The sequence below is a fragment of the Endobacterium cereale genome (assembly GCF_009617585.1).
GTDB lineage: Bacteria > Pseudomonadota > Alphaproteobacteria > Rhizobiales > Rhizobiaceae > Neorhizobium > Neorhizobium cereale.
The window spans coordinates 229,242-341,341 of the sequence record NZ_WIXI01000051.1; the positions used below are offsets into that span (position 1 = coordinate 229,242).

Here is a 112,100-nt window from a genome sequence, read left to right on the forward strand (position 1 = left end):
GCGTCCAGGCGATCACGGGTCTTTTTCGGCATCTTGGCGGCCTTGACCGCCTCAAGGTTGGCGGGAGCACCCTCCCCGACCACGACCAGGGCAACCATGCCCATGCCGTAATGCGGCGTGCATTTCACGACATAGGCACCTTCCTTGTCGACCGTCACCACCAGATCGGTGCTGATCTTGCCCTTGAACGGTTCGACACCTTCCGGAATGAGTTCCTTCACGGCCTGCGCATCATGGCCCTTGTCGACGGAAACGAAGCGAATCGTATCACCGACGGCAGCGCGCACGGACGCCGGTTCAAACACCATGGCTTGCCCGTCGCTGCCCTTGTTCAGCATCTTGATTTCAATTTCCGCGCTGAGTGCCGGTACGGCGAAGAGGCCGAGAGCAGCGGCAATAATGGCTGGGCGGATGAGTGCGGCGCGCATGGAAAACTCCTGTGACGTTCATGACTTTTGTCACGAGACACCTACACCTCATCGTCAACCACCAACATTGACGGAGATCAAACCTGCCCTTGCGCGCCATAATGTCGCAAATACCCTGGTTCCCCTGACGTTTTTGCGCGCGCTTGCTTGCAGGCCGGATGTATTCATAATGGCCGGGAACAAAAAATAACGGGAGCCCAACATGCGCTTTATCAAATATTCGACTGTATTGGCCACGACCGTATCGGCACTGCTGCTCGCGCAGACCGCCCATGCCGCCGACCCCAAGAGCTGTGCCACCGTCCGCATCTCGGATGTCGGCTGGACCGACCTTGCCGCCACCAACGCCTCCTTCGTCACCGTGCTCGAAGCACTCGGTTACAAGGCCGATGTGAAGACGCTCGGCGTGCCGGTCACCTATTCCTCGATGAAGAACAAGGATATCGACGTCTTCATCGGCAACTGGATGCCGGCCCAGAACGGCGCCATCAAGGATTACGTCGCCGACAAGTCGATCGAGACGATCACCGTCAACCTCGAAGGCGCAAAATACACGCTCGGCACCAATGCCGCCGGCGCCAAGCTCGGCATCAAGAGCTTTGCCGATATCGCCAAGCACAAGGCCGAACTGGGCGGCAAGATCTACGGCATCGAGCCGGGCAATGAAGGCAACGGCATGATCGTGTCGCTGATCGACAAGAACACTTTTGACCTCAAGGGTTTTCAGGTAGTCGAGTCTTCCGAGCAGGGCATGCTGACGGAAGTCACCCGCTCCGACAAGGAAGACAAGCCGATCGTCTTCCTCGCCTGGGCGCCGCATCCGATGAACGTCGCCCACGAGATCACTTATCTTGCCGGTGGTGACGAGACCGTATTCGGCCCGAACTACGGTGGCGCCACGGTCTACACGGTCGCCCGCGGCGGTTATGTCGCCGAGTGCCCGAACCTCGGCAAGTTCCTGACCAACATGAAGTTCTCGCTCGACATGGAAAACACCATCATGGGCAAGATCCTCGATGACGGCGAAGACGCCGACAAGGCCGCCAAGGCCTGGATCAAGAAGAACCCGACCGTGATCGAACCCTGGCTTGCCGGCGTTACCACGCTGGATGGCAAGGACGGCCTTGCCGCTGTCAAGGAAGAACTCGGCCTCTAATTTGACATCCATGACCCGTGGCGGTTAGGCCGCTGCGGGCACCCGCCCTTTCTTTTCCTCCGGATGGCAGGTTTCTCGTGGATTGGCTTGAAGAGCATCGTTTTCCCATCGGCGCATGGGCTAAAGCGGTCGTCGACTGGTTGACGACCAATGGTTACTGGTTTTTCAGATGGCTCTCGGCCGTCTTGTCCTCCGTCATCGACGGATTGTTATGGGTGCTGGAAACCCCGCACCCCCTCGTCGTCATGGCGGCTTTCGCCGTCCTGTCATACTGTCTCAGGCGCTCTATAGCGCTTGCCCTCTTCACCTTCTGCGGCTTCCTTTTCATCTTCAACCAGGGTTACTGGGAGGAGACGACGCAGACGCTCGCGCTGGTCAGCGCCGCCACCTTCGTCAGCATGCTGATCGGCATTCCGCTCGGCATCGCCGCCGCCCGTCGCGAATGGCTGTATAACGCCATGCGGCCGATCCTCGACCTGATGCAGACGCTGCCGAGCTTCGTCTACCTCATTCCGGCGCTGATCCTGTTCGGGCTGGGCATGGTTCCCGGCCTGATCGCAACCGTGATCTTCGCCATCCCCTCGCCGATCCGCCTCACCCGTCTCGGCATCATCTCGACGCCGGGTGCCTTGACCGAAGCGGCCGTCGCTTTCGGCGCCACGCCATCCCAGGTCTTGCGAAAGGTGGAATTGCCATATGCGACGCCGCAGATCATGGCCGGCCTGACGCAGACGATCATGCTGTCGCTGTCGATGGTGGTGATTGCCGCTCTCGTCGGCGCCAACGGCCTTGGCGTACCGGTTCTGCGCGCGCTCAACACCGTCAACGTGGCTCGCGGCTTTGACTCCGGTCTCTGCATCGTCATTCTGGCGATCATCCTCGACCGCATGTTCCGCACATCGCAGGGAGGTGCATCATGACCGCACAGACCATGGCCGCCGCCAAAACACCAATCGCCCCGAAAAACTGCGTCAGCTTCGAAAATGTCGACATCATCTTTGGCGACAAGCCGGAGCGTGTGCTGCCGCTTGTCGATCAGGGCAAGACCCGCGACGAAATCAGTGCGGAAACAGGCACGGTGCTGGGTGTCGCCGGCGCCTCACTTTCCATCCATGAGGGCGAAATCCTTGTGCTGATGGGCCTGTCGGGCTCGGGCAAGTCAACGCTTCTGCGCGCCGTCAACGGCCTTGCTCCCGTCGTGCGCGGGAGCGTCAGCGTCGCCACGCCAAACGGCCCCGTCGACCCCTACAAGGCCGATGCAAAGACCCTGCGTGACCTGCGCATGCACTCGGTCTCCATGGTGTTCCAGCAGTTCGGCCTCCTGCCCTGGCGTACGGTGGCGGAAAATGTCGGTTTCGGCCTCGAACTCGCCGAGGTGCCGGAAGCCGAGCGCAGACAACGCGTTGCCGAACAACTGGAGCTTGTCGGCCTGGCCAAGTGGTCCGAGCGCAAGGTCGGCGAACTGTCGGGCGGCATGCAGCAGCGTGTGGGCCTTGCGCGCGCCTTCGCCACCGGCGCCCCCATCCTTCTGATGGATGAGCCGTTTTCCGCGCTCGATCCGCTGATTCGCACAAAACTGCAGGACGAGTTGCTGGAATTCCAGCGACGGCTGAAAAAGACCATCCTCTTCGTCAGCCACGATCTCGACGAGGCTTTCCGCATCGGCAACCGCATCGCCATCATGGAAAGCGGGCGCATCATCCAGTGCGGCACGCCGCAGGAAATCGTGCAGGCGCCCGCTGACCAGTATGTCGCGGATTTCGTGCAGAACATGAATCCCATCTCCATGCTGACAGCCGCCGACGTGATGCGCCCGGGCGTGGCGGATGGCTCCACCCCCGTCAGCGCCACGGCGCCTGCAACAACGCCGCTGGTGGACATCCTCGATGCCATGTCACGCCAGCCGGGCTTGATAGGCATCATTGACAACGGCGCAGTGGTCGGCACCATCACCGCCGATGATGTGATCGCCGGCCTCACCCGGCACCGCCGCCGCTGAGAACCGCATGCGTTGTCGTGCCGGACAGTGTTCGGCACGACAAGGAAGCGACCATGCAGGACAAACCCTCCCCCATTCGCCAAACCGACGAGGAAGCCCGCAGGCTCGGCCGCACACTGCTGCGCGGCGCGCGTTATGCAGCGCTTGCGGTCATTGATGCAGAGACCGGCTTTCCGGCCGTCAGCCGCGCACTTCTGGGGTTTGACCTCGATGGCGTTCCGGTCATTCTCGTGTCCGACCTTGCAAGCCACACAGCCGGCTTGAGGAAGGACCCACGCTGCTCCATCATGACGGGCGAGCCCGGCAAAGGGGCCCCTCTTGCACACGCGCGCATCACGGTTTTCTGCACAGCAGAACCCGTCGAGCAGGGCAGTGATGATCATGCGCGCATAAGGGCACGTTTCGTTGCCCGGCATCGAAAAGCAGAGCTTTACGTCGACTTCGCAGACTTTCGATTCTTCAGGTTAATACCGTCATCCGCAGCGTTGAACGGTGGTTTCGGCAAAGCATATGTCTTGACGGGTCAGGAATTGACGATTTGCAATTATTCATTTGCGGCAGAATGGTTACACCTCCAAAAATTAATGGGGGCAATGACGGTGGAAGCGGATGCTGCAGCCCGCTTCATGCAAGCGCGTGAAATGGGCAATTGGACCATTTCCGGGGTAGATATGGCGGGTTTTGACCTTATCAGGGGCGATATCTTGCTCAGATATGAGTTCGAGGAGCCTATTTCGGCTCCAAATGAGATTTTAAATCGTATTTCAAATTTTCCTAAAACATCATAGACGCTACGCTAAATTTAGGGATATACAATCCATAGCGGACCTTGCTAAATTTTCGGCCTCGAACCGATCAGACTAACTGATACCTGCATCAACAACGCTGATACCTGCTTCCTACCCAAGGGGACGTTTGAACGACATGGACACGATGTCACTTTCCGATCATTCTACATCCGCCGCCGGCCTTCTGTCGGCTATGGCCAACCCGAAACGCCTGATGATTCTCTGCTGCCTGGTTAAGGGCGAAGTGGCCGTCGGCGCGCTGGCAAACCAGGTTGGCCTCAGCCAGTCTGCGCTTTCCCAGCATCTTTCCAAGCTGCGTGCACAGAAGCTGGTCAACACCCGCCGCGACGCACAGACGATCTACTATTCCAGCTCGTCGGAATCTGTTCTCAAGGTTCTCGAAACACTTGAGTCCATCTACTGCGCTCCTGAGCGTAAGAAGACCGCCGCCTGATGGTAGCGCTGTCACGGTGCAAAACCACCTTGACGCGAACTTGCTAATATAACGCTGATCTGTCGGCGATATGAATTCGGCATGAACGGAGCTCCCAACCCGCGATGCCGGGTTATGGACTTTTTATATATGACTTTGCTTCGACGACACGGCTGACGCTGCCCACAAAATCTGGCGTCCGCCGTGTCGTCGTTTGTTTTCGACATAATCGAAAGCTGTTGCCGACCCACTCTCTCTTGCTTGAGGAAATCGGGCGCTCCCGGACTGATTTAAGCAGCTCGCGATATTCCGCTCGACAACTGATGACAGGCCATCAAAGCCTCCCTATAAGGCGACACGTGCGGTCAGGTTATCGGACGGAACGGCATCATGGATGCCGACAGTGCGCTTCTATAGTCGCGCAGCCATCCTTTCACTCCATGCGCACGACCAGTCTTGCCGTCGGAGTTCCCCATGTTGCGTCGCTTCTTTTCCTATTACGCACCCTATAAGGGCCTTTTTGCCCTCGATTTCGGCTGCGCGGTTCTGGCCGGCCTGCTGGAACTCGGTTTTCCGATCGCGGTAAAATTTTTCGTCGATGACCTTCTGCCCGGCCAGCATTGGGGCTGGATCGCCGCCACTGCCGCCGCCCTGCTGGTCATATACGTCTTCAACACCGGCCTGATGGCGGTGGTGAACTATTGGGGCCACGCGCTTGGCATCTCCATCGAGACCGACATGCGCCGGCAGGCTTTCGACCATATCCAGAAACTATCCTTCCGGTATTTCGACAACAACCGCACCGGCCAGCTGATCACCCATGTGACCAAGGATCTGGAAGAGGTCGGCGAAATCGCCCATCACGGCCCGGAAGACCTGTTTATCGCCATCATGACCTTCATCGGCGCCTTCCTCCTGATGTTTTCGGTCAACTGGAAGCTGGCGATGATGACCACCGTCATCGTGCCCTTCATGACCTGGCTGGTCAGCCGCTACGGCGCCCGCATGACCACCAACTGGCGCAAGCTTTTCCGTCAGGTCGGTGATTTCAACACCCGCGTTCAGGAAAGCGTCGGCGGCATCCGCGTCGTGAAAGCCTTTGCCAACGAGGATTACGAGCGCCAGCTGTTTGCCGCCAACAATGAAGGGTACAAAACCACCAAGCTCAGCGCCTATGCCTATATGACCGCCAGCATCACCATGAGCTATCTCAGCACCCGTCTGGTGCAGCTGATGGTGATGATCTTTGGCACCTATCTGGTTATCCAGGGCGAGCTCACCTATGGCGGCTTCGTCGGTTTCCTGCTGCTGGTCAACGTGTTCTTCCGGCCGATCGACAAGATCACCTCGGTGATCGAATCCTACCCCAAGGGCATTGCCGGTTTTTCGCGTTTCACCTCGCTGATCGACACCGCACCCGATATCGCCGACAAACCGGATGCCCGCGAGGTCGAGCACCTGAGCGGTGCCATCGAATACCGCGACGTCGCCTTCAGCTATGATGGCAAGTCAAAGGTGTTCGAACACCTGAACCTGAAGATCACGGCTGGCGAAACCATTGCCTTCGTCGGCGCCTCCGGTGCCGGCAAGACGACGCTTTGCTCTCTCCTGCCCCGTTTCTACGAGGTCGATTCAGGCTCGATCATGATCGATGGCATCGACATCCGCGACATGACTCAAGGGTCGCTGCGCAACCAGATCGGCCTCGTGCAGCAGGACGTTTTCCTGTTCGGCTCTACGATCCGCGAGAACATCGCCTATGGCCGTCTCGGTGCCACCGACGAGGAAATCATCGAGGCGCTGCGCCGCGCCGCTCTCGACGAGTTCATCCTGTCGCTGCCGGAAGGTCTCGATACGCCGGTCGGCGAACGTGGCGTAAAACTTTCGGGTGGGCAGAAGCAGCGTCTGGCGATCGCCCGCATCTTCCTGAAGGATCCGCCGATCCTCATCCTCGACGAAGCCACCTCGGCACTGGATTCGGCCACCGAATACGCCATTCAGCAGGCGCTCGGCGAATTGTCGCACGGTCGCACCTCGCTCGTCGTCGCTCACCGCCTCGCCACAATCCGCAATGCCGACCGTATCGTCGTCATGGGCCCCGAGGGCATTCTGGAAGAAGGTACGCATGCCGGCCTGCTCGCCAAGCGCGGCGCCTATGCCCGCCTGCACGAAGCACAGTTCGGCGCCGTTGCCTGAACTTGATGTTTGACAGGGCCGGATCGACCGGCCCTTCACATCGCCGCGAGAACCGTTGAATTATTACGCCGAAACGTCGCACTTTTCGGTTATCTTCTTGCGCAAACCTCCGAATATTCTTAGAAAAATTGCCTGTCGCTGACCGAGCCAAACATGGCCGCTCAGCGGAAGGAACGCGATGCCCCACCTCTTCCTTGGCACGCCGACGAAACGTCGACGGATGAATGAGCAAGGCAGACCGCATGATCACCAAGCAGGCTGGGAGGCCTGCGTCCCAAGGAGATGGACATGACATTGAAGACAATCACGGCAGCTCTCGCCGCCACGCTGGCCTTCGCGCCGCTCGCTCACGCCGACATCACCATCGGCCTTATCGCGCCGCTGACCGGACCGGTCGCAGCTTACGGTGATCAGGTCAAGAACGGCGCCCAGACCGCCGTTGACGACATCAACAAGGCCGGCGGTATTCTCGGTGAAAAGGTCGTGCTGAAACTGGCGGACGATGCCGGCGAACCCAAGCAGGGCGTTTCCGCCGCCAACCAGATCGTTGGCGAAGGCATCCGTTTCGTTGTCGGCCCCGTCACCTCTGGCGTGTCCATCCCTGTCTCGGACGTTCTTGCCGAAAACGGCATCCTGATGGTCACCCCGACGGCGACCGCACCGGACCTCACCAAGCGTGACCTGACCAACGTTCTGCGCACCTGCGGCCGCGACGACCAGCAGGCGGAAGTTGCCGCCAAGTATGTTCTTGAAAAGCTCAAGGACAAGCGCGTCGCCATCATCAACGACAAGGGCGCCTACGGCAAAGGCCTCGCCGATGCCTTCAAGTCGACGCTGAACGCCGGTGGCATCACCGAAGTTGTCAACGATGCCATCACCCCCGGCGACAAGGATTTCAGCGCGCTCACGGCTCGCCTGAAGTCGGAAAAGGTCGATGTGATCTATTTCGGCGGATACCACCCGGAAGGCGGCCTACTTGCTCGCCAGCTGGCCGATCTCTCGGCCAATGCACTGATCATCGGTGGTGACGGCCTGTCTAACTCCGAATACTGGACGATCGGCAACGAAGCCGCTGCCGGTACTCTGTTCACCAATGCTTCGGACGCGCTCAAGAGCGACGATTCCAAGGCCGCCGCGGCATCGCTGAAGGCCAAGAACATCCCGGCCGAAGCCTTCACGCTCAACGCCTATGCTGCTGTTCAGGTCATCAAGGCCGGCATCGAAAAGGCAAAAAGCGCCGAAGACGCGGAAGCAGTTGCGACCGCCCTCAAGGATGGCACAACCATCCCGACCGCCATCGGTCAGCTGACCTACGGCGAAACCGGCGACCTCACCTCGCAGAGCTTCTCGCTCTACAAGTGGGAAGGCGGCAAGATCGTCGCCGCCGAGTAATCGGACACGGATCTGGAAATGCAGCGGGCGCCTTTTAGGCGCCCGTTTGCGTTAGGGCATGTCGAGCACAAGCGTGAAGCAGTTTTGCGACAACGACATGCGAAGACCTAGAGTCGCCGAAGACGTCCGCGATAATGGACAACGTCACCGATCAGCGGCAATGCGATCGGCACATCGAACCAGAAATCCTCACCGTCCGCCCATTCCCTCGCCACGCTTTTCGGCGCCAGGAACAAAGGCATCGGCACCCGTAGCACCGACCATTTGCGCATGATCATCGTCAGGCCGACCTCGTCCGATGGCAGGTCGAAATGGAAGCGCATCGGCCCGAAACGCTCGACGAGATGTCGACCACTCTGGCTGAGTTCACTGACAAAGGTATGCCCGTCGAAATCGCGCGTCCATCGCTCGACACCGCTCTCCTCCTCGAAGGACACATGCAGCCTGTGTTCGCCCTCGGGCGGAAAGCGCATGATCGTCGCAACCAGCCGCGCCATGAGCGAGCGGCCACGCGTCACCGTCGCAAAGCCCGCGGCTCCTGCGCTACCAAAAACATCATGCATGTCGCGCATCAGCTTCGGAAGCACGTCATAGGCTTCACCCATTACCCTGCGATATACCGGCAGATAGGTCCGGTGATCGATCTGCCGGTAGGTCGACAATCTGTCCAGCAAAGGATCAAAATCGCCAAGCGACAGTTGCCGGGCAGCCGACCTTGCACCCGCAGGCAGTTTCCCATCCGCCAGACAATTTGCCAGCAGCTGTGCCGCCATCGTGGGAATTTCGGGGCCATGCCCGTCTTCGGCAATCAGTGTCCAGCGCCGGCCAATGAAGACCTCGTCCTGTCGCCCCTTCACCTCCACCATCATCGCCGAACGATCGCTGCCGAGATTGGCACTGAACGCCTGCAGCGGTCGCAACCAGCGCGCTAACGGCGACAGCGAGCTGACCCAACCCCATTTGACCGGCCAGCTAAGAAACCACAGGACCAGCAGTTGCAGCGCAAATTCCGGTCCGGCCCGAAAGATCGTCGCCGGTTTTCCCTTCACGGTCGCCGGCACGATGTCGTGGTCCGGCACGTCCGACAGCGCCACCAGCCGCGAGATGCAGGCCCGGCCCTCGACGACATAACGGACCCGTTTGAGCGAATGCCAGCCGGTCACGTGCCGCCAGCGTTTTGCCCGCCAGAGGCGGATCGGCTTGCCCACATAACTCAGGATCGCCGCCGCCACAGATGCGCCGGCCGTTGCCCGATTGGATGCGCTGATGGCCATCGAAACCGAACAGACGTCATCCATGCCTTGGGCAAGCTCTTCGACGACGGCGCCCGACATGGCCGGCACACTTGAGGCACCGGACAGAACAACGATACCGGCGGCGCGCGTCTGATCATCGAGCACGGCGATGCCGCCCACAAACGCACGCGCATCGGCCAGATCGATATAATGCACCCCGCAGGTCATGCATGCCTTCGCGACACGGTAGTCACTATCCTGAAACGGCCCGGCCGCATCGATCAGCAAAAACGGACGATATGTCTGCAGGATAGGTGTGAGGTCTTGCTCGCGATCGGCCTTTATCGCCTGTGCATTGGCGAGCTCCGCCGCAAACGCGCGCCCGGTTTCAAGATTGCGGCCGGCAACGAGAACGGCCCAGCCGTCATTCGCCAGCCGCCGCGAAAGCCTGCCGCCGAAACCGCCATATCCACCCAGAACGAGAACGACCTTCTCATGTGCCATCGTCACAAGAACCGATCGGCATCATCTGGCGAAGGCAGCCAGCAGGCATTGTGCCGGCCAAAGATAAGGTATCGATTGCGGGCAATCAGCCGATAGACAGGATTGCGCAGGAAACCCGGCACGATCCGCAGCAAGCCGAGTGCCTTCCACGGCCACCCAAGCCCGCGATAAATTGCCAAAACCGCATCGCTGTCGCGCAAGGCTTTTTCGCCTTCCACCACGATCATCGTTTCCGGATCGGCCGGATCGATGCCGAACCGGCGGTAGAGCGCCGCCCCCACCTCGCCCTGCATCGATGCCAGCCGAAACCGGCGCGCATGATCATGCCGCACCACGAACTGTGCATTGGCGGAACAGAGGATGCATTCGGCATCGAAGACGATAACGGGGTGAGGATCATGTGCGGTTTTCATGCCTCACCATAGAAGGATCGTCTTCGCGCTGACAATGACTTCTCCGGCAATCCTGCCATGCTGCCGAGTGTTAGAAAACGATCGTGCGTCCCTGATCCTGCGCCTGTGCCTTCGAATAGGTCACGACGTGGGCGGTATGCCCGTCGCGATTGACCAGTCGAATTTCCCCACCCTTGTTGGACAGTTGCACGGAGTTGCGGGGCAGCCGGATGGTGATGGCCATGCCGGGTGCCAGCGTCACGTCCTCCAACCCGAAACTGTTGCGGTTGGCATCCACCAGTTTCCAGGCCTCGAGCGACTGCGTTTCGCTGCCGGTATTGATCAGCGTAACCGTTTCCTTGTCCTGATCCTCTCCAAGCGGATTGACGAGCGCCGCAAGGATACGAACCGTGCTCGGTCCGGCAGGATGCGGCGGCTGGCTCGGTTGAACTGGTGTGGAAGGCTGGCCGGGTTGCGGCTGAACAGCACCTGCCGCCGGGCCGAGATAGACCGGATAGAAGGTGCGGATATGCTGATTATTGGCGCTGCGGAAAACCTTCATGTCGTAACGCGCGCCATTGATGACGGCTTCCTTGGGTGCCCGAGCTCCCAGATGCGCCCTCACCGAACCAAGCGCCATCAGGCCCTCGACACTGCAACCGACGAAAAAGCCGCCGGTCGGTTTGGTCAACGGACGCAGGACATCTTCCGGTTCCACACCCGGGCCAAGACGCGAATAGTCCGGTGCAAACCACTTGTAGGAAATCGTAACCGTCTCGGGAAAGCGTTCCTGACCGTCACTATAGCGACCCCGCACATAGGCGATACGGTCATCGTCAAAGCCCGGAAAGCTGTCGCGGTCGAACAGCGTGGCCATGCCGTCGTCGAGGTAATATTTGTACCAGAAGTGATAGCCCTGGATCTTGGCACCCTCCTGCTCGCCGACGAAAACGTGTTCAAAACCGGTCAGAGCCGGGTCGCCGCCCTGCGAGAAAGAGCGGAACCAGTGTTCCAGCAGCACGCCGTACCAGCGGTCGCGGGAGATGACGGTGCCGGACGCGTTGGCGACATACTCACGGGCCACCAGCATCGGCGGCGTATCGACCACCGCTTCGAGGAGGTCATGGATTTCCTGCCGCTCTTCGGGTGTCTCGACCTCCTGATCCTGTTCGGCGAGAGCATAATTATCGAACAGCTTCAGCACTCGGTCATAGGTCAGCTTTTTTTTGTCGGGAATAACGAGATCAGTCAGGATGCGAACGTCCTCGTCCTCCATGGCTGTCGTCGCGACCTTCACATAACCGCGCGCGGCGTCACCCTGCCAGTCGGCAAGGATGGGCTGAATGCCATTGGCCGCCTGATCTGCGTCCCATATCTGCTGGTAGATATCCATGCGTCCCTCCATCCATTTTAGCATGTGTCAGATTAGGGTGGGCCTGTAACGCTGATTTGACAGTGACCGGGACCCTTGCGTTTCAGGCCGCCGTCGTTTCTCTGCGCAGTCCCTGCCGCTATGATGGCCAAAAGATTCGGAGATCCACCATGACCAACCGCCTCGAACGCCTCATAGATCAGGGCACCGGCCGCGAACCCGCCGATATTGTGCTGAAGGGCGGAAAATTCTTCGACCTCGTCACCGGCGAACTGGTTCAGTCCGATATCGCCCTTTGCGGCGACCGCATCGTCGGCACCTGTGGCGATTATGTCGGGAAAACCGAGATCGATATTTCCGGAAAAATCGTCGTTCCGGGCTTCATCGACACCCACCTGCACATCGAGTCGTCACTCGTCACCCCGCATGAATTCGACCGCTGCGTCCTGCCCTACGGCGTGACGACGGCGATCTGCGATCCGCACGAGATCGCCAACGTCATCGGCGCCGAGGGCATAAAATTCTTTCTGGATTCGTCCGAGCAGACCATCATGGACATCCGCGTGCAGCTCTCCTCCTGTGTGCCGGCCACGCATCTGGAAACCGCCGGTGCCGATCTGCCGATCGAAAAGCTGCTGCCCTTCCGCCACCATCCTAAGGTCATCGGCCTTGCCGAGTTCATGAATTTCCCGGGCGTCATCCACAAGGATCCAATCTGCCTGGCAAAACTCGATGCCTTCTATGACGATCATATCGACGGCCATGCACCGCTGCTGCGTGGCAACGACCTGAACGGCTATCTGTCCGCCGGGATCCGCACCGAACACGAATGCACGACAGCCGAGGAAGCGCTCGAAAAAATCCGCAAGGGCATGCACATTCTGGTGCGCGAAGGCTCCGTCTCGAAAGACCTTCACGCCCTGATGCCGATCCTCACGGAGCGCTTGTCTCCCTACCTGGCGCTCTGCACCGACGACCGCAATCCGCTCGACATCTCCGAACAGGGCCATCTCGACTACATGATCCGCACAGCGATCGCCCATGGCGTCGAACCGCTCGCCGTCTACCGCGCAGCTTCGATTTCAGCGGCAAAAGCTTTTGGCCTACGTGATCGCGGCCTCGTCGCACCCGGCTGGCGCGCCGATCTCGTCGTCATCGACAGCCTCGAAAACTGCAAGGCAGACATGGTGTTTGCCGCCGGTCGCAAGGTCACCGACGAACTGTTCGCCACCCGCAAGCCGGTCGCAGCGGTGGGCCTCGACAGCGTCAAGGCGCGTCCCGTCCAGGCCATGCATTTTGGCGTTCCGGTCGCTGAAGGCGAAACGCCGGTGATCGGCGTCATGCCCGGAAAAATCATCACCGAACACCGCCGTTACCACCTGCCGGTCTCCGGCAATCAGACGACGGTCGATCTCGAGCGCGATATCATCAAGGTCGCCGTCATCGAACGCCACGGCAAGAACGGCAACCATGCCAACGGTTTTGTGCAGGGTTTTGGGCTGAAGAAGGGTGCGATCGCCTCAACCGTCGGCCATGACAGCCACAATATCTGCGTCGTCGGCGTTTCCGAGGATGACATGGCCATGGCCGCCAATCGCCTTGGCGAGATCAAGGGCGGTTTTGTCGTGGTGGAAGACGGCAAGGTCACCGGCGAGATCGCCCTTCCCGTCGCCGGCCTGATGAGCCTCGAACCCTATGAATGGGTGCGCGACACGCTGCACGACTTGAGAAAGTCGGCCTATGCGCTTGGAACGACATTGGAAGAACCGTTCCTGCAGGTCGCCTTCCTGCCGCTGCCGGTGATCCCGCACCTGAAGATTTCGGACATGGGCATGGTGGATGTGGACAAGTTTCAGCTGATCTGACCAGCCTGATTTGTGCAGGTCCACCCTCCCCTCGACGTCATCCTCGGGCTTGTCCCGAGGATCCAACCCCGCCGCCAGAAAGACAGCACAGCAGATGCTCGGGACAAGCCCGAGCATGACGAGCCGTTAAGCAGCTACGCTCTGAAAAACGCCAGAAGATCGTTGTTCACCAGATCCGGATCGGTCGTAGCAACCCCGTGCGGCTTGCCCTCATAAACCTTCAGCGTGCTGTTTTTCAAAAGCTTGGCCGAAAGCGGCGCCGAATCCTCGAACGGCACGATCTGATCGTCCGTGCCGTGCATTACCAGAACCGGCACGTCAATCGCCTTCAAATCCTCGGTAAAATCCGTTTCCGAAAATGCCTTGATGCAATCGTAGTGGGCCTTTGTGCCGCCCATCATGCCCTGCCGCCACCAGTTGCGGATGACGCCTTCGGACACCTCGGCGCCCGGCCGGTTATAGCCGTAGAACGGCCCCGTCGGGATTTCGAGGAAGAACTGCGCGCGGTTCGCCGCCTGCGCCTTGCGAAAACCGTCGAACACTTCGAGCGGCAAGCCACCGGGGTTCTTGTCCGACTTCACCATGACAGGCGGCACAGCGCCGATCAGCACGGCCTTGGCAACCCGCCCCTGCGGCTGTCCGAATTTGGCGACATACCGCGTCACCTCGCCGCCGCCGGTCGAGTGACCGACATGGATGGCGTTTTTCAAATCCAGATGTGCAGCGAGCTCTGCCACGTCGGCGGCATAAGTATCCATCTCATTGCCGATATCTGTCTGGCTGGAACGGCCATGACCACGCCGGTCATGCGCGATGACGCGGTATCCTTCGCCCAGGAAGAACAGCATCTGCGCGTCCCAGTCATCGGCTGAAAGCGGCCAGCCATGATGGAAGACAATCGGCTGGGCATCTTTCGAGCCCCAGTCCTTATAAAAAATCTGCGTGCCGTCCGTGGTGGTGATGAAACTACTGCTCATGATTTTCCCTCGGTTGATCTGGCAAAATTCCGGCGAACGTTTTTATGGCGACGGCAAAACCAGTCGGAGACTGCCGGCGCGGCGCCAAGATATGACGACATATCGATTTTGAACAGCATCCGTATGACGCGACGCAATAACCATCAGCTGGCATTCGAAATCATTAAACCAATCGGTTGACAATTGTCGCCACGGCGCGCACATTCAACCTCATGGTTGAATTACACACAGATCAGATCGACGCCATTTTCCACGCACTGAGCGACGCCACCCGTCGGCAGATGCTGGGTGAATTGGCAGCGGGCGAACGCACGGTGGGGCAGCTGGCCGAACCCTATGCCATGTCGCTCGCCGCCGCCTCAAAGCATATCAAGGTACTGGAAGGTGCAGGCCTTGTTCGCCGCGAGATCCAGGGGCGCACGCATCTCTGCCGGCTCGATCCCGGGCCGCTCGCCACCGCCCATGAATGGCTTTCCTTCTACGAACGTTTCTGGACCGGCAAGCTGGACGCATTGGAGCGGCTTCTGAAAGAGGACGACGCGCGAAAAGCCGCAGCCGAAAAGAAAAACGAAAAGCCCGTATCGAAATCCGAAACCTGAATCAAAACTGGGAGAAGACCGATGAACGACATGACCGTGCTGGAGACATACGGAAGGGTAACCGCGCTGCTCGAAATCACCATCCAACGCAAGCTGCCGGGGCCGATCGAGCGTATCTGGGATTATCTGACCGACAGCGAATTGCGCAGCCAGTGGCTCGCCTCCGGCATCATGCCTGCCGATCCGGGCAGCGTATTCGAACTCGTCTGGCGCAATGATGAATTGACCGAAGATGCGGAAGCCCGCCCGGAAGGCTTTCCGGAAGAACAGCGCATGACGAGCGAAATTGTCGCCTTCGAAGCCCCTCACCGCCTCGCCTTCACCTGGCCGCCGCGCGGCGAAGTCTCGATCGAGTTGAAGACGATAGGCTCGGATGTGCTCCTCACCCTCGTCCACAAGCGCATCTCCGACCGGAAGAATATGACCATGGTCGGCGCCGGCTGGCACATGCATCTCGATATTCTCGCCGCCAAGGCATCAGGCCAAAAGCCCGGCGCATTCTGGCAGGGCTGGCTGCGTCTGCGGGACGAATACGATCGCCTCATCCCCGAATGAAACGTCTCCATTCACAACATCGTGCCCCGCAGCACCGCTGCGGGGCTTTTCTTTACCCCGAAAAGCCATGGGGTCTTGAAGATGTCATCTGGGTCAGGCAATAGGCCCCCTTAACGTTTTAGAAGAACTGTAAGAAGGCTGACCGAACACGATGCTGCAAACACCCTACTACCTCATCGACAAGTCCAAACTGCTCCAGAACATGGAACGGATTGCCGCTGTGCGTGAGAAGTCGGGCGCCAAGGCATTGCTGGCGTTGAAGTGTTTCGCCACATGGTCCGTCTTCGATTTCATGCGCGACTACATGGACGGCACCACCTCGTCCTCGCTCAACGAAGTCCGCCTCGGCCACGAGCGTTTTGGCAAGGAAACCCACGCCTATTCCGTCGCCTATGCCGATTACGAGATCGACGAGGTCGTCTCCCACGCCGACAAGATCATCTTCAACTCGATCGGTCAGTTGCAGCGTTTTGAAAGCCAGTCCTCTGGCATCACCCGCGGCCTGCGCCTCAACCCCGGCGTTTCGTCCTCGTCCTTCGATCTGGCTGACCCTGCCCGCCCCTTCTCGCGTCTCGGCGAATGGGATCTGAAACAGGTCGATCCGGTCATGGAGATGATCACCGGCTTCATGATCCACAACAACTGCGAGAACACGGACTTTGCCCTGTTCGACCGCATGCTCGGCGATATCGAGCAGAAATTCGCACCGCTGCTGAAAAAGGCCGAATGGGTCAGCCTAGGCGGCGGTATCCACTTCACTGGTGACGATTACCCGGTCGACCAGTTTGCCGAGCGCCTCAAGCGTTTCTCCGGCGAATATGGCGTGCAGGTCTATCTCGAGCCGGGCGAAGCCTCGATCACCAAATCGACGACGCTGGAAACCACCGTCCTCGACACCCTTTACAACGGCAAGAACCTTGTCGTGGTGGATTCGTCCATCGAAGCGCACATGCTGGATCTCCTGATCTATCGTGAGAATGCCAAGGTTCACCCTAACCAGGGACCCCATCGTGCGATGGTCTGCGGCAAGTCATGCCTTGCCGGAGACATTTTTGGGGAATTCGACTTCCCCGAAGAAGTAAAGGTCGGCGACCGCATCTCGTTCCAGGATGCTGCCGGCTACACGATGGTCAAGAAAAACTGGTTTAACGGCGTGAAAATGCCGGCAATCGCCATTCGGGAACTGGATGGCAGCCTCAGGACGGTCCGTGAGTTTGACTACACGGACTACGAACAGAGCCTTTCCTGATCAGAAAGGGCCAAAGGCCCACAGGACAAGACTTTCTGACGATTGGACGCAAGGAGTGGTCCCCAGAATGAAAAAGAACGTGCTCATCATCGGCGCCGGCGGCGTCGCACAGGTCGTTGCCCACAAGTGTGCGCAGAACAATGATGTCCTCGGCGATATCCATATCGCCTCGCGCACCAAGTCGAAATGCGATGACATCATCGCATCCGTGCACGAAAAGAAGGCCATGAAGACCGAAGGCGTCCTCGAAGGCCACGGCCTCGACGCGCTCGACATCGAAGCCACCAAGGCCTTGATCGTCAAGACCGGTAGCCAGATCGTCATCAACGTCGGCACCGCCTTCCTCAACATGTCGGTCTTGCGCGCCTGCATGGATACCGGCGTCGCCTATATCGACACCGCCATCCACGAAGAGCCGAACAAGATCTGCGAAACGCCGCCGTGGTACGGTAACTACGAGTGGAAGCGTGCCGCCGAATGCGAGGAAAAGGGCATCACCGCCATCCTCGGCGCCGGTTTTGATCCGGGCGTCGTCAACGCCTATGCGCGTCTCGCCAAGGACGAATATCTCGACACCGTAACCGACGTCGATATCGTCGACATCAATGCCGGCAGCCACGGCAAGTACTTTGCCACCAACTTCGATCCGGAAATCAACTTTCGCGAATTCACGGGCGTTGTCTATTCGTGGCAGGGCGGCGAATGGAACGTCAACAAGATGTTCGAAATCGGCAAGGACTACGACCTGCCGGTCGTCGGCACCCGCCGCGCCTATCTCTGCGGCCATGACGAAGTGCATTCGCTGGCAAAGAACATGGAAGGCGCCGACGTGCGCTTCTGGATGGGCTTTGGCGATCACTACATCAACGTCTTCACCGTCCTGAAGAACATCGGCCTCCTGTCGGAACAGCCGGTGAAGCTCGCCGACGGCTCGGAAGTCGTACCGCTCAAGGTCGTAAAAGCCTGCCTGCCCGACCCGTCGTCGCTGGCGCCGGAATACGAAGGCAAGACCTGCATCGGCGACTTCGTCAAGGGCACGAAGGACGGCAAGGAACGCACGGTGTTCATCTACAACGTCGCCGACCACAAGGAAGCCTATAACGAAGTTGGTTCGCAGGGCATTTCCTACACGGCAGGTGTTCCCCCGGTCGCAGCCGCGATGCTCGTCGCAACGGGCGAATGGGATGTGAAGAAGATGGCGAACGTCGAAGAACTGGCGCCGCGCCCGTTCCTCAACATTCTGAACAAGATCGGCCTGCAGACCTGCATCCGTGACGAACAGGGCGAGCGCGAACTGCATTTCGATTGAGATGCAGCGATTGCCTCAACGCTGAAATGACGAAAGGCCCGCGAGCGATCGCGGGCCTTTTCCGTTTTGCCGCTCGGAGCGGATAATCAGCCGTTCATGTAACGGCGCGGCTTGGCGGCACGACGCTCGGCACTCTGGCGCTCGACGAAATGGACAAGATTGCTCACCATCCGGCGAGCGGCTTGCAAAAGCAGGTTCCATGCGGTCATGACCGTCTCCTCTGGTTGGTTTGTGCTGGCATTGGGTTGATTGATGGCACCGGCTTCCGTTGGCCGGTAAAGGCGTTATGCGCTTGAGCGCTCTCTATGCGGTAGACCAGACCTACAGGATGATTGCACATTTCTCCGAAAGGCTTTTCTGCCCTCTGGCGCGCATGTAAGGCGCGCGGTAAAAAGCATCATCGAATTCGGCGAAATCAGCGTATTTCGCATCCTTGACTGGAGATAACGCAATGGATCATCTCGCAACGCTTGTCACAAAAATTGCACAACACACCGATTGCGATGGCGTTCATCCGACAAAGATTCCGAACCTGTCGCTGATCCGCGTCTCCAACCCCACCGAACCGGTGCGCGGCGTTACGCAGCCTTCGCTCTGCATCGTCGTGCAGGGCACCAAGCATGTGACGCTGGCCGATCACATCTACGAATATGGTGCCGGCTGCCATCTCGTCGCCTCGGTCGAACTGCCGGTCGTCAATCGCGTCGTCGCGGCAAGCCCCGATAAACCCTATATGTCCCTGCTTCTAGCGCTCGACATGCCGGCCCTCGGCTCGATGCTGATGGAGATGCCGCGCACGACCGAAACAGGCACCGCCCGTTGCGGTACAGGCCTTTGTGTCAGCGAAGCCTCACCCGGCCTTCTCGATGCCGCCCTGCGTCTGACCCAGCTTCTGGACACGCCGGAGGACATCGATTTTCTGGCGCCTCTTGCCGAACGTGAGCTGCTGTACCGGCTGATGCGTGGCGAACAGGCTCACAAGGTGCGCCGCCTGCTGATGCCGGAAAGCCGCCTGCAACAGGTCAACCGCGCCATCACCTGGATCCGCGACAATTATGACAAGCCGTTTTCCATTGATCGCGTCGCCAGCGAAGCGAGCATGAGCTCATCCTCGCTGCACGAGCATTTTCGCGAAGTCACCGCCATGAGCCCGCTGCAATACCAGAAACAGCTTCGCCTGCAGGAAGCGCGCCGCATGATCCTGGCCGAAGCACTGGACGCCGCCACCGCCGCCCACCGTGTGGGTTACGACAGCCCGTCGCAGTTCAGCCGCGAATACCGCCGCCTGTTCGGCGCCCCGCCGATCCGCGATATTTCGCGGGTGCGGGGTGAGGATGCGAGTTTGGTGGGGGCGTGAGGCTGACGGGCTGGGGACACGTCAGACCGATAGGTCGGTAGATCTGGACAACGACGATCGCACCATTCTGCCGATATCATTGTGCCTGGGAAACAAAACGCTCCTCCAGAATGTCGGCTATATTGTCGTATATGCTGATTGCCGGAAGCGCTGAAAAATAAGAGTGCTGGTCGTTCTTCTTGAACGGCCACCAGTAATCGACAATGTAAAGCATCCCCTCATGCCAGACGACCCGGACTAAGAGGTGGCCATAATCATCATTGTCCCACGCCTTCACGGAATAGCGGAAAATGCCCGTCAACGCCCCGGTGGGACTGGGCTCATAAACCTTACCATAGGCTTTGGTAACCTCGCCAAAGGCTTGGTTTTGCCCCTGCAGAATTCGTGGCAGCAGGCTTGTACTCAACATCTCAAGGTCAGGCCGCCCGTTGTAGACAACGGACGAGAACCACACAGCCCCCTGCAACCCGCCTGTGAAAAACCTGGCCTCCTTCCGACCATCAAAGGTGTTGATCGGAAGGTCCCATGGCTCGGGCATGCGGACATTGACAGCCTCCCCATCGATGATGAGCTTGGCATTTTTTACACCCTCCCAGTAGCTTGAACCACGGGCGGCACTGAAAACCATATTGTCGATGAATGTCATCGAATAATCGCGCGCATAGTCCACGATCTCGTCCCGCGCGCCGTCACCGTCGGCCTTTGAAAGATCGTAAATGAAATGGATCGCAAGCGCCTTGTATCCCCTCGTCAAACAGTGACTGATAACGCCAGTCTTCGGACGCCCTGAAACCTCCTTGACGCCTTCAGTCAGCGATCCCGACGCATCTGCCGCCTCTCGTTTGGAGACAACCGCAAAATCATCCTGCAAGAGGGCGCGACCGCAAAGGCGCCCGGCCGGTGCGGCATATTTCAAGTTGTAGCCAACGACCGTCGTTTCGATCGGCACCGCATCGGTTTCCAAGGGCTTGATCTTCCCTATGTTCGTATATCGACCGATCTGTTTGGGCTCCGTCTCCTCATCTTCCGCCAGCGGCGCCGTCTCTACGACAGCGCTCTCCGGCACCAGCGTCTTGAAATCCAGATCGGGGTCGGAAAAATCGAACGCCTTTTCCACCCAGCCATCCTTGGCAGGCCGCCCGGGTGCGTCCCGCGCAGATGCATACCCTGCCATCGCCAGAACCAGCATCGAAACAAGCGCCACGCGCATCACGTCCACCCCCACCGTCGTCAGTCCGATCCGTTATCCCGTGCCCAGGCCAGTGCCTCGGTCGTCATCGCCGGATTTTTCAGCTTGGCGATCCGCTTCAAATCCCTGTCCTTGAACGGATTGCCGCCAATGTGCAGCCCGAACGGGCCGCCGCTCCCCGCCTTGTTTTCCAGCGGGGTCAGTTGGCCCAAAGCCTTGGGCAGCGTGGTCAATTCGCAATCTTTCAGCTTAAGCGACTGGATATTGCTCAACTGACCAATCTCGGCAGGTAGAACCTTGATCGGATTGCCGTCGGCACAAAGCTGCATCAGATCCGGAAGATTGAAGACCGCCTGCGGGATGGAAACCTGCTCCGACCGCGAAAACGACAGTGACTTGAGTTTTGGAAAACGCGACAGGAAACCGTCGGAAAAATCCAGCCAATGCATGTCGTCGAAGATCAGCCCCCTGACATCGGGGTTGTCCCGTCGCGGCAGCGGCAATTCAACGAGCGGCGTACCCGAAAGCGACAAATGTTGAATTCCGGGCATTTCGAACAGTTCGGCGGGGACTGATCGCAACGGATTACGATCCAGATGAAGCCCTTCCAAGGTCAGCCGCTCGCAAAAGTCGGGCGGCAATGTCTCAAGCCGATTGTTCTGGAGGAACAGATAGCCCAGTCCCTCCATCTCGAAAAGTTTGGGCGGCAACTGTCGCAGCTTGAGGCTACCAAGCTCCAGCGTATCGTGGGAATGCCTCCCGAACACGTAGGAGAGCTTTTCGTCATCGGTCCAGCCACCGGCTTCAGAAGGATCCGGCCGACCGGCATTGCGCCAGTCGATCCGGTCACTCGCGATTTGAAGACCCTGCTCCGACGTCAAATCGTCAGGCAGGTCATCGGCCCAGGGTGCAATGCGGGCTGTCATTTTTCACACCCTTGCGCAGAAAACGTCGATGGCATCCAGCTTGACGATGCCGCTCTCGAGTTTCGACACAAATCCCGGCAGATTCACCGGCATCACATCGCCCAGTCGTTTCGGCAGCGTAAAATTCTGCGGCTCGCGGGTCAGGTTGAAGACGAACAGCAGCTTCTCTCCGCCCTTCTCTCGTACGAAGGCCAGCACGTCCTGATTGGTGTCGAGGAATGTCATGTCGCCATCGATCAGTGCCGCATGCGATTTGCGGAAGGCGATCGTCGCGCGGTAATGCGCCAGCACCGAATCTGCCAGTTTTTCCTGCGCGTCGACGGCCCGGGCGGCGTGTTCCTTCGGCACCGGCAACCATGTCCTGGCGCCCTCCGTAAATCCGCCATGCGGCTTGGCGCTTTCCCACACCATCGGGGTGCGGCATCCGTCACGGCCCTTGAAGGCTGGCCAGAAGCGGATACCGTATGGATCGCGCAGATCCTCGAATGAAAGCTCGGCCTCCGTCAGCCCAAGTTCCTCGCCCTGATAGAGGCAGATCGACCCACGCAGTGTCGCAATCAGCGTCGCCGAGATCTTGGCGACACGATCCTGCTCTTCCGGTGCCTCGATGAAACGGGTGACATGGCGGATGACGTCGTGGTTTGAAAACGCCCAGCACACCCAGCCGTTCACCACCGTATCCAGCACGGTCTGCATGACCTTGCGGATATAACCCGCATCGAAAGCCGGTCCCAGGAGGTCGAACGTGTAGCACATGTGCAGCTTGTCATTGCCGGTGGTGTAAAGCGCCAGCGTGTTCAGCGAGCGCGGCCCGTCGCCCACTTCGCCGACACTCGCCCGGCCCTCGTAGCTATCCAGCAGCGTGCGAAAACGTTTCAGGAAATCAATGTTTTCCGGCTGCGTCTTGTCATAGAGGTGGTTTTGCATCGAATAGGGATTGGTGTCGGTTTCCATCCCCGCGCCGTCGGTGTCGTAGACCATCGGCGGATTGTTGCGCAGTTGTTTGTCGTGGAAATAATAGTTCACCGTGTCGAGGCGAAAACCGTCGACGCCGCGGTCGAGCCAGAATTTCACCGTGTCCAGCATGGCATCCTGCACATCCGGATTGTGAAAGTTCAGGTCTGGCTGCGAGATCAGAAAGTTGTGCATGTAATATTGCTTGCGCACGCCATCCCATTCCCATCCCGGCCCGCCAAAAATCGACAGCCAGTTGGTCGGCGCCGTGCCGTCCGGCTTCGGATCGGCCCAGACGAACCAGTCGGCCTTGGCATTGGTGCGGCTGGAGCGGCTTTCTATGAACCACGGATGCTGGTCGGATGTGTGCGAAATCACCTGGTCGATGATCACCTTCAAACCGAGACGATGCGCCTCCGTCATCATCTCGTCGAAATCGGCCAGCGTGCCGAACATCGGATCGACATTGCAATAATCGGAAACGTCATAGCCCATGTCGGCCATTGGCGACGTGAAGAACGGCGACAGCCAGATGGCATCGACACCGAGCGAGGCAATATGCCCCAGCCTCGCGGTAATGCCCTTGATGTCGCCGAGCCCGTCACCCGTCGTGTCCTGGAAGGAGCGCGGATAGACCTGATAGATCACGGCTCCACGCCACCAATCGGATCGGATGTCTGCCTGCGAAATCATAAGCATATACCTCTCTTGGAGTTCGGTTACTGCCAAACTAAGGCCCCTCCGCCAAAAGGCAACCGAGAGTGGCCGGAGCCGCCGTAACAGAGTTTTGAACGGCAATTTGATCGCGATAAGTGCAATCTCGATGACACGCCCATAGTTGGCGACACACAAACCCCAAGATTTAGGGGGGTTACAATGTCGCAATCCCAGCACTATCGTGCCGCCTTTCCGCCAGTCGGAAAACGGGAACATGAATGAAAAAGAGGCTTCGAAGCCTTAGAAAGATGGGGTTTTCCATGTATCACTTCAGCAAGAAGTTTTTGGCGACGGCAATGTTTGGCGCATTGCTGGCCTGTTCGGCCCATGCGGCGACGATCAACATTCACAATGGCGGCGACCCGCAGTCGCTCGATCCACAGAAATTGTCTGGTGACTGGGAAAACCGCATCGCCGGCGACATCTTTGAAGGTCTGGTGACGGAAGATGCCAAGGTCAAGCCGATCCCCGGCCAAGCCGAAAGCTGGACGGTTTCCGACGATGGCCGGGTCTATACGTTCAAGCTGCGTGACGGCATCAAGTGGTCCGATGGCCAGCCGGTCACCGCCGGTGACTTCGTCTTCGCTTTCCAGCGCCTGATGGATCCGAAGGCAGCTGCCGATTACGCCTATCTGCAGTACACGATCAAGAATGCTGAAAAGATCAACAAGGGCGAAATCGCCGATGCCAACCAGCTCGGCGTCAAGGCAATCGACGACAAGACGCTCGAAATCACGCTCGAAAACCCCACCCCCTATTTTCTCGACTCGCTGACCCATTACACGGCCTATCCGCTGCCGAAACATCTGGTCGAGGCCAAGGGCGCCGATTGGGTCAAGATCGGCACGATCGTCACCAACGGCCCGTATAAGCCGGTCGAATGGGTTCCGGGCAGCCATGTCACCACTGCCAAGAACGACCAGTATTACGGCACGGCTGACCTGAAGATCGACGGCGCAAAATTCTTCGTGCTGGAAGACCAGGAAGCTGCCCTGAAGCGCTATCGCGCCGGCGAATTTGACATTCTCACCGACTTCCCGACCGACCAGTATGCCTGGATGCAGAAGAACCTGCCGGGCCAGGCGCATGTCGCGCCGTTCTCGGGCCTCTATTATTACGTTATCAACTCGCAGACCGAACCGACCAAGGACAAGCGCGTCCGTCAGGCTCTGTCCATGGCGATCAACCGCGAGGTCATCGGTCCGCAGATTCTTGGCACCGGCGAACTTCCGGCCTATTCGTGGGTGCCGCCGGGCACGGCCAATTATGATGAGCCGGCCTACGTCTCGTGGAAGGACGAGCCCTACAAGCAGAAAGTCGAGGAAGCCAAGAAGCTGCTCACCGAAGCCGGTTTCGGCCCGGATAAGCCGCTGACCTTGCAGCTCAAGTACAACACTAACGACAACCACAAGCGCATCGCCGTCGCGATCGCTGCCATGTGGAAGCCGCTGGGGGTCAATGTCGAACTCGTCAATGCGGAAACCAAGGTCCATTACGACCAGTTGCAGCGCGGCGACGTGCAGGTTGGCCGCGCCGGCTGGCTGGCCGATTACAACGATCCGGATAACTTCCTCAACCTGCTCGTGACCGGCGTTCCGATGAACTATGGTCGCTGGTCCAATGCCGAATACGATAAGCTTATCAAGGACGGCAACCTGGAAAAGGACATGAAAAAGCGCGCCGAGATGTTCAAGCAGGCCGAAAAGATCGCGCTTGATGACAGCGCCGCGCTGCCGATCTACTACTATGTGTCAAAGAACGTGGTGTCGCCGAAGATCTCGGGCTTCGAAGACAACGTGAAGGACATTCACCGCACGCGCTGGCTCTCGATCAAAGAATAACAGGGAGTCAAGGCTCTTCCGCCTTGCGGCGTCGTGTGCGTTGATCGCGCACGACGCTGTCGCACTTGAAGTGTGGCACATGACACCTGTTCGAACCTTCGCGGTTGACCGGTCGATGCGCACGGTAAAAAGACCCGATCCGTATCAATCATGCTCAGTTACGCCTTCCGTCGATTGCTGTCGACGATCCCGGTTTTGTGGATCGCCGTGACAGCCTGTTTCTTTGTTCTTCGTCTCGCGCCCGGTGGGCCATTCGATGGTGAACGCTCGCTGCCGCCGGCGATCCTGCAAAACCTCGCGGCCCACTACAATCTCGATAAGCCGCTGATCCAGCAGTATCTCTATTATGTCGGCGACCTCTTACGCGGCGACCTTGGCCCCTCCTTCTCCAGCGAGGATTTCAACGTCGCCCAGCAGATCATGATCGGTCTGCCCTATACATTCACGCTCGGCATGACCGCCTTTGCGCTCGCCATCATCATCGGCGTCGCTGTCGGCTGTCTTGGGGCGCTCTATCAGAACAAGATGCCGGACTATGTGCTCGGCGCGATGATCCTGGTGGGCGTCGTGTTCCCGAACTTCCTGATTGCTCCCATCCTCCAGCTCGTGTTCGGCATCCAACTGGCATGGTTGCCTGTCGGCGGCTGGGGCGATGGCTCGCTGAAATACCTCGTCCTGCCGGTCGTGGTGATGGCGCTGCCGCATGCGGGGCGCATCTCACGCATCACCCGCGGTTCGATGATTGAGGTGATGAACCAGAATTTCATCCGCACCGCCAAGGCCAAGGGTATTGGCCCACGGCTGACTGTGATGCGCCATGCGCTGAAACCCGCCATGATGCCGGTCGTCTCCTATCTCGGCCCGGCGGCAAGTTACCTTCTCACCGGCTCGCTGGTTGTCGAAAGCATTTTTGGGCTTCCCGGCATCGGCCGTTATTTCATCAACGCCGCACTGAACCGCGATTACGGCATGGTTCTGGGCACGGTCATCTTCTACATGGTGCTGATCGTCTTCCTGAACCTCATCGTCGATATCGCCTATGCCTGGCTTGACCCGAAAGTGAGAAACAGATGATCCTCAATCCCGCAAAAAGAGAGCTGCTCGCAGCCGAACTGCTGGAAGCGGAAGGTCTTTCCCCGGAAGGTCGTTCGCTGACAAAAGACGCCATGCGCAGGCTCTGTCGCAACAAGGCGGCGGTCGTGTCGATCGTTGTCCTTGCCCTGCTCATCCTCGCCGCCGTGGTCGGCCCCTATTTCATTCCCCACAATTACGAGGACCCGGACTGGGCTGCCTTCCGCGCCCCACCGTCCTGGGAAGACGGCCACTACTTTGGCACCGACCCGAACGGCCGCGACCTCTTGGCCCGCGTGCTTTACGGCACCCGCGTGTCGCTCGCAGTCGCCTTCGTCGCTACCCTCGTCTCGGTGGTGATCGGCGTGCTTTACGGTGCGATCTCCGGTTATTTCGGTGGCCGGCTGGATTCGATCATGATGCGCTTCGTCGATATCATGTACGCGCTTCCCTACATCCTCTTCGTCATCCTGCTGATGGTGATTTTCGGCCGTAACGTCTACCTGCTGTTTGCAGCGATCGGCGCTCTGGAATGGCTGACCATGGCCCGTATCGTGCGCGGCCAGACGCTGTCGCTCAAGCACCGCGAATTCGTGGAAGCCGCCCGTGCTTCCGGCCAGAAGCCGCTGAAAATCATCACAAAACACATCATCCCGAATCTTGTCGGGCCGGTGGTCATCTTCGCCGCCCTCACCGTGCCGGAAATCATCGCGACGGAAAGCTTCTTGTCCTATCTCGGTTTCGGCGTTCAGGAACCGCTGACCTCGCTCGGCACCCTGATCGCGGAAGGCACCGACGCCATGGAAAGCATGCCTTGGCTGCTCGCCTTCCCGGCCGTCTTCCTTGTCTCGCTGCTGCTCAGCCTGCTGTTTATCGGCGATGGCCTGCGCGACGCGTTCGACCCGAAGGATCGCTGACATGACAGATCAGACACAAAAGCAAGTCCTTCTCGAGTTGAAGGACTATTCCATCACCTTCAAGACGCCGGATGGCGACGTGAAGGCCGTATCCAACATGAACCTTACCGTTCGTCGCGGTGAGCGTATCGCCATCGTTGGCGAAAGCGGCTCCGGCAAAAGCCAAACGTTTCTCGGTATCATGGGCCTGCTCGCCAAGAACGGCCAGACCTCCGGTCAGGCGCTTCTTGAAGGCCGCGACGTGCTGTCGCTCAAACCGCGCGAGCTCGACAAGGTGCGCGGCAAGGACATGGCGATGGTCTTCCAGGACCCGATGACCGCCTTGAATCCATCTCTGAAGATTTCCCGGCAACTGACGGAACAGCTTGAGATTCATCGAGGCTTTACCGCTAGGGCGGCCTCGGTCGAGGCGCTCGACATGTTGAAGCGCGTCGGCATCCCTGACCCGGACCGCCGTTTCAATCTCTACCCGCACGAACTGTCGGGCGGCATGCGCCAGCGCATCGTCATCGCCATGGCGTTGCTCACCAAACCAAAACTGCTGATCGCCGACGAACCGACCACCGCGCTCGACGTCACCATCCAGGCGCAGATTCTTGATCTTTTCAACGATCTCACCGCCGAGATGAACACGGCACTGTTGATGATCACCCACGATCTCGGCGTCGTTGCCGGCCTCGCCGACCGTGTTGCCGTCATGTATGCTGGCCGCATCGTCGAGGAGGCCCCGGTCGACGAACTGTTCGAAAAGCCGGCGCATCCCTATACGGCAGCACTGCATGCGGCGATCCCGCGGCCCGATCAGGATGTCGACGACCTCGTCGTCATTCCCGGCCGTCCGCCGAACCTGCAGCACCTGCCGAAAGGCTGCAATTTCTCGCCGCGCTGTCCCAAGGTCGAGGACGATTGCATCGATCGTCCGCCGCAGCTCGAAACATTGGCGCCGCAACATTGCGCCGCCTGTTTCCACCCCTTCCCGCGTCGTGAGGAGCTGTTGACCCATGCTTGATCAAAACACATCGGGGCAGACCCTGCTCAAGGTCGAAAACCTCACGACCCAGTTCGAAATCCAGGCAAAGTCGTTCTTCAAGAAGCCGACCATGCTGACCGCCGTCAATGACGTGTCGTTCGAACTGAAGGAAGGCCGCACGCTCGGCATCGTCGGCGAAAGCGGCTGTGGCAAATCCACCCTCGGCCGCTCGATCCTGCAGCTCATCCGGGCACAGGAAGGCCGTGTCGTCTGGCAGGGCAAGAACCTGCTTGATCTGACGCCGGAACAGATCCGGCTTGCGCGCCGCGACATGCAGATCATCTTTCAGGATCCGATCGCCTCGCTCGATCCGCGCATGACGGTCGGCGACATCATCGCCGAACCGCTCACCGTGTTCGAGCCGAAACTCAGCCGCGCGGAGCGCACCGAGCGCGTGCGCGAGATCATGGAAGCCGTCGGCCTCGTGCCGGAAATGATCAACCGCTATCCGCACGAGTTTTCCGGCGGTCAGGCCCAGCGTATCGGCATTGCCCGCGCCGTCATCACGCGGCCAAAGCTGATCGTCTGCGACGAACCGGTCTCGGCACTCGACGTGTCGATCCAGGGACAGGTGATCACGCTGTTGCGCAAGCTGCGCAAGGAGTTCGGCCTCACGCTGATCTTCATCAGCCACGATCTTTCGGTCGTGCGGCTGATCTCGGATGATGTTCTGGTTCTCTATCTCGGCCGCATCGTTGAGGCCGGCGATTGCGCCACCGTGTTCAGCGCCCCGGCACATCCATACACACAGGCACTGTTTTCGGCAGCCCCGATCCCAGACCCGAAATTGGCCCGCCAGCGCTCGCGCATCCGCCTGCAGGGCGATCCGCCATCCCCGATGAACCCACCGCCGGGCTGTCCATTCCAGCCGCGCTGCTGGAAGGCGACGGATATCTGTCGCACCAAAATGCCGCCGACGGAACTGGTGCGTCCGGGCCAGTCGGCCGCGTGTTACCACATGGACCGGCCGCCGGAGACGTGAGGCTACCGCCCTTGACCACTCCCTTGCCAAGGGAGTGGTCCATTCACCCTTGCCTCCCAAACCCTCATCGCGTATCGCCAAATGACGAAAATTGTTGGGAGAACGGTTTTGGGCGGAAAGTTTCTATCGATTGGCGAATGCATGGTGGAACTCTCGCAGGCGGGTGATGGCCTGCTGCGCAGAGGTTTTGCCGGCGACACGTTCAACACCGCCTGGTACATGCGCGCTTGCCTGCCAGCCGACTGGTCCGTCGATTATTTCACCGCTCTCGGCGACGACCCAATGTCCGACGAAATGCTGGCGATGATGTCAAAGGCCGGCATCGGCACCAGCCAGATCCGCCGCATTCCCGGCAAGACACCCGGCCTCTACCTCATCACCCTGAAAGACGGCGAACGTACCTTCAGCTACTGGCGCGACACCGCCGCCGCCAAAAAGCTGGCCGATGACGCAAACCACCTGCGCGCGGCAATAGAAGCCTCAGACATCATATATTTTTCCGGCATCACGCTGGGTATCCTTGCGTCTGAAGCAATCGACACGCTGTTGTCGGAACTGCGCCGCGCCAAGGCATCCGGCAAGATCGTCGCCTTCGATCCTAATATCCGTCCGCGCCTGTGGTCGGACAAAGATGTCATGCTGAAGACGATCGAGGCCGGTGCCCGTGCCGCATCCCTCGTGCTACCCAGCTTCGATGATGAAAAGGTCCATTTCGGCGATCCCGACGTGGCCGCCACCGTTGCACGTTATCATGTCCTTGGCGTGCCCACGGTCGTGGTAAAGGACGGCCCCAATGGTGTGACGCTCAGTTTTGACGGCAAGGTTGAGCATGTACCGGCCGTGGAGGCAAAGGCCGTGGTGGACACGACCAGCGCCGGAGACAGTTTTAATGGCGGTTTCCTGTCACGCCTGCTGACGGGGGCCACGCCTGCTGAAGCTGCAGCTCATGGTGCGGCTGTCGCAACAACCGTCATCGGCCATCATGGCGCACTGATCGATCCGGGCTTATTGCCGGTTTGAACAACTCTCTCAGCCTTCTCCATAAGACGGATCTCATGCGTTACGTACTATTGCTCTATATTGCAGCGCTGGCCGGCATTGGCCTTCCGGCAAAGGCAGATCCGCTGGATGACTGGAAAAAGGCGGAAGCACAGGCTGAAGAGGCGTGGCACAAATTGCCTATGAGCACGCGGAACGCCACATTCATCTCCGAAGCGCCGAAAGGCTACGGAGTTTATAAGGTCAGGGAAACAAACGTCTTCAAGCCGAAGGATCAACTTCGGATCTATTTCGAACCGATTGGTTACGACTGGAAACCACTTGCCGACGGGCTGGTGAGCATGGGAGTCAACAGCGACTTTACCGTTCGAAATGAAAAGGGCGCAATCGTCGGCCATCAACCTGACTTCGCTCGGCCGGTGATCCAGAACCGCCATCGTGCACGCGAATTTTATATCGATTTCACGCTGACGATCAGCGCCTTGCCAGTCGGATCCTATACAGTGACTTATACGATGCGCGACATTGCCAGCGACAAGAGCACTAGCTTCGATCTGCCATTCGAGATCGAGAACTAGACGCAGCTCATTCAGGCATGGCAAAGCAGCCCGTACGAGCTAGAGCACCTTGCAGGCAACCCGTATTCTGCTGCCGGAGCAGGTTTTCGTCAGAGCAAAGGCGATTGGCGAAGGGGAGCCCCTAAGATACGTTGGAGCCGATCACCTCTGATCCGGGCGGAAAAATGCCCGGCCCCTTCGGGGTTGGCTGATACGGGCCGTCCAAGCCAACAGAATGGTGCAGATTAGCCGCGACATGCTCTAGAACCCGATCGTCTCTTCAAACTTGTCCCAGGACTGCCACATCGCATAGCGGCCAATGCCGGGGATCGGCACATGGCCGTAATAAGGTGACAGCTGCAGCTGCGAAAACATCTCACTACGCTTCGCAACGGCGCCGACATAGATCGCCGAAGCAAGACCAGTTCGGTTTGCCCCGTGTTCGCAGTGGATCAGGATCGGCTTTTCGGCATTGCGCATGATCTCCGCCAGTTCCTCGCTGCCTGCGACCGGCAGAATTTCTCCAGAACTGATCGGGTAGTCGACCAGCGTCACTCCATTGCGCTCGGCGGCCGACTTTTCTTCCCAATACCAGGCGCCACGCTTCTCATTGCGCAGATTGATGATCGTCTTGATCCCATGACGTCGCACGAGACTGTCGATCTCCTCAGCACCCGGCTGCCCAGAGCGGTAGAGTTCGCCTGCAATGACTTCATGCTCATTGCCGGTCAGCTGATTGACGCCCATGAAAATGCCAAGCGCGGCGACAGCAGCAAGAAGACCCAGTGATATGGACCGAAAAATACGCATGAAAAATCCATCGCAACATTATCGGTGACGGATTTAGGCGCGTGCCGTCACACAGGCAAATCACGCTACCCCAAAGCCTCGACCGGGCCGCGACATTCGCCTGTCACACAGGTCAGCGATAGAACAGCAACTCCGCAAGAAACGTCCTGAGTCGGCGAAATTGCGGCGATGAGACGGGCAAAAGGGGTTTCAGCCGGTCATGACCAGAATTACCATCGTTTCCGATGCCTGGTATCCGCAGATCAATGGCGTTGTCCGCTCGATCGAAAACACAAATCGCGAGCTCACCCGCATGGGCGTGGATGTGGCCATGGTCACGCCGCAGGATTTTTCCAGCGTGCCCTGCCCCACCTATCCGGAAATCCGCCTGTCCGTCGCCACCTACTGGCAGGTCGCCTCCGCCATCAAGGCATCCGGCCCGACCGCCGTTCACATTGCCACCGAAGGCCCGCTCGGCCTGATGGCACGCCGCTGGTGCCTGAAGAACGACATGCCCTTTTCCACCAGCTATCACACCCGTTTCCCGGAATATGTGGCCGCCCGTTTCCCGATCCCCCTGCGCTGGCTGAACGCTTTCGTGCGCTGGTTCCACAATGCCGGCAATGGCTGCATGGTGGCAACCGGCAGCCTCGAGCGCGAACTGTCGAAACTCGGCATCAAGAACCTTTTGCGCTGGAGCCGCGGCATAGACCAGACGGTGTTTCACCCGATGGACCTGGACGACCGCCCATTCGACCTGCCGCGCCCGATCTTCATGACGGTCGGCCGGGTCGCGGTGGAAAAGAACCTGCCCGCCTTTCTCGATCTCGACCTGCCCGGCTCCAAGGTCGTGGTCGGCGATGGTCCGGATCGCGCCGAACTGCAACGCAAACATCCGAACGTGCTGTTCACCGGAACCAAAACCGGTGAGGAACTGGCCCGAGCCTATGCCCAGGCCGACGTCTTCGTCTTCCCGTCAAAGACCGACACGTTTGGCAATACCATCCTTGAAGCATTGGCAAGCGGTGTCCCTGTCGCCGCCTATCCGGTGATGGGACCGATCGATATCATCGAAGAAGGGTCCGGCGCCGGTGCGCTGAATGAAGACTTGCGCGAAGCCTGCCTCGCGGCCCTTGCGTGCCGACGCGAGGATGCAAGCCGGCTGGCCAGGCGTTACACATGGGAAGCCGCCTCGCAGCAGTTTTTGGTCAATGTGCTGAAGGCACAATCGGAGCGCCCGCGCCGCCGGCCGGGCACCCGTCCCCTGCCTGCCGCGTGAGAACGCGACATACTAGCGCCAAACACGATTTGCGCAGATAAAACAGAAATTTAAGGCACTTTCTTTTGCCTTGTAGCCGCCTAGATATGTCACCACGACAATTGCGTGGGTCGAGGGGACGACCGGTGACAGCAACGGATGCAGAAACGCCAGCCGAAATGCTGATCCGACGTGCCGACGAGCTTCGTCAGGCGGCGGAAGCGGCGCAAACCTATGGGGAATGCCTGCGCCTCAACATCCTTCTTTCCGAGGCGCGCTCCGCCTATTGGGCGCGGTCGGAAAAGGATTTTGACGATCGCAATTTCATGTGGTCGGAGGAAATTTTCGCGACAGATCGCTCCATAAGAGCGCAAACCGAAACACTTCGCCCGATGGATGAAATTCCCGCTATATTGGAAACAACGGAACCAACGGTAGAGAGCTTTTTCGACAGCCACTGCCGTCCACCGTCAACGCTTGACGAGGAAAGCCGGAAGCGTCGCATAGACCTGATCGACGCGGCGGAGAAACGCCTGGGCATTGCGATCAACGGCACCTTGCGCGCGCTGTTTGCCCACTGCAATGGCGGCACGACCGACTTTTATCTGCATCCGCGCTTTCCCTGGTCCCGTGTCGATTACACGAATGTGGAAAACCACCCCGACGACGGCCACAAATATTCGCCATTCTATACCGAATGGCAGTGGGTTTTCGATGATCAAACGATTGCCTCGGTACAGCATTGGCAGTCGGTAGAAAGCTTCATGGCCGAGGAAATCGACCGCTACCAGCGCGAGGATTACATCGTTGACCTGACGTGGCGCGAAAAAATGGCTGGCCTCGATCGCCTGATCATCCTGTGCATGCAGGAAAACAGCCGCACCTGGGATATCAACATGACCTGCCTCGATTTTCGCCGTGGCCCACTGCCGGGCCTCGTCATTCTCGCTGCAGACAAAACCGGCGAACATTTCGAGATCCGGCAAAGCTGGCCAAGTTTCGAGACGCTTTTCGGCCGGCTACGCCGTTGGTCGATACGCGAAATCGATGGCGCGGTCCGCAAGCGCGGCCCGACCTATGTCGAAATTTTCGATGAGGGCCGCTGGCGGATGCCATACGGGTGACAGTGTCACCCGTCAGCAGCACAGCAGACGTGAAGCACCGCGAACGGAATCAGCCGATATTTTCATCCCGCCAGTGGAAGAACAACACGCTTCCGATACCCAGACAGATGGCGGCGACGAGACCTGCAATGATCATGGATTTCCTCCTCCCATGGATCGACAAGGCTTGATATCCCCTCCCAGAGTCACAAGCCATGGTCGCAGTCGAACATAGACGCAACGAAATAGCAAGTGGAGGCCCGCGCCCTCCATCGGCTGTCCGTCGTCGTCTATTGCCTGAAGCGGCTCAGAAGACGGTAACGGCGACTCGGTCGCGAAACACCGTCAGCCTTTCACGGCCCTTTGTCGTGGCCGTGAATTTGATGCCGCGTGCCGGTACCACCTTACCGCATTTGCGGCTGCGCACCGTGCCGATGCCCCCATCGGAAAACGTACCGGTGGCCGAGACCGGCAGTTTTGCAACGACATCTTCCCATTCCGGTGCCGGATCGGTGCAGTTCCTGCCGCGAACGCCCTTCACCAGCAATTCCTTGCCGGACTTTATCGCGATGCTGGGTCGATAGGTGAAGGCCGCCTCTTCCGCCAGTACGGTCGTACCGGAAGACATGCCAAGGAAGATCGCAAAACTTATGCGAACCATTTCATTCCCCTCTCTGCTGGCGTCATGCCAGAGCTGGCTCACAGCCCTTAACCCTGTGAACCGATTGAACATATCCGTGCCCCGGCGTGTGACTGAACACAGACCAAAGCAAAATTATGCCAAGACAGAATTATGAATGTGGATGAGAATACGAAAAGCCGCCGGACATGGCTGAGGCCGGATCATCGGGATGGATCGCACATGTCGGGAAAGCGCGCTGGATCACGCTGATCGACGTTATAACGCGACAATCACAAAGCCTCGGCCATGTCGGCTCCGGCATATCAGATGAGGGAAATACACGCGTCACCACCCATACGGGTGACGCGTGATAATTTTTCGCGCGCTCAGCGCTTTCTGCGGCGACCTTCGAACGGGTTGTCGCCTGCTTTGAAATGGATGCGGATCGGCACGCCCGGCATGTCGAAATCGGTGCGCAGGTTGTTGGTCATGTAACGCACATAACTTTCCGGCAGCGCGTCGGGGCGCGTGCAGGAGACCATAAAGGCCGGCGGGCGGGCTTTCACCTGCGTCATGTATTTCAGCTTCAGGCGACGCCCGGAAACGGCCGGTGGCGGATGTTGCGTCGTTGTCTGATCGAGCCAGCGGTTCAGGCGGGCGGTGGAGATGCGCTTGTTCCAGACCCTGTCGGTATCGACAATGCTCTGCATCAATTTGTCGAGGCCGTAACCGGTCTGGCCGGAAATCGGCACGGCGCGAATGCCGCGTGCCTGCGGCAGCAGACGTTCCGTCTTTTCGCGAAGTTCGGCAAGCACTGCCTGCGGATCCTCGATCATGTCCCACTTGTTGAAAGCGAGAACGGCGGCACGGCCTTCGCGAAGAACCAGATCGGCGATCTGCAGGTCCTGCTTTTCGAAGGGGATGGTAGCATCGAAGACGATGACGACCGTTTCGGCAAAACGGATCGAGCGCAGCGCATCGGCGACGGACAGCTTTTCCAGCTTTTCCTGCACGCGCGCCTTGCGGCGCATACCGGCGGTATCGAACATCTTGATGGTGCGTCCGCGCCAGTCCCATTCGACGGAAATGCTGTCGCGGGTAATACCGGCTTCCGGGCCGGTGAGCAGACGGTCTTCACCGAGGAAGCGGTTAATAAGCGTCGACTTTCCGGCATTCGGGCGACCGACGATGGCCACGCGCAAAGGCAGCGTCTCGTCATAGCCGATTTCGGCGTCGTCATCCTCGTCGTCGAAATCGCTGTCGCGCACGTCGACATCGGTCACGGCTTCATCGACCTCTTCCGGGAAGGCGGCCTCTTCGCCAATCGCCTCAACGATGGCGTCGCGCAGGTCGATCATGCCCTGGCCGTGTTCGGCCGAGATCGGAACCGGTTCGCCAAGACCGAGCGTATAGGCATCGTAGAAGCCGCCATCCGAGCCCTTGGCTTCGGACTTGTTGGCGACCAGCACCACCGGCTTGCCGCTGCGGCGCAGAAGTTCGCCAAAGGTCTTGTCGAGCGGCGTCAGGCCCGCCTTGGCATCGACCACGAACAGCGTCAGGTCGGCTTCCTCGATTGCCATTTCCGTCTGGGCGCGCATGCGGCCTTCAAGCGTATCGGCACCGGCCTCTTCCAGACCGGCGGTATCGATGATGGTGAAGCGCAGGTCGACAAGCTTGGCATCGCCCGGACGACGGTCGCGGGTCACGCCCGGCGTATCATCGACCAGCGCAAGCTTCTTGCCGACCAGCCGGTTGAACAGCGTCGACTTGCCGACATTCGGGCGTCCGACGATGGCGACGGTGAAGCTCATGTGGTTTCTTTCTCTTTTTGGGCGCGTTCAGCCGGTCCGGCTGAAATCAGGGCGCCTTGCCGGATGCGGCGATGTTGTCGAGCATGATCTGCGCGCGCTGGGCGACATTGCGCGGCGCGTCTGCAGCATTGGTGATCTGCGTGAACCAGTCCTTGGACTGCTTCATGTTGTCGGCCTTATAGGCGGCAAGGCCCAGCGCCTCGCGCGCGGAAAAGCGCAGCGCATGGCCATCGCTCGTCAGCACTTCGGCTTCAGCGGCAACCTGATCATAACTGGCGGTATCCACCAGCAGGAAGGCAGCACGAAGCTTGGCAACATCACGAACCAGTGCCGGGACTGCATTGTCCTTGGAAATGGCCTGGAAACTGGCGATGGCGGCGGGCTTGCCACCTTTTTCGGCCTGCAGGGCAGCAGTACGCAACTTGGCCAGAACCGGATAGGAACCGGTGCCATCCTTTTCAATTTCGGCAAAAGCGGCAAGCGCCTCATCCGTCTTATTTTCGCCCGCCAGCGCCAGTGCCGCGATGAAGCGGTCGCCGGAGGCCGAAGCGTTGTTGGAATGCCAGTATTCGTAACCGCGATGACCGGCGACACCAACGACGAGCAGAACCGCCGCGCCGATGAAGATACGGCCAAAACGCTTCCACGCCTTGTTCATCTGCTCCGAGCGCAGTTCGTCGTTCACTTCGCGAATGAAGGTGTCGTCGTTATTTGCCATGCCAGTCTCCGGCCGCGCGGCCTCTGAATGCGGAAAGACCGCCTTCTAGCGTATTTTACCGCTCATGTAAGGCCCTTCGTGCAATTCACGAAAGCTTGTTAACGCCCAACGTGCAGGATGAGGCCGAGACGCAGCCTAAATTTTGTCATCACGCACAAAGCTTCGCCGCAATCTCGACGCAGAAGCGTTGGCAACAATTCATATCCGAAAATGATTTTCGACAGGTTTTTATGTCCAGCGTATCGTCACTGCTCGCCCGCACCCTGCTTGCCGCCCTGCCCGCCGCATGTCTCGCAACCACGGCCGTCGCGGAAGAAAAGCCGAAGCAGCTGGTGCTGATTTCCTTTGATGGCGCCGGCGATAACGACCTGTGGCAGCGCAGCCGGGACATTGCGAAACGCGGCAACGCCCACTTCACCTATTTTCTGTCCTGCACTTTGGTCATCGACCGCGCCTCGGCAAAAACCTATCAGGGCCCGGGTCAGAAACCCGGCCGCTCGAATATCGGGTTTGCCCAGACCAAGGAAGAAGCCCGCATCCGCCTCGGTCATGTCTGGCAGGCGAAGCTGGAAGGCAACGAGATTGCCAGCCATACCTGCGGCCATTTCGATGGCGGCGAATGGACGATGCAGCAGTGGATGCAGGAACTGACGACGTTTCGTAACGTATTGTCCAACGCCTGGGCCGCCAATGATGCGGCAGAACAGGAGCCGGCCGGCTGGCAGGATTTTGTCAAAACCGGCATCCGGGGCTTTCGCGCACCCTATCTCAGCCAAAGCCCGGAGCTGATGAAAGCCGAACGTCAGTCCGGTTTTGTCTATGACGCCAGCCCCGTGACGAGAGGCCCGGAAGTGCCGAAGGAAAAGGACGAGGTTTTCCGTTTCGGCCTGCCGACCATTCCGGAAGGGCCGAACCAGCGACAGATCATCGCCATGGACTACAACCTGTTCATCCGCCACTCGGCCGGCATCGAAAACCCCAGCCGCTCGGCGGAATTCGAGGAACGCGCCTATTCCGCCTTCAGGGCCGCCTTCGACAAGCAATATGACGGTGAACGCATTCCATTGCAGATCGGCCTCCATTTCGTCGAGATGAATGCCGGGGCCTATTGGCGGGCGATGGAACGGCTGGTGACCGAAGTCTGCGGCAAACAGGATGTCGCCTGCGTTACCCATTCAGAGGCGATGGCGATGCTGTCGGAGCCGGCCACGACCACCTCTGCCAACCTGCGGCCAACGCTTCCCGTCTCGGCGCCATCATCGGGCCTTTAACCACGCACGGCGATAGCGTTTTCCAACGCGGTCCTGCCGGAATATGACAGTGCCATGACACGAACGATCCTGAAAATTTTGCCATGGTCGGCGCTGGCCTTCGTGGTTTTTGCCACGGTCTCGCCGATTGAGATGCGGCCGCATGATCTTCTGCCGGTCAATGTCGACCGCGCCGGCGCGTTTGCGGTGATGGCCTTCCTGTTCGTGCTCGCCTATCCGCGTCACTGGAAGCTTTGCGCCCTGCTGCTTCTGATGGGGGCTGGAGCGATCGAGCTTCTGCAATTTCTGTCCCCCAGCCGCCACGCAAATGCCGATGATGCACTAATCAAGGCAGGCGGTGCTGCAGTCGGCTGCGTGATGGGCTGGGGTCTCAACCGCTTTCGCGGACGGCCGGCGGCGCTCTCTTAAATTCTCTTTGCCAATCACAAAACAAAACCGCGTCGGATTTTCATCCGACGCGGCCAGGATGTTTTTTTGGCGATCAGGTCGGCTTATTCGCCGCTATCTCGCCGCCTTCAGCCTCGCGTTCGAGATAGTTCTGGTCGATCACCGGTAGAGGTTCATCATCGATCGCTGCCTCGAATGCCTTCAAACGTTTGTAGATCGACATCAACTCGACGATCGTGGTCCACGAATTGATGAGGTACTGGAATGAACCACGGACCTGATCGAAGACGTTGCTGATCTGGGTGAAGATGCCAAGCGTTACCTTGCCCGCTGCAATCGATGGGATCAACACGACGAGACTGTAGATGTTGTCTGCCTGCAGGTAGAAAATGCGCGCGATGTTGAAATACAGGTAGTGGAAATACAGGCGGAAATAATTCTTCCGGACATTCGCGAAAAGTTCGGCCATGGTCGCCGGCTGGGCGCGATCCTCATGATCTTCACCATAAACGAGCTCTTTCCGGTAGGCCGCTTCGACGCGCTGGTTGCGGAACTCCAGGCCAGGCAGCTTTATGCCCACCAGTGCCAAAAACCCGGTACCAAACAGCGACCATACGACCGCGGCCCATACAAGCGCGTGCGGGATCGCGCCGATGATCGGAAGTTCCGAGATTGTTTCGGAGAACGTAAAAAGAACCGGCAAAAAGGCAATAAGCGTCATGATCGATCGCACGAACCCGACACCCAAACCTTCAACCGTCGTCGAGAAGCGCATCGTGTCTTCCTGAACACGCTGCGATGCCCCTTCGATGTGGCGTAGCTTGGTCCAATTGGCCATGTAGAATTCGTTCATCGCCGTACGCCAACGGAAGATGTAGTGGCTGACAAAAAACAGATTAAGGACACCAACGGTCACTGCGAGAAAAAGGATACCCGCAACCCCGACCAAGCCAAGATACAGCTGTTCTGCTGTAACTGGGGCCGTTTTGGCCAACGCTTGCTGAATGAGATCGTAATACGGCCCGTACCAGGCATTCAGCGCAACGCTGACCTGAACTGAAAAATAGGTCGTGAAGATGATCAGGGCACTGCCGAGAACAGACCAGTTCTGCCAGCGGTGCGGCGCCAGCTTGAACCAGACAGCGGCGAATATGGCAGTTGCGGCGATGTAGTAAACATAGAACCAAAGAAAAGGTGTCGACCAGAACAGTGAAATTCCGATCGGCGGCGCATCGCCCTGCGGTGGGGCCAGTCCGATCAAAGCACCAAGCTGAGAGCCTCCGGCATACCAGGAGACGATGACAATCATCGCCCAGATGAATGCCGAGCTAAAGAACATTTTCGGTCGGGGGAAAAACGAGTGGAACACGGAGCGGCAGCTTTCCTGAGTTCGAATCTAACAAAGGTCGGGGCGACCTTTAAGCGCGAAACTAAGGCAAGTCCAAGGGAGCGGCAATGGCTCTTAGCCTTTGTTACCTATTTGTAACCGTGGGTGTTTTAGCTGCGTTCCCGCACCAACGGCAAAGACAGTGCGATGGCCGCGACCAGCACGCCTGCAGCCAGCAGCGAAGGCGCGGTAAAGCTGCCCGTGCGTTCAGCCACGAAACCGGCCACCAGCGGCCCGACGATCTGGCCGACACCGAAAGCGGCTGTGAGCACGGCGATGGCGCGACGCGGGCTTTGCGGCGCAAAACGACGACCAAGCTGCAGGCCGAAGGCGGTGATCGCCATGAAGGTGGCACCAAGCATGAAGCCACCCACCAGCGTACCCAAAGTGACCGGCAGTTCAACCGAGGCGACGACACCGGCGAGCAGAACGATCATCGCGGCCAGATAGGTGCCGCCAAGACCAATACGGCGCACCACCGGGTTCCATGCAAACAGTGAGACCGCTGCCGTGCAGCCGGCAACGAACCACACGAGAAACTCCACCATCGGCCCGGTATTGCCCATACGCGCGATGGCAACGAGGAAGGTGGCGGTGATGACATAACCGAAACCGTAAAGCCCGTAGGACAACGCCGTCAGCAACAGTGGCAAACGCCAGACCAGCGGCGGCTCGGCCGCGCTTTTGGCGTCACCCTGCGGTTTTGGCAGAAGAATCTGGACGAAGGCGAAGATGGCAAGAACGACAGCGGCCGAGGCAAACCAGTCGAGTTGCCAGCCATGCGCGGCATCGCCCGCCATCGCATTGATGCCGAGCACCAGAAGCGAGGACAGCGCAATGCCGATACCGACACCACCAAAATGCAGCATGCCGATCGTCGGGCGCCCTGCGGCATGCATCATCACGATCGATGTGGTGAACAGCATGGCAAGCGCGCTCGCGGCTCCCGCGAGAAAACGGATGACGGTGAAAGCCGTAACCGACGTCGTCAGCCCCATGGCGGCCAAAAGCACGGCGCTGGCCAGAAGTCCGGCAAGCGCCACCTTACGCTCCCGCCCCGCCGCCCAGCCATAGGCGGAAGCGATGGCACCGAGCAGATAACCTGCAAAATTGCCGGCCGCGACCGTCCCGGCATCGGCGGCAGACAATGGGATGCCGGCAATCATGCCCGGCAGGATCGGCGTATAGACAAAACGGCCGAACCCCATGGCACCGGCCATGGCGGCAGCACCGGCAAGACCAATCCAGAGCGATGATGAGGGAGACGAAGAAGAGGACATAAACGGCTTATCGCACCGGGCATTTCGCCTGACAAACCACAAATTCTGATCGCTACGATCAGAATGCCGGGATGAGAAGATTGCGATCGACAGGCTTGAGGCGCCGTCATTGACAGCGCCTCGTCAAAGTATCAGTCCGGCAAGGTCAGGATGATCGGGCCGTTTCGGGTGACGACGATCGTGTGTTCGTATTGCACGGTCGGCGCGCGTGGATCGCTGTAGAGTGTCCAGGGATCGCCATTGCCACCGTCTTCCGCCCAGGTACCGCCGAGCGACAGGAAAGGCTCGATGGTGAACACCAGCCCCTCTTCCATGAACCGGGTTTCATCCGGATCCGGCCAGGTGGAAATTTCCTTCGGCTCCTCGTGCAGCGAGTGGCCGACACCGTGGCTGGCAAGGTTGGAAATCAGCGTATAGCGGTTCTTGGCGGCAAATGCGCCAATGGCATTGCCGATGCCGGCGATCGGCTTGCCGGTCTTCACCTGCTGCAACCCGGTCCACAGCGCACGACGACCGTCGCGGCACAGTTTTTCGATCTGCTTGCTGACCGGCGGCACGGCAAAGGACGAACCGGTATCGCCGAAAAATCCGTCCTTGACGGCGGAGACATCGATATTGACGAGATCGCCTGCCTCAATGCGACGGTCGCCGGGTATGCCGTGCGCCACTTCCTCATTGACGCTAATGCAGGTCGCGCCCGGAAATTCGTAGCAGAATTCCGGCGCAGACTGCGCGCCATTGTCTTCCAGTACCTTGCGGCCGATGAGATCGAGTTCGCGGGTGGTGATGCCCGGCTCGAGCGCCTTTGCCATGGTTTCGACGGCCACGGCGCAGAGACGCCCAATGTCCTTGAGCTTTTGCAGCTCTTCTTCGGTGGAAATCACCATACTTGCGTTCTTCCTATCATCGCATCTGCCGGGCTTCCCCCAAAGCCGGCTTTTCAGGCAGCCGGTTTCGCGCCATCGGACGATCCGGTCAATTCCTTTCTGACGAGCGGCGCGACTTTCGTACCGTAAAGTTCGATGCCGCGCATGATCTGGGCATGCGGCATCAGCCCGATCGCCATCTGCAGCAAGAAACGATCATTCTTGAACAGCCGGTGTGCCGCCACGATCTTTTCGGCCACCACTTCCGGATCACCAAGGAAGAGATTGCCCTGCGGGCCGCGCGCCGCATCGAAATGCGCCCGGTTTGTCGGTCCCCAGCCGCGTTCGCGACCTATGCGATTCATCACCTCAGCCTGCGGGCCGTAAAACTGGTCGGCAGCCGCTTCCGTCGTATCGGCGATAAAGCCATGGACATTGATACTGGTTTTCAGCGTCGACGGATCCTGTCCCGCGCGGCGGGCAGCCTCGCGGTAGAGATCGAACATCGGCGCAAACCGGCGATATTCACCGCCGATAATGGCGATGGCGAGCGGCAGGCCCATCGCGCCGGCCCGCGCCACCGATTCTGGCGTGCCGCCAACGGCGATCCAGATCGGCAGCCTGTCCTGCAACGGACGCGGATAAACACCGCGGGCATTAATCGGCGAACGCAGTTTTCCTTCGTTCCAACTCAGGACTTCCTGATCACGAATGGCGAGAAGCAGATCGAGCTTTTCGGAAAACAGCTGGTCGTAATCGCCGAGATCATATCCGAACAGCGGGAAGGACTCGATGAAGGAGCCGCGCCCCGCCATGATTTCCGCCCGGCCATCGGATAAGAGATCGACTGTCGAAAACTGTTGAAACACACGCACCGGCTCGTCGGACGAGAGAACCGACACGGCGCTGGTCAGCCGGATGTTTTTGGTGCGCACGGCGGCTGCGGCCAGCACGGTCGACGGGGACGAAGCCGCGTAATCGACACGGTGATGTTCGCCGAGACCAAACACGTCCAGACCGACCTGATCGGCCAGTTCGATTTCCTCGAGCAGGTCCTTCAGGCGCCGATGTGCTTCCGCACCCTTGTTGGCTGCATTCGGATCCACATCCGCAAAAGTATAAAGGCCGAGTTCCATGTGCTCAAAAAATCCGTTGCTGTTTGCCCTCACATAGATATCGGCGGCGGCCGGCTCAAATGTGAAACTTTCGAACGCATCCTTCGAAGTTTTCGATGGGCAAAACGATTCCGATTTCAGAAGGTTGCGGCGATAAGCGGATTCATCATGCAAGAACCTCACCTCGGCGTGCTGTCTCCCAAAGATCACACAAACACCGCGAAATCCCATAAAAATATACTGGCCCGATGAAATAAAACGATCGGCTCCTATAACCACCGGACAAGGAATAAATCCGAATTGGTTCTAGGGAGTTACTTCGCATGCTGAGAGCCTCCGCCATTGTTCTGGCGCTTCTTCTTCCCACCACCGCCTTTGCCGAGGAACGCACCGTCACCATCAAGGGAGGCCAGGTCAGCACCGAAGTGGGCCTGACCGTTCAGGTCAAATCGATCAAACTCGGTGAGGATGCCACCACCGTGCGCCTGCTCGCCAGCTTCGACAGCCAGGCGACCAATTTCATCAACATGAACGACGAGCAAAATGCCTACCTCGCCTGGGGTGATGCACCTGAGCAGCGTCTGCACATGCGCATGATCGGTGAAAACAAGTGGATGCGGGTGGCAAACGGCCAGACGATGGAAGGCGATCTCGTGTTTCCCGGCGCCGTGCCGGACGATACGGAAAAGCTGACGCTGGTGTTCAATCCGGGTCAGGACGGTGATGACACTAACGCCCCCGGCGTCACGGTACCGCTGGACATCAAGCCCTGATGCCGGCGCGTTTCGTTACGATTGCCACGGCCGGTGCGCTGCTGCTGCCGGTTTCGGCTCTGGCCTATACCGTCACCTCAGGCGCACCTGCTGTCGGCGAAGCGCCATCGCGTTTCGAGCAAGCCGATTTTCCGGCTTCCCGTTTCGAACCACGCCAGAAGGAAAGCACTGCAGCAACAACCAGCGGCGGTTCGTCCTTCGCGCTGAAAAACATGGATGACGTCACCCGGCTGAAAACCGAGGCCATGCTGTCGGCGCTTGGCGCAAGACAGGAAGGCAATCGCATCATCGTTGCCCTGCCCGCCGATGTGCTGTTCGACTTCGACAAGTCGAACATCCGGCCGGATGCCCGCGCCGTGCTCGGGCAATTGTCCGGCATCCTGCTGGCGATGCCGAAATCACCTGTGGGCATTACCGGCCACACCGATGCCAAGGGCAGCGACGATTATAACCAGCGCCTTTCGGAGCAGCGTGCCACCTCGGTGCGCAAATGGCTGGCCCAACTGGGTGTCGCCGATCGCCGCATGACCACGTCCGGCAAGGGCGAAGCCGAACCGGTTGTTCCCAACCAGAATGCAGATGGCAGCGACGATCCCGGCGGCCGCCAGAAGAACCGGCGTGTTGAATTTGCCATTGGAACAGGAGACTGACATGGCTCTCACCACCTGCCCCGATTGCGCCGGCCAGGTCTCGGACAAGGCGATCGCCTGCCCGGCCTGCGGTTACCCGATGATGCAGACCAAGGGCAAAAGCGCCTGGCCGGGTATGCTCGGCGGCGTCGCCGGCACCTATATCTCGGCTCAGGCCGTGGTCTCGATCGTGCTCGGCAGCGTCATGATGTTTGCTTTTGCGGCAATCATGATCGCCGCCATCGTTAGCTGATACAAACGAATGGCGGGCGTTTCCCCACGCCCGCGCCTTCAAAATCGCTGAATCGATATCGCAGGCTACTGTCGTAATCGCCTGAAAAATCTCTAAAAAATCAGAACGTCTTGGCGATATCCGCCATCTGGCCGGCAACGACGCCCCAGCCCTCTTCGAACCCCATCTGTTTGTGGGTTTCCATATCCTCTTCGCTCCAGTGAAGAGCCGTCGCGGTATAACGACTGCGGCCGTTGCCGAGATCTTCGAATTCGATAATGCCGGTCATGAACGGCTTTTCCGAAGGCACCCAGGCGGACGTGTAGGCATCGGTGAAAACGAGCTTCTTGTTCGGAATGACTTCGAGATAGATGCCCGGGTTCTCGAAACGCTCGCCGTTCGGCCCCTCCATGACGATCATGCTGGAGCCGCCAGCCCGCAGATCCATGCGCGCCTCGGTCACTTTCCACGGCAGCGGGCAGAACCACTCCCCGTACCGCTCCGGCGTCGTCCAAACCTTGAAGAGCTTTTCGGCAGCCACATCGAATTCGCGAACGATTTGCAGCTGATATTTGGCGGTCATGATCTCTTCCTCCTGAGTTTCAAAAGACATCGCATCGGATGATGAACCTAGGACGAATGAAGATATGGGGAACCGACAGCGCAATTGATTTTTTTTCAATTCGACACGGAAGCAGACCGTTGCGAGCCTTAGCCATCACCGTCACACTCCACGGTGAGGTAAGCCATGACCACATTCCACTTCGAAGCCACAGTCATTCCCTGGCGCGGCCCCGCCCCGTTCTTTTTCTCGCCTGTGCCTCAAGCCGTGGCCGAGGAGATCAGCCGGCTTTCAAAACTGCTGAGTTACGGCTGGGGCATGATCCCGGTGGATGTCACGATTGGCGACGGTGAATTTTATACGGCGCTTCTTCGCAAGGACGGCACCTATCTGGTGCCGTTGAAGGACGCCATGCGCAAAAAGGTTGGCGTCACCGCCGGTGACGTCGTTTCGATCACCATGACCTTGAGGCCGCCAAAAAGCTAGATTTCACGAACGAAGCTCGCCCAGCCGGTCGATCTGCATGCGAATATGCGCCGCTTCCGCCGGTGAATTGGCAAGCCCGATGGCGCGGTCAAACGCTTCGCGCGCCTCCGCCGTCTGACCGGCCTGCATCAGAAGTCCGCCGCGCACGCCGTGAAAATAGAAATATCCGTCGAGTGGAGCAGCCACGGTGGCGATCAACGCCAGTGCTTCCTCCGGCCCCTCCGCCTTTGACACGGCAACGGCGCGATTGAGGGTGACGACCGGCGACGGCTGCAGATGTTCCAGCGCCTGATAGAGAAGATCGATCTGCCACCAGTCGGTGTCCTCCGGCTTCTCCGCACGGGCATGCAACGCAGCGATCGCAGCCTGCAACTGATACGGCCCGCCGCTTTTATGGCGCACGGCCTTGTCGAGCATGGCTAGCGCTTCGGCGATCAGCTTTGTGTCCCACAGGGAGCGATCCTGATTTTCGAGCAGAATGATCTGGCCGGCCTCGTCGAAACGGGCGGCGGCGCGTGCATGCTGCAGCAGCATCAGAGTGGCAAGGCCCATGATCTCCGGCTCGGAGGGAAAGATGCGCAGAAGAATACGCACCAGCCGGATCGCCTCCTCACAGAGCGTGATGTTGTCCGGATTGTTGACGCCGGACGAATAGCCCTCGTTGAAGACGAGATAGATCATCGCAGCCACGGTCTTCAGCCGGGCGGCACGCTCATAGGCATCCGGGGTCTCGAAACCGACGACGCCCTTGTCGCCTGGCCTTCTCTCGCTCTGGGCCTTGGCAATGCGTGCCTTGGCGCGGGTAATGCGCTGTTCCATCGCCGCATCCGATACCAGAAAGGCATTGGCGATCTGCGGCACGGTGAGGCCGGATACGATGCGGAGCGACAGCGCGATTTGCTGCGTGTTCGGCAATTCGGGATGACAGCAGATGAACATCAGCCGCAAAATGTCGTCGCGGTAGTGCGAATTGTCGAGCCGGTCGGCAATATCCTCTTCCGCGTCGGAAAGATCGGAAAAGGCCGCCTCTTCCGGCAGAGGTTCGTTTTTGGCCCGTTTGCGAATCTGGTCAACGCCACTGTTGCGGCCAACAAAGATCAGCCATGCGGCGGGATCACGCGGCGCGCCCTTGTCCGGCCATGTGCGGATGGCACGCAAGCAGGCCTCCTGAAACGCCTCTTCCGCCGTATCGAGATCGCGGAAATAGCGCAGGAGCGCACCGAGCGCCTGCGGCCGTGCCGCCGTCAGCGCCAGTTCGATCCAGCCGATGTCAGTCATACGATCGCCTCTGAGGCGGTGATCTGACCCGGATGAAACACGTAAAACGGACGGATTTCATAGGACGACGAGCCCGGATTGACCGCAGACAGGTCCTTGGCGAATTTGACGGCCTCGTCCAGCGTCTCGAAATCGGCGGTATAGAAACCGAGCAGCACTTCCTTGGTTTCGGCAAAGGGACCGTCGAGCACCAGAGCTTCATCTCTGCCCTTGCGCACGGTGGTTGCCGCCGTGGTCGGCATCAGCCGCCCGACGGGCCCGAGCTTGCCAGCCTTTTCCAGTGGCGCCTGCACGGCATGGAGTTTTTCCATGACGGCGGCCTCCTCTTCCCGGGACCAGGCGAAGACGGTTTCCTCATGGGCGTAACACAGGATGGCGTAGAGCATCGGTTTCTCCTTTTGCCTTGAAGACGCAGAAGTAACGCCAGAACCGACAGCGTGCAGCAAAAAATGAAAACGGGGCCGGATCATTCAACGATCCGGCCCCGCCAGTCATTCACTCAGAGGTCATTCACTCAAGAAGGCCGATCAGACGGCGCCGCGGGTCTCAACGAACAGCGCGTAAACCGAATGGCTGGACGCCATGTACAAACGGTTCTTCTTCTTGCCGCCGAAAACGAGGTTCGGGCAACGCTCCGGCAGCTTGATGAAGCCGATGGCCTTGCCTTCCTTGTTGAAGATTTTGACACCGTTGAGGTCTTCCGGCTTGGCGCCGGCAGCGCCCGAAGAGCCCCAGCCGCACCACAGGTTGCCGTCAACGTCGACCTTGAAGCCGTCTAGGCCGCCATTGTCGTCGGCAGTGATGAGCGCCTTCTTGTTGGAAACCGTCTTGCCATCCTTCGATACGTCGTAGGACCAGACGATACGGAAAGGCTGTGCACGGCCTTCGACGACGTAGAGCTTCTTTTCGTCTTCGGAGAAAGCGATGCCGTTCGGTCCCTTCAGCTCGTCGGTGATCAGCGACAGTTCGCCTTCAGCAGAAATGCTGTAAACCGAGTGCGGCAGTTCCGGATCGGCCTTTTCGCCTTCCCATTCGCCGCCGATGCCGAACGGCGGGTCGGTGAACCACAGCGAGCCATCCGACTTGCAGACGATGTCGTTCGGCGAGTTGAGCTTCTTGCCCTTGAACTTGTCTGCGAGAACGGTGATCGAACCGTCATGCTCGGTGCGTGTGACGCGGCGCGTCAGGTGTTCGCAGGAGATCAGGCGGCCCTGCAGGTCGCGGCAATGGCCGTTGGCATAGTTCGAGTTGGCGTCGAACACGCTCCAGGTCTCGTTGGTTTCGTCGAACTTCATGACGCGGTTGTTCGGGATATCGCTGACCAGCAGGTACTTGCCGTCACCGAAATAGACCGGACCTTCGAGCCAACGGGCGCCGGTGGCGACCTGTTCCAGCGAAGCGCTGGCAACGCGGTATTTCGCAAAGCTCGGGTCGAGGACCTGAATTGCCGGATCCGGGTAGATCGGGCTCGGAGTGAAACCGATAGCCTGCGCAGAGGCAATCTTGGTGGTGACGGCGGTCGCGGCGGCAGCAACGCCCAGCGACATGATGTTACGACGGGAAAGATCCACGGGAAACGGCCCTTCAAAAACGGATTTTTTGATTTCATATCAATTTGCCCCAGCGCTCGGGGAAAGCCTGAACATGGCCCGATCCGGGATGTACCGGCGCAACCTTTTGCACTGCAACAAACAGATGGTTGCCTAATGCGCAGATGGTTACGCGGTTATGAAAATCAGGCGAAAAAGTGGCAGGCCGCCACATTTTGCCAAAATTCATGACGCGGTGCAGCAAGTGTAAGATTTTCTTATGACAATACACCTATTTTCCGCGCCAAGGACATTGCGATCAGTCAGGTCGCCGGGGCGCGCATGATGGGCGCCGTCTTAAAAGAAGACGATTCCTAAATTCCTTTTTCGCCCTGCGCTTCCGTCCCTTCAGCGTGCTTCTGAGGCTATCCGATGCTCAAGAATTTAAAGATCAAGACAAAGTTTTTGATGGCGATTGCCATCCTCGGCGTCATTTCGCTCGCCGGCCTTCTTTTTGTCACCCAGCGTTTTAGCGCTGCCAACCAGTCCTACTCGCACTTCCTGCAGAACGAGAGCACAGCCGCGACCTTCGTGCCGCGCGGTGCCGCTGGCATGTGGACGGCAACGACCTGGCTGAGCCGCGCGCTGGCCCAGGATCCGCAGTCCCCGGCCTTCAAGGATCTTTCCGAGCGTTTTGGCAAGGAAATCACCGGTGCACGCGGTCGTCTGGCACAGGTGCCGGGCCTCGTCCCCAGCCGCCAGGCCGCCACCGACGAACTCCTCGCCGGTGCCGACAAGCTGAAGGCAATCGGCGACGACCTCCTGAAGGCACATGCCGCTGGCGACGCCGCCAAGGTTACCACCCTGTCAGCCGATCTCGACAAGGCCATCGTTGAACTGTCGCCGAAATTCGGTGCCAGCAACGGCGCCATGGCAGACCTGATCAAGAACGGCGGCGATGCCCTGTCGTCAGAGGTTTCCTCCACCATCCAGTTCGCCATCATCGGCATGCTGGTCGGTATCGCCATTGCTATCGTACTGGCACTGACGATCGCCCAGAAGGGCATCACCGCACCGATGGCCCGCCTGCGTGAACGCATGGCGTCGCTGGCAGCCGGCGAAACCCGCGCAGACATCGACGGCCTCGACCGCAAGGACGAAATCGGCCAGATGGCAGAAGCCGTCGCCATCTTCCGCGACAACGCGCTGGAGCGTCAGCGTCTGGAGCAGGAAGCCGAAGACAATCGCAGCCTGTCGGAACAGGAACGCATCGACCGCGAAGCCGCCAAGGCCCGCGAAGCCGCCGACGTCAAGTTTGCCGTCGACAGCCTGGCTGAAGCCCTTTCCAACCTCGCAGACGGCAACGTTTCGCACCGTATCGACCGTTCGTTCGCAGCCTCGCTCGATGGCGTCCGTAACGACTTCAACGCCTCGGCCTCGAAGCTTCAGGCAGCTCTTGAAGAAGTCGCCGCCAACGCCCGCAGCATCGAAGCCGGTTCCGGCGAGATCAAGTCGGCGGCCGACGATCTGGCCAAGCGCACCGAACAGCAGGCAGCCTCGATCGAAGAGACCGCAGCCGCTCTCGAAGAAATCACCACCACGGTGAAGGACGCCGCACGTCGGGCACAGGAAGCCGGTTCGCTGGTTGCCCGCACCCGTCAGGGCGCTGAAAAGTCCGGCGAAGTCGTTGCCAATGCCGTCAAGGCGATGGAGCAGATCGAAAAGTCTTCGGGCGAGATCGGCAACATCATCGGCGTCATCGACGACATCGCATTCCAGACCAACCTGCTGGCCCTGAACGCAGGCGTCGAAGCCGCGCGCGCCGGTGAAGCCGGCAAGGGTTTTGCCGTCGTCGCCCAGGAAGTTCGCGAACTGGCTCAGCGTTCCGCAAACGCCGCCAAGGAAATCAAGACGCTGATCACCGCTTCCAACCAGCAGGTCCAGAATGGTGTTCACCTCGTCGGCGAAACCGGCAAGGCGCTGCAGACGATCGTGACAGAGGTCCAGGAGATCAACCGCAACGTCAACGCCATCGTAGAATCGGCGCAGGAACAGTCTTCCGGTCTCCAGCAGATCAACACCGCGGTCAACGCGATGGATCAGGACACCCAGAAGAACGCCGCCATGGTGGAAGAACAGACGGCAGCAAGCCACGGCCTCGCCCGCGATGCCGCCGCCCTGAACGCCCTGCTCGCCCAGTTCAAGCTGTCGCATGCCCGCATGCAGCAGGTTGCAGCAGTAACCCGCCCGTCGGCCCCGCAGGCTGCACCGCAGTCGGCTCGCCCGATTGCTTCGCCGGCCCGCAAGCTGGCCAGCAAGGTCGCAACCGCGTTCTCCGGCAATGCCGCTCTGGCAGTGGATACGCAGACCAACGACTGGCAGGAATTCTAAGACACAAAACCGGCGGATCTGCTGCCGGATAAAACCAAGATCAAAACGGCCGCAGGCAAAAGTCTGCGGCCGTTTTGCTTGAAGATATCAAGCATTTGAAATTGGCAATCGTCAATTCTAAGTCATTGATACTGCGACATTTTGTCGAAAGCGGCCACACATCGTTAAATGTAAGAATTTATTATAAGGCCACTTCTACGGTCCGACTCCAGGACATGGGAGACACCTCCTTTTCTCTTTGCGCGCATGATGCGCGCCGTCTCCTTTCACGACGGTTCCTGCTTTTAATCTCGCAAAAAGCCTCCACCCTTTTCGCGCCTTTAAGAGGTTACCCGATGCTCAACAATTTAAAGATCAAGACGAAGTTCCTGATGGCGATCGCCATCCTCAGCCTGATATCGCTGGCAGGGCTGACCTTCGTCACCCAACGTTTCAATGCCGCCAACGTGGCTTATTCCCACTTCCTGCTCAATGAGAGCATGGCTGCAACCTTCGGCCCGCGTGGCGCCGCCGGCATGTGGACCGCCATCAACTGGCTGAACCGCGCCGTTTCGCAAGATCCCCAGTCAGACGCGTTTACGGAATTTTCCGCCAAGTTCAGCAATGAAATGACCGGCGCTCGGAATCGTCTGGCGCAGATCCCGGAAATCGTGCCAAGCCGCAAGGCTGCGATCGATGAACTGCTGGCCGGTTTCGAAGAACTCAAGGTGGTTGGCGGTGAACTTATCAAGGCGCATGCCACTGCCAACAAGCAGCAGTTCGCGGCCATGTCGGTTCGTCTGGAGCAGCTCACCATCGACATGTCGGCCAAATCGGGCGCCAATAACGGTGCCATGGCCGACCTGATCAAGAACGGTGCAGGAAAGCTGTCCGATGAAGTTTCGACCACCATCCAGCTTGGGCTCGCGGCCATGCTGGCAGGCATCGCGGTTGCCGTTGTCTGGGCGATGATCATTGCCCAGAAGGGCGTCGTCACCCCGATGGTCCGCCTCAGGGAACGTATGTCATCGCTTGCTTCCGGTGAAACCGAAGCTCCGATCGATGGTCTCGACCGCAAGGACGAGATCGGCCAAATGGCCGAGGCTGTTGCCGTGTTCCGTGACAATGCACTGGAGCGTATCCGCCTTGAGCAGGAGGCGGCAGACAATCGCAGCCTTTCGGAGCAGGAGCGTAGCGACCGCGAAGCCGCCAAGGCCCGTGAAGCGGCGGAGGTCAAGTATGCGGTCGACAGCCTTGCCAAAGCGCTATCCAACCTCGCGGACGGCAATGTTTCGCACCGTATCGAGCGCGCCTTCTCGACCTCGCTCGATGGCCTTCGCAGCGATTTCAACGCATCCGCCTCGAAACTTCAGGCAGCGCTTGAAGAAGTGGCAGCAAATGCCAACAGCATCGAAGGCGGTTCCGGCGAGATCAAGGCCGCGGCCGACGATCTTGCCAAACGCACTGAACAGCAGGCCGCCTCGGTAGAAGAAACCGCAGCGGCACTCGAGGAAATCACCACCACCGTCAAGGATGCGGCTCGCCGCGCCCAGGAGGCAGGCGACCTCGTTGCTCGCACCCGTCAGGGCGCGGAAAAATCCGGCCATGTCGTTGCCAATGCCGTCAAGGCAATGGAAGCGATCGAGAAATCATCGGGCGAGATCGGCAACATCATCGGCGTCATCGACGACATCGCATTCCAGACCAACCTGCTGGCCCTGAACGCAGGTGTCGAAGCGGCTCGTGCCGGTGAAGCCGGAAAGGGGTTTGCGGTTGTCGCCCAGGAAGTTCGCGAACTGGCCCAACGTTCAGCCAATGCCGCCAAGGAAATCAAGGCGCTGATCACGACCTCGAACCAGCAGGTTGAGAGCGGCGTTGAACTGGTCGGCGAAACGGGCCGCGCGCTGGAAGCGATCGTGTCGGAAGTGCAGGAGATCAACCGGCACGTCAACGCCATCGTCGAAAGCGCGCAGGAACAATCTTCAGGACTTCAGCAGATCAACACCGCCGTCAATACGATGGATCAGGATACGCAGAAGAACGCTGCCATGGTTGAGGAGCAGACGGCGGCAAGCCATGGCCTTGCCCGTGATGCCGCAGCACTGAACGCCCTGCTCGCGCAGTTCGATCTGTCGGGCAGCGAGGCCCATAAAAACCTCGGTGTGCGCACGGTGGAGAGAAGCGAAACACCGACTGCCTCCCCTGCCCGCATGTTGGCCGGCCGCTTGACCTCGGCATTCTCCGGCAATGCCGCGCTGGCGATTGATCGAGACTGAACTGCAGAAAGACAAAAGCATTACAGAACGGCCGCGGACCAACATCCGCGGCCGTTTCCACTCGTACCGCTTGGCTATGCCTTGGAGATTTCCATCTTTTCCTCGCGGATGCCCAGCCGGTATTCCCGCCAGACGGTGAAGAGGCCGGCGCCGACCACGACGACGGCACCGATCGCCATGTTGATCGAGATCGTCTCGCCGAAAAAGATCACGGCGACCGCCACCCCCATGACAAGCTGGAGATAGGTCAAAGGCTGCACCTCGACCGCGCGGAGCAGGCTATAGGCCTTGATCATGAAATAGTGGCTGGTGGCACCACAAATGCACAGCGCCGCCATCGCAGGCCAGTCTTCCATGGCAATCGGCGTCCAGTAGAACGGCCCGATCACGCTGGCGAGTGCCGCCCCGGCAACACCGGCGTAAAACACACTCGTCACCGCGCTGTCGGTGCTGCTCACGGCACGCGTGGCAATACTGTACAGAGCAAACATGAACCCGGCGCAAAGCGGCAGAAGCAGACGGATATCGAAATGCACATCGGTCGGGTTGAGAATGATCAATACACCCACAAGACCTGCCGCCAATGCCACACCGCGCCGCCAGCCAACCGTTTCACCCAGCAAAGGCACCGAAAGCAGCGTGATCATCAGCGGCGTCGCCTGGAAGATCGATTGCGTCATGGCAAGGCCGGCGATGGTGAAGGAAATGACCACGACGACAACTTCGCTGACGAGCAACATGCCGCGGATCACCTGCAGCACCGGTCGCTTGGTAACCACGGCACGGCGCAAGCCACCGGGCGAGGTAGCGGCCAGCAGCACGACGAAGACCGCAAACGCCCAGAAGCGGATCATCGTCACCATGATCGGCGGATATTTGTCGCCGAGAAGTTTGGAAAATGCGTCCTGCCCCGCAAAGATGGTGATCGCGAGAAGAACGTAGAGATAGCCCAGTGTCTTGCTGTTCATTGGGGGCGGCTATTCGTGACTGAGGAAATTTGCAGGATGATGTTCGCGGAGCGCGCGATTGTTCGCTCCTATACCCTTTGCCGGACCAGCGCCAGTTCACCGCGCGCCGGAACAGTACGGCCGAGGCTTGTTTTCGAAGGTCGATGATTGACCCGACAGGCAGTAGCGGAAAGGCTTGCATACGGGCAAGGTCGCTCACTTTTTCAGCTCCTTGCCCAAAAATGCCGCTTTTTGCACGTTTGATCACACAAGCGCGATCAGGATGGCGTGGAACAAAATGACTTCTTACGTTGTTAGCGCACCGTGATGGTCCGTCGCGATTTGGCTTGGGAGCCGCGGCCGGAGTGTTCGAACAATAAGGCATCTGCCTGTCACGATATCCGAGAGGAAAAGTCCATGAAGAAATTCTCCCCTGCAGCCGGCACCGCTTTGGCTTCGATTTTTGCAGCTGTTTTCGCGATGACCGCAACGTCTGCTGCGCGAGCAGCTGATGCCGTTGAGCAGATCCCGGAAGCCCCGGTGGCTATCGAGACCGCAGCACCCGTGTTTACCTGGAGCGGCCCATATGCCGGTCTGCATGGCGGTTATGGTTGGGGCAACGGCGACCTCAACACCGGGGCTGGCACATTTTCGGATAACTTCGACGGCGGACGTTTCGGCGGCTTCGTCGGTTATAACTGGCAGATGTCTAACGGTTTCGTTGCAGGTATCGAAGGCGACGTGAACTATGACTGGAACGAGGAGAGCATCGGTACCACCGATGTATCCAGCGGCTTCTCCGGTTCGGCACGCGCCCGCCTCGGTTACGCGATGGATCGCGCCCTGCCCTACATTGCTGGTGGCTGGACAGCGACAAACGTGAAGGCAGAAGGCCCGGGCATCGATACGGATGACACGCTGCATGGCTGGACGATCGGCGCGGGCGTCGATTACGCATTCACCGACAACATCTTCGGTCGTGCGGAATACCGCTACAACGACTTCGGTAGCGGCAATCTGGGTGGCGCCGATATCGATTTCGACCAGCATATCGTCAATGTCGGCATCGGCGTAAAATTCTGATCACCGATCGATTTCCGGACATTTCGAAGGGCAGCGGGATTCTTTCCGCTGCCCTTTTGCTGCTCGGTATTCAACGTGGCAACCTGACGCCAAGCGAAAACAGGAAAGCGGCAATGGCACCGACTGCCGCGAGCCCGTAAAGCCAGACATAGGAGACGGCGAGCGCCGTATCCTGTGAACCGTTATGAAGGTTGGCTACCAGCCCGGTGGCTGTTGCCACCAGACCCGCCAGTCCTGCGCCGATGGCGTAACCACCCGTGGAAACCGTCGGTAACAATGCACCGGCGCGATCCCGATCTTCATCGGATGCGCCGGCCAAAGCTGCCCTGTTCACATTCGCCCATGCGAGACCAAAGCCGGTGCCGATCATGATCTGGCTGAACACGACAAGGGCAATCGTCTGTGTTGTCAGGCCGATGGCGATGCACACAAAACCTGCCACCTGGAATAGCGGTCCCATGCGTGTGCGAAGGTCCTGCCTTTCAGGCGAAGGATGGCGGCTGGCGAAAACGGCAACGACGCTCCAGGTCAGCGCCATCAGCAGCACGATCGCCCCGACGACCGTCGGCCGATAGGCCCAGATTTCAGAGATCGCCAGTGCAAGGTAGACGGCACCAACTGAATGGCTGAGTGACATCAGCAACAGCACCCAGAGCCCGCATCCGAAGACAGAGCCCGCGCCAAAGGCATCGGCGGGCAAAAGTTTTGGACCCAGACGTCCATCGAAAACGATGGCGAGGATGAACAGGGCAATACCGGCGACCACAGCCGCAACCTGCCCCAAGGCTGACGACGCGACAGATGATAGCGACAGAACCAGAGCACCGGCGATCAACATGCCGATCGCAAAGGGTGCTGCCGCTGCCCGTTTGGCGGTGGAAGCCTCAGGTTTTGCCATCGGCGTGAGAACCAGCAGCAAAAGCAGGAACGGGACGACGGCCAGAAAAGAAATTCGCCAGGAAAACGCCTCTGCCAGCCAACCACCGGCAAGTGGCCCAAGCAACGAGGCAACTGCCCAGACCATGGCCTCGACCGCGAACACCCTCGAAATCAGACCAGATCGAAAATTGCCGGGAATGAGGCTGTAGGCTATCGCCACAATCAGACCATCCGCGATGCCCTGAAGGAGGCGACCGGTCAGAATGAAACTGAAATTGGGCGCAATAAGCGCGGCAAGGCCGCCGAGTGTAAACAGCAGGCAGGATACCAGAAGCGCCGATACCGGCCCGACGCGATCACGAAAGGCAGCGGCCCCGGTGCCCCCCGCAATCGATCCGATAAAATAAAGGCTGTATGCCCAACTGAACAGCGCGGCACCGCCAAGCTCCTCCGCAGCAAGCGGCATGGCGGCAACGATGGCAAACGAGTTGAAGGCATGCAGGCCGATGCCGGCCGACACCAATGCCAGCATGACGGCGTTGCGGCCGGACAGCAATGCAGACCAGCTGTCTTCGGGGTCAACGGCGATTGTCGGCGCGTCTGATGAACCCGAGCGGGCGGAACCCGTGATCTGCGAAACGCCCGCATCATTTTCTTCCGCCATTGCCTCACCTCTGCCTCCCCGCTCCAGCAGGGCAATTTCCTCACACGCTTCTGCAAACCTTTCGCCGCGTTGCGAAATCCGCTGCCGCAAATTTTCTTCTATCGTATCCATGTCCTGCCTTCCAATTGAGGGCCCGCCTTCGAATTGGGAAACGCGATGCAGAAAGCGCTGCCATTCCCGAAAACCATGCTGTACGATCTCAACCTTACTTGAGGTCAAGAGACAAAATGACGAAATCGGAACCACCGGGGCATCGGTCTGCCGTAGAAGGAAAAAATGGTATCAAGGCCACGAACGGGCGTCGTGCAGGCGATGGCGTCAGCGTCGGTTTTGTTGCAGAACGCTCCGGCGTCGCCGTTTCGGCGCTGCATTTCTACGAGCAGGAAGGCCTGATCCGCAGCTGGCGCAACGGCGCCAACCATCGACGTTACGACCGCGATGTGCTGCGGCGGGTGGCGGTGATCCGGGTGGCGCAAAAGGCCGGCGTGCCCCTGAGGGAAATTGCCAGTGCGCTTGCGACCTTGCCACAGGGACGTACGCCGAATGCCCGTGACTGGGAACGTCTGTCGACCGGCTGGAAGGCTGAACTGGATGCCCGTATCGAGCGACTGACGAAACTGCGCGACGAACTGACGGGCTGCATCGGTTGCGGCTGCCTGTCGCTCAAACACTGTCCGCTCAGAAACCCGGACGACCAACTGGCGGCCGGCGGACATGGGCCGGTCCTTCTCGATGCCGGTTGAGGCGACGCATACCGCCCGAAATATGTCATCCAACAGAGCATCAACAAAGTAACATAAGGGCCAATGCACCATCCGTTTTCACGAATGCATCAACTCCTGAAGGCGACCCTTCTTCCGGCGCTTTTGACGCTGGCACTTGCGCCCCTCATATCGACGCCTGCCGATGCCGCAACCTGCAAGGAACTCTTGACGAAACCGCCTCAGACATTGTGTGTCGACGCCTGAGATCTACCGGTATCTCAACGACATCAATGAGGCCGGATGCGAAAAGCTCGACCAAGAAGAATTCAACCGCGTTGTCGATGCAATGGAAACGAACATGGTTTCCGACACACTCCTCGAAACGCGTCTTCTGGCTGGTCAGGGAGGGCTGAGTGATGACATCTCCAAGGCTTATCTGAAGCAATATTCCGACGCCGGCTTGTCTCTGGACGAGAACGCCATTCTGCCCTTGATCGATATTGCATATTATCGATGCCGAGGCGACACGACCTGCATTCAGGGTGACGTTCTGTCCCGAACGGCAAATTTCAAGCTGACGAAACTTGCGTCTTGCCTATACGCAATGCCCGGCAAGTGCAGCCCTACCGAACTCCCACAAGACTATTTCTTCCTCAATGAGCTGACGCTTGCCGGCTTGGAAAACCGTCAGGCAGCATTTGCCAAACAGAAACAGCACGTCTGCAGTCGATTTGGCGGCAACTGCAGCGAGGCGAGGAGTTCATCGGACATAAAATGATCGGGCAGCCTTTGAGTGTCACCAGCTGCCGGTCAGCATGTTGCCCGAAAGCGCAACCGTGTTCGTCTCGCCATCGCTGGTGCTGATGACAAGCGACCCGGTCATATGCCGCGGCGATTTGCGGAACCAGCCTGCCGCCACTGACGCGAGATCGCCGATCGCCCCATGTTTGTGCCAGTCGGCGAACCGCCGGGACATGGCTTCCGCTTCCGCCTGATAAAAGAAATCGCCGGACTGTTTCAGATCATTGATGCCGGCTGCCATGCTGGAGAGCGGACGCTGGAACATTTTGGCTGGCACTGCGAGTTCTGCGGCCGCCTGCGGAAAGGCCGGCGCCATGAAGTCTATCGCCCATCCGTCGGCCTCCACCCAGCAGTGAAAATTCTCTCCGGCTCCGGTCACGTAACCATCCTCTCGATGGTCCGCGAACAGCATCAGTTTACCGCCGAGATTATAGGCCACCAGACCGCCGCTTGGCTTGGCCTTGATCTTGTAGTGGTGCTCCAGAATGAACGCGCCGAAGGTGGCGAAATACATCGCAGCCGTTGCCGGATCGGAATTGTTGGCGGAAAGCAGGCTATGGATCACCCTGTAAATCCGATGGTAGTCGCTCTGCTTGATCAACATGGTCTTCGTCCGATAGTTTCGTTTATTGAGCGCTGACTATGCGAGAGTGGCCGCAAAGTAAACGCCGACTTCGGGAACCCACACGCGGATCGGATACCGCGCCACCGGCCACAACCTGAAATTTGCTTCATGCGGCACTGCAGCATCAGTCTCATCACGGATTGATGGCATGACATCGTTTTTGGCTCGTCGCTGTCTTGCGCCTTCATGGGGAAAGTGATTACCACAAGGCCTCTTTACCTCATGCGAAACGCCGGTCTCTTCCCCGCTGCCGGATATCCGTCCGCTGCATCCACGGAGCATGCCTTGACCGATAAACATCCAGCAGGCCGCGCCTTTAAGGCAAAGCGACCTGCCACATGGCCTGTGTCCATGCGCTGGGCAGCCTTGCTCCTCGTCTCCGCCATCCTGGTGTTCCTACTTGAACTCGTGCATCTGCCGGCTGCCCTGCTGCTGGGGCCAATGGCGGCGGCTGTGCTGATGGCAACGATGGGCGGCGGCGTTCGCATCGGCAGCCAGAGTTTTACCGCTGCTCAGGGCATCGTCGGCATGATGATCGCCAGCAACATGCCTCTTTCGCTTTTCAGCGAACTGAAATCCGACTGGCCGATCTTTATTGTCGGGGTATTCTCCACCGTCGCGGCTGCCGCCTTCCTCGGTTGGCTGATGGCCCGGACAAAACTTTTCCCCGGCACCACGGCGATCTGGGGCTCCTCCCCCGGTGCAGCCGCCGCAATGACGTTGATGTCCGCCGGTTACGGCGCGGACATGCGCCTGGTTGCCTTCATGCAATATGTGCGCGTCGTCTGCGTTGTACTTGCCGCCACCATCGTGGCGCGTTTCATGGGTGTAACGATCGTTGAGGAGCAGGCAACGGTCTGGTTTCCCGCGGTGGACTGGCCCTCCTTCGTTGTGACCGTTGTCGCGGCGCTCGCTGCGGCATGGGTCGGCATGCGGCTGAAACTGCCGGGCGGCCCGCTTCTTCTCCCGCTTGCATTGGGCATGGCGATGAAATTTTCCGGCCTGCTGCCGATCGTGCTGCCGCCATGGATATTGGCGGCCAGTTTTGCGGCGATCGGTTGGGGCATCGGCATGCGGTTTACCCGCGATGTCGTGGCCCACGCTGCCCGCGCCCTGCCTCGTGTGCTTCTCTCGGTCTTTGCGCTGATCGCGATCTGCGGCTGTTTTGCCGCTGGCCTTGTGCATTTCGCAGGCATCGATCCGCTGTCTGCCTATCTCGCAACCAGCCCGGGCGGCGCAGACAGTGTCGCCATCATTGCAGCCTCCACCAATGTCGACGTGCCTTTCGTCATGGCCATGCAAGTAACACGTTTCATCTTTGTTGTTGTCACTGGCCCCGCCACTGCCCGTCTCCTGTCACGGGGATCAAAGACACAAGTATAATGTGACACAAAATCTTATTCGGCATTTTATTAGTTAAATCGAATTTAACAAGACAGTCGATTCCACCCATGGTATTTTAAGGGTGCGACCTGATTTGCGAGCGCATGGCGCCGGGAGGCTTTGGCTATGGACGCAGTTGTCAGAATAGATTTTGAATTGAGATGGAGTATGCCCGTCTATGTCTTGAGTGACGACGGCACGGAACAACCGATTTTCGGGCCACATGATGCCCTTCGCTACCTGCGTGAATATTCGGCCCAGGGCCCGACAGGGACTTATCAACTGGCAATCGACGCGTGCGAACGCTGCATGAACAGGGAAATCGACCGGGCTCTGGCGCGAGCTGTGTTCGTGGTGGCCTATACCAATTTTGCGATGCTGCGAATGTAGTGAAACGCTTCAATTCTCTGGTTTGGGGATCGTCAGGCATTGGGCCCTGCCGTCGATGATCACCGCGAAATCGAGACAGGTACTTCCCATTTCCATGGCGCAACGGCTGACCAAGGCCGAATAGTCGTCGGCGCTGCAATCTCCGGCACAGCGCGCTCCCATCAGGCGCGAACCCTTCATGTCAGTGAAATAAAGGGCCATGATCCCCGCCCCTGAGGCAGGCGCATCAACTGTCTCAAACTCCCTCAGCAGCCTGTTCATCACCTCCTGCGAACCATAAAGCTGCGGCGACAAACTGTAGCCCAGGCGTTCTTGCATCATGTCGGTGAAACGCCCGTAATCCCTGCCTGACACGTCTGGAGGGCATTGAAGGGGAAGAGGATTGGCTGCAAGGCCATGTGCGTTTGCCACCATGAACGCAGACAACACATAAAGAGCTGGCCGGATTTTGATCAGCCTGTTGGCAACTGAGCCAATGTCAGCCGGTAACATTCATTCGCCCTCTCTCTATATCGGCCGGCCAGAACACCAGACTTGAAATCACGATGCACAGACCCGGCGCGACCTGAAGCAAGCTTGTTTCCGGATCGCCAGAAGCATAGCGGAACAGCAGCCAGATCGGGCCCGCCGTATAATAGGCAACCAGCGCGACCATGACCGCCTTGCGCGAATAAATGTCGATACAGCGGCCGCAGAACAGCCGCGCCAAAGCGGAACCGATAATCGCCCCGGCACACATCAGAAGCGACGTATGAAGCAGGCCGTACCGACTCATGACGACCTCGCCGGATGCAAAAGAGCCGGCGTAGGTATTCGCCAGCATGATGATGAGAACACCGATGATGGCAGCAGCACCGGTCGGACCGTCAGCTCGGCAAACGACGGCGGTTCTTTCCCGGCAGGAGCTTCGTCCGGCTCTGCGGCGCGGGTCAAGAGAGACCGGGCGCTATCCAGATCGATCTCGTTGACGTAAATGCCATACCAGCCACGTGAGGTCAGATGACCACTTCTCACCGCATGGATACCATAGGCATCGAGCATGGCGATGGTCGTCGCCGCTTCGGCTTGCTGCTCCAACTCATTGAGCAAAACCATATCAACGGTCATGGCCGAGATCCCTCGACATGACTGGCCACCGGTGCCCTGTTGCCCGGCCGGAAAAACACAAGGCTGGCGAGGACGATGCAAAGAAATGGAGCGGTCTGTAGCGCCGTGACCGCCGGATCAGCCGCGAACCGCGAAACTGTAATACCGGGCAGCGAGGCACCGTAAAGGACGACGAGAACAATCAGGACCCAGAGTCTGGAATAACCGGGAAACAGCCGGTCGCAGACACGCCGCGACACGAAGATGCCAATGATGCCCCCGGCCGACAGGAGCAGTGACATTTGCGCCAGCCAGTGGAGGCGGATCGAATTCCGCGCCATGCCACTGCCGATAAACATGGCCACAAAAGCGCACAAGGCGACGACGATCACGGCAGCAAAAATCGCTGCAACGGTCCTGGCGGTTGTTATGGCAAATCGTCGATATACGTTTCGATCCAAACAGATCCCCTTTCACTCAAACGCCGGCCAGCGGCCGGCGTTTGAGTGCAAATATGGGCGGTATCGGCAATACGCCCAGCCTCACCGGCATCTCCTGCAACAGAGGGGCTGGTCCGGCTGACGAAATGCCATGTTCATCAGGGTTCAGGCTGCCCGTTCCGGCGAATACCCGGCATCGAGGATCGCCTCTTCGGCTTTTGCGGCATCACCCTCGACCGTCACTTTATGTGAGGCCAGATCAATCGCGATGGCTGCATCCGGCAGTGCTTCGGCAAGCGCACCGCGTACGGTCTTTTCGCAATGGCCGCAGGTCATGTCGGAAACGGTGAAAATGGCAGTCATGTCTGTATTCCTTATAAGTGCTTGCAATGGGATTGGTCTTCGTCTGCCGGGGAACCCCTTAGCCTTTTGCGGCGCTGTCGCCCGCCAGATCATCGAGGATCGGGCAATCGGGCCTATGGTCGCCGCCGCAGCAATGGGCGAGATGCTTGAGTGTATTCACCATGCCCTGCATCTCGGCGATGCGGCGTTCGAGGTCATCGATGTGGCTCGTGGCAACATCCTTGACGGCGGCACTGGTGCGGCTCTTGTCCGCCCAGAGCTTCAGCAGCGTCTCGGTCTCTTCCAGCGAAAAACCCAGCGAACGGGCGCGCTTGATGAACCTCAGAACATGCACCTGACCACCGTCATAGACCCGGTAATTATTGCCGGTTCGGGCGGGTGGAGCGATCAGGCCGATCTCCTCGTAATAGCGGATCATCTTTGCCGAAACGCCGGAGGCTTCGGCCGCCTGTCCGATATTCATGTCGCACCTCCAATCTTCACGGTCTTCAGCCTCAGCGCGTTGGCAAGCACAAACGTGCTGGACAGCGCCATGACAGCGGCCCCGATCATCGGCGACAGCGTCAGACCGAAAGCCGGATAGAACAGGCCGGCGGCCAGCGGGATCAGCGCCACATTGTAACCAAAGGCCCAGAAGAGGTTCTGGCGGATGTTCCGCATCGTCGCGTGACTGATGGCGATGGCAGACACGACACCCGCCAATTCACCACCGACCAGAACCACATCCGCGCTTTCGATCGCCACATCCGTGCCGGTGCCGATGGCAATGCCGATATCGGCTTCGGCCAGCGCCGGCGCATCATTGATGCCGTCCCCGACAAAGGCAAGCTTCCGCCCGCCGGCACGCAGGTCGAGGATCGCGGCCACCTTGCCGTCCGGCAGGACTTCCGCCACAACCTTTTCGATGCCGACCTGAGCCGCGATCGCCTTAGCCGTACGGCCATTGTCCCCGGTGACCATGGCCACCTCGATGCCTTGCGCCTGCAGTGCCTTGATTGCCGCAGCACTGGATGGCTTAAGAGGGTCGGCAACCGCGATGATCGCTGCCAGCTTGCCGTCAATCGCAGCGTAAAGCGGCGTCTTGCCTTCGTTACCCAGCCGTCCCGCGGCTTTTGCAAAAACATCCACCGACAGGCCGAGCTTTTGCATGAAGCGGTCGGCGCCGACATCAACGCGGTGGCCGTTCACTTCCGCCGAAATTCCATAGCCGGTAACCGACGCAAATTGTTCGGCCTCAGCGAGCACAAGCCCGCTCGCCTCGGCAGCCTTGACGATAGCCTCGGCGATCGGATGCTCGGAGCGGCTTTCCACCGCCGCCACGACAGCGAGAACATCATCCTCGGCAAAATTGTCCGCGACAATCAGATCGGTCAGTTCCGGCCGCCCCTTGGTCACGGTCCCGGTCTTGTCGACCACGACGAGATCTATGTCGGAGAGCGTCTGCAACGCCTCTCCTTTGCGAAACAGCACGCCGAATTCGGCCGCACGCCCGCCACCGACGACAATCGATACCGGCACGGCGAGGCCCATGGCGCATGGGCAGGCAATGATCAGCACGGCGACCGCGCTGATCAGCGCATGTATGAGCGTCGGTTCGGGACCGACAAGGAACCAAACGACAAAGGTAGTAACGGCAAGCGCCATCACCGCCGGCACGAACCATGCCGTCACACGATCGACCAGTGCCTGGATCGGCAGCTTTGCCCCCTGCGCCTGCTCCACCAGCCGGATGATGCCGGCAAGAACGGTATCGCGCCCAACCTTTTCCGTCCGAAACCGGAAGGAACCGGTGCGGTTCACGGTGCCGCCGGTCACAACAGCGCCCGCAGTCTTTTCCACCGGCAGAGGCTCGCCCGATATCATCGATTCATCGATATTCGACTGGCCGTCGATGACAACGCCATCGACGGGAATACGCTCGCCGGGACGGATGACGATGGTATCTCCGACAACGACATCACTCGCGACAATATCGATTACCTGACCGCCGCGCTCCACCCGCGCCGTCTTTGCCTGCAGTCCGGCCAGTTTCCTTATAGCCTCGCCGGTACGGCCGGTCGCTCGCGCCTCGAGCAGACGACCGAACAGGATGAGAGTGATGATAACGGCGGCGGCTTCGTAATAGACGTGCCGGGCGTCATAGGGCAGCAGGTCTGGCGCAAAGGTTGTCACCAGTGAATAACCGTAGGCCGCCAGCACACCGACAGCGACAAGCGAATTCATGTCCGGATGTCCACGGACAAGCGCCGGCAACCCGAGACGCAGGAAACGAAAGCCCGGCCAGAACATCACCACCGTCGCCAGAACGAAATAGAGGTAGTTGAGGTTTTGCGTCTCGATCACCTCCATCAACCCGTGATGGAAAGGTTCATAGGCATGGCCGGTCATTTCCAGCACGAAGAGCGGCAGCGTGAACATAAAGGCGATGATGAGATCACGCCTGAGAGCCGTCTCCTCACCGGCATGCATATGAGAATGGTCGTGGCCCGAAGATCCGGCCACCTCGTCATGCATGGCTTGCCCGGTTTGGTGATCGTGCCCGCCATGCGATCCCGGCACCTGATCCGCCTTGTGGTCATCGGGAAACGGTGCCCCCTCACGCCCCGCCTCACGCAGCGCCACCCGCATGGCACCCGGCGGAATGTCATAACCCAGCTTGTGGATCGTCTTTTCCAGCTTCTCGGGATCAAATTCCGCGCCCGTTTCCACGGTCAGCTTTTTCGTGGCGAAATTGACGACGCTCTTTTCCACCCCCGGCACCTTGGCAGCACCCGTTTCCACCCGTCGCACACAGGAGGCGCAGGTCATCCCTTCAACGGGAATGGTCAGTGGTTGGAAGCGGACAGGTGTCGGATTGGGAACATGCTGGTTCATGGGATGCGATCCTTTCGCGACCCCATGTAGGCCTTCCCATTATGGGAAGGTCAAGGGCATGCGAAAGGATAAAGCGTCGCAGCAACATTCGGCACGAAGCCTCTGTGTTTGAACAGAAGTCAGAAACCGCCCTGACCGCTGCCCGGTGCATTCAGGCCGGACAGCAGCAACACCAGTTCCGCCTGCCGCGTCGTGCCGGTCTTGTGCATGATGCGCTTCAGGTGCGAGCGGGCGGTTTCAACGGAAACGTTCAGTGATGCTGCCACCATTTCCGGCGTATGGGCCATGGCTATGCCACGCGCAACGCGCGCTTCGGCCGGTGTGAGATCGAACAGGCCACACAGCACGCGCATGTCCGGTGGACCGACCTGACCGACTTCGGTAACGGCGAGAACAGCCATGGCGCGCGAAAAGATATCGCGCGCGGCGCGTCGGATGGGCAGCAGATGCAGGATGAGAGGCGTCACGCCATCCTCGCCCAGCATGGGCACGGATTGAACGGTCGGCTCAGCCTGCGCCCGGTAACGGGCAATCGCTTCCTCCAGCAGCACACGGGCACCGGCACTTTCCAGCACCAGCCGGTTTCCGGCTGTGGTGCGAATACGCGGTGACAACGCTTCAAGCTCCGGGTTCATGGCAAGAACCTGGCCCGCATCACCGATGACCGCAGCCGGCAGACGCAGCATGGACAAGGTCTCGGTCATGGAGCGGGCTTCCTTGAAGGCCAGACGGGAAGCCATATAGGCGGCGCGCGAAATATCCGGCTTCAGAAGGTTGAGGTGCTGGAGTTGCTCCGGCGAAAAATGGTCGAGCCCGAAGGCCCGCATCAGCGAGATGACAACGATATGTCCGGTCGGCTCCTGAAAAGCGTAACCCGCCTCCCATTCCATGCCGTGAGGATGGATAAAATCGCGATTGATGGCATCACTCGCATATTCCTCGGCCGACATCAGATCCGTTGTACGCGCAAAGGAGAACGGAAACCGCTCCATCGCCCGGATCGGCCGCAGATTGTTGAAGCGATGCTCGCTCTCGATGAACCCGGCAAAGGCCTCGGCAATATTGGGGGTCGTCACAAAACGATGCTTGCCCAATGTATCGACCGTAAAAATGGATGCCGTCGAAGACCCCACCGTATCCGCCAGCGCCGTACAGGCATCCCCCCACAGTTCAGGTATCATTGCCGCCTCGTAGAGACGATCGGCCAACGTGCTTTCAGCGTTCATTGCTCACCCAGGATACCCGGCCCGACCTCAGCCGAGCCCACTTCTTGTAACGCTCGATCAGCAATCAGTATATCAGCAAAATGGCGTAAGCATCCGTATGTTCCCACGGGGTGATCTGGCAAAAGTCAATTTCAGGCCTTTTCGCCCACATGCAGCGGCCAGTCGACCAGATAGTTTTCAAAATCATCGACATCGACGTCTTTCTCACTGACCGTGCGGTCCTTCGCCGAAATACCGGCAATATGAACCGTCTCCGGGTCACCGGAAATCAACGGATGCCACCATTTCAGATCCTCGCCATCGCGCACGAGGCGATAACCGCAGGTCGGCGGCAGCCAGGGAATTTCACGAACTTCCTGCGGCGTCAGCTGGATGCAGTCAGGCACGGTGGCCTGCCGGTTGGGGTAGTCGGAACAGCGACAGGTCGAACCGTCGAGCAGCCGACAGGCAACGGAAGTAAAGGCCACCTCACCGGTTTCCCAATCCTCAAGCTTGTTGAGACAACAGAGACCGCAGCCGTCACACAGGCTTTCCCATTCGACAGGGGACAGCTCTTCCAGCTGTTTCGTCTTCCAGAATTGATCGACCATAACTTGTTTTATTTTCGCAACGCGGATCGCAAATAATCATCCAGAAAGCGAGACCAGCGGCGCGTCCTATCTCGCCGGTCAACCTTTTATAAGCTAATGCTTCCTAAGGGAGATGCTGGCAGCTTTTGATCCTTCCTGAAGGAAGCGTCAAGACTCGGATGCAAATCGATACGAGGGAGCACCGGCGTGCAGAGCGACAATGGCTCCAAAGAGAGCCCAAACACAGTGCCGGACAAGGGTTCCCGGGCCAATGCGCCCGAAAAGGACCGGCCGCGCCGGAAGCGGCATTTTTTCCTGAAGCTCGACAGCTGGATTGATTCGACCATCTGGAACCTCGGCTTCAAGCTGGCGGAAACATGGGAAGAGATCACAATCTTTTTCCGCCGTTTTCGCGTGCGCGGGTGGAAGCGCCTCGGTTTCGAATTTGCAGGCGAAGCCATGACGTTCGGCACGGCCGGATCTGTCGTCCTGCTGACACTCGCCCTCCCCGCATTTGAGGAAACCAAGGAAGATTGGCGCAACCGCGGCGATTTTGCAGTCACCTTCCTTGACCGATATGGCAACGTGATCGGTCACCGGGGCATCATCCACGAGGATTCCGTACCCGTCGATGAATTGCCGGATCACCTGATCAAGGCCGTTCTGGCAACGGAAGACCGTCGCTTCTTCGACCATTACGGCATCGATTTCATTGGCCTTGGTCGTGCGCTTTCGGAAAACGCAAAGGCTGGCGGTGTCGTGCAGGGCGGCTCGACGCTGACCCAGCAGCTGGCCAAGAACCTGTTCCTGACCAATGAACGGTCCATCGAGCGCAAGATCAAGGAAGCTTTCCTGTCGGTCTGGCTGGAAGTGAACCTGTCGAAAAAGGAAATCCTGTCGCTCTATCTCGATCGCGCCTATATGGGCGGCGGCACGTTCGGGGCGGCAGCGGCTTCGCAGTTCTATTTCGGCAAGAACATCACCGAGGTGAACCTCGCCGAAAGCGCCATGCTGGCCGGACTGTTCAAGGCACCGGCCAAATATGCGCCGCACGTCAACCTGCCGGCCGCGCGCGCGCGCGCAGCGGAGGTGCTTACCAACCTCGTACAAAGCGGCATGATGAGCGAAGGCCAGGTCGTAGCCGCCCGCCGCACCCCGGCAACGGCGATCGACCGCGCCGAAGTGATCGCACCCGACTATTTTCTCGACTGGGCCTTTGACGAAGTACAGCGACTGGCAGCAACGGGAAAAATCCATCAGCGCTCGGTCGTCGTGCGCACCACGGTCGATACCGGCCTGCAGCAGGCAGCCGAAGCGGCCGTCGAATCCGGCCTTCGCGAATTCGGCGACAGCTACCGCGTCAAGCAGGGTGCGCTTGTGATGATCGAAAACGGTGGCGCGGTCCGCGCCATGGTTGGCGGCCGTGACTATGGCGAAAGCCAGTTCAACCGCGCCACCAAGGCACTCCGCCAGCCCGGCTCGTCGTTCAAGCTATTTACCTATACCGCAGCCATGGAGCGCGGCTTCACACCGGAAACGATGATCTCGGACGCGCCGATCACCTGGCGTGGCTGGTCGCCGCAAAACTATGCGCGGTCCTACAAGGGCAGGGTCAGCCTGCTGACGGCGATGGCTCAATCATTGAACACCGTGCCCGTCCGTCTTGCCAAGGATGAACTCGGCACCGACGTAATCGCCGATACCGCCATAAAGATGGGCGTAGAGACACCGCTTCGCCGCGACAAGACCATTCCGCTCGGCACCTCGGAAGTGACCGTGATGGATCAGGCCACAGCCTATGCAGTCATGCCGGCCGGAGGCCTTCAATCGCGCCGTCACGGCATCGAACAGGTCATCAATTACGAAGGCCAGGTGCTTTACGACTTCAATCGCGACGAACCATCGGCCCAGCGTGTTGTTTCCGAACAGGCAATGTCGTCGATGAACCGCATTCTGACCCAGATCCCGGTCATCGGCACGGCGCGGCGCGCCGCGCTCGATGGCGGCGTCGTCACCGCTGGCAAGACCGGCACGTCGCAAAGCTACCGCGACGCGTGGTTCATCGGTTATACCGGCAACTATACGGGTGCCGTCTGGTTCGGAAACGACGATTTCACCTCGATGAACAACATGACGGGCGGCGCGCTGCCTGCCATGACGTTCAAGAAACTGATGGATTATGCGCATCAGGGCATCGAGCTTCGCCCTATCCCCGGCATCGAAAACCCGTTGCCGCACGGCAATCATGCCACCGGCCCGGCCGTTGCCGATGCCGGACACAAGAACGGCGACACCACATCGCCGGCACTGATGCGTCCCCGTACGCTTTCAGCCGAAACGGCGCGTGTTCTGCGCGGCATTTCCGAAAGCCTGAAGGGTGCTGGACCGGTCGTTGCCGGCACCGCTGCGGGCACGGTGTCCGACACAGTCCCCGCCCGTCCGCAAACGGCAAAAGTCACGCCGATCAGACTGGATGTGAAACCTTGAACGAACCGGCCATTCCCACGAAATCTCGATAGATGAGAGGATGGTCGGCACTAAGCATGCGTAAAACGATGTTGAGGCGAGCTCGTCTTTGCGTCACGCTGCTGATTGCGACGGCGGCGCCCGGAGCTGCGAAAGCAAGCTGGCTGGATTGGTTCTTTCCACCAATGAAGTTTTTTGCAAGCCGACCAACTCTCGACGGAAACGATCGACCTGCATTGCGATTACGAGGCTTTGCGGCAGACAATACGCGCAAGGCAGAAAAAAACTCGCTCATCCGATTGCGAGACGATACTGTCTGCAGGTCCACGCCGCGACGACGACAGCTATTCCCGCTTGATGGCCAACAAAGAAATCCGAACACATCTTGTGGCGGGGCAGGAAAGCATCGTCTTCGTTTCGCAGAATTTCACCCGGATCGCCTTGCTGGATCTCGATCGCCCAACCACCGCCAACATATATCTCGGAGGCATGGGAGCCTGTACCCGAGAGACCGGAAACTCATGCATGTCTGTTCTGTTTTATGACGGAGACAAGGCGCATTGCCTTCTTTTTACCGCCAAGGACATGGGTGGCTGACGCTGTGAGCCGCAGGCGCCTTTAGCGGCGACGGCGGCCACCATGGACATCGACAACATCACGCGTAACGCATCCGCTCCACGCTTTCGACGATGATCACACGCGCCAGAATACCATAAACGACCGACAGGACGGCGGTACGCAGTGGCGATGGCCACACCATTTCCTCGGTCATGTAAGAGGATGAAACCAACGCAACCGCCAGATTGACGATCGTGGTGATGAAAACGACGCCGATCATCAGGCTCCAGCGGTTTTCCGACAGGACACTGCGAAAGGCACAGGAATCCAATGTCCCGCCGAGCAAGCCATGCGCCTGCCTGTTCATCGACAAGAGAATGGCGACAACGAAGAAAAGCAGACCCAGAAGATTATCGATACCGTCGGCAGTCGGATCCCAGCCGATAAGTTCGAAAACAATATTGTCCATGCCCGACAGAACGGACAGCAACAGCAAATAGGTCGTCCCGAAAATTAAAAATACTTTGAATTTCATACCATACCCCTTCGGAGGCGGAGGTATCAGAAGACCTATAACGCGCTCATAAGCCAAGATTTAAAAATCTATACATTAGTGAAATACGTCCCATACTGCTCCAGAAGACTGCAAGGAAATGACATGACACTTCTGATGATTCCCGGTTTCATGCTCGATGCCGATCTCTGGCGTGACGTGGAACCGGCACTGGCGCAATGGGAACCAATCACACACGCCGTCGCCACGGAGGGCGACACGCTTGCCGAGATGGCGCAGGCCATTCTGAAAGATGCACCGCAGACTTTTGTTCTCATCGGCTTTTCGATGGGTGGCTATATTGCCCGCGAGATTTTGCGACAGGCACCGGAACGGGTGGAAGCGTTGGTATTGATCGCAACCTCGGCGCGGGGTGACAGCGAAGTGCAGGCGAGACGCAAGCAGGCACTTGCCGGACAAGCGGGAGGTATAGCCTTCAAGGCTTTGAGCACCACAGCAGTCTCCTCATCGCTCCATCCGGACAATGCCGGGCGCGGCGATCTCATCTCCCGCATTCAGGATATGGGCCAGCGCCTGGGGAGCGATGTATTCCGCCGCCAATCCCTGCTCGACCGCCGTGACGAGCGCGACAAACTTAAAACGATCACCTGCCCGACGCTCGTGATTGCTGGCGATGAGGACCGGTTGAGATCACGGGAGGAAGCGCTGGAATTGCATGACGGTATTTCCGGTTCGACCTTTGTCGTGATCGAGAAGACCGGGCATATGGTGCCGATGGAAGCACCGGAAAGGTTGGCGGAAGTGGTTAATGATTGGCTGCACAGCAAGTAAGGCTGTCGTTCTGGAACTATTGTCTTTTACGGCAACGCACATAGCTGAACGTCAATCCGCATGACAAACTCCCTACATCCCCTCGAGGTTTTAATGTCCACGATGATCCCGGTTCTATTTGGCAAGGTGGAAGCGACACTCGTGCTCCCGTCTGGATCCGCACCGGAAGATGCCTATTCAAGCGACGAGTTCAAGGAGAGCCTCGAGGTTGGCGACATCTGGTCTGATGTATCGCGCAATTGGTGGCATATCTTTCTGGCCTTCACCATGGCCGAGGCCGCGGGACTGACGTCGCTGTATTTCCTTCGGGATGACGAGTGCCTCACGATAGCATCACCAGATCTTCCGGCCGTCATATCGGCACTTGACCAACTTTTGCGCGACATCGATCACGATCTGCCCGATGACATCGATGACGCGTTGAAACGCTATGCGGTGGTAGTGCGCGTGCCGGAATATCTTGCCGAATTGCCGAGCATCACGCCGATATCGGAAAATTCGGACGCGTCGGACGAAGTCGCTGATTTTTCGAAACGTGATCGGCTGGCCGCGCTGTCATTTTACGGTTTTCTCGTGTCCCTGCGCAGCATCGCGGAGAGCGCCAGAAATGACGGCAAAACTCTCCTCTTCATTACACCGTCGCCCTGAATCTGCCAGATAGGCAGGAATGGCTGGATGGTCAAAGATACCTGAGAAAATAAAGCGTAGAAATTCATGGCTGGCTTCATCTCGAATTGGTTGGCAAGGCTTGGCCTTGTCGCTGCGACAGCCCACTTGCCGACAACAGCTGTCGCTGAGGACAGATCCCATGAAACGGGCTTGAAGGTCGGCACGCCTCTGGTGGTCGAAGCGCCTTCGCCCAATGGGAAATACGGTGTCGTTTTCGAGGATGACGGCGAGACAGGATATTTTTACGCACTGGATTTTTCGCAGACCGAAAACCCCATTCAGGAAGCAGCGCACATTTATGATGTTGAAAGCGTTGCAAACCGTGATTTTCCGTCACAAGTACGGATTCTATGGTCACCTGACCAACTCAAGGCAGGACTGTGGATCAACGGCTATCCACACGCCGTGTTTGATTTTGCAAATAAGCGCGGCTATTCGCGCAACAATTCCCCCGCGCCGATAAAGTGGACAGATCACGATTTTACCTGGCAGGATTCCGCATTGGCATTTTTTCCGTGAACTCTGTTCGGCATCGAGGATCAGCTCTTTCCCCCGGTTTCTTCCAGGCAGAATCAATGCTAAGCCTCGGCCACCGTTTGCGAGGTCCAGAATAGAACGTGCTGCGCGTCCCCCTTTTCATTGCCATTTCGCTTGCCATCGCCTTTGGCGGCGGCATCTGGTCCACCTTGGTGGCGCTTGAAGCCACGATCGGTTTCGGGGCAATCAAGCTCGGAGCCTGGGAAGCCTTTCCGCAGGCACAGACGATCAATGCCGACCCTTATGCGAAATCGCACCGGGCCAATGCCGGAAAGCTGCTGTACGGCACGGCCGAGGGGCTGACCTTTACTGCGGCGGTCGACGAAAGCGGCGCGCGTCTCGACGGCAACTGCACCTATCGCATGACCGGCCACACCCCGCCGGCTCGACTGTGGACCCTGTTCACCAATGATGCGCAGGGCCGGCCGCCGGCAGAAAACGCGGAACTGCCGGCAGCACTCAATTCACGCACGGTCCTGCGGGGCCCTGATGGTGATTTCACGATACGGATTTCAGCGTCCGCCCAGCCTGGCAACTGGCTGGCCGTCGCACCGCACCAAAGTTTTCGTCTCGTGCTGACCCTGTTCGATACGCCGACAGCCGGCAGTTCGGGCCTGATCGATCTGTCCATGCCCAAGCTTGAAAAGATCGGATGTGGCGATGCTTAAAATCCTGCTCGCCATAGCGGTCGGCCTTGTCGGCGCCGCCCTTCTGCATCTCGTGATCGTGCTGTCGCTTCCCTATTTCAGCGATCGTGACGCCTATAGTCGGGTGCTTTCCGAAGGCGAGGCATTCACGTTCCACATCCTCGACCAGAAACCGGATGCAGCCGGTCTTGCCCAGGAAGATCCGTTTCTGGAGACCGCCGTCTGCTCTTTCGACACCGAGGAACACCCGGCCCGTCTGACAGCAGGCGCCGGTATACCGTTCTGGTCACTTGCGATCTATGATCCGGCCTCCAACGAAACCTTTTCCATCAACGACCGCACGTCCTCCGGCGGCAAGCTGGATGTGATCATCGCGACCCCGCTGCAGGCGACGGCACTGCGCAAGGCGATGCCCGAAGGGCTCAATCAGTCTATTCTTGTCGAAACAGCCCAAGCACAGGGATATGCGGTGTTGCGCGCCATGGCGCCGCAACCAAGCTACCGGCCTCTCGCCGCAGCGTTTCTGTCTTCCGCCGGCTGCCAGCCGGCCGAATAACGCCGGTCATAACGCCCAGTGACAACGCGCCTGATCCCAGGCGCACCGGGCGAGCCTTCAGCCTCAGTTTTCGGCGCGAACCGGAACCAGATCCATCGAACGATGATCGGAAACGTCCCGCCGTTCGTAGCGGACGCCCGTGTAGATCAGTATCTTTCCCGTCACCGACTGTGCTGTGCGCACAGGCACGCGGCCCGGATGTTGTTCACGCCATTTTTCCATAACAATGATCTTTGCCATTGCACGTCTCCATAGGGGTTTCGAGACGGATGAAGGACGGACCGATTTCACCCTGCCCTTTTCAGGGGCTGGCGCATCCCGTTTCCGGGTCATCTGCGCCTTTCTCGTCAGCATGTCCGGCTCGCCGTGAGCGGGATCTAGCGACATTCCATCCTGACCTGAAACCGGAGGTTGCCGATGCTTTCGACTTTCCGTTCCAGGAGAACTCCGCAACCAATGAGTGCTCACGATAAAATCGCTAACAACCCTTATATTCCGGGGTATGTATGCCAGTCTCGGCCAGGATACTTAACAATTCGCTAATGCTAATAAGCGACTTTATCCTTATTAAAAGTTGTGCCAGGCTTGCGCTATCGCAAAGCTCCCAAGGAAACGCATGAGCCGGAATTCGGTTCGCCACCTTCCCTCAAAAAATCATCGACAAGAAAACAGGCCTGATCCAACCATGGACAGTGGCATGCTTGCGTCCCGAATCCGGCCAGTCTTCACCGCTCGTTAACCCTGATCTGCCTATGCTTCCGCCTCATGGTGAAACATTGCCTGCGCGGCGCCGAAAGGCCGGATTGCTGACAATGTCTGAAGCCTGTCCCCCGCCACGGTGCGTTCTGCCGGGTGGTTTCGGTGTCAAAGTATTGCGTTGTTGGAATTATCCGTGGACCGGTTTCGGGAACTTGAAAGGCCGCAGGCCATGCGCAGGAAGGATGTGGTTCTGATGGCCACCGTCACGAGCTTCGAGGCGCTCGAACGTCCGTCCAGATCGGAACTGCGCCAGTTTGCCGAATTGTTTGAACCGCTCTTCGCGGCCTCCAGCGAAGAGGCGCGCCGACAGGCAGTCGCAGCATTGTCGCAATGCCAAACCATACCGTCCGCTGTCGCCTTTTTCATAGCCAGCCAGCCGATCACCATTTCCGCGCCGTTTATCGCGGCATCGAAATGTCTGGACGACCAAACACTCATCACCATTGCCCGCACGCAAGGCGCGGCCCATGCCCGCGCCATCGTGCGCCGTGAAAACCTGTCGCCAATGGTGATCGACGCACTTGTCGGCTTGCGCCATGCACCGGAAGACGTCCAGGCTGCGCGCGTCAAGCCGATGGTGGCAAAATCGCAACCGGACGAAGCCGAAGACCCTGCCCGCGACGAAGCACTGCGCGAACGCCTGCGGGCCATGGCCGCCCATGTGGTTCGCCCGGAAAGCGACCGTCTGGGCCTGCGCACCATTACCGCGATGCAGGAAGCGCTGCTGGTGCGTTTTGCCCGCAACCGCGAGTCCGATCTTTTTGCCACCGCCCTTGCCGATACGCTCTCCGCCAGCCGCTGGCTTGCGGAGCGGATCATGCTCGACATTTCCGGCCATCAACTGGCCACCACGCTGAAGGGCATCGGCATGCCGCGCAATGAGGCAATGCTGATCCTCGAGCGCCTCTACCATCATCTCGACGAACTGGAAGGCGGCGTGCCGCAGTCCGAACATCTCTGGGACACTCTGGATGCGGACGAATGCGGACGCCGGGTGGAAGCCTGGGGGCGTGCCGACCGCTACACCTACGAGGAACGTCGCCTCACCGCTGCGGAACCTGCCGCGAACCAACCCGCAACGTTGCGCACCGCCTCCAGCCGCAGCTGAATTTCAGTTCGTGTCGGGTTTGACGATCTCGAACAGGTCGCCGATCGCGTCCAGTTCGAGCTCAATCACCCAGAGATCCGAATCGAACCGTGCTTCTCGCGCAATGACGGCATCCACCGCGGACGCTTCAGCTTGCGCCAGCCGGGCCTCGAACCGCCGAGCGCCGTCGTCATCACGCGCAAAAGTCTGCGGCGCCGGGCCATAAACACTTTCCAACCCATCGCGAAACCGCTGACGGATGAAGATGGCGCCCGCCTCCTCCGCACCCTTCTGGACAACGGCAGCAAAGCCACCGGCGGAAAAAACACGACGGATCAGGGCGGACACAAAAATGTCGGAACGAATGCGCATCGGCGATATGTAGCCTATCGCAAGGCAAAGTGAAATGGGCCCGCCACCCGGATTTCCAAGCGATAACAAAGCTATGACGTGATTTCGAAACAGGCAGGCGTCTTGAAATCCGGAACAGTCGATACTTGGAGCTTCAATCATTTCAGGTTCGATGAACGAGACGGCAGTTATCAACCCGTGTTTGAGAGCGGCGACAGACACACCTGAAATTCTTCTACAGTTGCGTAGCTTGATAGCCGCGGATTGCGCCATTAACCCATTTCATCAATTATCAATATTAGCGCCCGCATAGTCCGGTCGTCGCGGTCCCTCAAACAGGTTGCGACGACATCGAAACGTCCGAAAAACCGGCAAGCGGATCTGCAATGGCACAGTTCAAATATTCGAATTTTCTGCGGGAAGCCAACGTTCCAGCCTTCGATCGCGACTGGCAGCCCGGGCAGGTGGTTGCCAATGGCGGTATCTATCGCTGCAAGACCTGCGGTGATGAAACGGCCGTTGCCAAGGGCGGCGCCCTGCCGATGAACCATCATCGACACGAAATGCTCGGCCCTGTCGTCTGGCAGATGATCGTGTTTGCGCAACAGCGGCCCTGATCGGACAACCGCAGAATAAAAGGCGCGTTAAAGCGCACCGATCGATTTCAGTTTTTTCAGCACCAGCTCGTTCGGCTCGCCGGTTTCCGGCAGCCGGTAATGGCGCTCGAAATGGCGGATCGCCGCCTTGGTTTGCGATCCTGCAACCCCATCCACCGAAACATCCGTATAGGCGATATTGGAAAGGCCGCGCTGAATCTGCTGGACCATGTCTGGCGAAGGCAGGCCGCTGCCCGTCGTGGTGGCACGGTTGTCGGCCGTGCGGATCGCGGCAGGCTCAGGCCGAACGGAGGCTGGCGTTGCTTTCACGGGCGTTACAGCCGGTTTTGTCGCCCCATTTTCGGCGGCGCGGATCGCCGCTGCTACCGGATCCTCGCCCTTGAGGTTTTCCGTCGGACGCGGTTTTGGCACCGGATTGGTTGGCACCTGCGGTGCAGACGACTGCGCTGCGGCGACCCGGGGCGCTGCCTGCGACTCGGCTCTGAGTGCGGCCAACAGGCTTTCCGTCGGCGCGCCGCTTTGCGGCAGGCCAGCCGTCTGTTCGAAAAACAGGATAGCAGCTTCCGTGCGGGTACCGATCACGCCGTCATGGGCGCCGTCATAAAGGCCACGCCGTGTCAGTTCGCGCTGGATATCGGCAACCAGCGGGCTGGATTGCACGGCGGGCTGAGGTGCTGCAGGCGTTGCGGTCACAAGCGTGCTGTCATCGGCACGCTCGATGCGAAACGTCGTGACGTCGCTCGGCGGCTGCGGACGGGCAAGATGATAGCCCGGAATGCCGTTCGGATTGTCGATATCGCGCGTGCGCAGAAAGGGCGAAGGATGTCCGCCCGGCTGATACCAGAGCGCATTGGCCGAAACAAAACCGAAAATGATCGCAAAACAGGCGCTTCCGGCAATCACGCGTGGATAACGCGCGGCAAAGCTGCCCGTCGCATAGATGGCCTGAATGAAGAAGGGTGGCTGGCTGTTCTTGCCCTTGGCCGAGCCCTTCTTGCGATCAGGCGATTTTCGCTTCTGCGCGTTCATCCGCAAAGTCCTGTGCCTGAATGTCTAACTGGTCGGTTTCTAGCCGTCCGATCTTGTCATGAGCAAGGAGACGCTGGTTTTCCACAGCCGAAGTCAGGCGCGGAGGAAACTCAAAGGCGATCTCGGCAGCTTCGCTGGCACCAAGCACGCCCGACCCATCGGCCGGCAGAACGATCGTCACGACCGTGCCGACACCCGGATGGCTGGCCATCGCAAACGTGCCGCCATGCAGTGCCACCAGCCCCTTGACCAGCGACAGACCAAGGCCCGTGCCTTCATAGGCGCGGGTATAGTGATCCTGCACCTGCACGAAAGGCTGACCGATCTGGTTCAGCTTGTCGGCAGCGATACCGATACCGGTGTCGGAGACTGTCAGCACCAGATCACCGTCGGAAAGTGCTGCATCGACCGACACGACGCCATGGGCCTCGGTAAATTTGATGGCGTTGCCGACGAGATTGATCATCACCTGCTGCAGCGCACGGCGATCCGCGGTAACTTCGCCAAGACCGCGCTGGATACGCGTCGTCAGCGTCACGCCCTTTTCGCGCGCCTGCAGATCGAGCATGGCGCGGCAGGCCTCGACGGCATCCGCGATCATGAAGGGTTCGGTCATCAACTCGTAACGGCCAGCCTCGATCTTGCTCATGTCGAGCATGGTGTTGACCACGGAAAGCAGATGCGCGCCCGACTGGCGGATCAGCCCGACATATTCGCACTGGCGATCGTTCGCCAGCTTTCCAAAATATTCACCGGCAAGCACGTCGGAAAAGCCGAGAATGGCGTTGAGCGGCGTGCGCAACTCGTGGCTGACGGCAGCCAGGAAACGCGACTTGGCTTCATGGGCGGAGCGCACTTCTTCGGCACCGAGGCGGATTTCCTCGCGCAGCTTCATCTCTTCCGAAACGTCACGCAGCTGTACAAAGACGGCAACAAGATCACTGAACTCGTTGCGCACGGCGGTCATATCCATCCGCGAGGGCATGAACTGGCGCCCGTTTTCAGGATCGACAGGGCGCTCGACACGCGCATCGACGACCATGCTTTCGGCACCCAGTCGCAGCGCATCGAAGGCCTGGCCGACCGCGATGCGATCCGAAACATGGACGATATCGGCAAGCGTCAGGCCAACCGGCTCGATCAGCATCGACGGCATGCGGTTGCGCTCACGGCCGCCGGCACGCTGGATGCGACCCGCTGCATCGGCAAAAAGAACAAGACCGGGGCAGGCATCGAACATGACCTGATCCGTGTCTGCCACCGGTGCGGCAAGACGTTCGGCGCGCGAACGCGGCAGAGCGATCACGGCCGTTGCCAGCGCCAGGAAGAAGGAAAAGACGATGGCCACGCCAAGCGGCAGCGCCAACGACGGCGCCATGACGACGGCCAGAAGAAGCGGCACGATGATAAAGGAAGGCAGGGCTGCAAACGCAAGGCATCGCAGAGCGACGACCTCGCCGGCACGGGCTACATCGCCCTCGCCGAGGTGCTGTAGCCAGCGAACCGCGGTATGGTCGACAGTCGCGACCACCCTCAAGCCGATGTTACTCAATACACGCACGCCCGGACCCAAAAATTCACGGTTTTCATGGAGCCGACAATAGGCGTTGGCGGCTTAAGGAAAGGATAAAAATGGCCGCTTTCGACGATCCGGCGAGACCCAAACATGACTTTCCGACGCTTTTTCAGGGTACTTTTCCCGGTATGGTTAACGGGGCGTAAGCAACGGATTTGCCTGATTTTTCCGCTCCGCGTTAACGATTTGGGCAGTGCGATTTCCTGTTAAGGCACGTGACTTCGGGCACTCGTGCCACAAATATGCTTAATAGGAGCCGCTAAAGTTTGAGGTAAACAAGCATCGAATGTGTGTCGAATACGCACAGGCATTTGAATAGATAAAATTCGATACAAATTTTGCGAAAATTCGCGGCTCTGACATAAGCCGGCATTCGGGGATGGCGCATAAAGTGTGTGTCAGAACCGGGCAAGAACCGGCAGCCGACAACAGGGCGAAACGGAAAAAACAATGTGGTTTTTGATCAAGGGTAGCGTTTATTTCGGCCTCGGCCTCGTGGCGCTGTCTTATTTCAGCGCACATAGCGACGAGGCAAACGGCCCCAAACCGTTCGAGATGGCAAACGCTATTGCGGCGGCCACCGGCGCCTACGACTACGTCTCCTCGATCTGCATCGAAAAGCCGGATGTCTGCATGAAGGGCGCCGAAACCGTCACCGCACTCGGCTACCGCGCCAAAGAAGGCGCCCGCGTCGCTTATGAACTGCTCGACAAGAGCCTTGCCGAAGATGAAGCCAAGACCGTCGAAGCCATCATCTCCAATCCGTCGCAGCAGCCGATGCCGCAGAAGATCGCCGCAGCGACCAACGCGCAACCGGCCGACAATGTGTTCACCGGCACGGTCATCAACATTCCGGTGCCGATGAAGCGCCCGCAGCTTTGAAGAATTTTGCCGCGCGGTCCCACGCGGCCTCAACGATCCGTCACGGACTGCCTTACCCGTGACGCGACCAACTACAGCCCCTGCTGACGCCGCAAGATCCCTGTCTTGCGGCGTTTTTTTGCGCTGATTTTCCATGATGTCATTTGCCCGTTCGGCTCACAGATGATCTGTTGAATATCACACGACAGAACCCGACATGAGTCCCGTCATATGCGATGCCAACAGAGCCCGAGGAAACCCCATGGCAGATCTCTCCGCATTTCCGATCACCCATAAATGGCCGGCGCAGGACCCAAACATCCTGCAACTCTATTCCACACCGACACCCAACGGTGTCAAAGTGTCGATCATGCTGGAAGAAACCGGCCTGCCTTACGAGCCTCATTTCATCAATATCGGTGCCGACGAGACCTGGGGGCCGGAATATCTGTCGCTCAACCCGAACGGCAAGATCCCGGCGATCCTCGATCCGGATGGCCCGAACGGCGAACCGCTCGCCCTGTTCGAATCCGGCGCCATCCTGATCTATCTCGCCGAAAAGACCGGCAAGTTCCTGCCCGTCGATCCGGCAAGACGCTATGAAGCAATCCAGTGGGTGATGTTCCAGATGGGCGGGCTTGGACCGATGTTCGGCCAGCTCGGTTTCTTCCACAAATTCGCCGGCAAGGATTTTGAGGACAAGCGCCCGCGTGACCGTTACGCCAAGGAAAGTGCGCGCCTGATCCGCGTGCTTGAAACCCGCCTGGAAGGTCGCGACTGGATCATGGGTGACGAATACACGATCGCCGATATTTCCATGCTGGGCTGGGTGCGCAACCTGATCGGTTTTTATGGTGTCGGCGAGCTCGTCCAGTATGATGAGTTGAAGAACGTGCCGAAATGGCTGGAGCGCGGCCTTGCCCGTCCGGCCGTTCAACGCGGCCTCGATATTCCCAAGCGCCCCGCCTGACTTCATGGACGGAGCGCACTATCTCCCTGATGAAAGTTCAGGGAGATAGCCATGCCGTTTCCAAACCTGCCGATCGAAGGGTCCTGCCGTTGCGGTGAGGTGCGCCTGAAGATCAGCGCGCCGCCGATGATCACGATGGCCTGTCATTGCCGCGGCTGCCAGAAGATGAGCGCCAGCGCCTTTTCCTGCTCGGCAGCAATCCCCGCTCAAGGTTTTGAAGTGACGGCAGGCGAACCGGTGCTCGGAGGTGCCCATGGTGACGACACTCATCATTACCACTGCCCGCGCTGCAAAAGCTGGCTGTTCACCAAACCGGTCGGCATGGACTGGTTCGTCAACATCCGCCCGACCATGCTCGACGACGCATCCTGGTTCGCACCCTTCATCGAGACTTATACCTCGGCGAAATTCACATGGGCCGAGACCGGTGCAGCGCGCAGCTTCGAGGAGTTTCCGCCGATGGAGGCCTATGAAGGGCTGACAAAGGAATTTGCGGAACACATCAATGCATCGAGCGGGTGATCCGGCTTCCGCTCACTCTTGCCCGTGCAATTTTTGCAGAAAATTACGAACCAGCGGCACAACCTCGTCGAGACAGGTCTCCAGCAACCAGTGGCCGCCATCAAGCAGATGCAGTTCGGCATTTGGCAGGTCCCGGAGATAGGCGCGGGCCGATTTCTCCGGCATGTAGCCATCCTGCGGCCCCCAGACGATCAGAGCCGCAGGTTGGTGTTCGCGCAGATAGGCCTGGTAACGTGGAAACCAGTCGAGATTGTCCTTCAGACCGGCAATGATATCGGTAAAGATCTGTCGCCGTTGCTCTGTCGTCTGCGACCAATGCAACCGCCACAGATCCGGCGGGATCAGCGGCGCAAGCTCCGGCCTTGCATTGTTCAAGAACTCTTCCTTGAAACCTTCGAGACTGACGGCCTGCGATAGCATTGCCTTGGCTGCAGGAGTCGGATCGCGGAAATAGGCTTTGAGGCCTTCATATTTCGGCCCTAGGACGTCCTCGTAGATATCGCCATTCTGGATGATCACGCCGGCAATGCGCTGCGGGTTGCGAATGGCAAGCCGCAGCCCGATTTGCGATCCGAAATCCTGCAGGTAGATGACGAACCGCTGGACACCGAGCTCTTCCAGAAACTGCTCTAGAAAATCGGCAAAACCGTCGAAATCATAACGAAAATTCTGCGGTGTATCGGTGTAGCCGGCACCCGGAAAATCCGGAGCCAGCAACCGCCAACGATCGGCAAGCCGTGGCATCAGGTTACGGTATTGATAGGAAGAGCACGGATACCCGTGTGGCAGAAGCAGAACAGGTGCCTCCGCCGATCCGGCCTCGCGATAGAATACCGAATAGCCATCCAGCCGCATGCTGCGATGGCGAACTGCAGTTTCGATCATGGTCTGGCTTCCCATTGTCGCTGCGCCCGTCCGACGGAAAATAGGGAACGTCGGCACATCTGCAAGCTGCAAAAATAAGGCACTGTCGAAAAAACAGCTACGCCGATGTCGGTTTGGCCCAGCGCCCTACGTCCTCGAAATATCCCGTTGTTACGGGCCACGATCACAGGAGGAAGACATGGAAACCGCAGTCGAACAGAATGTCAGTGAACAGCAACCGATTGCCGTAAAGGGCGGCATTGTCGCCTATCTGCAGGTGGATGGCGCCATGAAGGCCGTCGAAGTGTACGGCAAGGCGCTCGGCGCCGAACTTGCGGGCACCCATCCACCCGATGAGCAAGGCCGCACCATGCATGTGCACCTTTACATCAATGGATCATCGCTGATGCTGAGCGACCCCTATCCCGACTACGGTTATCCGTTGGAAAAGCCGCAGGCCTTCACCGTCATGCTGCCGGTCGAGGGCATCGATTTCTGGTGGAAACGCGCAGTCGATGCCGGTTTTACCGTCGTCACCGACCTGCAGGTCATGTTCTGGGGTGATCGATACGGGCAGTTGCGCGATCCGTTCGGCATACTCTGGGCGATGAACGAACCGGCCGGGAAATAAGACGATCACGGGTGGCGAGCCCCATGGCCCGCCCTCACCCTCAGCCGGATCCCTGAAGCACGAAACATTCGACCGAATATTGCTGCAGGGCGCTACAGGCTTCCATGGCGCCCTTGCGATCTCCGAAACCAATCAGTTGCGCACGGTACATCGCGGAACCCGAACTGTTGGTGGCCTCGTTGATCAGGGGAGCAACCGAACCGAAGTGATCGGAAAGAATCGCCTGCGCGCGGGTCAGCAGACGCGAAGCCGTGCTGCGGTTGCCAGCGGCGGCAATCTGCACCCGCCAGCCCTTCGGATCGGCCGACACAACGGCTGCGCCCGGCGCGGATGGGACAATGCCGGCAATGCCGTCCTGCGCCGCAGAGCGCGACGTTTCGCCCAAGGCGAGTGCCGGCACGGAAGCGGAACGGGTTACGCCAGGCAAGCTGGAAGCCTGTCTGTTGGCCAGTTTCGTCTGCGCCACGGTCTCGTTGCTGGAAGGATTGCGGAATGGCATCGGCACGTTGTCCAGAGCGGCCGCCACACCTGCGGCGGGACGTTTGGTCTCCGCGCCCGCCACCAGAGCTTCACGACCGAGCGCGCGGTCGAGCAGCGCTTCCATCTGAGCGTCGCGGCTGCGCGCGGTCTTGCCGCCCATGACGACGCCGATGATACGGCGGCCGTTTTCGTTGACGGCACTGACGAGATTGAAGCCGGAGGCATTCACGTAGCCGGTCTTGACGCCGTCCATACCGGCATAGCGGTACATCAGGTTATTGTGCCCGCGGATGGTCCGGCCGCGAAAATTGAAGGAGCGCTCGGAAAAGATGCGGTATTCCTGCGGATAATCGCGGATCAGCGCGGCAGCAAGTACGGCCATGTCGCGTGCGGTCGTAACCTGCGCGTCATCCGGCAAACCGGAGGCATTGCGAAACACGGTGCTGCGCATACCGAGCGCCCGTGCCTTCAGGGTCATCATGCGGGCGAACCCCTCTTCGCCACCGCCGAGATGATCGCCGATCGCCTGTGCGGCATCATTGGCCGAACGGATCGCGGTCGCATAGGCGGCTTCACGCACCGTCAGTGGTTTGCCTGCACCAATACCCAGCTTGTAAGGGATTTTTTCCGCCGCATTGGGCGTCATAATGATCTGCTGCTCCCAGGAAAGACGTCCCTGACGGATGGCTTCGAAAGCGAGATAGAGCGTCATCATCTTGGTCAGCGACGCCGGGTGATTGAGAACATCGGCATTTTCTGCCGCGAACACCTCACCCGAATTGGCATCGACGATGAAATGCGCATAACCGGCGCGAGCGGCATTTGCAGACATGCTGAGCGCAGCAAAAAACAGGCCGGCAACAATATAAAGAAGGCGGCTGCGGGCCACGGAAATCATGCGCATTATCGTCCCATCGATGCGTTTTGACCGCGCATAAGATACGCGGCCTGCCAGACCCAGCCCATGGCGGAAGACACTATCCCCTCGGCAATGGTCGATGCAATCACCTTTGCCGCTTGTCCCCGCCTTAGCATGGCATACTTAATCAACCACCTATTGCGCATGGCTCTATGGCCAACAGACGGCAGCATTGCGGCCGCTTCACGGCTTCGTGAGGCTCCTTGAACAGCACAAAGCTAAGATTTTAACTAATGAGTAACCCGGTCCGCTTTTGATCGGGCTTCGCCGGCCGGTCTGTCCAGACCTTTATGCCAACACCAATCGTCAGGGACATCCGATGCTCGTCAAGTCCATTTCCGCTGCAGTTTCCATCACTCTTCTCTCCGTCGCCGTCGCGCAGGCCCAGCCCGCCCGCGTCAAGCAGTTCGATGCCTGGGGCGTCTATTCCTATGAAAGCGGCGGCCGCAAGCACTGCTATGCGCTGAGCGTTCCGACCTCGTCGCAGCCCGCCTCCGTCAATCACGGCGACAATTTCTTCATCGTCGCACCGCAAAACGGCGGCGCCATCATGCCACAGGCGATCATGGGCTACGACCTGCGTTCGACCTCAGACGTCACCGTCAGCATCGACGGCAACAGCTTTGACATGCAGCCCAAGGACAATGCCGCCTGGGTGCGCAACAAGGATCGCGAACCGGCCATGGTCACCGCCATGCGCGGCGGCTCAAGCATGAGCCTCAACGCCACCTCCGCACGTGGCACCAGCACACAATATTCCTACTCGCTCTCCGGCGTCACCGCGGCGCTCAATGAAGCGAACCGTTGCAACTGATGTGACGAGCGCGCCGATGCGGCCGCGTCCGAAACACCGGACCATGAAGAGAAAAAACAAACGCCACGGCACGGTCGCCGTGGCTTTTTCGGCCGCGCTCGTCGGCGTTGCACTGGCAGCCGCCTTGATCGCGCCTGCCAGTGTCAGCGATCCGGTGGAGGCCGCTCCCGCTTTCAATGCGGGATGGAAGAAAGGCCGAGAGACCGGTTATCCGGTCCCCCGTTATGTCTCGCTGAAATTCGGCAATTCGCGCATGCGCGTCGGCCCCTCGACCGACTACGGCAGTCGCTGGGTCTACAAGGCGCAGGGCCTGCCGATGGAAATCACCGAGGAATTCGGCAACTGGCGACAGGTGCGCGATTACGATGGCATTACCGGCTGGATGTACGCCCCCCTTCTCTCCGGCCGCCGTACCGCCGTGATCGGGCCATGGGTTGATACATCCGTGCCGCTTTATCGCTCGGCATCCAACCGCGCTTACGTGGTTGCCGACCTTGAGGCCCGCGTGTTGATGCGGCTGGACCACTGCGATGGGCATTTTTGCAGCGTTTCGCTGATCGGCCACAACCTGTCCGGTTATGTCGAACAGGCCTCGTTATGGGGCGTCTATCCGGGCGAAACGATCAAGTAGGCTTCTGGACAAACGCCCGGATTTGCAGTCGCTTCAATAGGTCGCAGCCGTCATTGCCAATCGGGCGGAGAAAGCGCCGCAATTGGGACTATAGGGACTGGTATTCCTTGACGATTCGCAAGGGATACCAGTCCCTTGCCTAGCCGAGCCCACAATGATCGTCCGTCCCCGCCCCTCACTCTTCACATTGTTCTTCATTCTCAAAGGTTCGATCATCATGCGGATTTTTCCGCAGATGCTGTTCGTCTTCGTGGTTTCCACCCTCGTGGTCATCGCCCATCGCGACATGCCATTGATCGTCCCCGGCTCGCTTGGTGCGCCTTTTGCGCTTTTCGGCATCGCCATTTCGGTGTTTCTCGGCTTCCGCAACAACGCCTGTTACGATCGCTGGTGGGAGGCGCGCAAATGCTGGGGACAATTGATTTACGCCACCCGCGGATTTGCCCGCCAGTCGGTCATGCTCTGCGAACTGCACGGTGAAAGCGGCAAAGCTGCGCGACGCTCGCTGATCGATCTCGTCATCGTCCTGCCGCATGTGCTTGTCGGCTACCTGCGTCCCGGTGGCGAACAGATGGTGACGCCCGTGCTCTCACCTGATCTCCGTGAGGCGATCAGGGCTTCGAAAATGCCGGCGGAAGTGCTGCTGAACCAGATATCGCGTCAACTCGCAGGCCTGCGCCGTGACGAGATGCTGACCGACATCCAGCTGAAAATGCTGGATGAAAACGTTCAGCAAATGGGCATCGCGGTTGCCAATTGCGAACGCATCCGTTTCACGCCCCTGCCCTTTGGCTACACGCTGCTTCTACACCGTACGGCGCATCTTTTCTGCTTTTTGCTGCCGTTCGGTTTTTCGGATCTGCTCGGCTGGGGCACACCTTTCGTATCCACCCTGATCGCCTACACGTTCTTCGGCCTCGACGCTCTTGGCGACGAACTGGAAGAGCCGTTCGGGCTCGGACCGAACGACCTGCCGATCAATGCGCTGGCAGGTGTCATAGAACACAATTTGCGCGAGGCTCTGGGAGAAGCCGACCTGCCACCCTTGCCGCAGCGGGTCGATTACGTCCTCACCTGAGTTCCAGAGGGTCAGGCGTCACTCAGCGTGCGCCTGACGGCATCCTTCCAACCCTTCAGCCTTGCGCTGCGGGTTTTCGCGTTCATCTCCGGCTCGAACCGGCGTTCACGCGCCCATGTCTTGGCAAAGGTTTTTCGATCGGGCCAGAGGCCGGCGCGGCTGGCGGCAAGCCATGCAGCCCCAAGCGCGGTCGTTTCAAGAATGGTCGGCCGGTCGACAGGCGCATCGATCAGATCAGCCAGCCGCTGCATCGTCCAGTCGGACGCAACCATGCCGCCGTCGACTCGTAAAACGGTGTCTTCGCCGGACGCCGAGCGCCAATCCTTGTGCATGGCGTCCAGCAGGTCGCGGGTCTGGAAGCAGACGGCCTCCAGCGCGGCCGCCGCAAATTCGGCCGGGCCGGTATTGCGCGTCAGCCCGTACATGGCGCCACGCGCTTCCGCATCCCAATGCGGCGCGCCAAGCCCGGTAAAGGCCGGCACAAGATAGACGTCCTGCTGCGGATCTGCCTGTGCCGCCAGTTCACCCGTCTGCGAGGCCTTTTCCACCATTCCGAGACCATCGCGCAACCACTGTACGGCGGCACCGGCGATGAAGATCGAGCCCTCCAGCGCGTAGACTGTTTCGCCATCGAGGCGATAGGCGATCGTCGTCAGCAGCCGATTCTTGGAACGCACCATCTGCGTACCGGTATTGAGAACGGCGAAGCAGCCTGTGCCATAGGTGGATTTGACCATGCCCGGCTCGAAACATGCCTGACCGATCACCGCCGCCTGCTGGTCGCCGGCCACACCGAGGATCGGAATTTCGGCCCCGAACAACGCCTCCTCCGTCACGCCGAAATCGGCAGCGCAATCCTTCACCTCCGGCAGCATCGCCGCCGGGATTTTCAGAATGTCGAGAAGCGTCTTGTCCCAGCGGTTTTCATCGATGTTGTAGATCAGCGTGCGCGAGGCATTGGTGGCATCGGTGACAAAACTTTTTCCGCCGGTCAGTCTCCAGATCAGGAACGTATCGACTGTGCCGAAGCAGAGTTCGCCCTTCTCCGCCCGCGCTCGCGCGCCTTTGACATTGGACAGTAGCCACGCCAGCTTCGTGCCGGAAAAATAGGGGTCGAGAATAAGGCCGGTGCGGCGGACGAATTTCTTCTCCAGCCCCTTGGCCTTCAGCTTCTCACAATCACGCGCGCTTCGGCGGTCCTGCCAGACGATGGCATTGTGAATAGGCTTGCCGGTGTCCCGATCCCAGACGACCACAGTTTCGCGCTGGTTGGTGATACCGATAGCGGCGATGTCTTCGGCCTTGATTTTCGCAGCCTTGAGCGCCTTGCGAATGGTGGAAAGAACGCTCGACCAGATGTCTTCCGGATCGTGCTCGACCCAGCCGGACTTGGGAAAGATTTGCGGAAATTCTTCCTGTGCAAACCCGGCGATCTTCATGTCCTTGTCGAACACGATCGCCCGTGTCGATGTTGTGCCCTGATCGATCGCCAGAACATAACCCTTGGCAGCCGCCATATCGCTCCTCCTCAAGCCCGAAATGACCGGCCTTGGTTTGAGCAGAAGCAAATGACGCCTGTCAACCGTCGGTCGACAGGCTCAAGTCATTAACACACAGACGCTTATTCCGCGGCGATACGCGGCGTCTCGTCGTGCCCGTCGCGATGGCTCGGCGGCACATCGGCAGCCGGCTGCGGCACCGGCGGCAGCCAGCGCATCGGCAGTCGCGGAAACATCACGAACAAAACCGTGACGATCAGCGAAAAGATCGACATTTTTTTATTATAGGCGGTCTCGCGTGTAAAACCGTCTGCTGCAGCTGCCTGGTTCATGTCCTCGGCCTCTTTCATGGGCGCTTCCTCCGATGGATGACACCCTAGAACACTGACCTTGATAGGCGCTGAAAATGATCGCTCGAAATTTATTGATCGCAACTCTTGCGCTTAATATTTTTAGACTTCACGCAGTAATGACAGGGCATCATGTTTTTTGAAAAAGCACACATGAAACTAAATTCATCAATTTGCTCAAATAATTGGCACGAACAAATACTGAATAGTTGCGCCTATCATTAAGACTTCGACAATCTTGCAATGGCTAAATGTGCCAATCTGTCACGTTTCATTTTGAACCACTTCGGATATTGGCCATGATCCCTCTCGAAGCACATACGCACGACAAGCAAGCCGCGACACCACGTTCGGTCCGCCTCGTCACGGAGGCGATCGGCAATGATCTGCAGCGGTTCAGCTCCGACAACACTCATGTGGTGCGGCAGATACGGCTGCTGGCCATAAACGCCCTGATCGAGGCGGCCCGCGCCGGTGACATGGGCAAGGGATTTGCCGTCGTCGCGAACGAGGTGCAGCGGCTGGCGCAAGTCGCGTCAGACATTGCCGCAAAATTCGAAAGCAACGTCGTAAGCCGAATCGGCCTCAATCGGCAGATGGCCGATGCGCTGGTCAACGAGATGGAAGGCGTACGCCTTACCGATCTTGCCCAGACATTGGTGCAATTGATCGTCCGCAATCTGTTCGAGCGCACCGCCGACGTTCGCTGGTGGGCAACAGACACCGCCTTGTGGCAGGCACTGTCTCAGCCCACGTCGGAAAACCTTTCTTTTGCCAGCGAACGCCTCGGCGTCATCAACCGTTTCTACACCGTCTATCTCGATCTGGTCGTCACCGACCTTTCCGGCAAGGTGGTGGCATCCGCCAATCCGCGCTTCCAGCGCAAGGTTATCAACCGCCCTCTGTCCGGCGATCCATGGTTCGAAGCCGCTCGACGAACCGGATCCGGGGATGACTATATCGTTGATACCGTCAAGCCGAGCGTCATGCACGACGACCATCACGCATTGGTGTATGCCACAGGCATCCGGGCCGGCGGTAAGATGGATGGCGAATTGCTGGGAACACTGGGGGTTTATTTCGACTGGCAGAACCAGGGCCAGGCGATCGTGGAAAAGGAAGCCAACCTGCCCCCACAAACAGCGGAGCGCACGACGGTGATGCTGCTCGACGGCGAAAGCCGTGTCATTGCCAGCACCGACCCCGCTTTGATGTTCACACATTTCATGCTGGCCAGCCAATATGGGCAGTCATTCGGCAGCTATTACGACAATAACGGCTCGATCGTGGCCTATGCGAAAACATTGGGTTACGAGGATTATGATGGTTTGGGCTGGCATGGCGTCGTTGTGCAGAAAACGGAGAGCGACGAGGCAATCCGGGAAGCATTCGACATTCGATGAACTTGAGTAATATTTGAAATATACGGATTGCGTCGAAATGAGACAAGCAAAACTCCGTATTTTTACCATATGTTAACCGACAACATTACGCCACATTTTCGCTTTTACAACAAGGCCGCAGTCCGACGAGAACAAAAAAACGTAAACGGGCGGCTTTATTGATGCCCGCGGCAATGCTAACGCATGTCAGGGCGTAGCATTGTCCATGAAAGATTTTTTCGAAATGACTGACGACGTTTTTGCCGCAAAAACCGATATAAAACAGGTCATTTGCATCAACTGGGGCACCAAATATGGTGCCCCATTTGTCAATCGCCTCTATGCGATGGTGAAACGGAACATTACGCCGCCATTCACCTTCACCTGCTTCACGGATAACAGGGCGGGCATCAACGAAGGTATCCTCTGCGAGGACTTGCCGCCGCTCGGTATCGACAAGCTGCCGGAAAAGACTCCCGGCATCTGGGGGAAATCCCGACTTTGGAACAAAGAGCTCGGCAGCCTTAAAGGCACAGTCCTGTTTCTGGATCTCGACCTGATGATTGTCGGTTCGCTGGACCCATTCTTCGAAGTGGGTGATGCGGACGACGTTTTCATGGCCCGCAACCAGACGACCCCGTTCGAGCGCCTGGGCCAATCCTCCGTCCTGCGCTTCACCGTTGGCAAGCTCGAGCCACTGTTTCAGAAATTCAATGCCGATCCTCAAGGAACCGCCGACAAATATCGTTATGAGCAACGTTTCGTGACACGCAACGCGCCCGGCGGCGTGAAGTTTTTCCCGCGCAAATCGGTCCTGCATTTCCGGCAGGATTGTCGCTGGCCATTTCCGCTCAATTACGTACTGGCGCCGACCCTGCCCTCCACGGCAAGGATCGTTTTATTTCCCCGCGGCCTGCACCCACAGCACGCCGCAGAAGGCCGGTATGGCGGTTCAAAAAAAGCGCTTTCACCAATCGGTCACCTTACCAGCAGTCTCGACGGCAAGCTGCGTAACGGTGAGAACCCGTTCCGTTATCTGCGTCATTACATCCTTCCGACGCCGTGGATCCACGATCACTGGCATGAAGGCTGAGGCACGCGCGTTGCATGCTGCACTGAAATACGCGTAACCTGCCGGGCAGCGTCATGGCTGCTCAGGGAGGAAAGTGCATGCCAAGAACGGTCGTCATTACCGGTTCTACATCCGGCATAGGGCTTGGCATTGCCCGCGCCTTTGCCGAGGATGGTGCCAATGTCGTTATCAACGGTTTTGGCCCCCCTTCCGCCATCGAAGCGGCTGTCGCCGACCTTGCGGCGCTGACCTCCGGCAAAGTCATTCATCACCCCGCCGACATGACGCGACCGGACGAGATCGAAGACATGATCTCGACGACCAGCCGAACATTCGGAACAGTCGATGTGTTGGTCAACAATGCGGGTATCCAGCACGTCGCAAAAATCGAGGATTTTCCGCCCGAAAAATGGGATCAGCTGATCGCCATTCTGCTCTCCTCGGCCTTTCATACGATGCGCCACACCATCCCCCTGATGAAGGCAGCAGGCCCAAAGCGCCCCGGAGGCCGCATCATCAACATCGCTTCGGCCCACGGGCTGGTCGCCTCGCCGTTCAAATCGGCCTATGTCGCTGCCAAACACGGCATCATGGGATTGACCAGGACGGCGGCCTTGGAACTGGCGCTCGATAACATCACCGTCAACGCCATCTGCCCCGGCTTCGTGCTGACGCCACTGGTGGAGAAACAGATCCCCGATCAGGCGCGCGAAAAGGGCATCAGCGAGGCGCAGGTAAAGGACGAGGTCCTGTTGCGCCTGCAGGCCACCAAGGAATTTGTCGGCATTGAGGAAGTGGCTGCAGCCGCACTCTACCTCGCCAGCGATGCCGCCCGCAGCATAACGGGCACACATATTTCCGTCGACGGCGGATGGACGGCGCAATAGGATCGGGATTCGAGGGCCATACAGACGCCGAAAATGGTGCAAGCCCAAGGGGAACGACATGAACTCTGCGATACGCTTCATCCTCAATGCGGAAGAGGTTTCCTTAAGCGATTTTTCGCCGACCGAAACCCTGCTCGATTACCTGCGGCTGCGCCGCCGCATGACCGGAACCAAGGAAGGCTGCGCCGAAGGCGATTGCGGAGCATGCACGGTGCTCGTCGGGCGCCTTATCGATGGACGCCTCGTTTATGAAAGCATCAATGCCTGCATCCGCTTCATCGGCTCACTGCACGCTACCCATGTGGTGACGGTCGAACATCTGGCCGCAAAGGACGGCACGCTGCATCCGGTGCAGCAGGCGATGGTCGACTGTCATGGCTCGCAATGCGGTTTCTGCACGCCCGGCTTCGTGATGTCGCTTTACGGCCTGTGGCTATCGAACGCGGAACCCGATCGCTCGGAAATCGAACTCGCGCTGCAAGGCAATCTCTGTCGATGCACCGGTTACGAACCCATCGTGAAAGCGGCCGAACTGGTATCCCAAACACGCCCGAGCGCCCTGTTCGATCCGCTGGAACGTGATCGCGCCGAGATCATGGCCAAACTCTGGACGCTGAAATCCTCGAGCGAAACGATCGTCGTTGAAAAAGATGGCGCGCGCTCCATCATCCCCGGCAGCGTCGAGGATCTGGCCGTCGCACTTGCCGAAGCACCGAAAGCCACCATCGTCGCCGGCGCCACCGATGTCGGACTTTGGGTGACCAAACAGATGCGCAAGCTCGATCCCGTCATCTTCATCAACCACCTCACCGAGCTTCAGCAAACCGAGGTTGACGATGCCGGTATCACCTTCGGTGCTGGCGTGACCTATGCACAAGCTTTTGAGACGTTGCTGATAGAAATCCCCACACTCGGTGACCTGATCGACCGCATAGGGGGCGCGCAGGTGCGCAATGCCGGCACGCTCGGCGGCAATATCGCCAACGGCTCGCCGATCGGCGACACGCCGCCGCCGCTGATCGCCCTCGGGGCAAGCGTCACGCTGCGCTCGACCGAAGGAACACGCACGCTGCCAGTGGAAGATTTTTTCATCACCTATGGAAAGCAGGACCGGCGACCCGGCGAATTTATCGAAAAAATCCTTGTGCCAAAACCGCACGAGGATGCGTTTTTCTCCGTCTACAAGATTTCCAAACGTCGCGACGAAGACATTTCCGCGCTCTGCGGTGCGTTTTACCTGATGCTCGATAGCGAGGGACGTGTCGGCGAAACCCGAATAGCTTTCGGAGGCATGGCGGCAACACCAAAACGCGCACGCGCGGTGGAAGCCATGCTGCTCGGCCAACCATGGAGCTGGGGGACAGTGCGGCAGGCGCATGATGCTTTTGACGAGGATTACCAGCCGCTGACCGACTGGCGCGCAAGTGCCGAGTACCGCAGCCTGACCGCCAAAAACCTGTTGACCCGCTTCTTTCTTGAAACGGCCGGCGCGCCCGTGCATTTGCACCGCTTCGAGACGGAGGAAGTGTGAACATGGACAAGCCCACGACCTCCGGCAAAACCGTCATCAACGGCCCAATGCACGTTTCGCTGAAACATGATTCAGCACATAAACATGTCACCGGAACCGCCGAATATATCGACGATATTGCCGAACCGGCCGGCACGCTGCACGGCGCGCTTGGCCTCTCCGACCGCGCCCATGCCGAACTGGTTTCCATCGATCTCGAGGCCGTCAAAAACGCACCCGGCGTCATCGCCGTGCTGACGGCGGACGATGTGCCCGGCTTCAACGACATCGCCTCCACCGGCCAGCATGACGAACCGCTTCTGGCGGTAGGTGACGTGCGTTTCCACGGCCAGCCGATCTTTGCCGTGATCGCCGAAACGCGCGATCAGGCACGGCGGGCGGCGAAACTGGCCAAGATCGATTATCGAGACCTGCCCCACTGGTCCGACATCGAGGGCGCGTTGGAAAACGGCGGCAAGCTGGTGACCCAGCCGATGACCTTGCGGCGCGGCGACCCGGAGACCGAGATCGAAAAACCGCCGCTGCGCATTCAGGGCTCGATGGAGATCGGTGGTCAGGAGCATTTTTATCTGGAAAGCCAGATCGCTTTCGCCACGCCCGGCGAGGACGAGGACGTATTGGTCTGGTCCTCCACCCAGCATCCGAGCGAAATCCAGCATATGGTGGCGCATGTGCTCGGCATCGCCAACCACGCGGTCGAGGTCAAGACACGCCGCATGGGCGGCGGTTTTGGCGGCAAGGAAACACAGGGCAATCTGTTTGCCTGCCTCGCCGCACTCGCCGCCAAGACGCTCAAGCGCCCCGTCAAATTTCGTCCGGACCGCGACGAGGATATGGTGGTCACGGGCAAACGTCACGATTTCCGCGTTGAATACGATGTCGCCTTCGACGAGGAAGGCCTAATCCACGCCGTCGATGCCACCTATGCGGCACGCTGCGGCTGGTCCGCCGATCTGTCCGGCCCGGTGACCGACCGCGCGCTGTTTCATGCCGATTCCAGCTATTTTTATCCGCATGTGCGGCTGACCTCGAAACCGCTGATGACGCACACCGTTTCCAACACCGCCTTTCGCGGTTTTGGCGGCCCGCAGGGCCTGCTCGGGGCTGAACGCATGATCGAGGAAATCGCCTATGCCGTGGGCAAAGACCCGCTCGATATCCGAAAGCTGAATTTTTACGGCCAGCCGGGCTCGGACCGCACCACCACGCCCTATCATCAGGAGGTCGAGGACAACATCATCCTGCGGCTTGTCGAGGAACTGGAAGCGTCGAGTGATTACCGCGCCCGTCGTCAGGCCATTGTCGAGTTCAACGAAACGAGCCCGGTGATCCGCAAGGGCATCGCACTGACGCCCGTCAAATTCGGCATCTCCTTCACCATGACCGCCTATAATCAGGCCGGTGCGCTGGTGCATGTCTATCAGGACGGCTCGATTCATCTAAACCACGGTGGCACCGAAATGGGCCAAGGCCTCTATACCAAGGTCGCGCAGGTCGTCGCCGAAACCTTCAGTGTTGATATCGAGCGGGTAAAGATCACCGCGACGACGACCGGCAAGGTACCGAATACCTCCGCGACCGCCGCCTCCTCCGGCTCGGACCTCAACGGCATGGCGGCCTATGATGCCGCCCGTCAGATCAAGGACCGGCTCATCGATTTTGCCTGCCGGCAATGGAAGGTGGACAAGGACGACGTCGAATTCCTGCCCAACCGGGTGCGGGTCGGCGACGAAATCGTGCCCTTCGACACGCTGGTGCGCGCCGCCTATTACGACCGCGTGCAACTGTCCGCCGCCGGATTCTACAAGACGCCAAGGATCCATTGGGACCGGGCAGCCGGGCGCGGCCATCCCTTTTATTATTTCGCTTATGGCGCCGCCGTCTCGGAAGTTTCGATCGATACGTTGACCGGCGAATACATGGTCGATCGCACGGATATCCTGCACGATGTCGGCAAGTCGCTAAACCCGGCCATCGATATCGGCCAGGTGGAAGGTGCCTTCGTGCAGGGCATGGGCTGGCTGACGACGGAGGAATTGTGGTGGGACGACAAGGGGCGCTTACGCACCCACGCGCCCTCCACCTACAAGATCCCGCTCGCCTCCGACCGGCCCCGCATCTTCAATGTGAAGCTCGCCGACTGGGCGGAAAATGCCGAACCAACCATCGGCCGCTCCAAGGCGGTAGGTGAGCCGCCCTTCATGCTGGCGATCTCTGTGCTGGAGGCTATCTCGATGGCGGTGGCGAGTATTGCCGATTACGCCGTGTGCCCGAAGCTTGATGCGCCGGCGACACCGGAACGGGTGCTGATGGCAGTGGAGCAGCTGAAGGCGATGTGAAAATCAGCGGCCGGCTTTTCGCCACCCGGCCGCTCTCGCCTCTCTTTCCGAACAAAACCAGCGTTCGCCATCAAGGACGCGGATTTTCGTGTCGGAGTAATTCTCCTGACCACGAACATGGTAGATTTTCTCGCCGGAATTATAAGAGATATTTCCCTTGATATCGCAAGCCGGATCATAGGCTGTGCGCGGAAGAAGCGTATATCCGCCTGATGCCAGGAAAACCCCGCCGGATACCAGCACCGTTACGAGTGTGAAATTGCTCATGGCGGCAGCTTGAACGTCCGCCCATTATTTTCGGTTGATCTGATTTTTAAAATACGACCGAATGTCGGATTGTCACGGCACCCCATCCTGATGTGGCAATGGCACATCCGCCACCTTGGTCCGTTGCCACGGAAACAGGCCAAGCACCATGGCACAGCCGAGAATGATGACCGCAGCGCCGACGACCTGGATGGATGACAGCGGTTCTCCAAGGACGATCACACCGGCAAAAACCGCAACCACCGTCACCGCAAACTCGACGCTGATCGCCCGGGTCGCACCGATCGAGCCGACCAGTTTGAAATAGAGCACGTAGGTCGTGGCGCTCATCACGCAGGCCGAAATCAGCAGATAAAGCACATCGAGCGCGCCCGGCATGCGCGGCACCGGCACGGCGAACAGAAACGGTGCCGAAATCAGCGCGCCGAACAGGAAGGAACCGATGGTGACTTCCCATGAACCGGTATGTTTCAGCCTGTGGCTGGCGAAATTGCTGCCGAAAGCGGCGGAAAAACAGGCGGCGAGTGCCGCCGCACAACCGAACACGAATTCGTTTGTCACCGGCACGGCTGGAAAACCGACCAGCAACACTATGCCGGCCGTGCCCAGAACAAGGCCCAGCACGCCGCTCGCCTTCATCCGCTCAAGCCCCCAGACCTGGCTGATCACCATGGAGAACAACGGAATGGAAGCCACGAGGATCGCCGCCATGGCGGTGCCGATCAGCGGTGTGGCATAGGACAGGCCCAGAAGCTGGCCTGCCACGGTCGTCGCCCCCACCACCAGAAACGGCTGCCAGCCATCCCCGAAATCCAGTCGTCGGCGGGTCAGTTTGGCAATGACGAACAGTGTACCGCAGGCGATGAAGGAGCGGATGGTCGTTGCGGCGACAAATCCGAAAGCATCGACAACCTTGACGATGACGAGGAAGGAAAGGCCCCAGGCAAGGGCAAGAAAGATGTAGATGGCAAGGTCGCGAGGTTTCATGGATGCAGGATCACGCGTTGAAGTGGCATGAGCCATAACCGATGCCTGCTCGATCCGCCATGCCATTCACGACATGTCCGGTTCGATCCTCGTGAAAATCAGGAGGCGAGCGCGACCTCTTCCATATCGACAGAAACCAGCCGGTCGCGGCCTCCACGCTTGGCCTCGTAAAGCCCCCTGTCAGCACAGGCCACCATATCGTCCAGGCGCGCAGCCCCAGCCGGCACCGTCACGATGCCGGCGCTGACCGTGAGGTTGATCGGCTCATGGCCTTCCCAACGAAATTCGATCTCGGTGAAACGGGCGCGGACGCGCTCAACCACCGACCTTGCCATGTCTGCCGGGCCCGGCAGACACAGAATGAATTCCTCGCCGCCCCACCGTCCAATGATGTCTTCAGCGCGAACCGTGCTGCGCAGAACATCCGAAAACCGAACGATCACCTCGTCACCGGCATCATGGCCGAACCGGTCATTGACGCTCTTGAAACCGTCGAGATCGAACAGTGTCACCGACACTTCCTTCTCACCCCCGGAAAAGAGATGGCGCGCCGCCTGTTCGCGGAAGGCGCGGCGGTTGAGAAGCCCGCTCAGGCTGTCGGTTTCCGCCAGTCGCTTCAGATCATTCTGGTAGCGCACATGGTCGCTGATATCGCGAACGACGGCAATCATCATCGGCTCTCCGGCAGCCGACGTGCGCAAAATGGTGATGCCGCAATGGATTTCAGAACCGTCCGCGCGGCGCCCGACCGTGTTGGCATCGCGCTGGCCCATGTATCGCGCATCGGCATTGCCGTGTTCAAAGCCGGAGACCAGCTTGTGGTGAAATGAATGCAGGCGTTCGGGCAGCAAAACATCGAGCGGCTTGTCCAGCAATTCGCCCGGCTTCCAGCCGAAAATCGCTTCCGCTGCGGGGTTACACAGACGGATCGTCCCATGGCTGTCGATACCAATGATGCCATCGGCAATTTCGAAGACGATCTTGCGATAAATATCCTGCGATGCCGGGATCAGTGAGGCAATCGATTCTCTTTTGGCCATGATATCTGCAGGAAACCTTCGCGGCCGCGCAGCAACACGGCACCGTATTTGACAATAGCCAAAACCTAGCGCGAAATTGCTGATAAATTTCCAACGCGCACGACTGGTTACTCTGCCGAGACCACCAGTATAACGCGTCAAAAACTGATACAGACGATACATACGGATATGGTGCAGACTGTCATTTGTGGTGCTACAGTCACACAATGCAACCGTTGTCAGCCCTCGATTTCCTTGCTGAACATCCCCGATCTGTCCTCGTTGAAGTGACAGAAGCGAAAGGCTCGACGCCGCGTGATGCCGGTGCCTTCATGCTGGTTTCCAGGGATGCGATCTGGGGCACGATTGGCGGCGGCCAGCTGGAATATATGGCAATCGACAATGCTCACGCGTTTCTTTGCGGCAACGGGCTGCCCGAGATGAATATCCCGCTCGGGCCGGACATCGGCCAATGCTGTGGCGGCCGCACACGCCTCGCCTTCACGCCCATGACGCCGGTTCACGCCGAAAATCTGCGGCAGCGGCTCGAAGGCGAGCACCAGACGCTGCCGCACATTAGCCTGTTCGGCGCGGGTCATGTCGGCCGCGCACTTGCGCGCGCGCTCTGTCCCCTGCCCTTCAAACTAACCGTGGTTGAGACCCGCGCCGAAGAATTGCAGTCGCTTCCATCCGGCATCGGCAGCAGACTGACGGCACTACCGGAAGCGGAGGTGGCAAAAATGCCGGCAGGCAGCGCGGTCCTCATTCTCACGCATGACCATGCGCTTGATTTTCTCATCGCCCGCGCCGCTCTCGCTCGACAGGATCTTGCCTATGTCGGGATGATCGGCTCAGCCACCAAACGCGCGACATTTGCCCATTGGCTGAAACGCGAGGGCGAAGACGAAAGCCTGATGAGGCGTCTCACCCTGCCGATCGGCGGTAACGTCGTGCGCGACAAACGCCCGGAAGTGATCGCAGCACTGGTGGCCGCCGAACTGCTGACGGTTTACGCGGCACGACAGGAGATGAGATCAGAAAGGCAGGTCGCATATCCGTGAGAGATCATAACGGTCGCTGCGAATAGATAAGCCGGGCTGCCCGAAACGCGCCCTCCTCCTCCGGCCGCTCGCCGCGTCTGCCCCGGCCATCAGAAATCCCGATGTCGCGTTGCAGGTTTTCAGGCATCTCCTCCAGATCGAGAGGGAGAGCGCGGCGCTTTTGCGGATGGGACAAAAAACGGACGATATCGACATCCGGCCAAAACCGGATCAACGGCTGTCGCAGGATCGAAAACATGGTGTCACTCCTCGATTTCGGGCACAGGTATTCCCTCCGAAAAACCTGGGGTTTCCGGTCGCGGTGCCCTGCGGGAACCCCGCTTGCATTTGATGTTTGTGAGGATAAAGTGCGCCGAAAAGCGGCGTTAATCCAATCGAATTACCGTCTGCATGGATCAAGAGGACTTATCCATGAAACTATCCCGGCAATTCCCGCTCAATGCGCTGCGCGTGTTCGAAGCGGCGGCACGGCTGCTGAGTTTCACAAAGGCGGGAGAGGAACTGGGGTTAACCCAGACGGCAGTCAGCTATCAGATCAAGCTGCTGGAAGACACGATCGGCGAGCCGCTTTTCCTGCGACGCCCGCGGCAGGTGATCCTGACCGACGCCGGAGAGCGGCTTGCTCCCAAGATCTCACAGGCGTTCGAGACAATTGGCGACGCCATTGCCAGCACCCGCAGTCAATCGGATGGCACGCTGATCATCCATACCACGGCGACCTTCGCCTCGCGTTGGCTTGCCCACCACATCGGCACGTTTCAGCTGGAAAACCCGCATATCGCCGTGCGCATGGAAACCTCGCAGGAGACGATCGACTTTTCCAAAACGGAAGCAGACGTGGCGATCCGCAGCAGCAAGAGCGGCATCTGGCCGGGGCTGCGTTCGCATTTCATGATGAAAAGCCATTTCACTCCGATGCTCAATCCAAAACTGGCGGAATCCGTGGGCGGCATAAATCATCCCGCAGACCTTCTCAAAGTCAGGATCATCGATGCCAGCGACCCCTGGTGGCGCCTGTGGTTTTTGGCTGCAGGTGTGACGGAAATCGATCTGGCGGCGCGACCGACAAGCCGCTTTGGCGGAATTCAGGCATTCGAGGCCGCGGCGGCGATCGCCGGACATGGCGTGGCCATCCTGAAACCGGAATTTTACACGGACGACGTGGCGCTAGGCCGCCTCTACCAACCGTTCGATCTTTTGGCGAGTGACGGTTCCGACTACTGGTTCGCCTATCCCGAAACCCGTCGCAATTCGCCAAAAATCCGCGCCTTTCGCGAATTCATGCGCAAGATGATGCCGACCTTCCGGGACTGAGCGGAAACTCAGTAACTCATGTCCGGCGCATAAAAACAGCGCAGCGTATCCTCGTTGGGATAAAGGCAGATATGGTACTCGGAATCCTTCGAGCGCCGCGCCTCGCTCTGCCGCAGCCTGAAATCATGGTTGCGGGTAATCAGCCGATGGTCACCGGGGCCCAGAATGACCTCGTAGCCGCCCTTGACGATCCTGACGTTCTTTGTCGGGATCATCTGGCAATCGCCGGTATGATTGTCACCGTTGCAGCAATAGCTTTCGTATTTCCAGCCGGTATGCGCCTCGTGGGCCGCCGCACCGGATGCACATGCAATCATCACACTCATCAGAATACTGCGCATAAGCTCATTCTCCGTTGATGAACGCACCTCCGGTGAACTGCAATACTCAACCGCACCGGCTGCCTTGCACGAGAAATATTAGCTGAGTCGAGTTAGCCGACTAATTGGCAAATCTTGCGATGCACAATTTATATTTGCGCAAGCGCTAAAACACACGACCGCCAAAGCGGTTCCGCCACCCTCGCATCTGGGGAGAGCGAAATCCCGCCCACGAATATCCCCTTCCCTCGCGACGTTTTTTTCCGCACTCTGTCGAAAAAGGGGAATAACTCGGGGAACCCGAATGTATGAATATGCCATAGCCTGGGAATGGCTGAGTTTTGCGGTACGCTGGCTGCACGTCATCACCGCCATCGCCTGGATCGGCTCGTCCTTCTATTTCATTGCACTCGACCTTGGGCTGGTCAAACGCCCGCATCTGCCGCCCGGCGCCTATGGCGAGGAATGGCAGGTGCATGGCGGCGGCTTTTATCACATCCAGAAATATTTGGTCGCGCCGGCGCAGATGCCCGAACACCTGACATGGTTCAAATACGAGAGCTATTTCACCTGGGCTTCCGGTTTTCTGCTGCTCTGCGTGGTCTATTACGGCGGCGCCGACCTCTTCCTCATCGACCGCACGGTGCTGGCATTGGAGCCATGGCAAGCGATCTGTCTGTCGCTGGCCTCGCTCGGGGTCGGCTGGATCATCTACGACCAGCTTTGCAAATCACCACTCGGCAACAACACCTGGGGCCTGATGATCCTGCTTTACATCGTTCTCGTCGCGATGGCCTGGGGTTATACTCAGATCTTTACCGGTCGCGCCGCCTTCCTGCATCTGGGCGCGTTCACTGCGACGATCATGTCGGCCAATGTCTTTATGATCATCATTCCCAACCAGAAGATCGTCGTCGCCGACCTCATCGCCGGCCGCACGCCGGATGCCAAATACGGCCGCATCGCCAAACAGCGCTCGCTGCACAACAACTACCTGACGCTGCCTGTCATCTTCTTCATGTTGTCCAACCACTATCCATTGGCATTTGGCACGCAGTTCAACTGGGTGATCGCAGCTTTGGTTTTCCTGATGGGTGTGGCGATCCGGCACTGGTTCAACACCACCCACGCCCGCAAGGGAAAACCGACATGGACATGGCTGGTGACCGTTTTGCTGTTCATCGTCATCATGTGGCTGTCGACAGTGCCGAAAGTGCTGACCGGCGAAACAGAGACAAGCATGTCGCCGATCAGCCAAAAATTCGCATTCAACGCCCATTTCGAGGCGGCACGCGACATCGTCACCAGCCGCTGCTCCATGTGCCATGCGGCGGAACCCGTGTGGGACGGCATCACCTTCACGCCGAAATCGGTGAAGCTGGAGACGGACGCTGAGGTTGCCGCCCATGCCCGCGAGATATACATCCAGGCGGGACGAAGCCACGCCATGCCGCCCGGCAATGTCACCGATCTCACGCTTGAGGAACGCAAGCTGCTGGTCGCGTGGTATGAAAGCAGCGTGGCAGCAAAATAGAGTTTTAGATGACAAACACCCTGATCCGCGGACGCCTCCTGTCCTTCCATCGCGCGCCCCATTCGCTCACCGACAGCGATAGCTATTTGTATGAGCACGATGGCGGCCTGATGGTCGGCGAGGATGGCAGAATTTCCGCTATCGGTGATTATGCGACGGTGAAGGCCGGAGCAGCGGAGGATGTGATCGAGATCGATCACCGTCCACATCTGATCCTCCCGGGTTTCATCGACACGCATGTGCATTTCCCGCAGATGCAGGTGATTGCGTCTTACGCCGCCAACCTGCTGGAATGGCTGAACACCTACACATTCCCGGAGGAATGCCGTTTTGTCGAAAGCGACCATGCGGCCCGCATCGCCACGCATTTTTATGACGAATTCTTGCGCCATGGCACCACGACCGCCGTCGCCTATTGTTCTGTCCACAAGGCCTCAGCCGACGCGTTTTTTGCCGAGGCGCTGAAGCGCAACATGTGCATGGTCGGCGGCAAGGTGATGATGGACCGCAACGCCCCGCAAGGCCTGCTCGACACGCCGGAAATGGGCTATGACGAGACGCGCGCGGTGATCGAACAATGGCACGGCAAGGGCCGCAACCACGTCGCCATCACCCCGCGTTTCGCCATCACCTCGACACCGGAACAGATGAAGGCGGCACAGGCTCTGGCGCAGGAATTTCCGGACCTGTTCATCCAGACCCATCTCTCGGAAAACCACGACGAGATCAAATACACCTGCGAGCTTTATCCCGAGGCGACCGACTACACCGACATTTATGCCCGTTACGGTTTGCTCGGCAAAAAGACCCTTCTCGGCCACGCGATTCATCTGTCGGAACGCGAAATGGATGCGCTGTCTGAGGCAGGCAGCATCGCTGTCCATTGCCCGACGTCCAACCTGTTTCTCGGCTCCGGCCTCTTTCCGATGAAGGCGCTGATGCGGCGTGAAAAACCGGTGCGCGTTTCCGTCGCCACCGATATCGGCGGCGGTTCCAGCTATTCGATGCTGAAGACGATGGATGAGGCCTACAAGATCCAGCAATTGCTGGGCGAACGCCTCAACCCGCTGGAAAGCTATTACCTGATGACCAGGGGCAATGCCGAAGCGCTGTCGATGGAGGCGGATATCGGCACGTTGGACATCGGCTCCGTGGCCGATCTGGTCGTGCTCGATGCCGGATCGACGCCTGCCATGAAGTTGCGCATGGAAACGATCAAGACCCTGCCGGAAGAACTGTTTTTGCTACAGACCATGGGCGATGATCGCGCCGTGGTGGAGACCTATGTGGCGGGCAAGGCAATGAAGCCCGCCGCCTGACGACATATCCCGAAACCTCATGAGGGGAGCGTAATGGCCGATGTCGTGGTAAAGCTTGAGGGGCCGGGCGGGCCGGAAAAACTGACTGTGACGGAGCAGGAACCGCTTCAACCGGGCAATGGTGAAATCCTCGTCCGCCACGAGGCGATCGGCATGAATTTCGTCGATATCTATCACCGCACCGGCGCTTACGCCCTCCCCGCCTATCCGGGCGTGATCGGCGTCGAGGGCGCCGGCATCGTCGAGGCGGTCGGTCCGGCGGTGACGGCAATCAGGACTGGCGACCGGATCGCCTACACCGCCACGCTCGGAGCTTATGCCACGCGGCGGATTTTGAAGGCGGAGAGAGCATTTTTGCTGCCGCAGGCGGTCGATAGCCGGACAGCTGCCGCCTCCATGCTGAAGGCAGCAACCGCCTATATGCTGCTTCACAAGACGGTATGCGTTGGCTCTGGCATGACGGTACTTGTGCATGCCGCAGCCGGCGGATTGGGTGCCATTCTTGTACGCTGGGCAAAAGATCTCGGCGCAATTGTTATCGGAACAGTCAGCACACCGGAAAAGGCGCACATTGCCCGCAGTCACGGGGCGGATCACCTTGTGATAGGTCGCAATGCAGATCTCGTCTCCGAAGTCCGCGCCCTGACCGATGGCAAAGGTGTCGATGTTGTCTATGACGGGATCGGCGGCGATACTCTCGTGCAATCACTGCGCAGCCTGAAACCTTTCGGCAGGGCTGTCACGCTTGGTCAGGCGGCCGGGCCTGTTCCTCCGTTGAATGTCGAGGAACTGCGTCAGGGAAAGTCCCTCAGCCATGCCAGCGTCATCGCCTTCACCGCCGATCCGGCGAATTACCGGCAAGCCGGAGAAGCAGCCATCGCCGCCATCGCTCGCGGTCTGAGCAGCATTATTGCTGCCGACTACTCGCTCAATGACGTGCAGGAAGCCCACCGCACGCTAGAAAGCGGCAGGCTTGCCGGCAGCTTTCTGCTTCTACCCTGATTGCAGGAACATCCTTCGGCGGCAACGATACGGGCGCCTGAAACTCGCTCGTATCGTTTGTTGACCGAGAGCGTTACGCTCCGATCGCCTTTGCCTCGTCTTCGGGATCGGCAACGATCACTGTCTCGATGCCCGCCTTTTCCCGTAGGCCATCACGATAGATTGCCTTGATCAGCGCCACGCACATCAAAAGCATGACCATGGAGAATGGCAGTGCGCCGATCACCATCGCTGTCTTAATCGCATCCAGCCCGCCGACCAGCAGCAGAGCCGCCACCACGCCGCCGAGCGCCACGCCCCAGAAGATGATGTGCGGACGTGCCTTTGGCCCCTCATCGCCACCTGCATTGATCGTGTTGACGATCAGGATGGCGGAATCGACCGAGGTGACGAGATAGGTCAGGAGCAGGATGACGATCAGAACCGCCATCGCCCATGCTAGGAAAGGGAATGATGCCAGCAGAAGGTCGGTCATGACAAAGATCTTGGCGCCGTCGCCTGCCGCATTGATCGCGCCATTGGCGATGCCGGACATTTCCAGATCGATGGCAGTGCCACCCGCCCAGGCGAACCACACGAAACACATGAGCGAGGGCACGATCATCGCGCCGAGCACGAATTCGCGAATGGTGCGACCGCGCGAAATGCGGGCAAGGAACAGGCCGACAAACGGCGCGAAAGCCACCCACCATGCCCAATAGAACACCGTCCAGGCGCCCTGCCATTTCGCCAGTCCATCGGCCGTCGTTGTTCCGTCAGGCTTCCAGATCGTCACGACCATCGCCGGCAGGGCCAATATGTATTCGAACATGCCGGTGAAAAAGGCAGCAGTACCGAACCATGTCGAGCCGAACAGGAAGAGAAAGGCCAGAAGGAAGATACTGAGACCCATGTTCAGGTTGGAAAGCCACTTGATGCCCTTGCCGACGCCTGAAAGGGCAGACAGCGTCGAGGCGATCATGATGACGACGACGGACAGCAGAATGGCAAAAACCGAAGAACTGCCGTCAGCATTCTGCATCCACCCGCCAAATCCGATCCGGGTCATGCCGGCAATGAACTGTTCCACGCCGAAACCCAGCGTCTGGGCAACGCCGAGAATGGTGGCGACCACGGCAAACACGTCGACCGCATGACCGAGCGGACCGGACAGCATCTTGCCGAACAACGGGGTCAGCGCCGAACGGATGGTCAGCGGCAGGCTGCGGCGATAGGCGAAAAAGGCCAGCGCCAGCCCGATGATGGCATAGGAAGACCACGCCGAAAAACCCCAGTGCAGGAAGGACCACTTATAGGCATTGCCGATATTGTCGGCGGCGCCCGCCTCGGCATGCCCGAGAATGACATCGGGATTGTTGGCAAAATGATAGACCGGTTCCGCCACCGCCCATGTCAGCATGCCGACGCCGATGCCGGCGCCGAACATCATCGAGAACCACGAGAAATTGGAAAATTCCGGGCGCTCCTCGTCATGGCCAAGCCGAAGCCTGCCAGCGGATGGCCACAGCGCCAATCCCACGCAGGCAGCCACGAAGACGGCCATGACATAAAGATACCACGTGGCGAAATGAGCGAGGATATAACCGTTGAAGTCGTTGAGGACTTTCCCTGACTGGGCTGGAAAGATGACGGCCCACATGATGAGGATGCCAACGATGATCTTGGACGTCAAAGTCACGTCCATGCTGAATCCCTTGTAGAACCCCTTGTCTGCAGTCCGGATCGGCAGCGACGAGAGCGGTGGTTTCAATGGCATTCGCATTCCCTTGTATTTTTTGGTCCCGACGAAATGCGCGTCGGTTTGCTAATGGGCTGGCGCCCAAGGACATGCTGCCGGGGAGGCAACGTCGAAATTGGTGACGGATCTGCGCGTGCGCCGGACATCTGTTGTCCGTCGATCACTTTGCCAGACTTTAGAAGACTGCTTGCCGCGGCGGCCTGCGCCCGAACCGGTATCCTTGCAACTTGGTGCAGCACGGCAAATAGGCAATGCCAGAGAGAAAAACGAAGACTTACTCACATCAATCGAACGCTTTTCACCGTCAACGACGCTGGCGCGAATGTGCGAATGTGCTAGTCCTTTCAACACAATTCCGGAGGAGATCGCATCATGTCCAAGCCGCTTACCATCGCCGATCTGAAGACAATGGCGCGTCGCCGCGTGCCAAAGATGTTCTTCGATTATGCCGATAGCGGCGCTTGGACGGAAAGCACCTACCGCGCCAACGAAGACGATTTTGCAAAGATCAAGCTGCGCCAGCGTGTGCTGGTCGACATGACCAACCGTTCGCTCGCAACGCAAATGATCGGCCATGACGTGTCGATGCCCGTGGCGCTGGCGCCGACCGGCCTTGCCGGCATGCAGCATGCGGATGGCGAGATGCTGGCGGCCAAGGCAGCAGAAGAGGCCGGCGTGCCCTTCACGCTGTCGACCATGAGCATATGCTCGATCGAGGACATTGCCTCGGTCACCACAAAACCCTTCTGGTTCCAACTGTATGTGATGAAGGATCGCGGTTTCATCGAACGCCTGATCGAACGTGCCCGCATCGCCAAATGCTCGGCGCTCGTCGTCACCGCCGATCTTCAGATTCTCGGCCAGCGTCACAAGGATTTGCGCAACGGCCTGTCTGCCCCGCCGAAATGGACACTCAACAGCGCCATGCAGCTGGCGACAAAGCCCTTCTGGTGCCTCGACATGCTGCAGACCAAGCGCCGCGGTTTCGGCAATATCGTCGGCCATGCTTCCAACGTGTCCGACCTCTCCTCGCTCTCGGCCTGGACGGCGGAACAATTCGACCCGAGGCTTTCCTGGGACGATATCCGCTGGATCAAGGATCTGTGGGGCGGCAAGCTGATCATCAAGGGTATTCTCGATGACGAAGATGCCCGGGCTGCCGCCGATACCGGCGCCGACGCCATCATCGTTTCCAACCATGGCGGCCGTCAGCTTGACGGCGCCCCCTCCTCCATCAGCATGCTGCCGAAAATGGTGGCAGCAGTCGGCGATCGCATGGAAGTGCATCTGGATGGCGGCATCCGCTCCGGTCAGGATGTGCTGAAAGCCGTCGCGCTTGGTGCGAAGGGCACCTATATCGGCCGCCCCTTCCTCTATGGTCTCGGCGCCATGGGCAAGGAAGGCGTCACGACAGCGCTGGAAATCATCCGCAAGGAAATGGACATCACCATGGCTCTGTGCGGCAAACGCGACATCAAGGACGTCAATTCCAACGTGATCGCTCAGAACCCGTTCTGAAACGAGATGCGCACGCTCGACCACCGTTTCCATCACGGTGAGCATAGCGGGCGCATTTAAAACTGGAGCGTCAGCGACGATCAATCGGGATCGCGGATGGCGCCGGAAAGAAACAGGCCCAGCACGGCGCCAAGCGCAAGAGCGCCAAAAACGGCACCGGTTGCAGCCGTCGGATGGCGCTTGGCGGCCTCTGCGAGACCAAAACCTTCGTTTCGCAAATCCCGCGACAGACGGTTGGCGCGCGGGGAAATATAGGAGGATGCCTCCGAAGCCTTCTCGCGGGCCTGCTGTTGCAGCACGGACCGCAACTGCGAAAGCTGTTCCTGCAGGGATTCGACGGTGGAATTCAGATCTCGAGCCAAAATGCGTTCCTTTTTTGTCGTGACTGGCAGCGACGACAAACGTGGGGAACGCAACTTTGTTCCAATCTGACATGCGAAGGGCAACGCTAGCCGCCCTGTCGCCGTTTTCACTTCGACACGTTCATACGCCGATCGGAGCCGGTAGACTGGTGACCACGAGCGGCGCCTTGGGTGGCACGCGATTGTAAAGATCGATGACGTCCTGGTTGAGCATGCGCACGCAACCGGACGAGACCGCCTTGCCCATGGTCCACCATTCCGGCGAACCGTGGATGCGGTAGATCGTGTCCTCGCCGTTCTGGAATATATAGAGCGCACGTGCACCGAGCGGGTTGTTGAGGCCCGGCCCCATGCCGCCATTGGCAATGCTATAGGGCTGAAGCTCCGGCTGACGCGCCACCATCTCATCCGGCGGTGTCCAGCGCGGCCATGCGCGCTTGTACTGGATGACACCACGACCTGACCACGCAAACCCCTCGCGGCCAAGACCGACGCCATAACGCATGGCCTGACCGTTTTCATATGTCAGATACAGGAAGAAGTTTGCAGTATCGACCACGATGGTGCCCGGACGTTCGCCAGTCGGATTGGCAACCATCTGACGATAATACCGTCTGTTGATCCTTTTGTAGGGGATGGCCGGCAACGGAAACTGCTCGTCCGGCACGCCGGCATACATGGTCGCGTAGATTGAATTATCGACTGCCGGAGCCGTAGCAACCGGCTCAGGCTCCGTGGCGGTTGTCGTGCAGCCTGCAAGTGCTGCCGTGGCAACGCCGACGCCACCGATGACGAGCGCACGCCGTGTCAGGAATGTATTGTTCACGGTGATCCTCTTTTACTTCAGGCCTTGCCTATACCCATCCCTCTTCGGAAAAGGGCCGCAAAAGATCGTGAACTCCCATCAACTTTTGAAAAGCGGGCTCGGGGCCGGCTCCTGCGCCTCCCCCGAGCCAACTGCATTCTTGCTTAGCTGCGAGCAAGACGCTCTGTCAGTTCCTCGATACCGACAGCGGCTTCCGCCGCATTGCTACGTCGGCTGAGATAGATGCCGATAGCGATCGACAATGCAGCGATAAACAGCAGGTAATAGGCGTGCGACATCGGGTTGACCGCCAGCATCGACGTGACGGCAATCGGCGTCAGTCCGCCAAAAATCGCGTAGGCGACGTTATAGGAAAAGGACAGACCCGAAAAACGCACCCGCGCCGGGAACGCCCGAACCATGACATAAGGCACGCCGCCGACAATACCGACGGCAAGTCCCATGACCGCGTAAAGCGCAAACATCACGATGAGCGACGTGCCGGCATAGCTGTAGAAAGCCCAGGTCGCGGCGCCGAAGAAGACACCGCCGACGATAAAGAAACGGCCAGGGCCAACCCGGTCGATGATCGCACCGGCGGCGGATGTCGCGAAAATCAGGAACAGCGTTCCAAAGCTGGTTGCGGCAAGCGATTGCTGTGCGGTGTAACCGTAGATCTTCTGCAGAAGCGTCGCGGTCATCAGCGTGGTGACAACGATGGCCGCCGACAACAGCCAGGTCAGCAACATGGAAATCACCACACCGCTCATATGATCGCGCAGCACCGTTTTCAGCGGCAGTTCCGGCGCAAGCGCCCGGCTTTCCTTCATCTCGTTGAAGATCGGCGTTTCCCGCAGCCAGCGACGCATCCACACCGACAGAAGACCAAAAATACCGCCGAGGAAGAATGGAATGCGCCATGCGCCCGCTTCGATCATTTCGGCCGTGAAAACGGTGTTGATCACCGTCGCGATCGACGATCCGAGCAGAATGCCGAGCGACAGACCGGAGGTCAGGAATCCGCAGGCGAAACCGACGCGACGCAGTGGCACGTGCTCGGCGACGAACGTCCATGCGCCGGGCACTTCACCACCGATGGCTGCACCCTGCAGGATACGCATCACGACGAGCAGGATCGGCGCCATAACACCGATCGTCGCGTAAGTCGGCATGATCGCCATGCCAAGCGTCGACAGAGCCATCAGAAGAATCGAAAAAGCGAAAACCCGTTTGCGACCGAACATGTCACCGAAATGCGCAAGCACGATCCCGCCAAGCGGCCGCACCAGATATCCGGCGGCAAATATCCCGAAAGTCTGGATCAGGCGCAGCCATTCAGGCATGTCGGCCGGAAAGAACAATTTACCGATGACGGCCGCAAAGAACACGAAGATGATGAAATCATAAAATTCAAGCGCACCGCCAAGAGCGGACAATCCGAGTGTGCGAAAATCCTGCCGTGTAAGACGGCGCGGTGCGGCATGAGGGGCTGTCGGGGACATGACATATCCGGTCTGTTAGATGCAGGATGGCGCGTAGGAAACTTGTGACGCCGGCACCCGGCACTTGCGCTATTGCCGCGCAATTTTCAAGCCTTTTTGGCGCCTTATACGCAACGAACGTGCGTGCAAAACCCGCTGGCCTTGCCTTTCAAATCCGGCTTTATCAGCCCATTCGGCCTGTCGCCAGCGCACTTGCCCAATCGGCGCGACCGGCATCGGCAGCAAGACGCGATGCGGCCATGTGATCATATCCGACAGTGCGAAATTGCGGTGCCCATCCACGTTCGTTTTCTTCGAGGATGGCGTAGCAGGCCAGGGCATGACCGTTTTCGACATCATGCGGCACAGGTTCATCGTCATGATAGGCAGGACAGCCGACACTGCCGGGATTAACGATCATGCGCCCGTCGGAAAGTGTCACGACACGCGGCAAGTGGCTGTGGCCGCACAGGATCAAGGATTGCTCCACGCCTTCGGCGAAGCGTTCGATCTGCGCCTGTGGGCGAAGCACGACCTTGCCCTCACCCGACACGCTGTCCAGCCAATAAACGTCATCTTGC

115 protein-coding genes (2 of these 115 cut by a window edge) are annotated in these 112,100 nt (G+C 59.0%); 63 read left to right on the forward strand and 52 right to left on the reverse strand.

The features are described 5' to 3' along the window. Positions 1-428, reverse strand: partial view of a pseudoazurin gene (locus tag GAO09_RS27315; protein ID WP_153359786.1) — the 5' portion only. It extends 25 nt beyond the left edge of the window; the window shows 428 of its 453 coding nt (coding positions 1-428); it begins with the start codon at positions 426-428; the stop codon falls past the left edge of the window. A gap of 202 nt (positions 429-630) precedes the next feature. On the opposite strand from GAO09_RS27315, the gene choX reads away from it, so the two are divergent. From choX to GAO09_RS27350, 7 genes are all read left to right on the forward strand, one after another. Further along, on the forward strand, positions 631-1,584 hold the full coding sequence (gene choX, locus GAO09_RS27320) for a choline ABC transporter substrate-binding protein (protein WP_153359787.1): 954 nt from the start codon (positions 631-633) through the stop codon (positions 1,582-1,584). Positions 1,585-1,661: 77 nt separating this feature from the next. Further along, a complete protein-coding gene (gene choW / locus GAO09_RS27325; protein WP_324184661.1) occupies positions 1,662-2,504 on the forward strand; it encodes a choline ABC transporter permease subunit in 843 nt (280 codons plus the stop codon). After that, the gene (choV, locus tag GAO09_RS27330; RefSeq protein ID WP_235938531.1) at positions 2,501-3,583 is read left to right on the forward strand and encodes a choline ABC transporter ATP-binding protein; all 1,083 of its coding nucleotides are present in this window, start codon (positions 2,501-2,503) and stop codon (positions 3,581-3,583) included. Before choW ends, choV begins: the two co-directional genes overlap by 4 nt. A gap of 53 nt (positions 3,584-3,636) precedes the next feature. Then, a complete protein-coding gene (locus tag GAO09_RS27335; protein WP_153359789.1) occupies positions 3,637-4,371 on the forward strand; it encodes a HugZ family pyridoxamine 5'-phosphate oxidase in 735 nt (244 codons plus the stop codon). A gap of 136 nt (positions 4,372-4,507) precedes the next feature. Next, positions 4,508-4,825, forward strand: a complete 318-nt coding sequence (locus GAO09_RS27340; protein WP_153359791.1) for an ArsR/SmtB family transcription factor — start codon at positions 4,508-4,510, stop codon at positions 4,823-4,825. A gap of 453 nt (positions 4,826-5,278) precedes the next feature. Then, positions 5,279-7,000: an ABC transporter ATP-binding protein gene (locus GAO09_RS27345; protein WP_153359794.1), complete on the forward strand. Its 1,722-nt coding sequence runs from the start codon at positions 5,279-5,281 to the stop codon at positions 6,998-7,000. 288 nt (positions 7,001-7,288) lie between these two features. Next, positions 7,289-8,392, forward strand: a complete 1,104-nt coding sequence (locus GAO09_RS27350) for a branched-chain amino acid ABC transporter substrate-binding protein (RefSeq protein WP_153359796.1) — start codon at positions 7,289-7,291, stop codon at positions 8,390-8,392. Positions 8,393-8,499: 107 nt separating this feature from the next. Here the strand turns inward: GAO09_RS27350 and GAO09_RS27355 are convergent, their stop codons facing one another. The 3 genes from GAO09_RS27355 to GAO09_RS27365 form a co-directional block, all read right to left on the reverse strand. Continuing rightward, positions 8,500-10,131 carry a saccharopine dehydrogenase family protein gene (locus GAO09_RS27355; RefSeq protein ID WP_153359798.1) on the reverse strand — a complete coding sequence of 544 codons (1,632 nt, stop codon included), beginning with the start codon at positions 10,129-10,131 and terminating at the stop codon, positions 8,500-8,502. Positions 10,132-10,133: 2 nt separating this feature from the next. After that, positions 10,134-10,544: a thiol-disulfide oxidoreductase DCC family protein gene (locus tag GAO09_RS27360; protein ID WP_153359800.1), complete on the reverse strand. Its 411-nt coding sequence runs from the start codon at positions 10,542-10,544 to the stop codon at positions 10,134-10,136. Positions 10,545-10,614: 70 nt separating this feature from the next. After that, positions 10,615-11,916: a lamin tail domain-containing protein gene (locus tag GAO09_RS27365; RefSeq protein WP_209018869.1), complete on the reverse strand. Its 1,302-nt coding sequence runs from the start codon at positions 11,914-11,916 to the stop codon at positions 10,615-10,617. A gap of 149 nt (positions 11,917-12,065) precedes the next feature. Here GAO09_RS27365 and ade point away from each other — a divergent pair, with 149 nt between their 5' ends. Next, positions 12,066-13,760: an adenine deaminase gene (gene ade, locus GAO09_RS27370; protein ID WP_153359804.1), complete on the forward strand. Its 1,695-nt coding sequence runs from the start codon at positions 12,066-12,068 to the stop codon at positions 13,758-13,760. Positions 13,761-13,894: 134 nt separating this feature from the next. Here ade and GAO09_RS27375 read toward each other — a convergent pair whose 3' ends face one another. Further along, the gene (locus GAO09_RS27375) at positions 13,895-14,737 is read right to left on the reverse strand and encodes an alpha/beta fold hydrolase (protein WP_153359806.1); all 843 of its coding nucleotides are present in this window, start codon (positions 14,735-14,737) and stop codon (positions 13,895-13,897) included. A gap of 212 nt (positions 14,738-14,949) precedes the next feature. Between GAO09_RS27375 and GAO09_RS27380 the strand changes: the two genes are divergently transcribed. From GAO09_RS27380 to GAO09_RS27395, 4 genes are all read left to right on the forward strand, one after another. Then, on the forward strand, positions 14,950-15,336 hold the full coding sequence (locus GAO09_RS27380) for an ArsR/SmtB family transcription factor (protein WP_153359808.1): 387 nt from the start codon (positions 14,950-14,952) through the stop codon (positions 15,334-15,336). 21 nt (positions 15,337-15,357) lie between these two features. Further along, complete coding sequence (locus tag GAO09_RS27385) at positions 15,358-15,891, forward strand: SRPBCC family protein (protein WP_153359810.1); 534 nt, start codon at positions 15,358-15,360, stop codon at positions 15,889-15,891. Positions 15,892-16,042: 151 nt separating this feature from the next. Beyond that, positions 16,043-17,140: a carboxynorspermidine decarboxylase gene (locus GAO09_RS27390; RefSeq protein ID WP_153359812.1), complete on the forward strand. Its 1,098-nt coding sequence runs from the start codon at positions 16,043-16,045 to the stop codon at positions 17,138-17,140. 67 nt (positions 17,141-17,207) lie between these two features. Further along, positions 17,208-18,449 (forward strand): saccharopine dehydrogenase family protein, encoded by a 1,242-nt coding sequence (locus tag GAO09_RS27395; protein ID WP_153359814.1) that lies wholly within the window; start codon positions 17,208-17,210, stop codon positions 18,447-18,449. An 86-nt stretch (positions 18,450-18,535) separates the two neighbouring features. Here GAO09_RS27395 and GAO09_RS30295 read toward each other — a convergent pair whose 3' ends face one another. Further along, a complete protein-coding gene (locus GAO09_RS30295) occupies positions 18,536-18,658 on the reverse strand; it encodes a hypothetical protein (RefSeq protein ID WP_274379790.1) in 123 nt (40 codons plus the stop codon). A gap of 242 nt (positions 18,659-18,900) precedes the next feature. Here GAO09_RS30295 and GAO09_RS27400 point away from each other — a divergent pair, with 242 nt between their 5' ends. Then, positions 18,901-19,806 (forward strand): AraC family transcriptional regulator, encoded by a 906-nt coding sequence (locus GAO09_RS27400; RefSeq protein WP_153359816.1) that lies wholly within the window; start codon positions 18,901-18,903, stop codon positions 19,804-19,806. Between the two features lie 76 nt (positions 19,807-19,882). Here the strand turns inward: GAO09_RS27400 and GAO09_RS27405 are convergent, their stop codons facing one another. From GAO09_RS27405 to bglA, 3 genes are read right to left on the reverse strand one after another with little or no spacing between them, the layout of a single operon-like run. Continuing rightward, the gene (locus GAO09_RS27405; protein ID WP_153359818.1) at positions 19,883-21,016 is read right to left on the reverse strand and encodes a hypothetical protein; all 1,134 of its coding nucleotides are present in this window, start codon (positions 21,014-21,016) and stop codon (positions 19,883-19,885) included. Between the two features lie 20 nt (positions 21,017-21,036). Continuing rightward, the gene (locus tag GAO09_RS27410; protein WP_153359820.1) at positions 21,037-21,921 is read right to left on the reverse strand and encodes a leucine-rich repeat domain-containing protein; all 885 of its coding nucleotides are present in this window, start codon (positions 21,919-21,921) and stop codon (positions 21,037-21,039) included. Positions 21,922-21,924: 3 nt separating this feature from the next. Beyond that, complete coding sequence (gene bglA / locus GAO09_RS27415; protein WP_153360563.1) at positions 21,925-23,568, reverse strand: beta-galactosidase BglA; 1,644 nt, start codon at positions 23,566-23,568, stop codon at positions 21,925-21,927. Positions 23,569-23,852: 284 nt separating this feature from the next. On the opposite strand from bglA, the gene GAO09_RS27420 reads away from it, so the two are divergent. The 7 genes from GAO09_RS27420 to GAO09_RS27450 all read left to right on the forward strand — a co-directional run bounded on the left by GAO09_RS27420 (position 23,853) and on the right by GAO09_RS27450 (position 31,010). After that, positions 23,853-25,433 (forward strand): peptide ABC transporter substrate-binding protein, encoded by a 1,581-nt coding sequence (locus tag GAO09_RS27420; protein ID WP_153359821.1) that lies wholly within the window; start codon positions 23,853-23,855, stop codon positions 25,431-25,433. A 150-nt stretch (positions 25,434-25,583) separates the two neighbouring features. After that, positions 25,584-26,507, forward strand: coding sequence for an ABC transporter permease subunit (locus tag GAO09_RS27425; protein WP_112727922.1), 924 nt, complete (start codon positions 25,584-25,586; stop codon positions 26,505-26,507). Further along, positions 26,504-27,421, forward strand: a complete 918-nt coding sequence (locus GAO09_RS27430; RefSeq protein ID WP_153359823.1) for an ABC transporter permease — start codon at positions 26,504-26,506, stop codon at positions 27,419-27,421. Before GAO09_RS27425 ends, GAO09_RS27430 begins: the two co-directional genes overlap by 4 nt. A gap of 1 nt (position 27,422) precedes the next feature. Then, positions 27,423-28,430 (forward strand): ABC transporter ATP-binding protein, encoded by a 1,008-nt coding sequence (locus GAO09_RS27435; RefSeq protein ID WP_153359825.1) that lies wholly within the window; start codon positions 27,423-27,425, stop codon positions 28,428-28,430. Further along, positions 28,423-29,433 carry an ABC transporter ATP-binding protein gene (locus GAO09_RS27440; RefSeq protein WP_153359826.1) on the forward strand — a complete coding sequence of 337 codons (1,011 nt, stop codon included), beginning with the start codon at positions 28,423-28,425 and terminating at the stop codon, positions 29,431-29,433. The genes GAO09_RS27435 and GAO09_RS27440 overlap by 8 nt, the downstream gene beginning before the upstream one ends. A gap of 108 nt (positions 29,434-29,541) precedes the next feature. Beyond that, positions 29,542-30,453, forward strand: coding sequence for a sugar kinase (locus GAO09_RS27445; protein WP_153359828.1), 912 nt, complete (start codon positions 29,542-29,544; stop codon positions 30,451-30,453). Further along, positions 30,450-31,010 (forward strand): hypothetical protein, encoded by a 561-nt coding sequence (locus GAO09_RS27450; RefSeq protein WP_153359830.1) that lies wholly within the window; start codon positions 30,450-30,452, stop codon positions 31,008-31,010. Before GAO09_RS27445 ends, GAO09_RS27450 begins: the two co-directional genes overlap by 4 nt. A gap of 240 nt (positions 31,011-31,250) precedes the next feature. Here the strand turns inward: GAO09_RS27450 and GAO09_RS27455 are convergent, their stop codons facing one another. Next, positions 31,251-31,799 carry a fused DSP-PTPase phosphatase/NAD kinase-like protein gene (locus GAO09_RS27455; protein ID WP_153359832.1) on the reverse strand — a complete coding sequence of 183 codons (549 nt, stop codon included), beginning with the start codon at positions 31,797-31,799 and terminating at the stop codon, positions 31,251-31,253. Between the two features lie 199 nt (positions 31,800-31,998). Between GAO09_RS27455 and GAO09_RS27460 the strand changes: the two genes are divergently transcribed. Both GAO09_RS27460 and GAO09_RS27465 read left to right on the forward strand, forming a co-directional pair. After that, positions 31,999-33,057: a glycosyltransferase family 4 protein gene (locus GAO09_RS27460; protein WP_153359834.1), complete on the forward strand. Its 1,059-nt coding sequence runs from the start codon at positions 31,999-32,001 to the stop codon at positions 33,055-33,057. Positions 33,058-33,182: 125 nt separating this feature from the next. Then, positions 33,183-34,160 carry an SMI1/KNR4 family protein gene (locus tag GAO09_RS27465; protein ID WP_153359836.1) on the forward strand — a complete coding sequence of 326 codons (978 nt, stop codon included), beginning with the start codon at positions 33,183-33,185 and terminating at the stop codon, positions 34,158-34,160. A gap of 286 nt (positions 34,161-34,446) precedes the next feature. On the opposite strand, the gene GAO09_RS27470 is transcribed toward GAO09_RS27465, so the two are convergent. Next, the gene (locus GAO09_RS27470; RefSeq protein ID WP_153359838.1) at positions 34,447-34,800 is read right to left on the reverse strand and encodes a hypothetical protein; all 354 of its coding nucleotides are present in this window, start codon (positions 34,798-34,800) and stop codon (positions 34,447-34,449) included. Positions 34,801-34,967: 167 nt separating this feature from the next. Here GAO09_RS27470 and GAO09_RS29765 point away from each other — a divergent pair, with 167 nt between their 5' ends. Beyond that, complete coding sequence (locus GAO09_RS29765; protein ID WP_209018870.1) at positions 34,968-35,132, forward strand: hypothetical protein; 165 nt, start codon at positions 34,968-34,970, stop codon at positions 35,130-35,132. Positions 35,133-35,147: 15 nt separating this feature from the next. On the opposite strand, the gene der is transcribed toward GAO09_RS29765, so the two are convergent. Beyond that, entirely contained in the window at positions 35,148-36,572 is a 1,425-nt protein-coding gene (der, locus tag GAO09_RS27475; protein ID WP_153359840.1) for a ribosome biogenesis GTPase Der, read from the reverse strand. A 46-nt stretch (positions 36,573-36,618) separates the two neighbouring features. Then, entirely contained in the window at positions 36,619-37,290 is a 672-nt protein-coding gene (locus tag GAO09_RS27480) for a tetratricopeptide repeat protein (protein ID WP_153359841.1), read from the reverse strand. A 230-nt stretch (positions 37,291-37,520) separates the two neighbouring features. Here GAO09_RS27480 and GAO09_RS27485 point away from each other — a divergent pair, with 230 nt between their 5' ends. Beyond that, positions 37,521-38,561: a polysaccharide deacetylase family protein gene (locus GAO09_RS27485; protein ID WP_235938534.1), complete on the forward strand. Its 1,041-nt coding sequence runs from the start codon at positions 37,521-37,523 to the stop codon at positions 38,559-38,561. A gap of 54 nt (positions 38,562-38,615) precedes the next feature. Next, positions 38,616-38,969, forward strand: coding sequence for a VanZ family protein (locus tag GAO09_RS27490; protein WP_153359842.1), 354 nt, complete (start codon positions 38,616-38,618; stop codon positions 38,967-38,969). Between the two features lie 73 nt (positions 38,970-39,042). Here GAO09_RS27490 and sbmA read toward each other — a convergent pair whose 3' ends face one another. The 4 genes from sbmA to GAO09_RS27510 all read right to left on the reverse strand — a co-directional run bounded on the left by sbmA (position 39,043) and on the right by GAO09_RS27510 (position 43,617). Next, a complete protein-coding gene (gene sbmA / locus GAO09_RS27495) occupies positions 39,043-40,317 on the reverse strand; it encodes a peptide antibiotic transporter SbmA (RefSeq protein WP_324184658.1) in 1,275 nt (424 codons plus the stop codon). A gap of 128 nt (positions 40,318-40,445) precedes the next feature. Then, positions 40,446-41,615 (reverse strand): YbfB/YjiJ family MFS transporter, encoded by a 1,170-nt coding sequence (locus GAO09_RS27500; RefSeq protein WP_153359844.1) that lies wholly within the window; start codon positions 41,613-41,615, stop codon positions 40,446-40,448. A 131-nt stretch (positions 41,616-41,746) separates the two neighbouring features. Beyond that, the gene (gene map, locus GAO09_RS27505; protein ID WP_153359846.1) at positions 41,747-42,502 is read right to left on the reverse strand and encodes a type I methionyl aminopeptidase; all 756 of its coding nucleotides are present in this window, start codon (positions 42,500-42,502) and stop codon (positions 41,747-41,749) included. A gap of 53 nt (positions 42,503-42,555) precedes the next feature. Further along, the gene (locus GAO09_RS27510; protein ID WP_153360567.1) at positions 42,556-43,617 is read right to left on the reverse strand and encodes an LLM class flavin-dependent oxidoreductase; all 1,062 of its coding nucleotides are present in this window, start codon (positions 43,615-43,617) and stop codon (positions 42,556-42,558) included. 302 nt (positions 43,618-43,919) lie between these two features. Here GAO09_RS27510 and GAO09_RS27515 point away from each other — a divergent pair, with 302 nt between their 5' ends. From GAO09_RS27515 to GAO09_RS27525, 3 genes are read left to right on the forward strand one after another with little or no spacing between them, the layout of a single operon-like run. Continuing rightward, positions 43,920-44,369 carry a hypothetical protein gene (locus tag GAO09_RS27515; protein ID WP_153359848.1) on the forward strand — a complete coding sequence of 150 codons (450 nt, stop codon included), beginning with the start codon at positions 43,920-43,922 and terminating at the stop codon, positions 44,367-44,369. Further along, the gene (locus GAO09_RS27520) at positions 44,369-45,019 is read left to right on the forward strand and encodes an OmpA family protein (RefSeq protein ID WP_153359850.1); all 651 of its coding nucleotides are present in this window, start codon (positions 44,369-44,371) and stop codon (positions 45,017-45,019) included. The genes GAO09_RS27515 and GAO09_RS27520 overlap by 1 nt, the downstream gene beginning before the upstream one ends. A 1-nt stretch (position 45,020) precedes the next feature. Beyond that, complete coding sequence (locus tag GAO09_RS27525; protein ID WP_153359852.1) at positions 45,021-45,251, forward strand: hypothetical protein; 231 nt, start codon at positions 45,021-45,023, stop codon at positions 45,249-45,251. Between the two features lie 100 nt (positions 45,252-45,351). Here the strand turns inward: GAO09_RS27525 and GAO09_RS27530 are convergent, their stop codons facing one another. Then, positions 45,352-45,813, reverse strand: a complete 462-nt coding sequence (locus GAO09_RS27530; RefSeq protein ID WP_153359854.1) for an SRPBCC family protein — start codon at positions 45,811-45,813, stop codon at positions 45,352-45,354. A gap of 165 nt (positions 45,814-45,978) precedes the next feature. Here GAO09_RS27530 and GAO09_RS27535 point away from each other — a divergent pair, with 165 nt between their 5' ends. Further along, complete coding sequence (locus GAO09_RS27535; RefSeq protein ID WP_153359856.1) at positions 45,979-46,278, forward strand: DUF1905 domain-containing protein; 300 nt, start codon at positions 45,979-45,981, stop codon at positions 46,276-46,278. Between the two features lie 3 nt (positions 46,279-46,281). On the opposite strand, the gene GAO09_RS27540 is transcribed toward GAO09_RS27535, so the two are convergent. The 3 genes from GAO09_RS27540 to GAO09_RS27550 all read right to left on the reverse strand — a co-directional run bounded on the left by GAO09_RS27540 (position 46,282) and on the right by GAO09_RS27550 (position 49,127). Further along, complete coding sequence (locus GAO09_RS27540) at positions 46,282-47,556, reverse strand: RNA polymerase sigma factor (protein WP_153359858.1); 1,275 nt, start codon at positions 47,554-47,556, stop codon at positions 46,282-46,284. After that, on the reverse strand, positions 47,553-47,942 hold the full coding sequence (locus GAO09_RS27545) for a YciI family protein (protein WP_153359860.1): 390 nt from the start codon (positions 47,940-47,942) through the stop codon (positions 47,553-47,555). The genes GAO09_RS27540 and GAO09_RS27545 overlap by 4 nt, the downstream gene beginning before the upstream one ends. Before the next feature lie 141 nt (positions 47,943-48,083). Continuing rightward, positions 48,084-49,127, reverse strand: a complete 1,044-nt coding sequence (locus GAO09_RS27550) for an SMP-30/gluconolactonase/LRE family protein (RefSeq protein ID WP_324184656.1) — start codon at positions 49,125-49,127, stop codon at positions 48,084-48,086. Between the two features lie 390 nt (positions 49,128-49,517). Here GAO09_RS27550 and GAO09_RS27555 point away from each other — a divergent pair, with 390 nt between their 5' ends. Both GAO09_RS27555 and GAO09_RS27560 read left to right on the forward strand, forming a co-directional pair. After that, positions 49,518-51,476 carry a methyl-accepting chemotaxis protein gene (locus tag GAO09_RS27555; protein WP_153359862.1) on the forward strand — a complete coding sequence of 653 codons (1,959 nt, stop codon included), beginning with the start codon at positions 49,518-49,520 and terminating at the stop codon, positions 51,474-51,476. A gap of 335 nt (positions 51,477-51,811) precedes the next feature. Beyond that, a complete protein-coding gene (locus GAO09_RS27560) occupies positions 51,812-53,731 on the forward strand; it encodes a methyl-accepting chemotaxis protein (RefSeq protein WP_153359864.1) in 1,920 nt (639 codons plus the stop codon). 74 nt (positions 53,732-53,805) lie between these two features. On the opposite strand, the gene GAO09_RS27565 is transcribed toward GAO09_RS27560, so the two are convergent. Next, a complete protein-coding gene (locus GAO09_RS27565; protein WP_153359866.1) occupies positions 53,806-54,699 on the reverse strand; it encodes a DMT family transporter in 894 nt (297 codons plus the stop codon). 396 nt (positions 54,700-55,095) lie between these two features. Between GAO09_RS27565 and GAO09_RS27570 the strand changes: the two genes are divergently transcribed. Next, entirely contained in the window at positions 55,096-55,761 is a 666-nt protein-coding gene (locus GAO09_RS27570) for an outer membrane protein (RefSeq protein WP_153359868.1), read from the forward strand. A 70-nt stretch (positions 55,762-55,831) separates the two neighbouring features. On the opposite strand, the gene GAO09_RS27575 is transcribed toward GAO09_RS27570, so the two are convergent. After that, positions 55,832-57,415 (reverse strand): MFS transporter, encoded by a 1,584-nt coding sequence (locus GAO09_RS27575; RefSeq protein WP_153359870.1) that lies wholly within the window; start codon positions 57,413-57,415, stop codon positions 55,832-55,834. 116 nt (positions 57,416-57,531) lie between these two features. Here GAO09_RS27575 and soxR point away from each other — a divergent pair, with 116 nt between their 5' ends. After that, positions 57,532-58,047: a redox-sensitive transcriptional activator SoxR gene (gene soxR / locus GAO09_RS27580; RefSeq protein ID WP_153359872.1), complete on the forward strand. Its 516-nt coding sequence runs from the start codon at positions 57,532-57,534 to the stop codon at positions 58,045-58,047. 211 nt (positions 58,048-58,258) lie between these two features. Continuing rightward, positions 58,259-58,786: a hypothetical protein gene (locus tag GAO09_RS27585; protein WP_153359874.1), complete on the forward strand. Its 528-nt coding sequence runs from the start codon at positions 58,259-58,261 to the stop codon at positions 58,784-58,786. An 18-nt stretch (positions 58,787-58,804) separates the two neighbouring features. Here the strand turns inward: GAO09_RS27585 and GAO09_RS27590 are convergent, their stop codons facing one another. Then, the gene (locus GAO09_RS27590; RefSeq protein WP_153359876.1) at positions 58,805-59,413 is read right to left on the reverse strand and encodes a DUF2026 family protein; all 609 of its coding nucleotides are present in this window, start codon (positions 59,411-59,413) and stop codon (positions 58,805-58,807) included. A gap of 306 nt (positions 59,414-59,719) precedes the next feature. On the opposite strand from GAO09_RS27590, the gene GAO09_RS27595 reads away from it, so the two are divergent. After that, positions 59,720-60,817 carry an AbrB family transcriptional regulator gene (locus GAO09_RS27595; RefSeq protein WP_324184655.1) on the forward strand — a complete coding sequence of 366 codons (1,098 nt, stop codon included), beginning with the start codon at positions 59,720-59,722 and terminating at the stop codon, positions 60,815-60,817. Positions 60,818-60,943: 126 nt separating this feature from the next. Then, positions 60,944-61,207, forward strand: a complete 264-nt coding sequence (locus GAO09_RS27600; protein WP_153359878.1) for a DUF982 domain-containing protein — start codon at positions 60,944-60,946, stop codon at positions 61,205-61,207. Between the two features lie 9 nt (positions 61,208-61,216). Here the strand turns inward: GAO09_RS27600 and GAO09_RS27605 are convergent, their stop codons facing one another. From GAO09_RS27605 to GAO09_RS27645, 9 genes are all read right to left on the reverse strand, one after another. Further along, positions 61,217-61,699 carry a hypothetical protein gene (locus GAO09_RS27605; RefSeq protein WP_153359881.1) on the reverse strand — a complete coding sequence of 161 codons (483 nt, stop codon included), beginning with the start codon at positions 61,697-61,699 and terminating at the stop codon, positions 61,217-61,219. Next, the gene (locus GAO09_RS27610) at positions 61,686-62,030 is read right to left on the reverse strand and encodes a hypothetical protein (RefSeq protein WP_153359883.1); all 345 of its coding nucleotides are present in this window, start codon (positions 62,028-62,030) and stop codon (positions 61,686-61,688) included. Before GAO09_RS27610 ends, GAO09_RS27605 begins: the two co-directional genes overlap by 14 nt. Then, positions 61,979-62,314 (reverse strand): hypothetical protein, encoded by a 336-nt coding sequence (locus tag GAO09_RS27615; RefSeq protein ID WP_153359885.1) that lies wholly within the window; start codon positions 62,312-62,314, stop codon positions 61,979-61,981. The genes GAO09_RS27610 and GAO09_RS27615 overlap by 52 nt, the downstream gene beginning before the upstream one ends. Beyond that, complete coding sequence (locus tag GAO09_RS27620; RefSeq protein ID WP_153359887.1) at positions 62,311-62,685, reverse strand: hypothetical protein; 375 nt, start codon at positions 62,683-62,685, stop codon at positions 62,311-62,313. Before GAO09_RS27620 ends, GAO09_RS27615 begins: the two co-directional genes overlap by 4 nt. 213 nt (positions 62,686-62,898) lie before the next feature. Beyond that, positions 62,899-63,096, reverse strand: a complete 198-nt coding sequence (locus GAO09_RS27625) for a heavy-metal-associated domain-containing protein (RefSeq protein WP_153359889.1) — start codon at positions 63,094-63,096, stop codon at positions 62,899-62,901. A 58-nt stretch (positions 63,097-63,154) separates the two neighbouring features. After that, positions 63,155-63,559 (reverse strand): Cu(I)-responsive transcriptional regulator, encoded by a 405-nt coding sequence (cueR, locus tag GAO09_RS27630; RefSeq protein WP_153359891.1) that lies wholly within the window; start codon positions 63,557-63,559, stop codon positions 63,155-63,157. Beyond that, on the reverse strand, positions 63,556-65,970 hold the full coding sequence (locus tag GAO09_RS27635; RefSeq protein ID WP_153359893.1) for a heavy metal translocating P-type ATPase: 2,415 nt from the start codon (positions 65,968-65,970) through the stop codon (positions 63,556-63,558). The genes cueR and GAO09_RS27635 overlap by 4 nt, the downstream gene beginning before the upstream one ends. Positions 65,971-66,089: 119 nt before the next feature. After that, positions 66,090-67,196, reverse strand: a complete 1,107-nt coding sequence (locus GAO09_RS27640; protein WP_153359895.1) for a helix-turn-helix transcriptional regulator — start codon at positions 67,194-67,196, stop codon at positions 66,090-66,092. A gap of 131 nt (positions 67,197-67,327) precedes the next feature. Next, positions 67,328-67,786: a YcgN family cysteine cluster protein gene (locus GAO09_RS27645; protein ID WP_153359898.1), complete on the reverse strand. Its 459-nt coding sequence runs from the start codon at positions 67,784-67,786 to the stop codon at positions 67,328-67,330. A gap of 225 nt (positions 67,787-68,011) precedes the next feature. Between GAO09_RS27645 and GAO09_RS27650 the strand changes: the two genes are divergently transcribed. Then, positions 68,012-70,252, forward strand: coding sequence for a transglycosylase domain-containing protein (locus GAO09_RS27650; RefSeq protein ID WP_324184813.1), 2,241 nt, complete (start codon positions 68,012-68,014; stop codon positions 70,250-70,252). A gap of 336 nt (positions 70,253-70,588) precedes the next feature. Next, positions 70,589-70,828: a hypothetical protein gene (locus GAO09_RS27655; protein WP_153359900.1), complete on the forward strand. Its 240-nt coding sequence runs from the start codon at positions 70,589-70,591 to the stop codon at positions 70,826-70,828. 58 nt (positions 70,829-70,886) lie between these two features. On the opposite strand, the gene GAO09_RS27660 is transcribed toward GAO09_RS27655, so the two are convergent. Continuing rightward, entirely contained in the window at positions 70,887-71,324 is a 438-nt protein-coding gene (locus tag GAO09_RS27660) for a hypothetical protein (protein WP_153359902.1), read from the reverse strand. Positions 71,325-71,447: 123 nt separating this feature from the next. On the opposite strand from GAO09_RS27660, the gene GAO09_RS27665 reads away from it, so the two are divergent. From GAO09_RS27665 to GAO09_RS27685, 5 genes are all read left to right on the forward strand, one after another. Then, complete coding sequence (locus tag GAO09_RS27665; protein WP_153359904.1) at positions 71,448-72,134, forward strand: alpha/beta fold hydrolase; 687 nt, start codon at positions 71,448-71,450, stop codon at positions 72,132-72,134. A 93-nt stretch (positions 72,135-72,227) separates the two neighbouring features. Then, positions 72,228-72,782 (forward strand): hypothetical protein, encoded by a 555-nt coding sequence (locus tag GAO09_RS27670; protein ID WP_153359906.1) that lies wholly within the window; start codon positions 72,228-72,230, stop codon positions 72,780-72,782. A gap of 66 nt (positions 72,783-72,848) precedes the next feature. Beyond that, positions 72,849-73,322, forward strand: a complete 474-nt coding sequence (locus tag GAO09_RS27675) for a DUF2251 domain-containing protein (RefSeq protein ID WP_153359908.1) — start codon at positions 72,849-72,851, stop codon at positions 73,320-73,322. 98 nt (positions 73,323-73,420) lie between these two features. Beyond that, a complete protein-coding gene (locus GAO09_RS27680; protein ID WP_324184653.1) occupies positions 73,421-74,008 on the forward strand; it encodes a DUF1214 domain-containing protein in 588 nt (195 codons plus the stop codon). Continuing rightward, a complete protein-coding gene (locus GAO09_RS27685; RefSeq protein ID WP_153359910.1) occupies positions 74,001-74,543 on the forward strand; it encodes a DUF1254 domain-containing protein in 543 nt (180 codons plus the stop codon). Before GAO09_RS27680 ends, GAO09_RS27685 begins: the two co-directional genes overlap by 8 nt. Before the next feature lie 63 nt (positions 74,544-74,606). On the opposite strand, the gene GAO09_RS27690 is transcribed toward GAO09_RS27685, so the two are convergent. Continuing rightward, complete coding sequence (locus GAO09_RS27690; protein ID WP_153359912.1) at positions 74,607-74,783, reverse strand: hypothetical protein; 177 nt, start codon at positions 74,781-74,783, stop codon at positions 74,607-74,609. 712 nt (positions 74,784-75,495) lie between these two features. On the opposite strand from GAO09_RS27690, the gene GAO09_RS27695 reads away from it, so the two are divergent. Next, entirely contained in the window at positions 75,496-76,410 is a 915-nt protein-coding gene (locus tag GAO09_RS27695) for a DUF2336 domain-containing protein (protein ID WP_235938535.1), read from the forward strand. A gap of 3 nt (positions 76,411-76,413) precedes the next feature. On the opposite strand, the gene GAO09_RS27700 is transcribed toward GAO09_RS27695, so the two are convergent. Beyond that, on the reverse strand, positions 76,414-76,761 hold the full coding sequence (locus GAO09_RS27700) for a DUF1491 family protein (protein WP_153360579.1): 348 nt from the start codon (positions 76,759-76,761) through the stop codon (positions 76,414-76,416). A gap of 365 nt (positions 76,762-77,126) precedes the next feature. Between GAO09_RS27700 and GAO09_RS27705 the strand changes: the two genes are divergently transcribed. Further along, positions 77,127-77,357, forward strand: a complete 231-nt coding sequence (locus tag GAO09_RS27705) for a hypothetical protein (RefSeq protein WP_153359914.1) — start codon at positions 77,127-77,129, stop codon at positions 77,355-77,357. A gap of 27 nt (positions 77,358-77,384) precedes the next feature. On the opposite strand, the gene GAO09_RS27710 is transcribed toward GAO09_RS27705, so the two are convergent. Further along, positions 77,385-78,386 (reverse strand): peptidoglycan-binding domain-containing protein, encoded by a 1,002-nt coding sequence (locus GAO09_RS27710; protein ID WP_153359916.1) that lies wholly within the window; start codon positions 78,384-78,386, stop codon positions 77,385-77,387. Beyond that, entirely contained in the window at positions 78,358-79,947 is a 1,590-nt protein-coding gene (locus tag GAO09_RS27715; protein ID WP_324184652.1) for a sensor histidine kinase, read from the reverse strand. The genes GAO09_RS27710 and GAO09_RS27715 overlap by 29 nt, the downstream gene beginning before the upstream one ends. A gap of 465 nt (positions 79,948-80,412) precedes the next feature. Between GAO09_RS27715 and GAO09_RS27720 the strand changes: the two genes are divergently transcribed. The 3 genes from GAO09_RS27720 (at position 80,413) to GAO09_RS27730 (ending at position 82,315) form a co-directional block, all read left to right on the forward strand. Then, complete coding sequence (locus tag GAO09_RS27720) at positions 80,413-80,844, forward strand: DUF5330 domain-containing protein (protein ID WP_153359920.1); 432 nt, start codon at positions 80,413-80,415, stop codon at positions 80,842-80,844. 241 nt (positions 80,845-81,085) lie between these two features. Continuing rightward, positions 81,086-81,793 carry a glutathione S-transferase N-terminal domain-containing protein gene (locus GAO09_RS27725; RefSeq protein WP_153359922.1) on the forward strand — a complete coding sequence of 236 codons (708 nt, stop codon included), beginning with the start codon at positions 81,086-81,088 and terminating at the stop codon, positions 81,791-81,793. Between the two features lie 51 nt (positions 81,794-81,844). Next, on the forward strand, positions 81,845-82,315 hold the full coding sequence (locus tag GAO09_RS27730) for a GFA family protein (protein WP_153359924.1): 471 nt from the start codon (positions 81,845-81,847) through the stop codon (positions 82,313-82,315). A gap of 12 nt (positions 82,316-82,327) precedes the next feature. Here GAO09_RS27730 and GAO09_RS27735 read toward each other — a convergent pair whose 3' ends face one another. Continuing rightward, positions 82,328-83,200: an alpha/beta fold hydrolase gene (locus GAO09_RS27735; protein WP_153359926.1), complete on the reverse strand. Its 873-nt coding sequence runs from the start codon at positions 83,198-83,200 to the stop codon at positions 82,328-82,330. 178 nt (positions 83,201-83,378) lie between these two features. Here GAO09_RS27735 and GAO09_RS27740 point away from each other — a divergent pair, with 178 nt between their 5' ends. Beyond that, on the forward strand, positions 83,379-83,810 hold the full coding sequence (locus GAO09_RS27740; protein ID WP_153359928.1) for a VOC family protein: 432 nt from the start codon (positions 83,379-83,381) through the stop codon (positions 83,808-83,810). Between the two features lie 40 nt (positions 83,811-83,850). Here GAO09_RS27740 and GAO09_RS27745 read toward each other — a convergent pair whose 3' ends face one another. Continuing rightward, entirely contained in the window at positions 83,851-85,194 is a 1,344-nt protein-coding gene (locus tag GAO09_RS27745; RefSeq protein ID WP_324184651.1) for a D-alanyl-D-alanine carboxypeptidase, read from the reverse strand. Positions 85,195-85,528: 334 nt separating this feature from the next. Between GAO09_RS27745 and GAO09_RS27750 the strand changes: the two genes are divergently transcribed. From GAO09_RS27750 to GAO09_RS27760, 3 genes are all read left to right on the forward strand, one after another. Continuing rightward, positions 85,529-86,023 carry an invasion associated locus B family protein gene (locus tag GAO09_RS27750; protein ID WP_153359930.1) on the forward strand — a complete coding sequence of 165 codons (495 nt, stop codon included), beginning with the start codon at positions 85,529-85,531 and terminating at the stop codon, positions 86,021-86,023. A 43-nt stretch (positions 86,024-86,066) separates the two neighbouring features. After that, positions 86,067-86,654 (forward strand): SH3 domain-containing protein, encoded by a 588-nt coding sequence (locus GAO09_RS27755; RefSeq protein WP_153359932.1) that lies wholly within the window; start codon positions 86,067-86,069, stop codon positions 86,652-86,654. Positions 86,655-86,808: 154 nt separating this feature from the next. Next, positions 86,809-87,732, forward strand: coding sequence for a bestrophin family protein (locus GAO09_RS27760; RefSeq protein WP_153359934.1), 924 nt, complete (start codon positions 86,809-86,811; stop codon positions 87,730-87,732). A gap of 11 nt (positions 87,733-87,743) precedes the next feature. On the opposite strand, the gene glpK is transcribed toward GAO09_RS27760, so the two are convergent. Beyond that, positions 87,744-89,249 (reverse strand): glycerol kinase GlpK, encoded by a 1,506-nt coding sequence (gene glpK / locus GAO09_RS27765; RefSeq protein ID WP_153359936.1) that lies wholly within the window; start codon positions 89,247-89,249, stop codon positions 87,744-87,746. A 104-nt stretch (positions 89,250-89,353) separates the two neighbouring features. Then, complete coding sequence (locus tag GAO09_RS27770; protein WP_153359938.1) at positions 89,354-89,581, reverse strand: hypothetical protein; 228 nt, start codon at positions 89,579-89,581, stop codon at positions 89,354-89,356. Positions 89,582-89,880: 299 nt separating this feature from the next. On the opposite strand from GAO09_RS27770, the gene GAO09_RS27775 reads away from it, so the two are divergent. From GAO09_RS27775 to xdhB, 5 genes are all read left to right on the forward strand, one after another. After that, positions 89,881-90,984, forward strand: coding sequence for a methyl-accepting chemotaxis protein (locus GAO09_RS27775; RefSeq protein WP_153359940.1), 1,104 nt, complete (start codon positions 89,881-89,883; stop codon positions 90,982-90,984). A 223-nt stretch (positions 90,985-91,207) separates the two neighbouring features. After that, complete coding sequence (locus GAO09_RS27780) at positions 91,208-92,056, forward strand: glycosyl transferase (protein ID WP_153359942.1); 849 nt, start codon at positions 91,208-91,210, stop codon at positions 92,054-92,056. Positions 92,057-92,133: 77 nt separating this feature from the next. Further along, complete coding sequence (locus GAO09_RS27785; protein ID WP_153359944.1) at positions 92,134-92,922, forward strand: 3-hydroxybutyrate dehydrogenase; 789 nt, start codon at positions 92,134-92,136, stop codon at positions 92,920-92,922. A gap of 58 nt (positions 92,923-92,980) precedes the next feature. Further along, positions 92,981-94,453 carry a xanthine dehydrogenase small subunit gene (xdhA, locus tag GAO09_RS27790; RefSeq protein WP_153359946.1) on the forward strand — a complete coding sequence of 491 codons (1,473 nt, stop codon included), beginning with the start codon at positions 92,981-92,983 and terminating at the stop codon, positions 94,451-94,453. 2 nt (positions 94,454-94,455) lie between these two features. Then, complete coding sequence (xdhB, locus tag GAO09_RS27795) at positions 94,456-96,792, forward strand: xanthine dehydrogenase molybdopterin binding subunit (RefSeq protein WP_153359948.1); 2,337 nt, start codon at positions 94,456-94,458, stop codon at positions 96,790-96,792. Between the two features lie 3 nt (positions 96,793-96,795). Here the strand turns inward: xdhB and GAO09_RS27800 are convergent, their stop codons facing one another. From GAO09_RS27800 to GAO09_RS27810, 3 genes are all read right to left on the reverse strand, one after another. Then, a complete protein-coding gene (locus tag GAO09_RS27800; RefSeq protein WP_153359949.1) occupies positions 96,796-97,059 on the reverse strand; it encodes a sunset domain-containing protein in 264 nt (87 codons plus the stop codon). A 72-nt stretch (positions 97,060-97,131) separates the two neighbouring features. Then, positions 97,132-98,046, reverse strand: a complete 915-nt coding sequence (locus GAO09_RS27805) for a DMT family transporter (protein WP_153359951.1) — start codon at positions 98,044-98,046, stop codon at positions 97,132-97,134. A 98-nt stretch (positions 98,047-98,144) separates the two neighbouring features. Next, a complete protein-coding gene (locus tag GAO09_RS27810; protein WP_209018871.1) occupies positions 98,145-99,086 on the reverse strand; it encodes a sensor domain-containing diguanylate cyclase in 942 nt (313 codons plus the stop codon). A 206-nt stretch (positions 99,087-99,292) separates the two neighbouring features. Here GAO09_RS27810 and xdhC point away from each other — a divergent pair, with 206 nt between their 5' ends. Next, positions 99,293-100,126, forward strand: a complete 834-nt coding sequence (gene xdhC / locus GAO09_RS27815; RefSeq protein WP_153359954.1) for a xanthine dehydrogenase accessory protein XdhC — start codon at positions 99,293-99,295, stop codon at positions 100,124-100,126. Between the two features lie 4 nt (positions 100,127-100,130). On the opposite strand, the gene GAO09_RS27820 is transcribed toward xdhC, so the two are convergent. Beyond that, entirely contained in the window at positions 100,131-100,364 is a 234-nt protein-coding gene (locus GAO09_RS27820) for a hypothetical protein (RefSeq protein WP_153359956.1), read from the reverse strand. A 152-nt stretch (positions 100,365-100,516) separates the two neighbouring features. Between GAO09_RS27820 and GAO09_RS27825 the strand changes: the two genes are divergently transcribed. After that, positions 100,517-101,440: a LysR substrate-binding domain-containing protein gene (locus GAO09_RS27825; protein ID WP_153359958.1), complete on the forward strand. Its 924-nt coding sequence runs from the start codon at positions 100,517-100,519 to the stop codon at positions 101,438-101,440. Between the two features lie 8 nt (positions 101,441-101,448). Here GAO09_RS27825 and GAO09_RS27830 read toward each other — a convergent pair whose 3' ends face one another. Then, positions 101,449-101,781 (reverse strand): hypothetical protein, encoded by a 333-nt coding sequence (locus tag GAO09_RS27830; RefSeq protein WP_153359960.1) that lies wholly within the window; start codon positions 101,779-101,781, stop codon positions 101,449-101,451. Positions 101,782-102,064: 283 nt separating this feature from the next. Here GAO09_RS27830 and puuD point away from each other — a divergent pair, with 283 nt between their 5' ends. The 3 genes from puuD to GAO09_RS27845 are packed head-to-tail and all read left to right on the forward strand — an operon-like array spanning position 102,065 to position 105,615. Beyond that, the gene (gene puuD, locus GAO09_RS27835; protein ID WP_153359962.1) at positions 102,065-103,294 is read left to right on the forward strand and encodes a urate hydroxylase PuuD; all 1,230 of its coding nucleotides are present in this window, start codon (positions 102,065-102,067) and stop codon (positions 103,292-103,294) included. 8 nt (positions 103,295-103,302) lie between these two features. Continuing rightward, entirely contained in the window at positions 103,303-104,613 is a 1,311-nt protein-coding gene (gene guaD, locus GAO09_RS27840) for a guanine deaminase (RefSeq protein ID WP_153359964.1), read from the forward strand. Positions 104,614-104,646: 33 nt separating this feature from the next. Then, positions 104,647-105,615 (forward strand): quinone oxidoreductase family protein, encoded by a 969-nt coding sequence (locus GAO09_RS27845; protein ID WP_153359966.1) that lies wholly within the window; start codon positions 104,647-104,649, stop codon positions 105,613-105,615. 73 nt (positions 105,616-105,688) lie between these two features. On the opposite strand, the gene GAO09_RS27850 is transcribed toward GAO09_RS27845, so the two are convergent. Further along, the gene (locus GAO09_RS27850) at positions 105,689-107,371 is read right to left on the reverse strand and encodes a BCCT family transporter (RefSeq protein WP_153359968.1); all 1,683 of its coding nucleotides are present in this window, start codon (positions 107,369-107,371) and stop codon (positions 105,689-105,691) included. A gap of 354 nt (positions 107,372-107,725) precedes the next feature. Between GAO09_RS27850 and GAO09_RS27855 the strand changes: the two genes are divergently transcribed. After that, entirely contained in the window at positions 107,726-108,871 is a 1,146-nt protein-coding gene (locus GAO09_RS27855) for an alpha-hydroxy acid oxidase (RefSeq protein ID WP_153359970.1), read from the forward strand. 80 nt (positions 108,872-108,951) lie between these two features. Here the strand turns inward: GAO09_RS27855 and GAO09_RS27860 are convergent, their stop codons facing one another. The 4 genes from GAO09_RS27860 to GAO09_RS27875 all read right to left on the reverse strand — a co-directional run. Beyond that, a complete protein-coding gene (locus tag GAO09_RS27860) occupies positions 108,952-109,233 on the reverse strand; it encodes a hypothetical protein (RefSeq protein WP_153359972.1) in 282 nt (93 codons plus the stop codon). A gap of 121 nt (positions 109,234-109,354) precedes the next feature. Next, positions 109,355-110,059: a L,D-transpeptidase gene (locus tag GAO09_RS27865; protein WP_324184646.1), complete on the reverse strand. Its 705-nt coding sequence runs from the start codon at positions 110,057-110,059 to the stop codon at positions 109,355-109,357. Positions 110,060-110,202: 143 nt separating this feature from the next. After that, a complete protein-coding gene (locus GAO09_RS27870) occupies positions 110,203-111,540 on the reverse strand; it encodes an MFS transporter (protein ID WP_153359973.1) in 1,338 nt (445 codons plus the stop codon). 163 nt (positions 111,541-111,703) lie between these two features. Then, positions 111,704-112,100, reverse strand: the 3' portion of a protein-coding gene (locus GAO09_RS27875; RefSeq protein ID WP_153359975.1) for a metallophosphoesterase family protein. 353 nt of this gene lie beyond the right edge of the window; only the last 397 of its 750 coding nucleotides appear in the window; the start codon falls outside the window, past its right edge; the stop codon is at positions 111,704-111,706.

What these genes read in the sequence shown, in the direction of transcription:
- choX (WP_153359787.1), top strand. Translation starts at nt 631, where the DNA reads ATGCGCTTTATCAAATATTCGACTGTATTGGCCACGACCGTATCGGCA.
- choV (WP_235938531.1), top strand. Translation starts at nt 2,501, where the DNA reads ATGACCGCACAGACCATGGCCGCCGCCAAAACACCAATCGCCCCGAAA.
- GAO09_RS27335 (WP_153359789.1), top strand. Translation starts at nt 3,637, where the DNA reads ATGCAGGACAAACCCTCCCCCATTCGCCAAACCGACGAGGAAGCCCGC.
- GAO09_RS27340 (WP_153359791.1), top strand. Translation starts at nt 4,508, where the DNA reads ATGGACACGATGTCACTTTCCGATCATTCTACATCCGCCGCCGGCCTT.
- GAO09_RS27345 (WP_153359794.1), top strand. Translation starts at nt 5,279, where the DNA reads ATGTTGCGTCGCTTCTTTTCCTATTACGCACCCTATAAGGGCCTTTTT.
- GAO09_RS27350 (WP_153359796.1), top strand. Translation starts at nt 7,289, where the DNA reads ATGACATTGAAGACAATCACGGCAGCTCTCGCCGCCACGCTGGCCTTC.
- GAO09_RS27355 (WP_153359798.1), bottom strand. Translation starts at nt 10,131, where the DNA reads ATGGCACATGAGAAGGTCGTTCTCGTTCTGGGTGGATATGGCGGTTTC.
- GAO09_RS27360 (WP_153359800.1), bottom strand. Translation starts at nt 10,544, where the DNA reads ATGAAAACCGCACATGATCCTCACCCCGTTATCGTCTTCGATGCCGAA.
- GAO09_RS27365 (WP_209018869.1), bottom strand. Translation starts at nt 11,916, where the DNA reads ATGGATATCTACCAGCAGATATGGGACGCAGATCAGGCGGCCAATGGC.
- ade (WP_153359804.1), top strand. Translation starts at nt 12,066, where the DNA reads ATGACCAACCGCCTCGAACGCCTCATAGATCAGGGCACCGGCCGCGAA.
- GAO09_RS27375 (WP_153359806.1), bottom strand. Translation starts at nt 14,737, where the DNA reads ATGAGCAGTAGTTTCATCACCACCACGGACGGCACGCAGATTTTTTAT.
- GAO09_RS27380 (WP_153359808.1), top strand. Translation starts at nt 14,950, where the DNA reads ATGGTTGAATTACACACAGATCAGATCGACGCCATTTTCCACGCACTG.
- GAO09_RS27385 (WP_153359810.1), top strand. Translation starts at nt 15,358, where the DNA reads ATGAACGACATGACCGTGCTGGAGACATACGGAAGGGTAACCGCGCTG.
- GAO09_RS27390 (WP_153359812.1), top strand. Translation starts at nt 16,043, where the DNA reads ATGCTGCAAACACCCTACTACCTCATCGACAAGTCCAAACTGCTCCAG.
- GAO09_RS27395 (WP_153359814.1), top strand. Translation starts at nt 17,208, where the DNA reads ATGAAAAAGAACGTGCTCATCATCGGCGCCGGCGGCGTCGCACAGGTC.
- GAO09_RS30295 (WP_274379790.1), bottom strand. Translation starts at nt 18,658, where the DNA reads ATGACCGCATGGAACCTGCTTTTGCAAGCCGCTCGCCGGATGGTGAGC.
- GAO09_RS27400 (WP_153359816.1), top strand. Translation starts at nt 18,901, where the DNA reads ATGGATCATCTCGCAACGCTTGTCACAAAAATTGCACAACACACCGAT.
- GAO09_RS27405 (WP_153359818.1), bottom strand. Translation starts at nt 21,016, where the DNA reads ATGCGCGTGGCGCTTGTTTCGATGCTGGTTCTGGCGATGGCAGGGTAT.
- GAO09_RS27410 (WP_153359820.1), bottom strand. Translation starts at nt 21,921, where the DNA reads ATGACAGCCCGCATTGCACCCTGGGCCGATGACCTGCCTGACGATTTG.
- bglA (WP_153360563.1), bottom strand. Translation starts at nt 23,568, where the DNA reads ATGATTTCGCAGGCAGACATCCGATCCGATTGGTGGCGTGGAGCCGTG.
- GAO09_RS27420 (WP_153359821.1), top strand. Translation starts at nt 23,853, where the DNA reads ATGTATCACTTCAGCAAGAAGTTTTTGGCGACGGCAATGTTTGGCGCA.
- GAO09_RS27425 (WP_112727922.1), top strand. Translation starts at nt 25,584, where the DNA reads ATGCTCAGTTACGCCTTCCGTCGATTGCTGTCGACGATCCCGGTTTTG.
- GAO09_RS27430 (WP_153359823.1), top strand. Translation starts at nt 26,504, where the DNA reads ATGATCCTCAATCCCGCAAAAAGAGAGCTGCTCGCAGCCGAACTGCTG.
- GAO09_RS27435 (WP_153359825.1), top strand. Translation starts at nt 27,423, where the DNA reads ATGACAGATCAGACACAAAAGCAAGTCCTTCTCGAGTTGAAGGACTAT.
- GAO09_RS27440 (WP_153359826.1), top strand. Translation starts at nt 28,423, where the DNA reads ATGCTTGATCAAAACACATCGGGGCAGACCCTGCTCAAGGTCGAAAAC.
- GAO09_RS27455 (WP_153359832.1), bottom strand. Translation starts at nt 31,799, where the DNA reads ATGCGTATTTTTCGGTCCATATCACTGGGTCTTCTTGCTGCTGTCGCC.
- GAO09_RS27460 (WP_153359834.1), top strand. Translation starts at nt 31,999, where the DNA reads ATGACCAGAATTACCATCGTTTCCGATGCCTGGTATCCGCAGATCAAT.
- GAO09_RS27470 (WP_153359838.1), bottom strand. Translation starts at nt 34,800, where the DNA reads ATGGTTCGCATAAGTTTTGCGATCTTCCTTGGCATGTCTTCCGGTACG.
- GAO09_RS29765 (WP_209018870.1), top strand. Translation starts at nt 34,968, where the DNA reads ATGGCTGAGGCCGGATCATCGGGATGGATCGCACATGTCGGGAAAGCG.
- der (WP_153359840.1), bottom strand. Translation starts at nt 36,572, where the DNA reads ATGAGCTTCACCGTCGCCATCGTCGGACGCCCGAATGTCGGCAAGTCG.
- GAO09_RS27480 (WP_153359841.1), bottom strand. Translation starts at nt 37,290, where the DNA reads ATGGCAAATAACGACGACACCTTCATTCGCGAAGTGAACGACGAACTG.
- GAO09_RS27485 (WP_235938534.1), top strand. Translation starts at nt 37,521, where the DNA reads ATGTCCAGCGTATCGTCACTGCTCGCCCGCACCCTGCTTGCCGCCCTG.
- GAO09_RS27490 (WP_153359842.1), top strand. Translation starts at nt 38,616, where the DNA reads ATGACACGAACGATCCTGAAAATTTTGCCATGGTCGGCGCTGGCCTTC.
- GAO09_RS27500 (WP_153359844.1), bottom strand. Translation starts at nt 41,615, where the DNA reads ATGTCCTCTTCTTCGTCTCCCTCATCATCGCTCTGGATTGGTCTTGCC.
- map (WP_153359846.1), bottom strand. Translation starts at nt 42,502, where the DNA reads ATGGTGATTTCCACCGAAGAAGAGCTGCAAAAGCTCAAGGACATTGGG.
- GAO09_RS27510 (WP_153360567.1), bottom strand. Translation starts at nt 43,617, where the DNA reads ATGGAACTCGGCCTTTATACTTTTGCGGATGTGGATCCGAATGCAGCC.
- GAO09_RS27515 (WP_153359848.1), top strand. Translation starts at nt 43,920, where the DNA reads ATGCTGAGAGCCTCCGCCATTGTTCTGGCGCTTCTTCTTCCCACCACC.
- GAO09_RS27520 (WP_153359850.1), top strand. Translation starts at nt 44,369, where the DNA reads ATGCCGGCGCGTTTCGTTACGATTGCCACGGCCGGTGCGCTGCTGCTG.
- GAO09_RS27525 (WP_153359852.1), top strand. Translation starts at nt 45,021, where the DNA reads ATGGCTCTCACCACCTGCCCCGATTGCGCCGGCCAGGTCTCGGACAAG.
- GAO09_RS27530 (WP_153359854.1), bottom strand. Translation starts at nt 45,813, where the DNA reads ATGACCGCCAAATATCAGCTGCAAATCGTTCGCGAATTCGATGTGGCT.
- GAO09_RS27535 (WP_153359856.1), top strand. Translation starts at nt 45,979, where the DNA reads ATGACCACATTCCACTTCGAAGCCACAGTCATTCCCTGGCGCGGCCCC.
- GAO09_RS27540 (WP_153359858.1), bottom strand. Translation starts at nt 47,556, where the DNA reads ATGACTGACATCGGCTGGATCGAACTGGCGCTGACGGCGGCACGGCCG.
- GAO09_RS27545 (WP_153359860.1), bottom strand. Translation starts at nt 47,942, where the DNA reads ATGCTCTACGCCATCCTGTGTTACGCCCATGAGGAAACCGTCTTCGCC.
- GAO09_RS27555 (WP_153359862.1), top strand. Translation starts at nt 49,518, where the DNA reads ATGCTCAAGAATTTAAAGATCAAGACAAAGTTTTTGATGGCGATTGCC.
- GAO09_RS27560 (WP_153359864.1), top strand. Translation starts at nt 51,812, where the DNA reads ATGCTCAACAATTTAAAGATCAAGACGAAGTTCCTGATGGCGATCGCC.
- GAO09_RS27565 (WP_153359866.1), bottom strand. Translation starts at nt 54,699, where the DNA reads ATGAACAGCAAGACACTGGGCTATCTCTACGTTCTTCTCGCGATCACC.
- GAO09_RS27570 (WP_153359868.1), top strand. Translation starts at nt 55,096, where the DNA reads ATGAAGAAATTCTCCCCTGCAGCCGGCACCGCTTTGGCTTCGATTTTT.
- GAO09_RS27575 (WP_153359870.1), bottom strand. Translation starts at nt 57,415, where the DNA reads ATGGATACGATAGAAGAAAATTTGCGGCAGCGGATTTCGCAACGCGGC.
- soxR (WP_153359872.1), top strand. Translation starts at nt 57,532, where the DNA reads ATGACGAAATCGGAACCACCGGGGCATCGGTCTGCCGTAGAAGGAAAA.
- GAO09_RS27590 (WP_153359876.1), bottom strand. Translation starts at nt 59,413, where the DNA reads ATGTTGATCAAGCAGAGCGACTACCATCGGATTTACAGGGTGATCCAT.
- GAO09_RS27600 (WP_153359878.1), top strand. Translation starts at nt 60,944, where the DNA reads ATGGACGCAGTTGTCAGAATAGATTTTGAATTGAGATGGAGTATGCCC.
- GAO09_RS27605 (WP_153359881.1), bottom strand. Translation starts at nt 61,699, where the DNA reads ATGTTACCGGCTGACATTGGCTCAGTTGCCAACAGGCTGATCAAAATC.
- GAO09_RS27610 (WP_153359883.1), bottom strand. Translation starts at nt 62,030, where the DNA reads ATGCTGGCGAATACCTACGCCGGCTCTTTTGCATCCGGCGAGGTCGTC.
- GAO09_RS27615 (WP_153359885.1), bottom strand. Translation starts at nt 62,314, where the DNA reads ATGACCGTTGATATGGTTTTGCTCAATGAGTTGGAGCAGCAAGCCGAA.
- GAO09_RS27625 (WP_153359889.1), bottom strand. Translation starts at nt 63,096, where the DNA reads ATGACTGCCATTTTCACCGTTTCCGACATGACCTGCGGCCATTGCGAA.
- cueR (WP_153359891.1), bottom strand. Translation starts at nt 63,559, where the DNA reads ATGAATATCGGACAGGCGGCCGAAGCCTCCGGCGTTTCGGCAAAGATG.
- GAO09_RS27635 (WP_153359893.1), bottom strand. Translation starts at nt 65,970, where the DNA reads ATGAACCAGCATGTTCCCAATCCGACACCTGTCCGCTTCCAACCACTG.
- GAO09_RS27640 (WP_153359895.1), bottom strand. Translation starts at nt 67,196, where the DNA reads ATGAACGCTGAAAGCACGTTGGCCGATCGTCTCTACGAGGCGGCAATG.
- GAO09_RS27645 (WP_153359898.1), bottom strand. Translation starts at nt 67,786, where the DNA reads ATGGTCGATCAATTCTGGAAGACGAAACAGCTGGAAGAGCTGTCCCCT.
- GAO09_RS27655 (WP_153359900.1), top strand. Translation starts at nt 70,589, where the DNA reads ATGGCCAACAAAGAAATCCGAACACATCTTGTGGCGGGGCAGGAAAGC.
- GAO09_RS27660 (WP_153359902.1), bottom strand. Translation starts at nt 71,324, where the DNA reads ATGAAATTCAAAGTATTTTTAATTTTCGGGACGACCTATTTGCTGTTG.
- GAO09_RS27665 (WP_153359904.1), top strand. Translation starts at nt 71,448, where the DNA reads ATGACACTTCTGATGATTCCCGGTTTCATGCTCGATGCCGATCTCTGG.
- GAO09_RS27670 (WP_153359906.1), top strand. Translation starts at nt 72,228, where the DNA reads ATGTCCACGATGATCCCGGTTCTATTTGGCAAGGTGGAAGCGACACTC.
- GAO09_RS27675 (WP_153359908.1), top strand. Translation starts at nt 72,849, where the DNA reads ATGGCTGGCTTCATCTCGAATTGGTTGGCAAGGCTTGGCCTTGTCGCT.
- GAO09_RS27685 (WP_153359910.1), top strand. Translation starts at nt 74,001, where the DNA reads ATGCTTAAAATCCTGCTCGCCATAGCGGTCGGCCTTGTCGGCGCCGCC.
- GAO09_RS27690 (WP_153359912.1), bottom strand. Translation starts at nt 74,783, where the DNA reads ATGGCAAAGATCATTGTTATGGAAAAATGGCGTGAACAACATCCGGGC.
- GAO09_RS27695 (WP_235938535.1), top strand. Translation starts at nt 75,496, where the DNA reads ATGGCCACCGTCACGAGCTTCGAGGCGCTCGAACGTCCGTCCAGATCG.
- GAO09_RS27700 (WP_153360579.1), bottom strand. Translation starts at nt 76,761, where the DNA reads ATGCGCATTCGTTCCGACATTTTTGTGTCCGCCCTGATCCGTCGTGTT.
- GAO09_RS27705 (WP_153359914.1), top strand. Translation starts at nt 77,127, where the DNA reads ATGGCACAGTTCAAATATTCGAATTTTCTGCGGGAAGCCAACGTTCCA.
- GAO09_RS27710 (WP_153359916.1), bottom strand. Translation starts at nt 78,386, where the DNA reads ATGAACGCGCAGAAGCGAAAATCGCCTGATCGCAAGAAGGGCTCGGCC.
- GAO09_RS27720 (WP_153359920.1), top strand. Translation starts at nt 80,413, where the DNA reads ATGTGGTTTTTGATCAAGGGTAGCGTTTATTTCGGCCTCGGCCTCGTG.
- GAO09_RS27725 (WP_153359922.1), top strand. Translation starts at nt 81,086, where the DNA reads ATGGCAGATCTCTCCGCATTTCCGATCACCCATAAATGGCCGGCGCAG.
- GAO09_RS27730 (WP_153359924.1), top strand. Translation starts at nt 81,845, where the DNA reads ATGCCGTTTCCAAACCTGCCGATCGAAGGGTCCTGCCGTTGCGGTGAG.
- GAO09_RS27735 (WP_153359926.1), bottom strand. Translation starts at nt 83,200, where the DNA reads ATGATCGAAACTGCAGTTCGCCATCGCAGCATGCGGCTGGATGGCTAT.
- GAO09_RS27740 (WP_153359928.1), top strand. Translation starts at nt 83,379, where the DNA reads ATGGAAACCGCAGTCGAACAGAATGTCAGTGAACAGCAACCGATTGCC.
- GAO09_RS27745 (WP_324184651.1), bottom strand. Translation starts at nt 85,194, where the DNA reads ATGCGCATGATTTCCGTGGCCCGCAGCCGCCTTCTTTATATTGTTGCC.
- GAO09_RS27750 (WP_153359930.1), top strand. Translation starts at nt 85,529, where the DNA reads ATGCTCGTCAAGTCCATTTCCGCTGCAGTTTCCATCACTCTTCTCTCC.
- GAO09_RS27755 (WP_153359932.1), top strand. Translation starts at nt 86,067, where the DNA reads ATGAAGAGAAAAAACAAACGCCACGGCACGGTCGCCGTGGCTTTTTCG.
- GAO09_RS27760 (WP_153359934.1), top strand. Translation starts at nt 86,809, where the DNA reads ATGATCGTCCGTCCCCGCCCCTCACTCTTCACATTGTTCTTCATTCTC.
- glpK (WP_153359936.1), bottom strand. Translation starts at nt 89,249, where the DNA reads ATGGCGGCTGCCAAGGGTTATGTTCTGGCGATCGATCAGGGCACAACA.
- GAO09_RS27770 (WP_153359938.1), bottom strand. Translation starts at nt 89,581, where the DNA reads ATGAAAGAGGCCGAGGACATGAACCAGGCAGCTGCAGCAGACGGTTTT.
- GAO09_RS27775 (WP_153359940.1), top strand. Translation starts at nt 89,881, where the DNA reads ATGATCCCTCTCGAAGCACATACGCACGACAAGCAAGCCGCGACACCA.
- GAO09_RS27780 (WP_153359942.1), top strand. Translation starts at nt 91,208, where the DNA reads ATGACTGACGACGTTTTTGCCGCAAAAACCGATATAAAACAGGTCATT.
- GAO09_RS27785 (WP_153359944.1), top strand. Translation starts at nt 92,134, where the DNA reads ATGCCAAGAACGGTCGTCATTACCGGTTCTACATCCGGCATAGGGCTT.
- xdhA (WP_153359946.1), top strand. Translation starts at nt 92,981, where the DNA reads ATGAACTCTGCGATACGCTTCATCCTCAATGCGGAAGAGGTTTCCTTA.
- xdhB (WP_153359948.1), top strand. Translation starts at nt 94,456, where the DNA reads ATGGACAAGCCCACGACCTCCGGCAAAACCGTCATCAACGGCCCAATG.
- GAO09_RS27800 (WP_153359949.1), bottom strand. Translation starts at nt 97,059, where the DNA reads ATGAGCAATTTCACACTCGTAACGGTGCTGGTATCCGGCGGGGTTTTC.
- GAO09_RS27805 (WP_153359951.1), bottom strand. Translation starts at nt 98,046, where the DNA reads ATGAAACCTCGCGACCTTGCCATCTACATCTTTCTTGCCCTTGCCTGG.
- GAO09_RS27810 (WP_209018871.1), bottom strand. Translation starts at nt 99,086, where the DNA reads ATGGCCAAAAGAGAATCGATTGCCTCACTGATCCCGGCATCGCAGGAT.
- xdhC (WP_153359954.1), top strand. Translation starts at nt 99,293, where the DNA reads ATGCAACCGTTGTCAGCCCTCGATTTCCTTGCTGAACATCCCCGATCT.
- GAO09_RS27820 (WP_153359956.1), bottom strand. Translation starts at nt 100,364, where the DNA reads ATGTTTTCGATCCTGCGACAGCCGTTGATCCGGTTTTGGCCGGATGTC.
- GAO09_RS27825 (WP_153359958.1), top strand. Translation starts at nt 100,517, where the DNA reads ATGGATCAAGAGGACTTATCCATGAAACTATCCCGGCAATTCCCGCTC.
- GAO09_RS27830 (WP_153359960.1), bottom strand. Translation starts at nt 101,781, where the DNA reads ATGCGCAGTATTCTGATGAGTGTGATGATTGCATGTGCATCCGGTGCG.
- puuD (WP_153359962.1), top strand. Translation starts at nt 102,065, where the DNA reads ATGTATGAATATGCCATAGCCTGGGAATGGCTGAGTTTTGCGGTACGC.
- guaD (WP_153359964.1), top strand. Translation starts at nt 103,303, where the DNA reads ATGACAAACACCCTGATCCGCGGACGCCTCCTGTCCTTCCATCGCGCG.
- GAO09_RS27845 (WP_153359966.1), top strand. Translation starts at nt 104,647, where the DNA reads ATGGCCGATGTCGTGGTAAAGCTTGAGGGGCCGGGCGGGCCGGAAAAA.
- GAO09_RS27850 (WP_153359968.1), bottom strand. Translation starts at nt 107,371, where the DNA reads ATGCCATTGAAACCACCGCTCTCGTCGCTGCCGATCCGGACTGCAGAC.
- GAO09_RS27855 (WP_153359970.1), top strand. Translation starts at nt 107,726, where the DNA reads ATGTCCAAGCCGCTTACCATCGCCGATCTGAAGACAATGGCGCGTCGC.
- GAO09_RS27870 (WP_153359973.1), bottom strand. Translation starts at nt 111,540, where the DNA reads ATGTCCCCGACAGCCCCTCATGCCGCACCGCGCCGTCTTACACGGCAG.